102 protein-coding genes, 1 tRNA gene, 1 pseudogene and 1 riboswitch (1 of these 105 cut by a window edge) are annotated in these 113,164 nt (G+C 71.8%); of the genes and pseudogenes, 50 read left to right on the top strand and 54 right to left on the bottom strand.

Annotated elements, in window-relative coordinates:
* Positions 1-96: 96 nt before the first annotated feature.
* Positions 97-942: pseudogene (locus ACWD0Y_RS07730) on the bottom strand (helix-turn-helix domain-containing protein); the annotation flags it as partial.
* A gap of 168 nt (positions 943-1,110) precedes the next feature.
* On the opposite strand from ACWD0Y_RS07730, the gene ACWD0Y_RS07735 reads away from it, so the two are divergent.
* The gene (locus tag ACWD0Y_RS07735; protein ID WP_450259494.1) at positions 1,111-1,710 is read left to right on the top strand and encodes an NADPH-dependent FMN reductase; all 600 of its coding nucleotides are present in this window, start codon (positions 1,111-1,113) and stop codon (positions 1,708-1,710) included.
* Here ACWD0Y_RS07735 and ACWD0Y_RS07740 read toward each other — a convergent pair.
* The 5 genes from ACWD0Y_RS07740 to ACWD0Y_RS07760 all read right to left on the bottom strand — a co-directional run bounded on the left by ACWD0Y_RS07740 (position 1,707) and on the right by ACWD0Y_RS07760 (position 9,001).
* A complete protein-coding gene (locus tag ACWD0Y_RS07740; RefSeq protein WP_176710014.1) occupies positions 1,707-2,723 on the bottom strand; it encodes a ribonucleotide-diphosphate reductase subunit beta in 1,017 nt (338 codons plus the stop codon). The two genes, ACWD0Y_RS07735 and ACWD0Y_RS07740, sit on opposite strands and share 4 nt — an antisense overlap.
* Entirely contained in the window at positions 2,723-5,134 is a 2,412-nt protein-coding gene (locus tag ACWD0Y_RS07745; protein ID WP_450259495.1) for a ribonucleoside-diphosphate reductase subunit alpha, read from the bottom strand. The genes ACWD0Y_RS07740 and ACWD0Y_RS07745 overlap by 1 nt, the downstream gene beginning before the upstream one ends.
* Before the next feature lie 140 nt (positions 5,135-5,274).
* Positions 5,275-5,398, bottom strand: a riboswitch (cobalamin riboswitch).
* Between the two features lie 264 nt (positions 5,399-5,662).
* Positions 5,663-5,866 (bottom strand): YbdD/YjiX family protein, encoded by a 204-nt coding sequence (locus ACWD0Y_RS07750; RefSeq protein WP_450259496.1) that lies wholly within the window; start codon positions 5,864-5,866, stop codon positions 5,663-5,665.
* On the bottom strand, positions 5,863-8,076 hold the full coding sequence (locus ACWD0Y_RS07755; RefSeq protein WP_450259497.1) for a carbon starvation CstA family protein: 2,214 nt from the start codon (positions 8,074-8,076) through the stop codon (positions 5,863-5,865). Before ACWD0Y_RS07755 ends, ACWD0Y_RS07750 begins: the two co-directional genes overlap by 4 nt.
* A gap of 160 nt (positions 8,077-8,236) precedes the next feature.
* Entirely contained in the window at positions 8,237-9,001 is a 765-nt protein-coding gene (locus tag ACWD0Y_RS07760) for a GntR family transcriptional regulator (RefSeq protein ID WP_450259498.1), read from the bottom strand.
* Between the two features lie 284 nt (positions 9,002-9,285).
* On the opposite strand from ACWD0Y_RS07760, the gene ACWD0Y_RS07765 reads away from it, so the two are divergent.
* From ACWD0Y_RS07765 to ACWD0Y_RS07780, 4 genes are all read left to right on the top strand, one after another.
* Complete coding sequence (locus ACWD0Y_RS07765; protein ID WP_450259499.1) at positions 9,286-10,572, top strand: extracellular solute-binding protein; 1,287 nt, start codon at positions 9,286-9,288, stop codon at positions 10,570-10,572.
* Positions 10,573-10,700: 128 nt separating this feature from the next.
* Positions 10,701-11,729 carry a carbohydrate ABC transporter permease gene (locus tag ACWD0Y_RS07770; protein ID WP_450259500.1) on the top strand — a complete coding sequence of 343 codons (1,029 nt, stop codon included), beginning with the start codon at positions 10,701-10,703 and terminating at the stop codon, positions 11,727-11,729.
* Between the two features lie 23 nt (positions 11,730-11,752).
* Positions 11,753-12,595, top strand: a complete 843-nt coding sequence (locus ACWD0Y_RS07775) for a carbohydrate ABC transporter permease (RefSeq protein WP_450259594.1) — start codon at positions 11,753-11,755, stop codon at positions 12,593-12,595.
* A 9-nt stretch (positions 12,596-12,604) separates the two neighbouring features.
* Complete coding sequence (locus ACWD0Y_RS07780; RefSeq protein WP_450259501.1) at positions 12,605-14,125, top strand: glycoside hydrolase family 3 protein; 1,521 nt, start codon at positions 12,605-12,607, stop codon at positions 14,123-14,125.
* A gap of 85 nt (positions 14,126-14,210) precedes the next feature.
* Here the strand turns inward: ACWD0Y_RS07780 and nagB are convergent, their stop codons facing one another.
* A complete protein-coding gene (gene nagB / locus ACWD0Y_RS07785) occupies positions 14,211-14,996 on the bottom strand; it encodes a glucosamine-6-phosphate deaminase (RefSeq protein ID WP_450259502.1) in 786 nt (261 codons plus the stop codon).
* A gap of 155 nt (positions 14,997-15,151) precedes the next feature.
* Between nagB and ACWD0Y_RS07790 the strand changes: the two genes are divergently transcribed.
* On the top strand, positions 15,152-16,198 hold the full coding sequence (locus ACWD0Y_RS07790; RefSeq protein WP_450259503.1) for an SIS domain-containing protein: 1,047 nt from the start codon (positions 15,152-15,154) through the stop codon (positions 16,196-16,198).
* A gap of 324 nt (positions 16,199-16,522) precedes the next feature.
* Positions 16,523-17,989 (top strand): sensor histidine kinase, encoded by a 1,467-nt coding sequence (locus ACWD0Y_RS07795; RefSeq protein WP_450259595.1) that lies wholly within the window; start codon positions 16,523-16,525, stop codon positions 17,987-17,989.
* Positions 17,990-18,155: 166 nt separating this feature from the next.
* Here the strand turns inward: ACWD0Y_RS07795 and ACWD0Y_RS07800 are convergent, their stop codons facing one another.
* Together ACWD0Y_RS07800 and ACWD0Y_RS07805 are read right to left on the bottom strand one after the other, a co-directional pair.
* The gene (locus ACWD0Y_RS07800) at positions 18,156-18,413 is read right to left on the bottom strand and encodes a WhiB family transcriptional regulator (protein ID WP_004937597.1); all 258 of its coding nucleotides are present in this window, start codon (positions 18,411-18,413) and stop codon (positions 18,156-18,158) included.
* A 317-nt stretch (positions 18,414-18,730) separates the two neighbouring features.
* Positions 18,731-19,699, bottom strand: coding sequence for a diacylglycerol/lipid kinase family protein (locus ACWD0Y_RS07805; protein WP_450259504.1), 969 nt, complete (start codon positions 19,697-19,699; stop codon positions 18,731-18,733).
* A 73-nt stretch (positions 19,700-19,772) separates the two neighbouring features.
* Between ACWD0Y_RS07805 and ACWD0Y_RS07810 the strand changes: the two genes are divergently transcribed.
* The gene (locus ACWD0Y_RS07810; protein WP_450259505.1) at positions 19,773-20,204 is read left to right on the top strand and encodes a hypothetical protein; all 432 of its coding nucleotides are present in this window, start codon (positions 19,773-19,775) and stop codon (positions 20,202-20,204) included.
* Between the two features lie 47 nt (positions 20,205-20,251).
* Here the strand turns inward: ACWD0Y_RS07810 and ACWD0Y_RS07815 are convergent, their stop codons facing one another.
* The 3 genes from ACWD0Y_RS07815 to ACWD0Y_RS07825 form a co-directional block, all read right to left on the bottom strand.
* Positions 20,252-21,274, bottom strand: a complete 1,023-nt coding sequence (locus ACWD0Y_RS07815) for an RNA polymerase sigma factor SigF (RefSeq protein ID WP_450259506.1) — start codon at positions 21,272-21,274, stop codon at positions 20,252-20,254.
* A complete protein-coding gene (locus ACWD0Y_RS07820) occupies positions 21,271-21,684 on the bottom strand; it encodes an ATP-binding protein (RefSeq protein ID WP_093799113.1) in 414 nt (137 codons plus the stop codon). The genes ACWD0Y_RS07815 and ACWD0Y_RS07820 overlap by 4 nt, the downstream gene beginning before the upstream one ends.
* A gap of 227 nt (positions 21,685-21,911) precedes the next feature.
* Positions 21,912-22,172: a UBP-type zinc finger domain-containing protein gene (locus ACWD0Y_RS07825; protein ID WP_450259507.1), complete on the bottom strand. Its 261-nt coding sequence runs from the start codon at positions 22,170-22,172 to the stop codon at positions 21,912-21,914.
* 47 nt (positions 22,173-22,219) lie between these two features.
* Here ACWD0Y_RS07825 and ACWD0Y_RS07830 point away from each other — a divergent pair, with 47 nt between their 5' ends.
* The gene (locus tag ACWD0Y_RS07830) at positions 22,220-23,818 is read left to right on the top strand and encodes a Na+/H+ antiporter (RefSeq protein WP_450259508.1); all 1,599 of its coding nucleotides are present in this window, start codon (positions 22,220-22,222) and stop codon (positions 23,816-23,818) included.
* Here ACWD0Y_RS07830 and ACWD0Y_RS07835 read toward each other — a convergent pair.
* Both ACWD0Y_RS07835 and ACWD0Y_RS07840 read right to left on the bottom strand, forming a co-directional pair.
* The gene (locus ACWD0Y_RS07835; protein WP_450259509.1) at positions 23,797-24,726 is read right to left on the bottom strand and encodes a 1-aminocyclopropane-1-carboxylate deaminase/D-cysteine desulfhydrase; all 930 of its coding nucleotides are present in this window, start codon (positions 24,724-24,726) and stop codon (positions 23,797-23,799) included. The two genes, ACWD0Y_RS07830 and ACWD0Y_RS07835, sit on opposite strands and share 22 nt — an antisense overlap.
* A gap of 22 nt (positions 24,727-24,748) precedes the next feature.
* Positions 24,749-25,339 carry an N-acetylmuramoyl-L-alanine amidase gene (locus ACWD0Y_RS07840; protein WP_176710013.1) on the bottom strand — a complete coding sequence of 197 codons (591 nt, stop codon included), beginning with the start codon at positions 25,337-25,339 and terminating at the stop codon, positions 24,749-24,751.
* A 243-nt stretch (positions 25,340-25,582) separates the two neighbouring features.
* On the opposite strand from ACWD0Y_RS07840, the gene ACWD0Y_RS07845 reads away from it, so the two are divergent.
* From ACWD0Y_RS07845 to ACWD0Y_RS07855, 3 genes are all read left to right on the top strand, one after another.
* Positions 25,583-26,998 (top strand): family 2B encapsulin nanocompartment shell protein, encoded by a 1,416-nt coding sequence (locus tag ACWD0Y_RS07845; protein ID WP_450259510.1) that lies wholly within the window; start codon positions 25,583-25,585, stop codon positions 26,996-26,998.
* A gap of 81 nt (positions 26,999-27,079) precedes the next feature.
* On the top strand, positions 27,080-28,123 hold the full coding sequence (locus tag ACWD0Y_RS07850) for a family 2 encapsulin nanocompartment cargo protein polyprenyl transferase (RefSeq protein WP_450259596.1): 1,044 nt from the start codon (positions 27,080-27,082) through the stop codon (positions 28,121-28,123).
* A gap of 127 nt (positions 28,124-28,250) precedes the next feature.
* Positions 28,251-28,841, top strand: coding sequence for a GNAT family N-acetyltransferase (locus tag ACWD0Y_RS07855; protein ID WP_450259597.1), 591 nt, complete (start codon positions 28,251-28,253; stop codon positions 28,839-28,841).
* Between the two features lie 14 nt (positions 28,842-28,855).
* Here the strand turns inward: ACWD0Y_RS07855 and ACWD0Y_RS07860 are convergent, their stop codons facing one another.
* On the bottom strand, positions 28,856-29,431 hold the full coding sequence (locus ACWD0Y_RS07860; RefSeq protein ID WP_450259511.1) for a TetR/AcrR family transcriptional regulator: 576 nt from the start codon (positions 29,429-29,431) through the stop codon (positions 28,856-28,858).
* A 142-nt stretch (positions 29,432-29,573) separates the two neighbouring features.
* Between ACWD0Y_RS07860 and ACWD0Y_RS07865 the strand changes: the two genes are divergently transcribed.
* Together ACWD0Y_RS07865 and ACWD0Y_RS07870 are read left to right on the top strand one after the other, a co-directional pair.
* Positions 29,574-30,152, top strand: a complete 579-nt coding sequence (locus ACWD0Y_RS07865; protein ID WP_450259598.1) for a dihydrofolate reductase family protein — start codon at positions 29,574-29,576, stop codon at positions 30,150-30,152.
* A gap of 48 nt (positions 30,153-30,200) precedes the next feature.
* Positions 30,201-30,950 (top strand): DUF6304 family protein, encoded by a 750-nt coding sequence (locus ACWD0Y_RS07870; RefSeq protein WP_450259512.1) that lies wholly within the window; start codon positions 30,201-30,203, stop codon positions 30,948-30,950.
* A 214-nt stretch (positions 30,951-31,164) separates the two neighbouring features.
* Here ACWD0Y_RS07870 and ACWD0Y_RS07875 read toward each other — a convergent pair whose 3' ends face one another.
* Positions 31,165-31,785 (bottom strand): TetR/AcrR family transcriptional regulator, encoded by a 621-nt coding sequence (locus ACWD0Y_RS07875; protein ID WP_450259513.1) that lies wholly within the window; start codon positions 31,783-31,785, stop codon positions 31,165-31,167.
* A 93-nt stretch (positions 31,786-31,878) separates the two neighbouring features.
* On the opposite strand from ACWD0Y_RS07875, the gene ACWD0Y_RS07880 reads away from it, so the two are divergent.
* From ACWD0Y_RS07880 to ACWD0Y_RS07890, 3 genes are all read left to right on the top strand, one after another.
* A complete protein-coding gene (locus tag ACWD0Y_RS07880) occupies positions 31,879-32,847 on the top strand; it encodes a DMT family transporter (protein ID WP_450259514.1) in 969 nt (322 codons plus the stop codon).
* Positions 32,848-32,940: 93 nt separating this feature from the next.
* Positions 32,941-33,822, top strand: coding sequence for an SDR family oxidoreductase (locus ACWD0Y_RS07885; protein WP_450259515.1), 882 nt, complete (start codon positions 32,941-32,943; stop codon positions 33,820-33,822).
* Between the two features lie 30 nt (positions 33,823-33,852).
* Positions 33,853-35,055: a DNA glycosylase AlkZ-like family protein gene (locus tag ACWD0Y_RS07890; protein WP_450259516.1), complete on the top strand. Its 1,203-nt coding sequence runs from the start codon at positions 33,853-33,855 to the stop codon at positions 35,053-35,055.
* Positions 35,056-35,095: 40 nt separating this feature from the next.
* Here ACWD0Y_RS07890 and ACWD0Y_RS07895 read toward each other — a convergent pair whose 3' ends face one another.
* Both ACWD0Y_RS07895 and ACWD0Y_RS07900 read right to left on the bottom strand, forming a co-directional pair.
* Positions 35,096-35,785 (bottom strand): HNH endonuclease family protein, encoded by a 690-nt coding sequence (locus ACWD0Y_RS07895; protein ID WP_450259517.1) that lies wholly within the window; start codon positions 35,783-35,785, stop codon positions 35,096-35,098.
* 272 nt (positions 35,786-36,057) lie between these two features.
* On the bottom strand, positions 36,058-36,633 hold the full coding sequence (locus tag ACWD0Y_RS07900; protein ID WP_450259518.1) for a CGNR zinc finger domain-containing protein: 576 nt from the start codon (positions 36,631-36,633) through the stop codon (positions 36,058-36,060).
* Between the two features lie 102 nt (positions 36,634-36,735).
* Here ACWD0Y_RS07900 and ACWD0Y_RS07905 point away from each other — a divergent pair, with 102 nt between their 5' ends.
* Positions 36,736-37,917 (top strand): epoxide hydrolase, encoded by a 1,182-nt coding sequence (locus ACWD0Y_RS07905; RefSeq protein ID WP_450259519.1) that lies wholly within the window; start codon positions 36,736-36,738, stop codon positions 37,915-37,917.
* Positions 37,918-38,406: 489 nt separating this feature from the next.
* On the opposite strand, the gene sodN is transcribed toward ACWD0Y_RS07905, so the two are convergent.
* Positions 38,407-38,802, bottom strand: a complete 396-nt coding sequence (sodN, locus tag ACWD0Y_RS07910; RefSeq protein WP_093799105.1) for a superoxide dismutase, Ni — start codon at positions 38,800-38,802, stop codon at positions 38,407-38,409.
* Between the two features lie 144 nt (positions 38,803-38,946).
* On the opposite strand from sodN, the gene sodX reads away from it, so the two are divergent.
* Positions 38,947-39,372, top strand: coding sequence for a nickel-type superoxide dismutase maturation protease (sodX, locus tag ACWD0Y_RS07915; RefSeq protein WP_450259520.1), 426 nt, complete (start codon positions 38,947-38,949; stop codon positions 39,370-39,372).
* Here the strand turns inward: sodX and ACWD0Y_RS07920 are convergent.
* On the bottom strand, positions 39,276-39,905 hold the full coding sequence (locus tag ACWD0Y_RS07920) for a CGNR zinc finger domain-containing protein (RefSeq protein ID WP_450259521.1): 630 nt from the start codon (positions 39,903-39,905) through the stop codon (positions 39,276-39,278). The genes sodX and ACWD0Y_RS07920 overlap by 97 nt on opposite strands.
* A gap of 86 nt (positions 39,906-39,991) precedes the next feature.
* On the opposite strand from ACWD0Y_RS07920, the gene ACWD0Y_RS07925 reads away from it, so the two are divergent.
* Positions 39,992-40,762, top strand: a complete 771-nt coding sequence (locus ACWD0Y_RS07925; protein ID WP_450259522.1) for a class I SAM-dependent methyltransferase — start codon at positions 39,992-39,994, stop codon at positions 40,760-40,762.
* A gap of 66 nt (positions 40,763-40,828) precedes the next feature.
* Here ACWD0Y_RS07925 and ACWD0Y_RS07930 read toward each other — a convergent pair whose 3' ends face one another.
* The 3 genes from ACWD0Y_RS07930 to ACWD0Y_RS07940 are packed head-to-tail and all read right to left on the bottom strand — an operon-like array spanning position 40,829 to position 43,565.
* Positions 40,829-41,581, bottom strand: a complete 753-nt coding sequence (locus ACWD0Y_RS07930; protein WP_450259599.1) for an amino acid ABC transporter ATP-binding protein — start codon at positions 41,579-41,581, stop codon at positions 40,829-40,831.
* A 10-nt stretch (positions 41,582-41,591) separates the two neighbouring features.
* Positions 41,592-42,563: an amino acid ABC transporter permease gene (locus ACWD0Y_RS07935; RefSeq protein ID WP_450259523.1), complete on the bottom strand. Its 972-nt coding sequence runs from the start codon at positions 42,561-42,563 to the stop codon at positions 41,592-41,594.
* A gap of 45 nt (positions 42,564-42,608) precedes the next feature.
* A complete protein-coding gene (locus tag ACWD0Y_RS07940; protein WP_450259524.1) occupies positions 42,609-43,565 on the bottom strand; it encodes an ABC transporter substrate-binding protein in 957 nt (318 codons plus the stop codon).
* 523 nt (positions 43,566-44,088) lie between these two features.
* On the opposite strand from ACWD0Y_RS07940, the gene ACWD0Y_RS07945 reads away from it, so the two are divergent.
* The 8 genes from ACWD0Y_RS07945 to ACWD0Y_RS07980 all read left to right on the top strand — a co-directional run bounded on the left by ACWD0Y_RS07945 (position 44,089) and on the right by ACWD0Y_RS07980 (position 50,786).
* Positions 44,089-45,324: an NAD(P)-dependent malic enzyme gene (locus tag ACWD0Y_RS07945; protein WP_450259525.1), complete on the top strand. Its 1,236-nt coding sequence runs from the start codon at positions 44,089-44,091 to the stop codon at positions 45,322-45,324.
* A gap of 165 nt (positions 45,325-45,489) precedes the next feature.
* Positions 45,490-46,461: a zinc-binding dehydrogenase gene (locus tag ACWD0Y_RS07950; RefSeq protein ID WP_450259600.1), complete on the top strand. Its 972-nt coding sequence runs from the start codon at positions 45,490-45,492 to the stop codon at positions 46,459-46,461.
* Positions 46,462-46,545: 84 nt separating this feature from the next.
* The gene (locus ACWD0Y_RS07955) at positions 46,546-47,949 is read left to right on the top strand and encodes a cellulase family glycosylhydrolase (RefSeq protein WP_450259526.1); all 1,404 of its coding nucleotides are present in this window, start codon (positions 46,546-46,548) and stop codon (positions 47,947-47,949) included.
* 32 nt (positions 47,950-47,981) lie between these two features.
* Positions 47,982-48,191, top strand: coding sequence for a helix-turn-helix domain-containing protein (locus tag ACWD0Y_RS07960; protein ID WP_450259527.1), 210 nt, complete (start codon positions 47,982-47,984; stop codon positions 48,189-48,191).
* Positions 48,191-48,742, top strand: a complete 552-nt coding sequence (locus ACWD0Y_RS07965; protein WP_450259528.1) for a Clp protease N-terminal domain-containing protein — start codon at positions 48,191-48,193, stop codon at positions 48,740-48,742. Before ACWD0Y_RS07960 ends, ACWD0Y_RS07965 begins: the two co-directional genes overlap by 1 nt.
* Before the next feature lie 140 nt (positions 48,743-48,882).
* A complete protein-coding gene (locus ACWD0Y_RS07970; protein ID WP_450259529.1) occupies positions 48,883-49,290 on the top strand; it encodes a hypothetical protein in 408 nt (135 codons plus the stop codon).
* Between the two features lie 70 nt (positions 49,291-49,360).
* On the top strand, positions 49,361-50,491 hold the full coding sequence (locus ACWD0Y_RS07975; protein ID WP_450259530.1) for a hypothetical protein: 1,131 nt from the start codon (positions 49,361-49,363) through the stop codon (positions 50,489-50,491).
* A 16-nt stretch (positions 50,492-50,507) separates the two neighbouring features.
* Positions 50,508-50,786, top strand: a complete 279-nt coding sequence (locus ACWD0Y_RS07980; RefSeq protein ID WP_450259531.1) for a hypothetical protein — start codon at positions 50,508-50,510, stop codon at positions 50,784-50,786.
* 98 nt (positions 50,787-50,884) lie between these two features.
* Here ACWD0Y_RS07980 and ACWD0Y_RS07985 read toward each other — a convergent pair whose 3' ends face one another.
* A complete protein-coding gene (locus ACWD0Y_RS07985) occupies positions 50,885-51,913 on the bottom strand; it encodes a PadR family transcriptional regulator (RefSeq protein WP_450259532.1) in 1,029 nt (342 codons plus the stop codon).
* A gap of 1 nt (position 51,914) precedes the next feature.
* On the bottom strand, positions 51,915-52,817 hold the full coding sequence (locus ACWD0Y_RS07990; RefSeq protein ID WP_450259533.1) for a DUF4097 family beta strand repeat-containing protein: 903 nt from the start codon (positions 52,815-52,817) through the stop codon (positions 51,915-51,917).
* A 150-nt stretch (positions 52,818-52,967) separates the two neighbouring features.
* Between ACWD0Y_RS07990 and ACWD0Y_RS07995 the strand changes: the two genes are divergently transcribed.
* Positions 52,968-53,885, top strand: a complete 918-nt coding sequence (locus ACWD0Y_RS07995; RefSeq protein ID WP_450259534.1) for a hypothetical protein — start codon at positions 52,968-52,970, stop codon at positions 53,883-53,885.
* 9 nt (positions 53,886-53,894) lie between these two features.
* Here ACWD0Y_RS07995 and ACWD0Y_RS08000 read toward each other — a convergent pair whose 3' ends face one another.
* Positions 53,895-54,077, bottom strand: coding sequence for a DUF6104 family protein (locus ACWD0Y_RS08000; RefSeq protein WP_003961784.1), 183 nt, complete (start codon positions 54,075-54,077; stop codon positions 53,895-53,897).
* 137 nt (positions 54,078-54,214) lie between these two features.
* On the opposite strand from ACWD0Y_RS08000, the gene ACWD0Y_RS08005 reads away from it, so the two are divergent.
* The 7 genes from ACWD0Y_RS08005 to fxsT all read left to right on the top strand — a co-directional run bounded on the left by ACWD0Y_RS08005 (position 54,215) and on the right by fxsT (position 65,997).
* A complete protein-coding gene (locus ACWD0Y_RS08005) occupies positions 54,215-54,667 on the top strand; it encodes a CU044_2847 family protein (RefSeq protein ID WP_450259535.1) in 453 nt (150 codons plus the stop codon).
* A gap of 7 nt (positions 54,668-54,674) precedes the next feature.
* The gene (locus ACWD0Y_RS08010; protein ID WP_450259536.1) at positions 54,675-56,807 is read left to right on the top strand and encodes a VMAP-C domain-containing protein; all 2,133 of its coding nucleotides are present in this window, start codon (positions 54,675-54,677) and stop codon (positions 56,805-56,807) included.
* A gap of 160 nt (positions 56,808-56,967) precedes the next feature.
* Positions 56,968-58,005, top strand: a complete 1,038-nt coding sequence (locus ACWD0Y_RS08015; RefSeq protein ID WP_450259537.1) for an AAA family ATPase — start codon at positions 56,968-56,970, stop codon at positions 58,003-58,005.
* A 7-nt stretch (positions 58,006-58,012) separates the two neighbouring features.
* Positions 58,013-61,231, top strand: coding sequence for an SAV_2336 N-terminal domain-related protein (locus ACWD0Y_RS08020; protein ID WP_450259538.1), 3,219 nt, complete (start codon positions 58,013-58,015; stop codon positions 61,229-61,231).
* A 100-nt stretch (positions 61,232-61,331) separates the two neighbouring features.
* Positions 61,332-61,535 (top strand): FxSxx-COOH cyclophane-containing RiPP peptide, encoded by a 204-nt coding sequence (fxsA, locus tag ACWD0Y_RS08025; protein ID WP_450259539.1) that lies wholly within the window; start codon positions 61,332-61,334, stop codon positions 61,533-61,535.
* An 87-nt stretch (positions 61,536-61,622) separates the two neighbouring features.
* Positions 61,623-62,906 (top strand): aKG-HExxH-type peptide beta-hydroxylase, encoded by a 1,284-nt coding sequence (locus ACWD0Y_RS08030; RefSeq protein WP_450259540.1) that lies wholly within the window; start codon positions 61,623-61,625, stop codon positions 62,904-62,906.
* 67 nt (positions 62,907-62,973) lie between these two features.
* The gene (gene fxsT, locus ACWD0Y_RS08035; RefSeq protein WP_450259541.1) at positions 62,974-65,997 is read left to right on the top strand and encodes an FxSxx-COOH system tetratricopeptide repeat protein; all 3,024 of its coding nucleotides are present in this window, start codon (positions 62,974-62,976) and stop codon (positions 65,995-65,997) included.
* A 97-nt stretch (positions 65,998-66,094) separates the two neighbouring features.
* Here the strand turns inward: fxsT and ACWD0Y_RS08040 are convergent, their stop codons facing one another.
* From ACWD0Y_RS08040 to ACWD0Y_RS08090, 11 genes are all read right to left on the bottom strand, one after another.
* Positions 66,095-69,943, bottom strand: coding sequence for a multifunctional oxoglutarate decarboxylase/oxoglutarate dehydrogenase thiamine pyrophosphate-binding subunit/dihydrolipoyllysine-residue succinyltransferase subunit (locus ACWD0Y_RS08040; RefSeq protein WP_450259542.1), 3,849 nt, complete (start codon positions 69,941-69,943; stop codon positions 66,095-66,097).
* A gap of 260 nt (positions 69,944-70,203) precedes the next feature.
* Positions 70,204-71,292 carry a HAMP domain-containing sensor histidine kinase gene (locus tag ACWD0Y_RS08045; protein WP_450259543.1) on the bottom strand — a complete coding sequence of 363 codons (1,089 nt, stop codon included), beginning with the start codon at positions 71,290-71,292 and terminating at the stop codon, positions 70,204-70,206.
* Positions 71,289-72,026 (bottom strand): response regulator transcription factor, encoded by a 738-nt coding sequence (locus ACWD0Y_RS08050; protein WP_069926973.1) that lies wholly within the window; start codon positions 72,024-72,026, stop codon positions 71,289-71,291. The genes ACWD0Y_RS08045 and ACWD0Y_RS08050 overlap by 4 nt, the downstream gene beginning before the upstream one ends.
* A gap of 75 nt (positions 72,027-72,101) precedes the next feature.
* The gene (locus tag ACWD0Y_RS08055; protein ID WP_450259544.1) at positions 72,102-72,824 is read right to left on the bottom strand and encodes a spermidine synthase; all 723 of its coding nucleotides are present in this window, start codon (positions 72,822-72,824) and stop codon (positions 72,102-72,104) included.
* A 124-nt stretch (positions 72,825-72,948) separates the two neighbouring features.
* Positions 72,949-73,602: a hypothetical protein gene (locus ACWD0Y_RS08060; RefSeq protein ID WP_450259545.1), complete on the bottom strand. Its 654-nt coding sequence runs from the start codon at positions 73,600-73,602 to the stop codon at positions 72,949-72,951.
* Positions 73,599-74,987 carry a hypothetical protein gene (locus ACWD0Y_RS08065; protein WP_450259546.1) on the bottom strand — a complete coding sequence of 463 codons (1,389 nt, stop codon included), beginning with the start codon at positions 74,985-74,987 and terminating at the stop codon, positions 73,599-73,601. Before ACWD0Y_RS08065 ends, ACWD0Y_RS08060 begins: the two co-directional genes overlap by 4 nt.
* The gene (locus tag ACWD0Y_RS08070) at positions 74,984-75,790 is read right to left on the bottom strand and encodes an ABC transporter ATP-binding protein (protein ID WP_450259547.1); all 807 of its coding nucleotides are present in this window, start codon (positions 75,788-75,790) and stop codon (positions 74,984-74,986) included. The genes ACWD0Y_RS08065 and ACWD0Y_RS08070 overlap by 4 nt, the downstream gene beginning before the upstream one ends.
* Positions 75,787-76,746 carry a zf-HC2 domain-containing protein gene (locus ACWD0Y_RS08075; RefSeq protein ID WP_450259548.1) on the bottom strand — a complete coding sequence of 320 codons (960 nt, stop codon included), beginning with the start codon at positions 76,744-76,746 and terminating at the stop codon, positions 75,787-75,789. The genes ACWD0Y_RS08070 and ACWD0Y_RS08075 overlap by 4 nt, the downstream gene beginning before the upstream one ends.
* Positions 76,743-77,393: an RNA polymerase sigma factor gene (locus tag ACWD0Y_RS08080; protein WP_450259601.1), complete on the bottom strand. Its 651-nt coding sequence runs from the start codon at positions 77,391-77,393 to the stop codon at positions 76,743-76,745. Before ACWD0Y_RS08080 ends, ACWD0Y_RS08075 begins: the two co-directional genes overlap by 4 nt.
* 257 nt (positions 77,394-77,650) lie before the next feature.
* Positions 77,651-78,361, bottom strand: coding sequence for a GNAT family N-acetyltransferase (locus ACWD0Y_RS08085; protein WP_450259549.1), 711 nt, complete (start codon positions 78,359-78,361; stop codon positions 77,651-77,653).
* A gap of 134 nt (positions 78,362-78,495) precedes the next feature.
* Positions 78,496-79,302 (bottom strand): nucleotidyltransferase, encoded by an 807-nt coding sequence (locus ACWD0Y_RS08090; protein WP_450259550.1) that lies wholly within the window; start codon positions 79,300-79,302, stop codon positions 78,496-78,498.
* A gap of 237 nt (positions 79,303-79,539) precedes the next feature.
* Here ACWD0Y_RS08090 and lon point away from each other — a divergent pair, with 237 nt between their 5' ends.
* Complete coding sequence (gene lon / locus ACWD0Y_RS08095) at positions 79,540-81,942, top strand: endopeptidase La (RefSeq protein WP_450259551.1); 2,403 nt, start codon at positions 79,540-79,542, stop codon at positions 81,940-81,942.
* A 108-nt stretch (positions 81,943-82,050) separates the two neighbouring features.
* Here lon and ACWD0Y_RS08100 read toward each other — a convergent pair whose 3' ends face one another.
* Positions 82,051-82,884 carry a lysozyme gene (locus tag ACWD0Y_RS08100; protein ID WP_450259552.1) on the bottom strand — a complete coding sequence of 278 codons (834 nt, stop codon included), beginning with the start codon at positions 82,882-82,884 and terminating at the stop codon, positions 82,051-82,053.
* A gap of 246 nt (positions 82,885-83,130) precedes the next feature.
* On the opposite strand from ACWD0Y_RS08100, the gene ACWD0Y_RS08105 reads away from it, so the two are divergent.
* The gene (locus ACWD0Y_RS08105; protein WP_450259553.1) at positions 83,131-83,625 is read left to right on the top strand and encodes a MarR family winged helix-turn-helix transcriptional regulator; all 495 of its coding nucleotides are present in this window, start codon (positions 83,131-83,133) and stop codon (positions 83,623-83,625) included.
* A gap of 62 nt (positions 83,626-83,687) precedes the next feature.
* Here ACWD0Y_RS08105 and ACWD0Y_RS08110 read toward each other — a convergent pair whose 3' ends face one another.
* Positions 83,688-84,470 (bottom strand): hypothetical protein, encoded by a 783-nt coding sequence (locus ACWD0Y_RS08110; RefSeq protein WP_450259554.1) that lies wholly within the window; start codon positions 84,468-84,470, stop codon positions 83,688-83,690.
* A 380-nt stretch (positions 84,471-84,850) separates the two neighbouring features.
* Here ACWD0Y_RS08110 and ACWD0Y_RS08115 point away from each other — a divergent pair, with 380 nt between their 5' ends.
* Genes ACWD0Y_RS08115 through ACWD0Y_RS08135 form a run of 5 tightly spaced genes read left to right on the top strand, consistent with a single transcriptional unit; the run spans position 84,851 to position 90,577 of the window.
* Complete coding sequence (locus ACWD0Y_RS08115; RefSeq protein ID WP_450259555.1) at positions 84,851-87,733, top strand: nitrate- and nitrite sensing domain-containing protein; 2,883 nt, start codon at positions 84,851-84,853, stop codon at positions 87,731-87,733.
* On the top strand, positions 87,730-88,215 hold the full coding sequence (locus tag ACWD0Y_RS08120) for a roadblock/LC7 domain-containing protein (RefSeq protein ID WP_450259556.1): 486 nt from the start codon (positions 87,730-87,732) through the stop codon (positions 88,213-88,215). The genes ACWD0Y_RS08115 and ACWD0Y_RS08120 overlap by 4 nt, the downstream gene beginning before the upstream one ends.
* Positions 88,212-88,625, top strand: a complete 414-nt coding sequence (locus ACWD0Y_RS08125) for a DUF742 domain-containing protein (RefSeq protein ID WP_093799073.1) — start codon at positions 88,212-88,214, stop codon at positions 88,623-88,625. The genes ACWD0Y_RS08120 and ACWD0Y_RS08125 overlap by 4 nt, the downstream gene beginning before the upstream one ends.
* Positions 88,606-89,301, top strand: a complete 696-nt coding sequence (locus tag ACWD0Y_RS08130; RefSeq protein WP_450259557.1) for a GTP-binding protein — start codon at positions 88,606-88,608, stop codon at positions 89,299-89,301. The genes ACWD0Y_RS08125 and ACWD0Y_RS08130 overlap by 20 nt, the downstream gene beginning before the upstream one ends.
* Before the next feature lie 40 nt (positions 89,302-89,341).
* Positions 89,342-90,577 carry a styrene monooxygenase/indole monooxygenase family protein gene (locus ACWD0Y_RS08135; RefSeq protein WP_450259558.1) on the top strand — a complete coding sequence of 412 codons (1,236 nt, stop codon included), beginning with the start codon at positions 89,342-89,344 and terminating at the stop codon, positions 90,575-90,577.
* Positions 90,578-90,771: 194 nt separating this feature from the next.
* On the opposite strand, the gene ACWD0Y_RS08140 is transcribed toward ACWD0Y_RS08135, so the two are convergent.
* The 8 genes from ACWD0Y_RS08140 to ACWD0Y_RS08175 all read right to left on the bottom strand — a co-directional run bounded on the left by ACWD0Y_RS08140 (position 90,772) and on the right by ACWD0Y_RS08175 (position 99,865).
* Complete coding sequence (locus tag ACWD0Y_RS08140) at positions 90,772-91,830, bottom strand: VWA domain-containing protein (protein ID WP_450259559.1); 1,059 nt, start codon at positions 91,828-91,830, stop codon at positions 90,772-90,774.
* Between the two features lie 155 nt (positions 91,831-91,985).
* Positions 91,986-92,648, bottom strand: a complete 663-nt coding sequence (locus ACWD0Y_RS08145) for a histone deacetylase (RefSeq protein ID WP_450259560.1) — start codon at positions 92,646-92,648, stop codon at positions 91,986-91,988.
* 155 nt (positions 92,649-92,803) lie between these two features.
* Positions 92,804-93,997, bottom strand: a complete 1,194-nt coding sequence (locus ACWD0Y_RS08150) for an NlpC/P60 family protein (RefSeq protein ID WP_450259561.1) — start codon at positions 93,995-93,997, stop codon at positions 92,804-92,806.
* Positions 93,998-94,269: 272 nt separating this feature from the next.
* Positions 94,270-95,046, bottom strand: a complete 777-nt coding sequence (locus ACWD0Y_RS08155) for a hypothetical protein (protein WP_450259562.1) — start codon at positions 95,044-95,046, stop codon at positions 94,270-94,272.
* Positions 95,047-95,257: 211 nt separating this feature from the next.
* Positions 95,258-97,789: an outer membrane protein assembly factor BamB family protein gene (locus ACWD0Y_RS08160; protein ID WP_450259563.1), complete on the bottom strand. Its 2,532-nt coding sequence runs from the start codon at positions 97,787-97,789 to the stop codon at positions 95,258-95,260.
* A 75-nt stretch (positions 97,790-97,864) separates the two neighbouring features.
* A complete protein-coding gene (locus tag ACWD0Y_RS08165) occupies positions 97,865-98,140 on the bottom strand; it encodes a hypothetical protein (RefSeq protein WP_450259564.1) in 276 nt (91 codons plus the stop codon).
* 37 nt (positions 98,141-98,177) lie between these two features.
* Positions 98,178-98,906, bottom strand: coding sequence for a TetR/AcrR family transcriptional regulator (locus ACWD0Y_RS08170; RefSeq protein WP_450259565.1), 729 nt, complete (start codon positions 98,904-98,906; stop codon positions 98,178-98,180).
* A 29-nt stretch (positions 98,907-98,935) separates the two neighbouring features.
* Positions 98,936-99,865: an AurF N-oxygenase family protein gene (locus tag ACWD0Y_RS08175; RefSeq protein WP_450259566.1), complete on the bottom strand. Its 930-nt coding sequence runs from the start codon at positions 99,863-99,865 to the stop codon at positions 98,936-98,938.
* 207 nt (positions 99,866-100,072) lie between these two features.
* Here ACWD0Y_RS08175 and ACWD0Y_RS08180 point away from each other — a divergent pair, with 207 nt between their 5' ends.
* Entirely contained in the window at positions 100,073-100,957 is an 885-nt protein-coding gene (locus ACWD0Y_RS08180; RefSeq protein WP_450259567.1) for an ADP-ribosylglycohydrolase family protein, read from the top strand.
* A gap of 50 nt (positions 100,958-101,007) precedes the next feature.
* Positions 101,008-101,862, top strand: coding sequence for a hypothetical protein (locus ACWD0Y_RS08185; RefSeq protein ID WP_450259568.1), 855 nt, complete (start codon positions 101,008-101,010; stop codon positions 101,860-101,862).
* On the opposite strand, the gene ACWD0Y_RS08190 is transcribed toward ACWD0Y_RS08185, so the two are convergent.
* The 5 genes from ACWD0Y_RS08190 to ACWD0Y_RS08210 all read right to left on the bottom strand — a co-directional run bounded on the left by ACWD0Y_RS08190 (position 101,863) and on the right by ACWD0Y_RS08210 (position 106,260).
* Positions 101,863-102,363 (bottom strand): DUF3291 domain-containing protein, encoded by a 501-nt coding sequence (locus ACWD0Y_RS08190; protein WP_450259569.1) that lies wholly within the window; start codon positions 102,361-102,363, stop codon positions 101,863-101,865.
* Positions 102,364-102,430: 67 nt separating this feature from the next.
* Positions 102,431-103,888 carry a penicillin-binding transpeptidase domain-containing protein gene (locus ACWD0Y_RS08195; RefSeq protein WP_450259570.1) on the bottom strand — a complete coding sequence of 486 codons (1,458 nt, stop codon included), beginning with the start codon at positions 103,886-103,888 and terminating at the stop codon, positions 102,431-102,433.
* Positions 103,885-105,264 (bottom strand): FtsW/RodA/SpoVE family cell cycle protein, encoded by a 1,380-nt coding sequence (locus tag ACWD0Y_RS08200; RefSeq protein ID WP_450259571.1) that lies wholly within the window; start codon positions 105,262-105,264, stop codon positions 103,885-103,887. The genes ACWD0Y_RS08195 and ACWD0Y_RS08200 overlap by 4 nt, the downstream gene beginning before the upstream one ends.
* Positions 105,265-105,392: 128 nt before the next feature.
* A complete protein-coding gene (locus ACWD0Y_RS08205) occupies positions 105,393-105,800 on the bottom strand; it encodes an SH3 domain-containing protein (protein ID WP_450259602.1) in 408 nt (135 codons plus the stop codon).
* Between the two features lie 142 nt (positions 105,801-105,942).
* Entirely contained in the window at positions 105,943-106,260 is a 318-nt protein-coding gene (locus ACWD0Y_RS08210) for a zinc-ribbon domain-containing protein (RefSeq protein ID WP_450259572.1), read from the bottom strand.
* Between the two features lie 342 nt (positions 106,261-106,602).
* Between ACWD0Y_RS08210 and ACWD0Y_RS08215 the strand changes: the two genes are divergently transcribed.
* Positions 106,603-108,666: a phosphocholine-specific phospholipase C gene (locus ACWD0Y_RS08215; RefSeq protein WP_450259573.1), complete on the top strand. Its 2,064-nt coding sequence runs from the start codon at positions 106,603-106,605 to the stop codon at positions 108,664-108,666.
* Between the two features lie 17 nt (positions 108,667-108,683).
* Here ACWD0Y_RS08215 and ACWD0Y_RS08220 read toward each other — a convergent pair whose 3' ends face one another.
* Positions 108,684-109,298 (bottom strand): TetR/AcrR family transcriptional regulator, encoded by a 615-nt coding sequence (locus ACWD0Y_RS08220; protein ID WP_450259574.1) that lies wholly within the window; start codon positions 109,296-109,298, stop codon positions 108,684-108,686.
* Positions 109,299-109,428: 130 nt separating this feature from the next.
* On the opposite strand from ACWD0Y_RS08220, the gene ACWD0Y_RS08225 reads away from it, so the two are divergent.
* A complete protein-coding gene (locus ACWD0Y_RS08225; protein ID WP_450259575.1) occupies positions 109,429-110,217 on the top strand; it encodes an SDR family oxidoreductase in 789 nt (262 codons plus the stop codon).
* Between the two features lie 222 nt (positions 110,218-110,439).
* Here ACWD0Y_RS08225 and ACWD0Y_RS08230 read toward each other — a convergent pair.
* A tRNA-Arg gene (locus ACWD0Y_RS08230) sits at positions 110,440-110,511 on the bottom strand.
* Between the two features lie 148 nt (positions 110,512-110,659).
* On the opposite strand from ACWD0Y_RS08230, the gene ACWD0Y_RS08235 reads away from it, so the two are divergent.
* From ACWD0Y_RS08235 to lysA, 3 genes are all read left to right on the top strand, one after another.
* Positions 110,660-111,184, top strand: a complete 525-nt coding sequence (locus tag ACWD0Y_RS08235; protein ID WP_450259603.1) for a response regulator — start codon at positions 110,660-110,662, stop codon at positions 111,182-111,184.
* A 102-nt stretch (positions 111,185-111,286) separates the two neighbouring features.
* On the top strand, positions 111,287-112,348 hold the full coding sequence (gene nrtL, locus ACWD0Y_RS08240) for an ArgS-related anticodon-binding protein NrtL (RefSeq protein ID WP_450259576.1): 1,062 nt from the start codon (positions 111,287-111,289) through the stop codon (positions 112,346-112,348).
* A gap of 16 nt (positions 112,349-112,364) precedes the next feature.
* Positions 112,365-113,164, top strand: partial view of a diaminopimelate decarboxylase gene (lysA, locus tag ACWD0Y_RS08245; protein WP_450259577.1) — the 5' portion only. Its footprint extends 592 nt past the window's final position; the window shows 800 of its 1,392 coding nt (coding positions 1-800); its start codon is at positions 112,365-112,367; its stop codon lies off the right edge, out of view.

Here is a 113,164-nt window from a genome sequence, read left to right on the forward strand (position 1 = left end):
CGCAGCCGACCGCGCCGAACCAGCCGATCGTGGTGCGCCAGCCGATCCGGTCGCTGACCACTCCGAAGAGCAGGTTGAAGAAGATGTTGGTGGCGGGACCGCGCGCAGCGCCCCCGGCCGGCGGCCGGTGAGGCGGTCGAGGGCGGCGGCCGTGCTGTCGTCGGCGGGCAGGTGGACGAGGAGGCGCTGGTCGTCGTCGGCGGGCAGTTCGAGCGTCTCGTACGCCAGCCTCAGCTCACCCGCCTCGGGGTGGAGCAGGCGCGTGATGCCGCTGGACCTGGGAAGCCCCGGCAGGGTGTCCACGCGTCCGGTGAATTCGGGGCCGCCGGTGACGGCCAACTCGTCGGCGAGCAGGGCGACATGGCCGTCCGCCCGGAAGGGGCCCTGCTTGAGGGCCGCGACCTGCTCGTCGGCGACGATGCCCCAGTCGGGGTACGTGCTGCGTGCCCGGGGATCGGTGAACACGTAACGGGCCAGGTTCGGCGGGCTGCCGTCCAGCAGGCCGACCGGGCCCGCCAGCCGCTCGTACCCCGCCGTCCAGGCGAGGACCTCGCTCAGCCGGTTGACCAGCACGGCGGGGGCGGGATCGAGGCGGTCGAGCAGGGCCCGCACGGTGGGGCGCACCGTACGGACGGGGGAGGCGCCGCCCATGCAGGTGAAGCCGGCGTCGGCGCCCTTGACGAGGCGGTGCATGTGGATGCGCTCGCTCGCGGCCAGCCCGAGCGCGTCGGCCAGCGCGGACAGTACCTGCGGGGAGGGGCGGCGGTCGCGCCCCTGCTCCAGACGCGTCACGTACTCGACGCTGACGCCCGCGAGCGTGGCCAGCTCCGAGCGGCGCAGACCCGGCGTGCGGCGGCGGGCGCCGGCGGGCAGGCCCACCTCGGCGGGGGTGACGGCTTCGCGGCGGGTGCGCAGGAAGAGGCCCAGCTCGTTGTCGCTCACCCGGTGAACGTAACACCGGCCCCCGGCCGGATCGTGGCCCTGCCACTACCAGTCACGGCCCGGCCTTCCTGGTCCCGGCTCCGCCCGGCAGATTGACGGAGGCGGCCCCCGGAGCGCGGGTCGCCTCCGCACTTCGTACGCCTCGTACGCCGGACAAGGAGCACAGCCATGCCCAGTGAGACCCTCAGCCTCGCGGTGATCGTCGGAAGCGTCAGGGAGGGCCGGTTCGCCCCGGTGGTCGCCGACTGGTTCGTCGGACAGGCCCGGGAGCACGGCCGGTTCGAGGTGGACCTCGTCGACCTGGCGGACACGCCGATTCCGCTGGAGCTGCCGCCCGTGCCGCCGGCGATGGAGCCGGACCTGCCCCGCCCCGCGAGCATGGAGCCCCTCACCCGCCGGCTCGCGGCGGCCGACGCGGTGGTCGTGCTGACACCGGACTACAACCGCAGCTTCCCGGCCTCGCTGAAGGCCGCCGTCGACTGGCACTACACCGAGTGGCAGGCCAAGCCGGTCGGCTTCGTCGGCTACAGCGGGGCCAGCGGCGGTCTCCTGGCCATCGAACAGCTCCGCCAGGTCTTCAACGAGCTCCACGCCCACACGGTCCGCGACTACGTCTCGTTCCCCCGGTACTACGAGCTCTTCGGCCCCGACGGGACCCTGAAGAACCCGGAAGGGCCCAACGGCGCCGCGAAGGTCATGCTCGACCAGCTTCTCTGGTGGGGCACGGTCCTCCGCGACGCCAGGCGCGACCGCCCGCTCGCGGTCTAGAAGTCGTCGTCGAAGGCGACCGAGCCCTCGACCGCGACCTGGTACGCCGACGGGCGGCGCTCGAAGAAGTTCGTCAGCTCCTGGACGCCCTGGAGCTCCATGAAGGAGAACGGGTTCTGCGAGCCGTACACCGGGGCGAAACCGAGGCGCTCCAGGCGCTGGTCGGCGACGCACTGGAGGTACTCGCGCATCGACTCGGTGTTCATGCCGGGCAGGCCGTCACCGCACAGGTCGCGGCCGAACTGGAGCTCCGCCTCGACGGCCTCCTTCAGCATGTCCGTGACCTGCTGCTGGAGGGCGTCGTCGAAGAGGTCCGGCTCCTCCTTGCGGACGGTGTCCACGACCTCGAACGCGAAGTTCATGTGCATCGTCTCGTCACGGAACACCCAGTTGGTGCCGGTCGCCAGGCCGTGCAGCAGGCCGCGCGAGCGGAACCAGTAGACGTACGCGAACGCGCCGTAGAAGAACAGTCCCTCGATGCACGCCGCGAAGCAGATCAGGTTCAGCAGGAAGCGACGGCGGTCGGCCTTCGTCTCCAGGCGCTCGATCTTCTCGACCGAGTCCATCCACTTGAAGCAGAACTGCGCCTTCTCGCGGATCGAGGGGATCTCCTCCACCGCGTCGAACGCCGCCGCGCGGTCGTCCGGGTCGGGGAGGTAGGTGTCCAGCAGCGTCAGGTAGAACTGGACGTGCACGGCCTCCTCGAAGAGCTGGCGCGAGAGGTAGAGGCGCGCCTCGGGGGAGTTGATGTGCTTGTAGAGGGTCAGCACCAGGTTGTTGGAGACGATCGAGTCGCCCGTCGCGAAGAACGCGACCAGCCGGCCGATCATGTGCTGCTCACCGGGCGAGAGCTTCGCGAGGTCGGCGACGTCCGAGTGGAGGTCGACCTCCTCCACCGTCCAGGTGTTCTTGATCGCGTCCCGGTAGCGCTCGTAGAAGTCCGGGTAGCGCATGGGGCGCAGCGTCAGCTCGAAGCCCGGGTCGAGAAGGTTCTTGTCGGGGTTGGTCGACATTACTGGCACGCCTCGCAGGACTCGGGGTTCTCAAGGGAGCAGGCGATCGCGTCCGCGTCGGGCGCGGTGGCCTGCTGTACGGGGATGGGGGTGGCGGGCGCCGCGGCCGCCGCGCCGGAGCCGGCGGCCCGGGCGATGCGGGTCGCGGGGCGCGAGCGCAGGTAGTACGTCGTCTTCAGCCCCTTCTTCCAGGCGTACGCGTACATCGAGGAGAGCTTCCCGATGGTCGGCGTCTCCAGGAAGAGGTTCAGGGACTGCGACTGGTCGAGGTACGGCGTACGGGCCGCCGCCATGTCGATCAGGCCGCGCTGCGGGATCTCCCACGCGGTGCGGTAGAGCGCCCGCACCTCCTCGGGGATCCAGCTGAAGCCCTGCACCGAGCCGCTGGACTCGCGCAGCGCCTCGCGGGACTGGGCGTCCCAGACGCCGAGCTTCTTCAGGTCCTCCACCAGGTAGGCGTTGACCTGGAGGAACTCACCGCTGAGCGTCTCGCGCTTGAAGAGGTTGGAGACCTGCGGCTCGATGCACTCGTACACGCCCGCGATCGACGCGATGGTCGCGGTCGGAGCGATCGCGAGGAGCAGGGAGTTGCGCATTCCGGTCTTGGCGACACGGGCGCGCAGCGCGTCCCACCGCTCGGGCCAGGTGACCTCGACGCCGTAGTGGTCGGGGTGCAGGACGCCGCGCGCCGCGCGGGTCTTCTCCCAGGCCGGGAGCGGGCCGCTGACCTCGGCGAGGTCGCAGGACGCCTCGTACGCGGCGAGCATGATGCGCTCGGCGATCCGCGTGGAGAGGGCGAGGGCCTCGGGGGAGTCGAAGGGCAGGCGCAGCTTGAAGAAGACGTCCTGGAGACCCATCGCGCCCAGGCCCACCGGACGCCACTTGGCGTTGGAGCGGCCGGCCTGCTCGGTCGGGTAGAAGTTGATGTCGACGACGCGGTCGAGGAACGTGACGGCCGTACGGACGGTCTCGTCCAGGCGCTCCCAGTCGATGTCGCCGTTCCCGGTCACGAACGAACCGAGATTGACGGAACCGAGGTTGCAGACGGCCGTCTCCCCGTCGTCCGTGACCTCCAGGATCTCGGTGCACAGGTTCGAGGAGTGGACCACCGAGCCGGGCTCCGCCGTCTGGTTCGCCGTACGGTTCGACGCGTCCTTGAACGTCATCCAGCCGTTGCCGGTCTGCGCCAGGGTGCGCATCATCCGGCCGTACAGCTGGCGCGCGGGAATCGTCGTACGGGCCAGGCCGTCCGCCTCGGCCTTGCGGTACGCCCGGTCGAACGCGTCGCCCCACAGGTCGACGAGCTCGGGAACGTCGGAGGGCGAGAACAGCGACCAGTCGGTGTCCGCGTCGACGCGCCGCATGAACTCGTCGGGGATCCAGTGCGCGAGGTTCAGGTTGTGCGTACGCCGCGCCTCCTCGCCCGTGTTGTCGCGCAGCTCCAGGAACTCCTCGATGTCCGCGTGCCACGTCTCCAGGTAGACGCAGGCCGCGCCCTTGCGCCGGCCGCCCTGGTTCACGGCGGCGACCGACGAGTCGAGGGTGCGCAGGAAGGGGACGATGCCGTTGGAGTGGCCGTTGGTGCCGCGGATCAGGGAGCCGCGGGCGCGGATACGGGAGTACGAGAGGCCGATGCCGCCCGCGTGCTTGGAGAGGCGCGCGACCTCGTGGTAGCGGCCGTAGATCGAGTCGAGCTCGTCGAGCGGCGAGTCCAGCAGGTAGCAGGACGACATCTGCGGGTGGCGCGTACCGGAGTTGAAGAGCGTGGGCGAGGACGGCAGGTAGTCCAGGCGGCTCATCAGGCGGTACAGCGCGGCGACCTCGTCGGCGGCCTCGGGGGAGTCGTCCTTGGCCAGACCGGACGCCACGCGCAGCATGAAGTGCTGGGGCGTCTCGATGACCTGACGGGTGATGGGGTGGCGCAGGAGGTAGCGGCTGTAGACCGTGCGCAGGCCGAAGTAGCCGAAGCGGTCGTCGGCGGCCGGGTCGGCCAGCGCGTCGAGGCGGGCCGCGTGGGCGGACACGAACTCGGCCGTACGGTCGGCGATCAGGCCCTCGCGGTGGCCGACGGAGACCGACTCGGAGAAGGTGCGGACGCCCTGCGTCGCCGCCTCGTCCCGGATCGTGCGGGTCAGCAGCCGGGCCGCGAGGCGGGAGTACGCCGGGTCCTCGGAGATCAGCCCGGCGGCGGCGTCGGTGGCGAGGCCCCGCAGCTCGGCCGCGTCCGACGCCGCGTTGCGGCCGCGCAGGGCGGCCGCGGCGACTCTGCCCGGGTCGGTGTCGGGGAGGTCGGCGGTCAGGTCGGTGAGGGTCCGCAGGAGCGCGGTCCCGGGGCCGTCGGACGACTGCGTCGACTCCGTTGAACCCGTCGGCTCCGTGGCAGTTGCCGGATCGGCTGGCGCGATGGTCACGGGGTGCTCTCCCTCGCTCGGCTCGGGGCCGGCGGGGAACGGGGGGCGTACGGGCACGCCTCACCCCTGAGGGGCGGCACACCACGCAGCGTCCACCGGCCCAACCGCGAGGCCCGGACGTGTCGGTATCCGGTTCGGTCGAGCCGGATACGCCGTCGGCAGGTCCTCGGACTCCTGGGTGCGCAAAAGCGTACCGATCACACCGTTGCGGGACAGTTCCGGATTCGCACCGGATTCCCCTGCGGCGACAGCGAGGTTGAGCATACATGTGGGGGCGGCTGGGTGTTGCACCCCCCAGATGTTGTGTCGGGTGGCCGATGTCATGGCGAGGGCGGAAATTTCTCCTCCCCGTCCGTGGCCGGAAAAGGGCACGCTCCGGGCCCCCTGGCACAGCCTCCGGCCGCGTGCCCCCAGGCGCCGGGCGGGCCTGACGCGGTGCGCGGGTGCGGTGGATTCCCTGCTTCGCGCGGGACACGCGAACGGGCCGCCGCACCCCCCGGAGGGGACGCGGCGGCCCGTGGGAATCGCTCAGCAGCAGCGGAAGCCCTCGCGGGGGTCCGCCTCCCGGGCGTCCGTGCGGCTGCGTTCGAACGCGCGCCGGGACATGACCGGCGCCTCGGGGTCGCAGGACCTCGCGTGCGCCACGTACCGGTCGTACGCCGCCTCGCCGGTCAGTTCGCGGACGTACCAGCGGATCCGGCCCGCCGCGCGGCGCACGCCCGTCAGGGTCATTCGGGGGTCCCCGCGCCGGCCGCCGCGGCCTCCTTGCGGGTGTCGCCCTCCGGACCGACGCCGGCCGCGGCCAGCTCGGCCTTCTCCTCCTTGGTCGCGATGATCGAGGCGGGGGCGACGATCCTGGACTCGACGTACGGCGCCTCGTGGAGCTTGACGCTCTCGGGGGCGCGGACGGCCTTGAGGCAGACCCGGCCGGCGTCCGCGAGCACCACGAGGATGAGGACCGCGAAGAGTGCGCACAGCACGCCGTCGACCGTCGAGTTGGTGACCACGGTGTGCATCTGGTCCATGTTCTTGGCGGGCGGCAGCACCTGGCCCGAGTCGATGCCCGCCTGGTACTTGTCGCGCTGGGCGAAGAAGCCGACCTTCACGTCGTCCGAGAAGATCTTCTGCCAGCTGGCGGTGAGCGTGACCGCCACGTCCCAGGCGAGCGGTACCCCGGTGACCCACGCCCACTTCAGACGGCCGGACTTGACGAGCAGCACGGTGCAGACGGCGAGGGCGACGGCGGCCAGCAGCTGGTTCGCGATGCCGAACAGCGGGAAGAGCTGGTTGATGCCGCCCAGCGGGTCGTGCACGCCGACCCACAGGAAGTAGCCCCAGCCGCCGACCACGACCGCGCTGGCGAACCAGACGCCCGGCTTCCAGCTGACCTCGCGGAACGGCTTGTAGACGTTGCCCAGCATGTCCTGGAGCATGAAGCGCCCGACGCGGGTGCCCGCGTCCACCGTCGTGAGGATGAACAGCGCCTCGAACATGATCGCGAAGTGGTACCAGAACGCCTTCATGGCGGTGCCGCCGACGACCGCGGAGAAGATCTCCGACATGCCGAGCGCAAAGGTCGGCGCGCCACCGGTGCGCGAGAGCAGGCTCTGCTCCTCGACGTCCTTCGCCGCCTGGGCGAGCGCCTCCGGGGAGATGGAGAAGCCCAGGTTGGTCACCGCTTCGGACGCCGCCTGGACGCTGTCCCCGACCACGCCGACCGGCGAGTTGATGGCGAAGTACAGACCCGGGTCGATGATGCACGCCGTGATCATCGCCATCACCGCGACGAACGACTCGGTCAGCATCGCGCCGTAGCCGATCATCCGGATCTGCGTCTCCTTCTGGACCATCTTCGGGGTGGTGCCCGAGGAGACCAGGGAGTGGAAGCCGGAGAGCGCGCCGCAGGCGATGGTGATGAAGACGAACGGGAACATCGAGCCGGCGAAGACGGGGCCCGTGCCGCTGGTCGCGAAGTCGGTGACCGCGGGCATCTTCATCGTCGGCAGCGCGATGAAGACGCCGAGGGCGAGCAGCCCGATCGTGCCGACCTTCATGAAGGTGGAGAGGTAGTCGCGCGGGGCCAGCAGCAGCCACACCGGCAGGACCGAGGCGAGGAAGCCGTACACGATCATCCAGATGACGAGCGTGCCCGGCTCCAGCGTGAACGTGTCCGCCCACGAGGACTCCGCGACCCAGCCGCCCGAGACGATCGCGAGCAGCAGCAGCGCGACGCCGATGACGGAGACCTCGCTGACCCGGCCGGGACGCAGGATGCGCAGGTAGACGCCCATGAAGAGGGCGATCGGGATGGTCATGCCGATGGAGAACACGCCCCACGGCGAGTGCGCGAGCGCGTTCACGATGACCAGGGCGAGCACCGCGAGCAGGATGATCATGATGGCGAAGACGGCGACCAGGGCGGCGGCGCCGCCGAACGGCCCTATCTCGTCCCGTGCCATCTGGCCGAGCGAACGGCCGTCGCGGCGGGTGGAGAAGAAGAGCGTCACCATGTCCTGGACGGCGCCGGCGAGGATGACGCCGACGATGATCCATATCGTGCCGGGCAGGTAGCCCATCTGCGCGGCCAGCACGGGACCGACCAGCGGGCCCGCGCCCGCGATGGCGGCGAAGTGGTGGCCGAACAGCACGCGGCGGTCGGTGGGGTGGAAGTCGACACCGTTGTCGAGCCGCTCGGCGGGGGTGGCCCGGTTCTTGTCGACCTTCAGGACGCGGTGGGCGATGAAGCGGGAGTAGAAGCGGTACGCGATGGCGTACGAGCCGAGGGCCGCCGCCAGCATCCAGGCGGCGGAGACCTCTTCACCGCGCGAGAGGGCGAGCACGGCCCAGGCGATGGCGCCGACGAGGGCCACGGCGCCCCATACGGCGATGGACTTCGGGGACAGTGCCCGTTGCCTCTCGGCTGGCGATGTCGACTCCGGCATGACGATCCGTCCCCTCGCGCGATCTCTACTCGTAACGTGCGCGAAATCTAGGTGCTGTGACCGCCGTCCGTAACCCCCTGTCCGCATATCGGTACGGACACGGCCCGACCACCGCAGGTCAGAGCCGTACCAGAACACCGCCCGGACGGCGGCCGCCGCGTCAGTCCGTCGGCCGCTTCAGATTGGCCACGAACTTGTAGCGGTCGCCGCGGTAGACCGAGCGCACCCACTCCACCGGCTCGCCGTTCCCGTCGATCGAGTGCCGGGACAGCATCAGCATCGGCAGGCCCACGTCCGTACCGAGCAGCCCGGCCTCGCGCGGGGTGGCCAGCGAGGTCTCGATCGTCTCCTCGGCCTCGGCGAGGTGGACGCCGTACACCTCCGCCAGCGCCGTGTAGAGCGACGTGTACTTGACGAGCGAGCGGCGCAGGGCCGGGAAGCGCTTCGCCGACAGGTGCGTCGTCTCGATCGCCATCGGCTCACCGCTCGCGAGCCGCAGCCGCTCGATCCGCAGGACCCGCCCGCCCGTGCCGATGTCGAGCAGTCCGGCGAGGGTGTCGTCGGCGGTGACGTAACCGATGTCGAGGAGCTGGGAGGTGGGCTCCAGGCCCTGCGCCCGCATGTCCTCGGTGTACGAGGTGAGTTGCAGCGCCTGCGAGACCTTCGGCTTGGCCACGAACGTGCCCTTGCCCTGGATCCGCTCCAGACGGCCCTCGACGACCAGCTCCTGGAGCGCCTGGCGCACCGTCGTGCGCGACGTGTCGAACTCGGCGGCCAGGGTCCGCTCCGGCGGTACCGGGGTCCCGGGCGGCAGGGTTTCGGTCATGTCCAGCAAATGCCGCTTGAGCCGGTAGTACTTGGGCACGCGCGCGGTACGTGCCGGCGCTGTGCCCTCGGTCTCCGTGCCGCCCCCGTCCGTGGCCATGCCCCGCCTTCCCGACTTCTGTGCTGCTGCCGTCACCGGCTCCTCCGACTGTCGCGGCTCACATGGTGGCACGGCCTCGTCACGGGGCGACGCCCTTCCTCAGGTGTCGGTCCGATAACGGACGCGAGAGCCCTTCTTATACACCCTTGACACCCCTAAAGGTCTAGGCCAAGCTCCCGGTACTGGTCTAAACCATTAAAGACCAGAACCCGGCCCCGGGCAGTACATCGGCGTAAGTCTTCGCGGTGGGCAGGGGGTTGCAGGCATCCCTGAGGAGTGATGGCGTGAAGCGCAAGCTCGTCGCGGCGATAGGCGTCGCGGGCATGATGGTCGGCATTGCCGCGTGCGGTTCGGACGACGGCGGCTCCGGCGGCAAGTCGTCCGGAGACGGCAAGTCGGTCACGGTCTGGGTGATGGACGGTTCGGCTCCCGACGACTGGATGGCCGGTGTCAACAAGGAGTTCGAGGCCAAGCACCCGGGCGTCAAGGTCAAGGTCGAGAAGCAGCAGTGGAACGGCATCCAGGAGAAGCTGACCACGGCCCTCTCCGAGGACACCCCGCCGGACGTCGTGGAGCTCGGCAACACCCAGACCGCCGGTTACGCGGTCACCGGCGGCCTCGCCGACCTCACCGACGACAAGGCCGATCTCGGCTACGACGGCTGGAACAAGGGGATGGTCCCCGCGGCCGAGCTGGACGGCAAGCTCTACGCCGCCCCGTGGTACGCCGCCAGCCGCGCGGTCGTCTACGACAAGAAGATCTTCAAGAAGGCGGGCGTCAAGCCGCCGAAGACGCGCGACGAGTGGGTCGCCGGCCTGGAGAAGATCAAGAAGTCCGACAGCAAGATCCAGCCGCTCTACCTGCCGGGGCAGAGCTGGTACGTCTACGCCGGTTTCGTGTGGGACGAGGGCGGCGACCTGGCGGCCCGGGACGGCGAGCAGTGGAAGGGCGCCCTGTCCTCCCCCGAGGCGGCCTCCGCCATGAACTTCTACAAGAAGCTCCAGTCGTTCTCCACGGCTCCGAAGGACAAGGACGAGGCGACGCCGCAGCAGTCGACCGACATCGTCCCCAAGGGCGGTGTCGCGTCCTGGATCGGTCTCGGCTGGGAGGCCGGCGGCGCGATCGCCGCCATCGAGAAGGCGGGCGACAAGGCCGACTTCGGCTACTTCCCGATCCCGGGCAAGACCGCCGACAAGCCGGGCAGCGTCTTCCTCGGCGGCTCGAACCTGGCCGTCGCCGAGCGCTCGCAGAACAAGGACCTGGCCAAGGAGTGGCTGGCCCTCGCCGCCGGCAAGGACCAGATGGCGAAGTACGCGAAGGCCACCGCCGGCGCGCTGCTGCCGAACAACGACGCGGCCCAGTTCGAGCCGGAGGCCGGTTCGTTCGCCGAGGCCATGGCGAAGTCCGCGTCCGTCGGCGAGGTCACGCCCGTCACGCCGGGCTGGGCGAACGTCGAGACCGAGCCGAACCCGATCAAGGACTACATGACGAAGGTCCTGAAGGGCGAGGACGCCAAGAAGGCCGGTGAAGCGGCCGACAAGGTCATCACCGAGCGTCTCGGCCAGGAGTAGCCGTATCCCGTGGTGCGGCCGGCGACCACCCGTCGCCGGCCGCACCACCCGGGCATGCAGTGACGGCGGCCCCGCGTGGGCCGCAGACCCGTTGGGCGCGGGTGCCCAGAACCGCGAGGAAGAAGACCATGACCGTGCACTCCCAGGGAGTGGCGGCCTCCGCACTGGAGGACGCCCCCGGAAAGGCGGCCGGGAAGTCACAGACTCCACCGCCCGCCTCCGGATCCAGGAAAGTCCCTCAGCCTCCTCGTGGCAGAGGCAGACGATCGCTGCCCGCCGGGCTGTTCCCGTACCTGCTGCTGGCACCGGCGGTCGTCTCCGGCGCCGTGCTGCTGCTCTACCCCCTCGTCCGCAACCTGATCCTGTCCTTCCAGGAGGTCGGACGCAGGGAGCTGATCACCCGGGAGACCGTGTGGGCGGGCTTCGCCAACTACACGGACCTGCTCACGGATTCCGAGTTCTGGACCGTGGCCGTCCGGTCCCTCCTGTTCACCGCGGCCAACGTCGTGCTGATCATGGGCATCGGCTCGCTCATCGGCATCCTGCTCAACCGCCTCGGCAAGAAGATGAGGCTGGTGCTGTCGGTGGCCCTGGTCACCGCCTGGGCCATGCCGATCGTCGCCTCCGTCACCGTCTTCAAGTGGCTCTTCGACGAGCAGTTCGGCATCGCCAACTGGATCATGCGCACCCTGGGCGTCTCCGGCTACGAGCAGCACAACTGGTTCGAGACCGGGATGGCGACCCTCACCATCGTCACCGTGCTCGTGGTCTGGGGCTCGATCCCGTTCGTCGCGCTCAACATGTACGCGGGCCTGACGACCATCGGCAACGAGCTGTACGAGGCGGCGCGGATGGACGGCGCGACCGGCTGGCAGACCTTCTGGGCGGTCGTCTTCCCCAGCCTGAAGCCGTTCTTCCTGATCACCACCTTCCTGGAGATCATCTGGGTCTTCAAGGCGTTCACGCAGGTGTACGCAATGAACGCCGGCGGCCCCGACCGGGAGTCCGAGACCCTGCCGGTCTTCGCCTACATCGAGGGCCAGGGCCAGTTCCACTACGGCGTCGCCGCGGCGGTCTCCGTGCTGACCATCGTGATGCTGATCGCCATCATGTCCTTCTACTTCCGCCTGATCCTGAAGCAGGAGGAGGAGCAGTGAGCAACGTGTCCTCTGATCTCCGTGTGCCGCGCCGCAACAGACGGCCCGTCCGTCCGTCCGCGATCGGCAAGAACCTCCTCGCGCTCGCTCTGGCGGCGGTCTTCCTCTTCCCGGTCTACTGGATGTTCTCGTCCTCGCTGAAGCCCCAGAGCGAGATCCTCTCCAAGGACCCGGTCTTCCTCTTCACGCCGACCCTCGACAACTACACGAAGGCGACGGGCGTCGACCTGTTCTGGACGTACGTCCTCAACAGCATCACCGTCACCGTCGGCGCGGTCTTCCTGGCCCTCGTCGTCGCCCTGGCCGCCAGCTTCGCCATCGCCCGGATGAAGTTCCGGGGCCGCAAGGGCCTGGTGCTGGCCGTGATGATGGCTCAGATGGCGCCCTGGGAAGTCATGGTCATCGTGATGTACCTGATCGCCCGGGACGGCGACATGCTGAACAGCATCCCGCTCCTCACCGCGATCTACTTCGTCATGGTCCTGCCCTTCACCATCTGGACCCTGCGCGGTTTCATCGCCGCCGTCCCGGTGGAACTGGAGGAAGCCGCGCTGATCGACGGCTGCAACCGCGGCCAGGCCTTCATCAAGGTGGTCTTCCCCCTGCTGGCACCGGGCCTGATGTCCACCTCGCTCTTCGGCTTCATCACGGCCTGGAACGAATTCGCCATGGTCCTGATCCTCAACAAGGACAAGGAAGCCCAGACGCTGACCCTCTGGCTCACGCAGTTCCAGACGGCGTTCGGCAGCGACTGGGGCGCGACGATGGCGGCCTCCTCCCTGTTCGCCCTCCCCGTCCTCGTCGTCTTCCTCTTCCTCCAACGCCGGGCCGTCGGCGGCATGACCGCCGGTGCAGTGAAGGGATAACGCGCGACCATGACCACTCTCGCTCCTCGCACCGACACCCTCACCCGCGACGCTCTCGCCGTCCTCCAGCCCGGCTTCCAGGGCACCGCCGCCCCCGACTGGCTGCTGCGCCGGGTCGGCGAGGGCCTGACCTCCGTCGGTCTCTTCGGGCGCAACATCGCGTCCCCGGCGCAACTGGCCGCGCTCACCGCGCAACTGCGCGCCGAACGCGACGACGTGCTCGTCGCGATCGACGAGGAGGGCGGCGACGTCACCCGCCTGGAGGTCCGCCACGGCTCCTCGTTCCCCGGCAACCTCGCCCTCGGCGCCGTCGACGACACCGCCCTCACCCGGGACGTCGCCCGTGAACTCGGCCGCCGGCTGGCCGAGTGCGGCGTCAACCTCAACTGGGCGCCGTCCGCCGACGTCAACTCCAACCCGGGCAATCCGGTCATCGGCGTACGCTCCTTCGGCGCCGACCCGCAGCTCGTGGCCCGGCACACCGCGGCGTACGTCGAGGGCCTCCAGGCCGCCGGTGTCGCCGCCTGCACCAAGCACTTCCCGGGCCACGGCGACACCGCCGTCGACTCGCACCACGCGATGCCCCGCATCGACGTGGACTTGGACACACTGCACGCCCGTGAGCTGGTGCCTTTCCGGGCGGCGATCGCCGCGGGTTCCAAATCTGTCATGAGCGCGCATATTCTGCTCCCTGCGCTCGACCCGGCCCGTCCGGCCACTCTGAGCCCGCAGATCCTCACGGGTCTGCTGCGCGAGGAACTCGGCTACGACGGGCTGATCATCACCGACGGCATGGAGATGCAGGCCATCTCCGCGACGTACGGCATCGAGCTCGGCAGCGTCATGGCGATCGCCGCCGGCGCCGACGCGATCTGCGTCGGCGGTGGGCTGGCGGACGACGGGACCGTGCTGAGGCTGCGCGACGCGCTGGTCGCGGCCGTGCGGGACGGCGTACTGCCGGAGGAGCGGCTGGCCGACGCGGCGGCGCGCGTGCGCGCGCTCGCGGGCTGGACGCGGCAGAGCAGGGGGGCCCGGGGGGTTTCGGGGCCGGGCGCGGCTTCACAGGAGGGGACCGCGCCCGGCACCGGCATCGGCCTGGTGGCCGCGCGCAGGGCGCTGCGGATCACCCGGAGCGCCGGTTTCGCTCCCGTCACTTCCGCCCCGTACGTCGCGGCCTTCGCCCCCGTCGCCAACATCGCCGTCGGCGACGAGACGCCGTGGGGGATCGCCGCCGAGCTGGCGCGCCTGCTGCCGGGCACCACGACGGGCACGTACCACAGCGGGAACTCCGCGCCGGAGCAGGTGATCGGGGCCGCGGAAGGCCGCCGGATCGTCGCGGTCGTACGCGATGTCCACCGCCACCCGTGGATGGCCCTCGCGCTGGAGGCGCTGACCGCCGCCAGGCCCGACACCGTCGTGGTGGAGATGGGCGTGCCGCAGGCGCAGCCGCGCGGAGGTCTGTACATCGCGACGCACGGCGCCGCGCGGGTGTGCGGCCGGGCCGCCGCCGAGGTCGTCGCCGGCGTCTGACCGGTACGGCGGAGTGCCGGGATCCGGGGGGATCCCGGCACTCCGCCGTGTCCGGGGAAGTCCTGGGGAAATCCCCGGGGGAGTCCTACAGGCCCTGCCAGACCGGCTTGGCCGCGTACGTCGCGCGGAAGTAGTCGGCGAGCTTCAGCTTGGACGCCGCGGCCTCGTCGACGACGACCGTCGCGTGCGGGTGCAGCTGGAGCGCGGAGGCCGGCACCAGTGCGGCGACCGGGCCCTCGACGGTCTGCGCCACGGCATCGGCCTTGCCCTCCCCGGTGGCGAGCAGCACCAGGTGGCGGGCCTCCAGGATGGTGCCGATGCCCTGCGTGATGACGTGGTGGGGCACCTGGTCGATGTCGCCCTCGAAGAAACGCGCGTTGTCGACGCGGGTCTGCTCGGTCAGCGTCTTGATCCGGGTGCGGGAGGCCAGCGAGGAGCACGGCTCGTTGAAGCCGATGTGCCCGTCGGTGCCTATGCCGAGCAGCTGGAGGTCCACGCCGCCGGCCTCGCCGAGGGCGCGGTCGTACGCCTCGCACGCGGCCTGGATGTCCTCGGCGGAGCCGTCGGGGCCCATGAAGGACGCCTCGGTCAGGCCGAGCGGCTCCACGACCTCGCGCAGCACGACGGAGCGGTACGACTCGGGGTGCCCGGCGGGCAGCCCGACGTACTCGTCGAGCTGGCAGATCCGCGCGCGCGACGCGTCGACCTCGCCCGCGCGGACCTTGGCCGTCAGGGCTTCGTAGATGGGCAGCGGGGACGAACCGGTGGCCACGCCGAGCAGCGCGTCGGGCTTGCGGCCCAGCAGCCGGCCGATGCTCGCCGCGATGAGCTCGCCGCCGGTCCTGGCGTCCGGAACGATGACAACTTCCACGCTGAGCCTGCCGATCTGAGAAGGGGATCCGTCATGTGGTATAGACCAATCTAGCAGAGGCGGGGACGTGTGCCGGGTGGTCTTCGCCATGCGCGGGCCCGTATTTCCATGGTCGACTGAGACGCGCCGATCGTCACCTTTTGGAGGCATCCAGCATGGTCGAACAGCCGGGCAGGATCATGTCCGCCGAAATCGCCGAGCAGCCCGCGGTGCTGCGACGGATCCTCGGAGCCGGCGCGCCGGAGATCCACGAGACGGCCCGGACCATCGCCGCGAAGAGCCCGCGCTTCGTCCTCCTCGCCGCCCGCGGCACGTCCGACAACGCGGCGCTCTACGCGAAGTACCTGCTGGAGATCCGGCTCGGCCTGCCCTGCGGCCTGACCTCCATGTCCACGACGACCGCCTACGGCGCGCGGCCCGACCTCAGGGACGTCCTGGTCGTCACGGTCAGCCAGTCCGGCGGCTCGCCCGACCTCGTGGCGTCCGCCAGGGCGGCCCGCGAGGCCGGCGCGATCACGCTCGCCGTGACCAACAACGCGGACTCGCCGCTGGCGGCGGTCAGCGAGCACCACATCGACATCCTGGCGGGCCCGGAGAAGGCCCTGCCCGCCACCAAGACGTACACCGCCTCGCTCCTCGCCCTCCACCTCCTCGTCGAGGGCCTGCGGGGCGGAGACGGGCCGGCCGCGGCGGCCCTGCCGGACCTCGCCGACCGGATCCTGGCCCGCCGGGACGAGGTCAGGCAGCTGGCCGGCCGTTACCGGTTCGCCGAGCGCATGGTCATCACCTCGCGCGGCTACGGCTACCCGACGGCCAAGGAGGCGGCGCTCAAGCTCATGGAGACGAGTTACATCCCCGCCCTCTCCTACTCCGGCGCCGACCTGCTGCACGGCCCGCTCGCCATGGTCGACAACATCTCCCCGGTCATCGCCGTCGTCACGGCGGGCAAGGGCGGAGAGGCCCTCCAGCCCGTCCTGGACCGGCTGCGCGGCCGCGGCGCCGACCTGATGGTGGTCGGACCGAGGGCCCGGGTCGACGAAGCCTCGGCCGGTTTCGTACTCTCCATGGAAGGCGTCGCCGAGGAGCTCCAGCCGATCCTGGAAATCCTCCCGCTCCAGCTCCTGGCGTACGAAGTGGCGATCGCCCGAGGCCAGGACCCGGACCACCCGCGCGCCCTGGCGAAGGTGACGGAGACGCACTGATCCGGCGCGTCCGGCGGGAAGCCCTGCAAACTGGGTGACGCACATGCATGGACAGGGAGAATGGTCTAGTCCACAATGCACAGATAAAGCCTCCGCCCTCCCCGCACAGGAAGGCGGAACGAGGTACCGGCGCTCTCTGCCCTGACTGCACCGGGACCTCTCGACGGCCGCGCGGGACCGCACACCCGCCGGCCAGCGGATACCCCAGCCCCTCGCGGGCTGGGGAAAGACTCCGGGCTGCGGTGCCGGGCGGGCTGAGGGTCCCGGCCGGCGCCGTGGCCATGGGGTCGCCCGAGCGAAGGTACGCTCGCACACGTGCCCTCCATGAACGACCTCGTCCGCCAGCACACCGCTCTGAGTGAGACCGACCTCGAGTGGCTCCATCTGTTGGTCTCGGAGTGGCAGCTGCTCTCCGACCTCTCCTTCGCCGACCTCGTCCTGTGGGTTCCCACCCTCGACGGGACGCGCTACGTCTCCGTCGCGCAGATGCGGCCCAACACCGGCCCCACCTCCTACCAGGACGACATGGTCGGCCACCTCGTCCCGCGCGGCCGCCGCCCCCTCCTCGACGCGGCCCTCGACGAGGGCCGGATCGTGCGCGAGGGCGACCCGGAGTGGCGGGAGGAGGTCCCGGTCCGGGTCGAGTCGATTCCCGTACGCCGCGAAGGGCGCGTCCTCGGCGTCATCGCCCGCAATACGAACCTGCTGACCGTACGCACCCCCAGCCGCCTGGAGCTGACGTACCTCCAGAGCGCCTCCGACCTGGCCCAGATGATCGCCGCCGGGGCCTTCCCCTTCCCCGGCCAGCAGGTCGACATGGACGCCTCGCCGCGCGCCGGCGACGGGCTGATCCGGCTCGACGCGGACGGCATCGTCCAGTACGCGTCGCCGAACGCCCTGTCCGCGTACCACCGTCTCGGCCTCGCCTCCGACCTGGTCGGAAACCACCTCGGCCAGGCCACCGCCGAACTCGCCCCGTCCCGCGGCCCGGTGGACGAAGCCCTGGTCAAGCTGGCCAGCGGCTACGCCCCGCGCGAGACCGAGGTCGAGGGGGACAGCGGGGTGATCCAGCTGCGCGCGATCCCGCTCAAGCCCAAGGGCACGCGGATCGGTTCGCTCGTCCTGTGCCGCGACGTCACGGAACTCCGTCGGCGCGAGCGGGAGTTGATCACCAAGGACGCCACCATCCGGGAGATCCACCACCGGGTGAAGAACAACCTCCAGACGGTGGCGGCCCTGTTGCGGCTCCAGGCGCGCCGGATGGACTCCGAGCAGGGCCGCGAGGCGCTCAACGAGGCGGTGCGCCGCGTCGGCTCGATCGCGATCGTCCACGAGACGCTCTCGCAGAACCTCGACGAGCGCGTCCAGTTCGACGAGATCGCCGACCGGGTGATCGCGATGGTCGCCGAGATCTCGCCGGGCAAGGTCGACTGCCGCCGTGCGGGCCGCTTCGGCATACTCGACGCCGAGGTCGCGACGCCGCTGGCGATGGTCCTCACCGAGGTTCTCCAGAACGCGCTGGAGCATGCCTTCGCACCGGGGGAGCGGGGTACGGTCGAGGTGGCCGCCGTGCGCGGCAGCGACCGCAAGGACGCCCGGCTGCTGATCACCGTTCAGGACGACGGCCGCGGACTGCCCGAGGGGTTCGACCCGAAGCGGACCGGCAACCTGGGCCTGCAGATCGTACGGACGCTGGTCGAGGGCGAACTGGGCGGGACCTTCGACATGGTCCCGGCCCCCGAGCGCGGCACCCGGGTCGTACTCGACGTACCCGTACGCGCCGACAAGTAACGCCGGACCGGGGCGGAAAAGCGGCGAGCCCCGGACCGAAGAACGGTCCGGGGCTCAAAGCTCACGTTGCTATGCGCATCGGGGGGTACTGCGCGCTGCGGCTCGGGGCGGGTGGTACGTACGCGCTGTACGCGCCGCCAAGCTGAGGCTCGTGCGGGGTGGTGGCTCAGGCGGTCGCGTTACGCGCCCGGTTGCGGGCGGCACGGCGCTTCATTGCGCGGCGCTCGTCCTCGCTGAGGCCACCCCAGACGCCGGAGTCCTGACCGGACTCGAGCGCCCACTGCAGGCACTGCTCCATGACGGGGCAGCGGCGGCAGACGGCCTTGGCTTCCTCGATCTGCAGCAGCGCAGGACCGGTGTTGCCGATGGGGAAGAACAGCTCCGGGTCTTCCTCACGACAAACGGCGTTGTGACGCCAGTCCATGGCTGCTACCTCTCCTTGGTATTACGTGCTGGTGCTTGTGAATGTGAACGCTTTCACGAATCCCTCCGCAAGTGAAGGGCCGACTGCCAGTTACCTGGTGTGGGTCCTGTGTGCAAGGAGGGGTTCTGGCTTTCAGTGGAGGCTGGTGTTGCGGGCCGTCCCGATCGCCATGTAGAGATTCCCAAACCTCGGCGGCGGATACAACCCCTTCCGGGAAGTTTTTTTTGATTCCTCGGTGTCGGGTAGGTCACAGCCGTACTTCTAAGGGGTGTAACCCAGCCCGTACGTTCGAGTTAAAGGACTTTTGCGCCTTCCGCTCACACAATCACACGCAGTGCACGGCGTACGCCTGTGAACGTCACGCTCGTACGCAGCCCCAAGTGGTCACCGTCCATCTGGAAGGGGAGGGGCGCCTTCGAATGCAAGGTGAAGTCGGTCAGATCGTGCAGCGTCACCGCGTGCTTGCCATGGGGTCCGCGCTCGGGCGACGAGGTCAGCAGCTGGGTCGCGTAACGGGCCACGGCGGGGGTGGACAGCTTGCTCAGCCCGAGCACGTCGAGCGCCTTGTCGAAGGAGGCTTCCGGGGACGCGTACATCGGACGATTGCCCAGGTAGGTCCAGGGGGCGGTGTTGCAGACTATGGACAGCACGAGGTCTTCCACCGGGTCGTGGCCGGGGCGCTCCATGGTGATCAGGCCCTGTCGGCGGTGCGGTTCCATCAGGAACTGGCGTACCACCTGGCGCACGTAGAGGGCGTGCGTCGAACGCTTTCCGCGCTCCCTCTGCTGCTCGACCCTGCCGATCACTCCGGCGTCGAAACCGAATCCCGCGCAGAACGTGAACCAGCGGGCCGGCACCGATTCGTCCTCGGTTCCCGGGGTACCCGCCGCCAGACCGAGGCCGACCGTGCGTTCGCTGCGGGTGCGCAGCGCGTCCAGGATGGCGCCGGTCGCCTCGACGGCGTCGTTGGGCAGGCCGAGGGCGCGGGCGAAGACGTTCGTGGAGCCGCCGGGGACGACGGCCAGGCGCGGCAGCCGCTGCGGGTCCGGGCCCTCGTGCAGGAGGCCGTTGACGACCTCGTTCACGGTGCCGTCGCCGCCGAGTGCCACGACCAGCTCGATGTCCTCGCTCTGCGCGGCCCGCCGGCCCAGGTCGCGGGCGTGCCCGCGGTACTCGGTCGTCACGGCTTCCAGCTTCATCTCGCTGGCAAGGGCATGAATCAAGACATCACGGGTGCGCGCACTGGTGGTGGTAGCTGCCGGATTGACCACGAGGAGTGCACGCATGCGCGCCAGACTACCCAGTGGGGGGAACCTGGCCCAGACCTGGTCCGCCGAGGCGGGCGGTTACGCTGCAAGGGTGAGCAATGAGCAGACTCCCGCACCCGTCGCAGGCCCCCGCCCCACCCGGCTGACCGCAGCGGCGGCGCTCGCCGCGCTGGAGGGCCTGGCGCTGGTCGCCGGCGGCGTGTACATGCTCGTGATGGGGCTGCTCGGCAGTCCGGACAGGCCCGAGCAGGCGGAGATGGGCGGTGTGACGCTGATCGTCCTGGCGCTGCTGCCGCTGCTGGCCGCGCGCGGACTGCTCAAGCGCCGCGCGTGGAGCCGCGGGCCCGCCATCATCACGCAGCTCATGGCGCTGCCGGTGGCCTGGACCCTGCTGCGCTCCGAAGGGTCCCTGCTGATCCCGGCCGGCATCGCCCTCGCGGTGGTGGCCGTCGCCTCGCTGGTCCTGCTGGTCAACCCCGAGACGAACCGGGCGCTGGGCATCCGCGGCCCCCGCGACGCGTAACGCCGCGGGACGTCCGGCCGGCCGTACGGGTCGTACGGCCGCGGGGACTACTCCTCGACCAGGAGCCTTTCGCGGAGCTGGGCCAGTGTGCGCGCGAGCAGCCGTGAGACGTGCATCTGGGAGATGCCGACTTCCGTCGCGATCTGCGACTGCGTCATGTTGCCGAAGAAACGCAGCAGCAGGATGCGCTTCTCACGCGGCGGGAGGCCTTCGAGGAGCGGCTTCAGCGACTCCCGGTACTCGACGCCCTCCAGCGCCTCGTCCTCGGCGCCCAGGGTGTCCGCGACCGCCGGGGAGTCGTCGTCGGTGTCGGGGACGTCCAGCGACAGCGTGCTGTACGCGTTGGCGGACTCCAGGCCCTCCAGGACCTCTTCCTCCGAGATGCCCAGGCGCTCGGCCAGCTCGTGCACGGTCGGGGACCGGCCGTGCTGCTGGGAGAGCTCGGCCGTGGCCGTCGTCAGCGACAGGCGCAGCTCCTGGAGGCGCCGGGGCACCCGGACGGCCCAGCCCTTGTCGCGGAAGTGCCGCTTGATCTCGCCGACGACGGTCGGGGTGGCGTACGTCGAGAACTCGACGCCGCGCTCCGGGTCGAACCGGTCCACCGACTTGATCAGGCCGATCGTGGCGACCTGGGTGAGGTCGTCGAGCGGCTCGCCGCGGTTGCGGAAGCGGCGCGCCAGGTGCTCGACCAGGGGGAGGTGCATGCGCACCAGCCGGTTGCGCAGCTCCGCCTTCTCGGCCGACCCGTCCGGCAGCTCGCGCAACTCGATGAACAGCGCGCGCGCACCACTGCGGTCGTTCGGATCGTGACGTCCGTGCTCCGTGGAGTGCTGTCCGTGCTCGCTCATATGGCCCGCCCGCTCTGCCTGCTCCGCCGCCACCGTGCCCACCGGGCCGTCCGCCGGCCCGTCGGCCACCGGTCCGTCGACCGGGTGGGGCCGGGCCTGCTGTTCAGGGATGCCCGCAGGTGCGGGCGCAGGCCCGGCCTGTCCGGCCGCGGCCTCGCGCCCTCCCGTCGGCGCCTGTGGGCTGAGCTCCTCGTTCCACACCGGCCCGTCCCCGTTCCTCACGCCGGCCCGGGTCCCGCGCCGCGCTGTTTGTACAGGCTGATGGTGACCGTACGGTCCTCGGCGACCGTGGAGTCGACCTTGCCCGCCAGTGCCGAGAGCACCGTCCAGGCGAAGGTGTCGCGCTCCGGTGCGCGTCCGTCGGTGGTGGGGGCCGAGACCGTGACGTCGAGTGAGTCTCCGACGAGCCGGAAGACACAGCTGAGGACGGAGCCCGGCACGGCCTGCTGGAGCAGGATCGCGCAGGCCTCGTCGACCGCGATGCGCAGGTCCTCGATCTCGTCGAGAGTGAAGTCCAAGCGCGCCGCGAGTCCGGCCGTGGCCGTACGCAGCACGGACAGATAGGCACCTGCAGCGGGCAGCCGGACTTCCACGAAGTCCTGGGTCCCGGGCTCGCCTGCGATCTGGGACACCCTCACCTCCAAGGTGGCACAAGCTCTTTCGGGGGCCCGGGAGGGAGCGTCCCCCCGGAGCCACGCGGTACGTCGTTCGCCGGTGACGCTATCGCGATCCATTCTGCCGTGTCGCCGGACCCCCGTCCGAGACCGTCACTCATGGTAAGCATATGAGTACGTACAGTGGCTAGGGGTGTGCGGCGCCCAATTGGAAAGTACCGGCGCCGGATTGACGTACCCACACGTCAGACGATCGAACCGTCCACGAAGCACCAACGCCAGTTCTCGCCGGGCTCGAAACTGCGCAGCACCGGATGGCCCGTCTCGTCGAAGTGTCCGGACGCGTGCCGGTGCGGCGACGAGTCGCAGCACCCCACGTGGCCGCACACCAGGCACAGCCGCAGCTGTACGGGGTGGCTGCCGACCGCCAGGCACTCCGGGCAGGTGCCGCTCAGCGGGGCCGGTTCGGGGTCCGGCAGCGCGGCGACGTGCGGGCACTCGTTCATGATGGCCAGGTTACGGCGTAGGGGCGGACGAGGGCGGGTGGAAACCGATGGACGCATTGCCGCTGCTGGTGCTGGTCGCGGGAAGCGCGGTGATCGCGGGAGTCGCCCGCAGGACGCCCGTGCCGGCGCCGTTGCTGCTGGTCGCGGCCGGGCTCGCGGCGGCGTACGTCCCCGGGGTGCCGGACTACACGCTGAGCCCGGACATCGTGCTGCCGCTGCTGCTGCCGCCGCTCCTGTACACGGCCGCGGTGGACAGCTCGTACCTCGACCTGCGGGCGAACGTCAGACCCGTCGCCCTCCTGTCGGTCGGCTATGTGCTGTTCGCGACCGTGACCGTCGGCTACTTCGCGTACCTCGTCGTTCCCGGGCTTCCGCTGACGTCCGCGCTGGTTCTCGGCGCCGTGATCGCGCCGCCCGACGCGGTGGCCGCGACGGCCATCGCCCGCCGGGTCGGACTGCCGCCGCGCATCACCGCGATCCTCCAGGGGGAGTCCCTGGTGAACGACGCCACCGCCATCACCGCCTTCAAGGTCGCGCTGGCGGCCGCGGTGGGGGAGGGCGCGAGCTGGATCGGCGGGATCGGGGAGTTCGCGGTCGCGGCGGTCGGCGGGGTGGGGGTCGGGCTGCTGCTGATGGTGCCGCTGCACTGGCTGCGTACGCGCCTCAAGGAGCCGCTGCTGCAGAACACGCTGTCCCTGCTGATCCCCTTCGTGGCCTACGCCGCCGCCGAGCGCGTACACGCTTCCGGGGTGCTCGCCGTCGTGGTCGTCGCCCTCTACCTGGGCCACCGCTCCTGGCAGGTCGACTTCGCGACCAGGATCCAGGAGCACGCCGTCTGGAAGATGGTGTCCTTCATCCTCGAATCGGTGGTGTTCGCGCTCATCGGGCTCCAGCTGCCGTACGTCCTGCGCGGACTCGGCCCCTACGGGGGCGGCCGGGCCTTCTGGTACGCGTTCGCCGTGTTCGTGGCGGTCGTCGTGGCGCGCTTCGTGTGGGTCTTCCCGGCGACGTACCTTCCGCGGGCCCTCTCCGCACGCATCCGCACACGCGAGCCGGGGGTCACCTGGACCTCACCCGTGATCGTCGGATGGGCCGGCATGCGCGGCGTCGTGTCCCTCGCGATCGCCTTCTCGATCCCGCTGACCGTCGACCACGGCGAACCGTTCCCCGCGCGGAACCTCGTGCTCTTCCTCACCTTCACGACTGTGATCGCCACCCTGGTCGTACAGGGACTCACCCTCGCGCCGCTGATCCGCCTGCTGAAGCTTCCCCCGCGTGACGTGTACGCCGAGACGCTCGCCGAGGCGCAGGCGCAGAGCGAGGCGTCCTCGGCCGCCGAGGCGCGGCTGGAGGAGCTGCTCGCCGACCGGCGCAACGCACTGCCGCAGCCGCTCGCGGACCGGCTCCGGACCGTTCTGGAGAGACGTCGCAACGCCGTCTGGGAACGGCTGGGCACGGTCAACGAGGAGACCGGGGAATCGGCGGACGCCACGTACCGGCGTCTCGCCGGGGAGATGATCGCCGCCGAGCGGGCGGTCTTCGTGGAACTGCGCGACCGGCGGCGCATCGACGACGAGATGCTGCGCAGTCTGATGCGCAGGCTGGACCTGGAGGAGGCGGCGGCCTACCGCACGGATTCCGGCTGACCCGTGATCACGGCTGCGACGGTGGTGCCGGGCGGGAAGGCGCCCTCGGCGGCGAGCGTGGTCAGCCCGTGCAGCATCTTGGCGACGTAGAGCCGCTCCACGGGAAGCTGGTGCCGGTCTTCGAAGTCCGCGGCGAACGCTTCGAGTGCCGGGGTGGTACGGGCGTAGCCGCCGCAGTGGAAGCGGTCGTCCAGCGTCCAGTCGCCGGCCGGGGCGCCGAAGGCCGTGTGCTGGAGCGCCCGTATCTCCTCGCCGAGGAAGCCGCCCCTGAGGACCGGGAATCCGACGACGCGCTGTCCGGGGCCGAGTCCGGCGGCGAGTCCGGCTGTGGTCCCGCCGGTGCCGCAGGCGACCCCGACGACGTCGGCGACGCCGCGCAGCTCCCGTCCGAGTGCGGTGCACCCCCGCACGGCGAGGGCGTTGCTGCCGCCTTCGGGGACGATGTGGACAGGGAGGAGGTCCCGCGCAGCGGTCGCGGTGGCCTCGGCCACGAGGGCGGTGAGCACCTCGGGGTCGTTCTTCGCGCGGTACGTCGTCCGGTCCACGAAGTGCAGCCGCATGCCGTCCGCCGCACAGCGGGCCAGGGAGGGGTTCAGGGGCCGGCCGGCCAGCTCGTCGCCCCGTACGACGCCGACCGTCGGGAAGCCCAGCAGGCGGCCGGCCGCGGCCGTGGCCCGCAGATGGTTCGAGTACGCGCCACCGAACGTCAGTACCGTACGGCCCGCCGCCGCGCGCAGGTTCGGCTCCAGCTTGCGCCACTTGTTGCCCGGCAGGTCCGGGTGGATCAGGTCGTCGCGCTTGAGCAGCAGCCGTACGCCGCGACGGGTGAAGCGCTCGTCCTCGGCCTGCCGCAGCGGCGACGGCAGCCGCGGCCGCAGGCGGGAGAGGTCGAGCGCTTCCTGGGTCATGCACTCATTGTCGCCACCGGCGTCACGTGAGGCGGTCGTGGATGCGCGCGCGCATCGTGTTCATCGAGAAGCCGCGCGGGTCTATCTTGCCCGGCTGCCATTCGAGGTGGCCGATGACGGAACGGGAGTTCCACCCGTGGTGCCGGCAGATCGCCGCCGACGCCCGCTCGATGGCTTCGAGCTGCGCCTCGGGCCACGGGTCCTTGCCGTTGCCGAGGTTCTCGCACTCGAAGCCGTAGAAGTGCCGGTTTCCGTCGGTGTTGGCTTCGTTGTCGGGCGGCAGCGCCCGCTCGGCGATCACGGCGCGCAGTACCTCGTCGTCGCCCATGCCCGCGTGGTTGGCACGGCCGTACCCGACCAGGTGGATGGTGCCGTTCTTGGCGATCACGCCGTGGCAGAGCGGGCCCGGGAGGCCCGAATAGCCGTCGCGGCAGATACGGACGGTCTTGGAGGTGCCCGAGGTGACGGTGTGGTGGATCATCACGCCGTGCACCGGTCCCCAGGGGCCTTTGTGGTTGCGGTTGTGCGTACGCCAGTCGCCGACCTGGACGACGGTGATGCCCTCGTCTCTCAGTACGTCGAGGAACCTGCTCGCGGACATGGGTGTGGCCATGACCGCCTCCTTATGTGAGATGCGGATCGTCTCGTACCGCATGCTTGTACTTGCTTGTACCCGAACTCGGCTGCCACGGCTATCCGTTCGGACCGCGTACGAGCCGATTCGGTCAGTTCCTCTGCCGCGCGCCATGCCCAGCCCGCCGGTGATCTAGTCACATCCGTTTGTGTAATGGCGCGGTGACCCTTCGTCCTGGAAGTCTTCCAGGTGCAGGTCAGCTCATGGTCGAGAGGGAGTCAGATGTCGGTCGAGGCAGGTTCCGGGATCCGGGAAGAGCAGGCACAACCGCAGCAGCAGAGTCTCGGTACGGCCGCCGCGCGGAACTTGGCCACCACCACCAAGTCCGTCCCGCAGATGCAGGAGATCACCTCGCGGTGGCTGCTGCGGATGCTGCCGTGGGTCCAGGTCCAGGGCGGTACGTACCGGGTGAACCGCCGGCTCAGCTACTCGGTCGGCGACGGGCGGGTGACGTTCGTGCAGACAGGGGAGCGCGTCCAGGTCATCCCGGCCGAGCTCTGCGAGCTGCCCGCGCTGCGCACCTTCGGCGACGAGGCGGTGCTCGGCGAGCTGGCGCAGCGGTGCGAGCAGCGGGAGTTCGCGGCCGGTGACGTGATCGCCGCATCCGGGGACACCGTGGACACGGTCTACCTGCTGGCGCACGGCAGGGCCGAGAAGATCGCGGCGGGGGCGTACGACGACGAGGCGGTGCTCGGCGTCCTCGCCGACGGGGCGCACTTCGGCGACCAGGCGCTGGTCGAGCAGGAGGGCACCTGGGGGTACACGGTCCGCGCCGCGACCGCGTGCACCGTCCTGACGCTCTCCCGGCAGGACGTGCTGAGGCTGGCCGACCGTGCGGAGTCGCTGCGCGACCACCTCACGCAGGTGCGGTCGCTGCCCCGCCAGCGCACCAACAAATACGGCGAGGCGCCCATCGATCTGTCGGCGGGCCATGTCGGCGAGGCCGTCGTCCCGCACACGTACGTCGACTACGACGCGGCGCCGCGCGAGTACGAGCTGAGCGTCGCGCAGACCGTGCTGAAGGTCCACAGCCGGGTCGCGGACCTCTACAACCAGCCGATGAACCAGACCGAGCAGCAGCTGCGGCTCACGGTCGAGGCGTTGCGCGAGCGCCAGGAGCACGAGCTGATCAACCACCGGGAGTTCGGGCTGCTCCACAACTGCGACTACGGGCAGCGTCTCCAGCCGCACGACGGCGTGCCCAGCCCGGACGACATGGACGAGCTGCTGTCGCGGCGGCGCGGCTCCAAGCTCTTCCTCGCCCACCCGCGCGCCATCGCCGCCTTCGGGCGCGAGTGCAACAAGCGCGGTCTGAACCCGGAGAGCATCGAGATCGGCGGCAGCCGGGTGCCCACCTGGCGCGGCGTCCCCATCTTCCCGTGCAACAAGATCCCGGTGAGCGACGCCCGTACGACCTCGATCATCTGCATGCGTACGGGCGAGGCCGAACAGGGTGTCGTCGGACTCCAGCAGAGCGGCATCCCCGACGAGATCGAACCGAGCCTGTCGGTGCGCTTCATGGGCATCGACGAGCAGGCGATCATCTCGTACCTGGTCACGGCGTACTACTCGGCGGCGGTGCTGGTGCCGGACGCGCTGGGGGTCCTGGAGAACGTCGAGATCGGCAGGTGGCACTGAGCCCGGCCCCCGGCCGGGCGGCGGTCCGTGCCCCCGGCCGGGGGCACCGTGCAAGCACTGCTGGAGGAAGTGACCGTGACCATGACCGAAGCGGAGGCGGCCGCCACCGAGGGGCACGAGGCGGCGGCCCTCCTCGAACGGACCCGCAGTACCGTCAACCCCCAACTGCGCACGGGCGTGGAGAGCCTGCCCGAGTCCATGCGCCGGATCGCGATGTACCACTTCGGCTGGGAACAGGCCGACGGCACCCCGGCCGCGGGGCAGGCGGGCAAGGCGATCAGGCCCGCTCTCGTCCTCGCCGCCACCCAGGCGCTCGGCGGGGACCCCCGCCGGGCCGTGCGGGCGGCGGCGGCCGTGGAACTCGCGCACAACTTCACGCTGCTCCACGACGACGTCATCGACGAGGACCCGACCCGGAGGAACCGGCCCACCGCCTGGAAGGTGTTCGGTGTACCGGACGCGATCGTCGCCGGGGACGCGATGTGCGCCCTCGCGCTGCGGCTGCTCGCCGAGGATCCGCACCCGGCGGCGGCCGGTGCGTCGGCGCGGCTCGCCGCCTGCGTCATCGAACTGTGCGCGGGACAGCAGGCCGACTGTGAATTCGAACGGCGCGGGCCCCGGGAGGTGTCGCTCGAAGAGTGCCTCACCATGGCCGAGGCCAAGACCGGAGCCCTGCTCGGCTGCGCGTGCGCGCTCGGCGCGCTCTACGCGGGCGCCGGCGAGGAGGAGATCGCGGCCATGGACGCCTTCGGGCGCGAGGCGGGCCTGGCCTTCCAGCTCATCGACGACCTGATCGGGATCTGGGGCGACCCCTCCCACACGGGCAAACCGGCGGGCGCCGATCTGGTCGCCCACAAGAAGTCGCTGCCGGTGGTGGCGGCACTGGCCTCGGACACCGAGGCCGCCGCCGAGCTCGCCGCTCTCTACGCGGGGCCGCTGGACGGGGACGCCGTGCGGCGCGCGGCGGACGCCGTCGACCGGGCGGGCGGCCGGGACTGGGCGCAGAGCCAGGCGGCGGACCGGATGGGCCGGGCCGTGCACCATCTGTCGCGCGCGGTGCCCGACCTGGGGGCGGCGGGGGACCTGCTCGCGCTCGCCGAGTTCGTCACCCGCAGGACACGCTGACCGGCGAAGCCACCGGGCGGTGCGGGCGCCCGTGGGGGACCGCGGGCGCCCGTCGGCCTCAACTCCAGGATCTGTCAGGGTGGTTGCGTCAGTTCAGATCCTGATCCTGGAGAAGAGAGGCCGGACTGTGGGCGTGGAGATACGACAGGCGGGGGAGAGCGACCGCGAGGCGCTCGTACGGCTGCTGGACGCGGCCTTCATGGACGACCCGGTGAGCAGCTGGGTCTTCCCCGACCGTGAGCACCGCAGTCGCGTGCACGGCACGTTCCTCGGTGTCTTCCTCGACGTGGCACTGCGCGAGGGGCGGGTCGACGTCACCGAGGACGGATCCGCCACGGCCCTCTGGCTCCAGGTGCCGGCCGGCCCGCCGGAGGAGGACGACACGCCCGCACGGATGCGGGAGACCGCCGATCCGGACAACGAGCGCGCCGAGACCGTCGGCCGGCTGACCGGCGAAGTGCATCCGCACGACCGGGCGCACGAGTATCTGCTGCTCATCGCCGTCTCCCCGGACCGGCAGGGGGAAGGGCTCGGCACCGCGCTGATCCAGCCCGCCCTCGACCGCTGCGACCGCGACGGCGTACCCGCTTATCTGGAAGCGAGCAGCGCGCGCAGCGGCAGGCTGTACGAGCGTCTCGGTTTCGCCTTCACCGGCCGTACGGTCGACCTGCCGGACGGTCCTCGCATGTGGCCCATGTGGCGCGAGCCGGTCGCATAGCGGCTCCGCGGCCCTCACCTCGGCGGCAGCGAGCGGGCGACGATCTTCTCCACCAGCGTGCTCAGTTCGTCCTCCGGGAGCACTCCGGGCAGGGTGAGGACTTCGAGCAGCAGGCCCGTCATGGCCAGGCACAGCACCAGCACGTCGTCCGCGTCACCCGGCAGGCCCGCGTCCAGGTGGAAGCGGACGCTGTCGTCGAGGGCGGCGCGGACGGCGGCGGTGAGCTCCGCGCGCAGCGCGGGGCGCCGGGTGGCTTCCAGGCGCAGTTCGAGCATGGCCAGGTAACCGGTGCGCTCGTCCGCCTGCCGCTGTACGAGCCAGCGCATCAGCTCGGTGACCAGTGCGCGGGAGGGGGCGGGGCGCATGGCCTCGGCGACCCGGGCCGGGTCGGGGGTCATCCGTACATGGATGTGGCGCCCCGCCTGGGTCAGCAGGTCGTCGCGTCCGGTGAAGTAGTTGGACGCGGTACCGGCCGGGCAGCCGGCCCGGGCGTCGACCGCGCGGAACGTCAGCCCGCGCGCTCCTTCGAGGGCCAGCACCTCGATCGCGGCGTCGACGAGCGCGGTCCTTCGCTCCGGATTACGGGCCATCGGGCACTTCCCCACTCCCTTTTCGAAAAAGGGCCTTGCGCAACCACTACAGGTGGAGCACTCTATCCGTAGTGGTTGTGGGTGGGAAGCACGGCACCCGCCGCCCTCCCGTACCCCCATGTCTTCCCATCAGAGGATCGGCTTGCGCAAGCTCACGTACTACGTCGGCATGTCCATCGACGGCTTCATCGCGGCGCCCGACGGCGCCTTCGACTTCTATCCGATCGGCGAGTCCTTCCTGAAGGACTTCCTCGTCGGCGAGTACCCCGACTGCCTCCCGACCCACCTGCGCCGGCACTTCGGCGTCGACGAGCTGGAGAACAGGCACTTCGACACCATGCTCCAGGGGCGCGCCACGTACGACGCGGCCCTGGAGACCGGGATCACCAGTCCGTACAAGCACCTGCGCCAGTACGTCGTGTCGCGCAGCATCGCCACGTCGCCCGACCCCGATGTCGAGATCGTCTCCGGTGATGTCGCCGCCAAGGTGCGGGAGCTCAAGCAGGAGGACGGGCTCGGCATCTACCTCGCGGGCGGGGCGAATCTGGCCGCGCAGCTGCTGGAGGAGATCGACGAGCTGGTCCTCAAGGTCTACCCGATCGTGACCGGCTCGGGCGTCCCGGTGTTCTCCGCCGAGTTCCGCGTGTTCGACTTCGCGCTCGAATCGACCCGTACCTTCGACAACGGCACGATTGTCCTGACGTACAGCAAGAAGCGGTAGGCGCAGGGCTGTTCGGGGGATCGCGCACGAACGGGCTAAAGTCCGATCATGACAGGAGAGCCATGGGCCGGCTGGTATCGCGACCGCGAGGGTTCGGTCGCCGTCACCTTCACGGCGGACGGACAGCGGCTGCGCACCCGCATCAGGGGAGTCGGCTTCGAGGGTGACAGCTTCGACGCGCTCGACCCGGTGGCCGCGCTGCCGGCGGACGGGGCGGGGTTCACCCTGTCGGGCGGCTCGTTGTGCGACTGCGTGTTCGAGTGGGACATCCCGATACCGGTGTACGCCGACGGGCGGGTCCACCGCGCCGTCCTCAGCTGCCTGCTCGCCCTCGGGCGGCCGCTTCCCTCGGGCGGCATCGACCGCGAACACCTCGCGCTGGCACTGCACTTCGACGGTGCGGTGTACGCGTCGGAGCGCGCCGAGAACGACTTCGAGCGCGCTCTGACGGTGATCCAGCGGAGCCTGCCGGCCGGTGCGTATCTGCGGGCCTGCATCTCCTGCGCCTTCTCCGACTACCACCCCTCGGGGAGCGGGCTGTTCGGCAACCTGGCCTGCTTCCGCAGGACGAAGGACGAGTACCGGGCGGTCGGGGGAGAGCGGGAGCTGTTCGAGCTGTGGGACCTGCGCTCCGGTTTCGTCCAGGAGACGTGGGCGTGCCCGGACTTCGAACGCAGGCCGGCGCGGGGGCCCGGGACGGGGTACCGCGGCGCGTTCCCGTATGTGCGGGAGGAAACCGCGGAGACGGCGCCCGGCGGCGGGCCGTCGGAGCCCCTGGCCGCGGAGGCGGCCGGCTAGGCGGGTCCGGGTGTCCTCCCGGGGCTCCGGACCCGTGATCCCGGTCATCGAGCGGCCGGACGGGCAAAGCTGCCGCAGCGGCCCTGCCCGGCCCGAGGCGGTCGCCGTCGGTCCGGAGGGGCCGCTCTTCCCGTTCCGGCAGGACGATGCCCCGTACCCGCAAGGCCGCTCTCCTGGCGGCTGACGGCGTCTCGGGTCGGCCTCGGGGCAGGTTTTACGCGCCGGCCCCGACGAGGCGCTCCACCTCCTCGCGGGCATGGGCGAAGGGGTCTTCGAGGATACCGAGGCCGTGTGTGACGAGCGCTCCCTCGTGGAGCAGCATGAGGATGCCGCCCAGCCGGGCCGCCCCGTCCCGGTCTCCGCTCCGGCCCTTGCCCCGGTTGTTGCCGACGCCCCGGGCGAGGTCGGTGAAGAGGGCGAGCATCCACTTCTTCTGGCCGGTGATGATCGCGTACGCAGGGTGGGACGGATCGCTGATCTCGGCGCGCGCGTTGACCATGCCGCACCCCCTGGGGCTCTTCTCGCGCGCCCACGTGCGCGAGGCGTCGAAGACGGCCAGGATCCTGTCCGCGGGATCCTGTACGGACTCCAGCCGCTCGACCATGAAGGCCCGCCAGCGCTCGTCCCGGGCGGCGAGGTACTCCACGACGATCTGCTCCTTGGAGCCGAAGCGGTCGTAGAGCGTCTTCTTGGTGACGCCCGCCTCCGCGGCGATCAGGTCGACCCCCACGGCGTGGATGCCGCGCTCGTAGAAGAGGCGCGAGGCCGCGTCCAGGGCGCGCTGCGCGCCGGGGGTCATGGCGATGCGGCGGGGCTTCGCGGTGCTGCTGCTCATGGTCCCCACCCTATCCACCCGATATACCGATCTGTATAGTGCCGCCCCGTGGGGGTAGACCGTCCTGTATACCCGCGAGAGGTGGTGGCTCTTGTGAACGTTCTGCTGTCCGGCGCATTCGTGCTCTGCTGGAGTTCCGGGTTCATCGGAGCCAAGCTCGGTGCGGGAAGCGCCGACGCGGTGACCATCCTGATGTGGCGCTTCCTGCCGCTGGCCGCCGTCCTGGCCGCGGTCGCCGCCACTCTCACCAGAACCGCGTGGCGCGGCCTGACCGCCCGCGACCTGCTGCGCCAGTCGGTGATCGGCGCGCTCTCCCAGAGCGGCTACCTGCTCACCGTCTACTACGCGATCCAGCTGGGCGTCTCCAGCGGTACCACCGCCCTGATCGACGGCACCCAGCCGCTGGTCGCGGGAGCTCTCGCGGGCCCGCTCCTGCACCAGTACGTCTCGGTACGCCAGTGGCTCGGTCTGTGCCTCGGTGTGAGCGGCGTGGCGATGGTCGCACTGGCCGACGCGGGGGCCACCGAAGGCGTCGCTCCATGGGCGTACGCGATTCCGTTCCTCGGCATGCTCTCTCTGGTCGCGGCGACGTTCCTGGAAGGACGCTCCCGTACACCGGTCGCGCCCTCGGTGGCTATGACCGTCCACTGCGCCACCAGCGCGGTCCTCTTCACCGCCCTCGCCACGGCCGCCGGCGCCGCGCTGCCGCCCGCCGAACCGTCGTTCTGGCTGGCGGTCGGCTGGCTCGTGGTGCTCGCCACCCTCGGCGGGTACGGCCTGTACTGGCTGGTCCTGCGGCGCTCCGGGGTGACCGCGGTCAACACGCTCATGTTCCTGATGGCACCGGTCACCGCGGTCTGGGGCGCCCTGGTGTTCGGCGAGCCCTTCGGCGCGCAGACCGCCGTGGGGCTGGTGGCCGGCCTGGCCGCCGTTGTGATCGTCCGGAGTGGAGACGGAGGCGAAGGCGGAGGCAAGGGCGAAGGTGGTGACGGTGACGCTGCCCGTGACCGTCACCGTCACCGTCACCGTACGAAGGAATGCTCTCCGGCCGAAGTCCATTGACGCTGTAAGGGGGCGGCCACCACCGCCGCCCGGCGTGCCCGGCGGTTCGCCGCCGTACCGGCGGAAGCGCAATCAGCAGCAAAGGACATCATCATGATTCCAGCCATCGCCGTCACCGGAGCGAGCGGTGAGATCGGCGGCCGCGTCGCACGCCGTCTCGCCGGCGCCGGCATCTCCCAGCGGCTCCTCGGCCGCGACCCCTCCCGGCTGCCCGACCTGCCCGGCGCGGTCAAGGCGCCGCCCGCCTCCTACGGCGACGCACAGGCGGTCCGCGCCGCCGTGGACGGTGCCCGCACGCTCTTCCTCGTCTCCGCGCACGAGAGCGCCGACCGCGTGCGCGAGCACAGGAACGCCGTGGACGCGGCCGTCGCGGCGGGCGTCGAACGGATCGTGTACGTGTCGTTCCTGGGAGCGGCGCCGGACGCGACGTTCACCTTCGCCCGCGACCACTGGCACACCGAGCAGCACATCCGCGCCACCGGCGTGCCCCACACCTTCCTGCGCGACAGCTTCTACCAGGCAGCTTTCCCCGCCATGGCGGGCAAGGACGGCGTGATCCGCGGCCCGGGCGGTGAAGGCCGCGTCTCGGCCGTCGCGCACGAGGACATCGCGGACGCGGCGACCGCCGTACTCCTCGCCGAGGTCGAGGGCCGCGGCGGTCACGAGGGCGCCACGTACGACCTGACCGGCCCCCGGGCCCTGTCGTTCGCCGAGATCGCGGCGGAGCTGAGCCGGGCCGCCGGACGCCCGGTCACCTACGTACCTCAGACGCGTGAGGAGGCGTACGCCTCGCGGGCGGTGTACGACGCCGAGCCGTGGGAGGTCGAGGGCTGGGTGTCGTCGTACGAGGCCATCGCGAACGGCGAGATGGAGGCCGTCTCCGACGCCGTGCCCCGCCTGACCGGCCGCCCGGCCACCGGCTTCGCCGAGTTCCTCCGCGAAAACCCCGGCAGCTACCGGCACTTGCTCGGTTAGGGGCGGCCGGGTCCGTTAGGGTCCGGTCCCATGCGAACGCGGATGCGGGTGGACACGGCCGAGCGCAGGGCACGTCTGGCGTGGCGGCACCGGCTGGCGGTGGAGGCCAGGTCCGACGACCCGGTGGAGGTCGCGCGCGACCTGGTGGCGCTGCACGGCACCGATCCGTCGTCCGTCCATCTCGGCGCACTGGTGCGGATGAGGGCGGGCGGCGTCGCGGACGTCGAACGCGCGCTGTACGAGGACCGCTCGCTGCTGCGGCTGCTCGGCATGCGCCGCACGGTGTTCGTCACCTCCCTCGACGTCGCCCCGGTCGTCCAGGCGGCCTGCTCGCGCGCGGTGGCCGCGCGCGAGCGCCGCAAGCTGCTGGAGTTCCTGGCCGCCACGGGCGTCGCCGCCGACGCGGCCGGCACCGAGGAGTGGCTCGCGGGAGCCGAGCGGGCGGCGCTGGCGGCACTGGAGGCCGGGGGCGAGCTCACGGCCGCGGAACTGGCGGCGGCCGACCCCCGGCTGGGCACCGAGATCGTACTGTCGAAGGGCAAGGCGTACGAGGGCCGCCAGAAGGTCGCCAGCCGTCTGCTGCTCCTGCTCGCCGCCGAAGGGCTGGCGGTACGGGGCCGGCCGCGCGGATCGTGGACGTCCCACCAGTACCGCTGGTCACCCCTGACCCGGTGGTGTCCGGACGGCCTGGCCGAACCGGACACCCAGGAAGCCGAGACCGACCTGGCCAGGCGCTGGCTGCGCACCTTCGGCCCCGGCACGGCCGACGATCTGCGCTGGTGGACCGGGTGGACCAAGACCCAGGTCAAGCGGGTCCTGGCCGGACTGCGCCCGGTCGAGGCCGACCTGGAGGGCGGCGGCACCGGCCTGCTGCTCCCCGACGACCTCGAACCGACGCCCGCCCCCGCGCCGTGGGCCGCGCTGCTGCCCGCTCTCGACTCGACCCCGATGGGCTGGCACGCACGCGACTGGTACCTCGGCGAGCACGCACCCCGCCTCTTCGACCGCGCGGGCAACATCGGCCCCTCCGTGTGGTGGAACGGCCGGATCGTCGGCGGCTGGGCGCAGGACGGGGCGGGCGAGATCGTCTGCCGCTACCTGGAGGACGTGGGCCGGGACGCCGAGGCCGCCGTACGCGCGGAGGCCGAGCGCCTCGCCCCGCTGCTGGCGGGCGTACGGCTGACGGCGCGCACACGGGGCAAGACGTGGCTGGAGGAGGAACTGACCGCCTGACACCGTGACGCCGTGACACCGGCCGTGGCGTCAGGCGGCGTCAGCGGGCCGACTCGTAGGTGATCTCCTCGGTCGGGCACTCCGCGACCAGGTTCCGCAACGCCGCCAGCTCGTCCGCGTCCACGGCCAGCTTCCAGCGCCCCTTCACCGCCGCCCACTCGGCGACGTACCGGCAGTCCGCGCTGTCGTCCGTCGGCTCCCACCGCGCCGGGTCCTTGTCCCCCTTGGCCCGCTTCACCGAGGCGGTCACGGCGGCGAGCGTCCTCGGGTCGGCCATGTCGTTCGCGTACTGCTGCCGCTCCTCGTCGCTCCACCCCGACGCCCCGCTGCGCCACGCCTCCGCGAGCGGCACCAGGTGGTCGACGTCGAGGGCTCCGGCGCCGGAGTGGTCCCTCTTGTCGTAGTAGGAGTGCCACGCGCCTCCCGTGATGGTGCACCGCCCGTCGACGGCGGGCGGCGTGGTCGCCTCCGCGATGACCACTTCCGCCCGTGTGTCGCAGCCGTCCTGGTCCGGGTCGGTCCAGTGCGTGAACCTGTCGCTGCCGTACCCGGCGCTGTCCTCGGCGGCGACGGGCAGGCTTTCGACGGCTTTCGCGACCGTCGTACTGACCGTGTCGCCGGGCGCGGCCACCGCACCCGGCGCCGCACCGGCGACGACTGCGGCTGCGACTGCGGCTGCGGCTGCGGCTGCGGCGAGGAGCGTTGGCACCAGGGAGCTGAGCTTGCGCATACGGGTCCCTCCCTCTCGTACGGACGGACCAGTAGTAGCGAGCCCTGTTGTCCCGACACGCCGGAGAGCCCGCACAAGTCACCCGTGTGGGTGGGCCCCTGCGAAGAGCCGATGAGCGTCGCCGGTCAGTAAACGTAGACGTACTGGCAGACGTACTGATGGAGGACGTCGACCGAAGGCGACGGATGGCTCTCAGTGGTGCCGCTGAGGTGCACCCCACGCGACAGATGCGTCGCAGGCGTGGGGCCCACTTGGCTGTACCGAGGTGACGATCACTCCGCTGATCTGGGGTTTTTGCGCTGCTTGGCATGGAAGCGCGCTTTCTTCTGACGATTCCCGCACGTGTTCATCTCGCACCATCTGCGGGTGCGGCTTTGGCTGGTGTCGAAGAAGGCGGCCTGGCAGGTTGGTGATGCGCACAAGGCCAATTTTCCGTCTCGTTCGCCTGCGATGATGCTGACCGCGTCGGCGGCGATCACGCTGAGGGCGTCTTCCACGCGGGACGCCGAGCCAAGTCGCCATTCCCGATCGCCCTCGGGCGTCAGGACAGCAGCGGCCCGGCCCTGAATGCTGCATTCATTGATGACCTGGACAGCAGACGCAGGGAGAGCGTCCTGGATCGCGGCCGCTGTCGCGGCGGCGTGAATCGACTCCCTCAGTGCCCGGGCGAGGTCGAGCTGGGCAGGGGTGCAGTCCTCCACGGCCAGGCCGTTCACTGCCAGCCAGTCGACGAGTCGCTGCGGCGTGGGAATGCGCTCCACAGCGTCGCCACGACGCTCCGTCAGAGTCGCCGTGAAGCTGGTCGCCAGCACGCTGCCGAGGCGAAATTCAGGAAACCCACCATGCATGGAACCACCTTAGCTGGTTGCTCGCCGGGATGGAGGCATGTTAGAACCGTCTTAGCCGGTTCACGATAGGCGTAGCCGGTTCCGCGACGGCCAGGAGGTCTCATGCCCCGTCCAGCCAGCGACGTGGAAGCAGTGGAAGCATTTGAAGCCCATGCGACTGACGCCGACCTCGACGATCTGCGCGCGCGACTGGCCGCAGCGCGGCTGCCGGAGGCCGAGACGGTCGTTCGCGCCGTGCCCGGCCCCCGCCGATGGGAACAGGGCGTTCCTCTCGCCGACCTCGTCGATGTCGTGAATTACTGGCGCACCGGGTACAACTGGCGGTCGTTCGAAGAACGCCTTGACCGGATCGGCCAGTTCCGCACGACCATCGATGATCTGGGAATCCACTTCCTGCACCGCCGATCCGCGCGCGTGGATGCCACTCCTCTGATCTTGACGCACGGCTGGCCGGGCAGCATTGCCGAGTTCGTCGATGCAGTGGACGAGCTGGCGGATCCGAAAGACGCAGACGCGCCGGCGTTCCACGTCGTGGTCCCGTCGCTGCCAGGCTTTGGTTACAGCGACAAGCCGGCCACCACCGGATGGGGAACCGAGAAGATCGCGGCCGCATGGGTGGAACTGATGGGAAGGCTCGGCTACAGCAAGTTCGTAGCCCACGGCGGCGACTGGGGAGGCAACATCACCACGGTTCTCGCCGGCAGGTTCCCGGCCCACGTGCTCGGCATCCACACATTGTTCGCGGAGGCGCCGCCCGGGCTGACCACGGACGGGCTGACAGCGGTCGAGCGCAAGTGGACCGAGGAAACCCGCGATTTCTGGCGCCACCGCGCGGCGTACGCGAAGCAGCAGGCGACCCGACCGCAGACCATCGGCTACTCGCTCGTCGATTCACCGGTCGGGCTTCTTGCCTGGATCCTTGACAAGTTCGCCGAGTGGTCGGACACCGAAGACAGTCCGTTCGAGACGATTTCCATGGACAGGATTCTTGACGACGTCACCCTGTACTGGCTGACGCGGACCGGCGCATCGGCGGCCCGCATCTACTACGAAAGCCACAACTCGCTGGACCCGGAACTCCGGGTCGACGTCCCGTCGGCCATCAGTATGTATCCCCGCGACATCGAGAAGTGTCCGCGCCCCTGGGCGCAGGAGCGGTACCGGCAGATCGTCCGATGGAGGTCGCCCGAAAGCGGGGGGCATTTCCCGTCACTGGAGGTCCCCGAGTATTTCGTCAAGGACCTGCAAGAGGGCCTCGCGGCAGTACTGGCCGCTCATCGGTGAACGCGGCTGGGCGCCGCGCCGGGTGCCGGCACCCGATCACCGCCTGATCCGGCCCGAGGCGTTGCCCGACGGCTTCCGGACCGGGATCGTCGAGACGGCAGGACGTGGTCGGACAGGGCGAGGTCCGCCAAGGCCGGTTCAACGGCCTGCTGGTGGTCCGTCCGGAGGTGGCGGGGGTTCCTCGGCTGCTCCCGCCGGTGGCTCGTGCCGTTCGGCGGCGGCCCGGGGCAAGGCAGAGCGGGTGCAGGGCCGTGAAGAGCCTGCCCTCATCCCTCATCGCAGGCGGGGCGAACGTGAAGCAGGTCCCGCTCGTACTCGGCCACGTGTCCGCCGTCATCACGCTGCGGGTCCATGCCCGCCCGCGGCCGGGAAAAAGAAGACCGCACCCGCTCCGTCATGACCGCCGTGGACGGCGGCCCGCGGACCGGGTGCGGACAGGGGGTGGGCGCTGCGGCCCGCGCGGGCGCGGGTCGGGCGGCCCGGGCCCGGTCAAGCCTTCTTGGTCTCCCAGAAGATCTTGTCGATCTCGGCGATGTAGTCCAGCGCCTTCTGGCCCGTCGCCGGGTCGGTCGAGGCCTTGGCGGCGCTGAGTGCCTTGAGGGCGTCGTTGACGAGCTGGTGCAGCTCCGGGTACTTCTCGAAGTGCGGGGGCTTGAAGTAGTCGCTCCACAGCACCGAGACGTGGTGCTTGGCGAGCTCCGCGCGCTGCTCCTTGATGACCGTGGCGCGCGCCTGGAAGTGCGCGTCGTCGTTGGCCTGCATCTTTTCCTGCGTGGCCTTGACCGACTCGGCCTCGATGCGGGCCTGGGCCGGGTCGTACACGCCGCAGGGCAGGTCGCAGTGTGCGCTGACCTTCACCTTGGGGGCAAACAGGCGGGAGAGCATGTAAGAGCTTCCTTCCTCGTGATCGTCTTCTCAGGGGCGACATTACTCCGTGAGAGACGGCTTTTCGCGGGTGCCCCCATGGGCTTAGGTCAAAAGTCCAGGGTCAGTATGGGACTGGTGGAGGATCGGACCGGGAGGTGCCGGATGGTGGATCAGGGGCAGGAACCGACCGCGATGTTCGGGGTGGCCGAGGTGACGGGTCTTTCCATGGTGCCGACGCTGCTGCACCGCGATCAGCTGCTCGTGCACTACGGAGCGACGCTGCGGCCTGGTGATGTGGCCGTACTGCGCCACCCCCTCCAGCAGGACCTGCTCATCGTGAAGCGGCTGGCCGAGCGGCGTGACGCCGGCTGGTGGGTGCTCGGCGACAACCCGGACGCCGAGGTCGTGGACAGCCGGGCCTTCGGCGCGGTGCCGGCCGAGCTGGTGCTGGGGCGGGTGCGGGCGCGGTACCGGCCGGTCCGGGCCGGGCGTCAGAGGTCGGTCGGGGTGGTGCTGTCCTGGCTGGTGTCGGCCGTGCGCCCCGTGCTCACCGACCGCTCCGTCTCCAGGCGCTTGCGCGCGCGGTAGGCGGCGACGTTGGCGCGGGTCGCGCAGCGGTCGGAGCAGTAGCGGCGCGAGCGGTTGGTGGACGTGTCCAGATAGGCGTTGCGGCACGGGGCCGCCTGGCACAGGCCGAGGCGGTCCGCGCCGTGCTCGGTGAGGTGGAAGGCGAGACCCATCGAGGCGATGGCGGCGTAGCCGGCGGTCGCGTTGGACGGGTGGTCGGCGAGGTGCATGTGCCAGTCGGGGCGGCCGTCCTCCTTGAGCGTCCCGTGGCCGGAGATCTGCGGGCTGACAGGGAACTCCAGCAGGAGCGAGTTCAGCAGGTCGACGGCGAGCGTCTCGTCGCCCGTGTCCGCCGCCTCGAAGACCGCGCGCAGGCGGGCCCGTACGGACCGGAAGCGGGTGACGTCCGCGTCCGTGGCGCGGCGGCCCGCCGACGTGTTGCCGCCGAAGAGGGATCGGACCGCCTCCACCGACGTGAGGGTGTCCTTGTTGCGGGCCGGCTCCTCGCTGTTGACCAGGCGCACGGCATAGTCCGAGTAATAGGCCAGTTCCACTTGTAGTCCTTACGAGGGCGGTCTAAAGTCTGCGTAATGGGTGGTTCTGCTTCGAGGGTATTACGGAATGGAGTGGAGGGGTTCTGATGGCGGAGACGGACGCGGCGGCGGGAACCGACTGGGCGGCCTGGCAGGAGAGCTGGGACCGGCAGCAGGAGTGGTACATGCCCGACCGCGAGGAGCGGTTCCGGGTGATGCTGGACATGGTCGAGGCGCTGGTCGGCCCCGAGCCGAGGGTGCTGGATCTGGCGTGCGGTACGGGAAGTATCACGGACCGGCTGCTCAAGCGGTTCCCGAAGGCCACCAGTACGGGCGTCGACCTCGACCCGGCACTGCTCGCCATCGCCCAGGGGTACTTCGACGGGGACGAGCGGGTCACCTTCGTGACGGCCGACCTGAAGGACCCGGACTGGACCCGTGCGCTGCCGTACGAGTCGTACGACGCCGTCCTCACGGCCACCGCGCTGCACTGGCTGCACAGTGATCCGCTCACCACCCTGTACGGGCAGCTCGGCGGCCTCGTGCGCGCCGGCGGCGTCTTCATGAACGCCGACCACATGATCGACGGGACCACCCCGCGCATCAACGCGGCCGAGCGCGCCCACCGCCACGCGCAGATGGACCGCGCCAAGGCCGAGGGCGCGGTGGACTGGGCCGAATGGTGGGCCCTGGCCGCCAAGGACCCCGTACTCGCGGAGCCGACCGCCAAGCGGTTCGAGATCTACGGCGAGCACGCCGACGGCGACACCCCGAGCGCCGAGTGGCACGCGCGGACCCTGCGCGAGACCGGCGGGTTCGCAGAGGCGCGGGCCGTGTGGCGCTCGCCCTCGGACGCGCTGGTGCTGGCGGTGAAGTAGGAGCAGGGACGGATACGCGAGAGGGCGGTACGGACCATCCGGTCCGTACCGCCCTCTCGCGTTCAGCTACAGCACCTGCGACAGGAACGCCTTCGTGCGGTCGTGCTGCGGGTTCGTCAGTACGTCGCGCGGGTTGCCCGCCTCGACCACCACGCCGTCGTCCATGAAGACCAGCGCGTCACCGACCTCACGGGCGAAGCCCATCTCGTGCGTGACGACGATCATCGTCATGCCGTCCTCGGCGAGACCGCGCATCACGTCGAGCACGTCGCCCACCAGCTCGGGGTCGAGCGCCGACGTCGGCTCGTCGAAGAGCATCAGCTTCGGCTCCATCGCCAGCGCGCGGGCGATCGCCACGCGCTGCTGCTGGCCGCCGGAGAGCTGCGACGGGTAGTTCTTCGCCTTGTCGCCCAGGCCGACCCGGTCCAGCAGACGCTCGGCCCGCTCGCGGGCCACCGCCTTCGTCTCACCCTTGACCTGGATCGGGGCCTCCATGACGTTTTCGAGCGCCGTCATGTGCGGGAAGAGGTTGAAGCGCTGGAAGACCATGCCGATGTCCCGGCGGTGCGCCGCGACCTCGCTGTCCTTCAGCTCGTAGAGCTTGTCGCCCTTCTCGCGGTAGCCCACGAGCCGGCCGTCGACCGAGAGCCGGCCGGCGTTGATCTGCTCCAGGTGGTTGATGCACCGCAGGAACGTGGACTTGCCGGAGCCGGACGGGCCGACCAGGCAGAACACCTCACGCGGGGCGACCTCCAGGTCGATGCCCTTGAGGATGTGTGCGGCACCGTAGGACTTGTGTACGCCCTCGGCCTTCACCATGGCGGTCATGTCATACCCCCCTGGGGCTGGTGAGGGACAGCATGTTCGCCTTGACCTTCTGCCACGGAGTGGGTGGCAGTGTCCGCAGCGAACCCCGTGCGTAACGGCGCTCCAGGTAGAACTGGCCGACGCTGAAGATGCTGGTCAGTACGAGGTACCAGACCGAAGCCACGAGCAGCAGCTCCATCACGGCGAACGACGTGGAGCCGATGTTCTGCGCCGCTCGCGTGAGGTCGACGTACGAGACGACCGCCACCAGGGACGACGTCTTGAGCAGGTTGATGAACTCGTTCCCGGTCGGCGGCACGATCACCCGCATCGCCTGCGGCAGCACCACGCGCCGCATGGTCTTGCCGTTGTTCATCCCGAGGGCGTGCGCCGCCTCGGTCTGGCCCTCGTCCACCGACTGGATGCCGGCGCGGACGATCTCGGCCATGTACGCGCCCTCGTTCAGGCCCAGACCCAGCAGGGCGACCATGAACGGCGTCATGACGTCGACCATCTCGTCCTTGTAGATCGGCCCGAGGTTGACGTACTCGAAGACCAGGCCGAGGTTGAACCACAGCAGCAGCTGCACCAGCACCGGAGTGCCGCGGAAGAACCAGATGTAGAGCCAGGCCACGGCCCCGGTGACGGGGTTCTTCGACAGTCGCATGATCGCGAAGACGATGCCCAGTACGAGGCCGATGGCCATCGACAGCACGCTGATCAGCAGCGTGCGGCCCATGCCCCCCAGGATGCGGTCGTCGAAGAGGAAGTCTCCGACCGTGTCCCAGCGGATGTTGCCCTGCGCGAACGCGTAGACCAGCATGCCGAGCAGCGCGACCACGATCACGCCGGAGACCCAGCGGCCCCAGTGGCGGACCGGGATGGCCTTGATCTGCTCGGGGGGAGCGGTGACAGCGGTGGTGGCTGCGCCCTTGGCGGCCGGGGAGTCCTCGGGGGGCTCTTCGGCGGGCGCCTTGTCGAACTTGTCAGTCACAGTGACTGCCCTTCAGTGAACGCTTGAGGCGGGAAACGCCGTGATCTACTTGCCGGCGTTGACGGTCGCCTCGGTGACGGCGCTGTCCTTGACGTCCCACTTCTCCAGGACCTTCTCGTACTCGCCGTTCTTGATGATCGCGTCCAGAGCTGCCTTGAGCGCGTCGCGGAGCTCGGTGTTCTCCTTGTTGACGGCGATGCCGAACGGGCCGGCGCCGATCTGGTCACCGGCGACCTCGAAGTCCTTGCCGCCGCCCGCGGTCTTCGCGATGTGGGCCGCGACCGGGTAGTCGTTGAGGTCGGCCACGGCGCCGCCGATCTTCACGCGGGTCTGCGCCTCGGCGTCGGTGTCGAACGACGCGATCTCAAGCTTCTTCTTGCCGCACTTCTTGGCCTGGTCCTTGAAGGTGTCCTCGTAGATCGTGCCGCGCTGGACGGCGACCTTCTTGCCGCACAGGTCGTCGAGGGACTTGATGTTCTCGGGGTTGCCCTTCTTGACCAGCAGCGAGACGCCCGACTCGAAGTAGTCGACGAAGTCGACACCCTTGCCGGCCTTCTTGCCCTTGTCGTCCAGGCCCTCCTGGCGGGCCTTGGTGTCGCTCATGGCCGACATGACGATGTCCTGGCGGCCGGTGTTCAGCGACGTGATCAGACCGTCGAAGGTACCGCTGGTGAACTCGAACTCGACGCCGAGCTCCTTGCCCAGGGCCGCGGCGATGTCGGGGTCGATCCCGACGATCTTGCCGCCCTCCTCGTACTCCATCGGAGCGTAGGCGGCGTCCGTACCGACCTTGATCTTGCCGGCGTCCTGGTACTTCTTCGGCAGCTTGTCGAAGAGGGGGGCGCTGGACGACTTCGTGCCCTTGGTCTCCTTGGTACCCGAGCCCGAGCCGGTCTGATCACCGCAGGCGGTCAGCAGCATCGTGCCGGCGACCGCGATCGCGCCGACCGCGACAATCCGGGACTTCCTGGCGGCCGAGCGACGGGTGGAGCTTGCGGTCATGGTTGGTTCCTCCGGCGGGAAAAAGGGAGTGGCCGAGCGGTCGGGCACACACCTTCGGGTGTCTCGACCTTGTGCGATTACCGGCATCTTGCCATTCGGACTAGCCCATTCAGGTGCTGAGTCATGTCAAAATCGGGTAACGGGTGACCTCCGAATCCCAACGGGCCGGTACATCAAGGCCGGATCATCTGTTGGCTACCGCCCTTTCGGCCGGAGAATTTCCGGTCCGTCTCGTCATGTGGATGCTAATTGTGTCGCCAAACGGACTTGTCCGCACATGCGTGTATGAGTCGTCACACTTGAGCGATACGGGCTCGTCGGCGGTGCCTTCGGTCAGGTAGAAAAGACGTTTACACCCCTCATCCGGGGCTCAGGGCGCGTGTGCGGCGCGCCCGCGCGTACGTACCTCCTCCCTGTCAAGGCGGGCCAACCGCCGGCGCGGGGAACGGACGCGGTGCCCGCCCACCCCTCCTCAACCAGGAGCGGCCACCCTCAATTGATGAAGACTTAAGGGGTCAGACACATGGCAGCGGAGATCGTCAATCCTCGCAGCGACAGCAGTACGGACCGCAGTGCGGACAGCGGTGCGCAAGGGGCTCCGGAGGAGCCCTTCGATCCGGCCTTCGCCCTGCACCGCGGCGGCAAAATGGCCATTCAGGCGACCGTGCCCGTGCGCGACAAGGACGACCTGTCCCTCGCGTACACGCCGGGCGTCGCCAAGGTGTGCAGCGCGATCGCAGAGAAGCCCGAGCTCGTCGACGACTACACGTGGAAGTCGAACGTCGTGGCCGTCGTGACGGACGGCACGGCGGTTCTCGGGCTCGGCGACATCGGGCCCGAGGCCTCGCTCCCCGTCATGGAGGGCAAGGCGATTCTTTTCAAGCAGTTCGGCGGCGTGGACGCGGTCCCGATCGCGCTCGCGACGACCGACACGGACGAGATCATCGAGACCGTCGTGCGGCTCGCCCCGTCCTTCGGGGGTGTGAACCTGGAGGACATCTCGGCGCCGCGCTGCTTCGAGATCGAGCGCCGGCTCCAGGAGGAGCTGGACATTCCGGTCTTCCACGACGACCAGCACGGTACGGCCGTGGTCACCCTGGCCGCGCTGCGCAATGCCGCCCGGCTCACCGGCCGTACGCTCGGCGACCTGCGCGCGGTGATCTCGGGCGCGGGTGCGGCCGGGGTCGCCATCGCGAAGTTCCTGCTGGCGGCGGGGCTCGGTGACGTGGCGGTGGCGGACCGCAAGGGCATCGTCAGCCGGGACCGCGAGGACCTGACGGACGTCAAGCGCGAGCTGGCCGAGATCACGAACCGGGCCGGGCTGTCCGGCTCGCTGGAGTCCGCGCTGGCCGGCGCCGACGTCTTCATCGGCGTCTCCGGCGGTACGGTGCCGGAGCCCGCGGTGGCGTCGATGGCGCCGCAGTCGTTCGTGTTCGCCATGGCCAACCCGAACCCCGAGGTCCACCCGGACGTCGCGCACAAGTACGCGGCGGTCGTCGCCACCGGGCGCAGCGACTACCCGAACCAGATCAACAACGTCCTGGCCTTCCCGGGGATCTTCGCGGGCGCGCTCCAGGTGCGGGCCTCCCGCATCACCGAGGGCATGAAGATCGCGGCGGCGAACGCGCTGGCGGACGTCGTCGGCGACGCGCTGGCCGCGGACTACGTCATCCCGTCCCCCTTCGACGAGCGCGTCGCTCCGGCCGTCACGGCGGCCGTGGCGGCGGCGGCTCGCGCGGAGGGTGTCGCGCGACGGTAGCCACCGGCTCCGCCTGTGACGGGCCGTGCCGTGTCCCCGCGAGGGGGCGCGGCACGGCCCTCGCCTTCGGGGCGTGCGGGTGCCCCACGCCCTACCCCCGCTCGTGTGAGCGACGCGCGTCACACCCGTGCGTGGTTCCGTCGCGCGGCGGGCCGCCCTATCGTCATGGTCATGTTCGCCGCCTACGCCGCCCGCATCGACCGCGACCAGCCGCTGAACGGCCTCGAACTGGGCGAACGCCCGGCGCCCGAGGCGAAGCCCGGCTGGACCACCGTCACCGTCAAGGCCGCCTCCCTCAACCACCACGACCTCTGGTCGCTGCGCGGCGTCGGGCTCGGCGAGGAAGCCCTGCCGATGATCCTCGGCTGCGACGCCGCCGGGATCGACGCCGACGGCAACGAGGTCGTCGTGCACTCCGTCATCGGTGAGACCGGGCACGGCGTGGGGCCGCGCGAGAAGCGGTCGATCCTGACCGAGAAGTACCAGGGCACCTTCGCCGAACAGGTCACCGTCCCGGCGTGGAACGTGCTGCCCAAGCCCAGGGAGCTGTCCTTCGCGGAGGCCGCCTGCCTGCCGACCGCCTGGCTCACGGCGTACCGGATGCTGTTCACCAACGCCGGCGTACGCCCCGGCGACAGCGTCCTCGTCCAGGGCGCCGGCGGCGGTGTCGCGACCGCCGCGATCGTGCTCGGCAGGGCGGCGGGCCTGCGGGTGTACGCCACCAGCCGCGACGAGGCCAAGCGCAAGCGGGCGGTCGAGCTGGGCGCGGTGGAGGCGTTCGAGCCGGGCGCGCGGCTGCCGCAGCGGGTGGACGCGGTGATCGAGACCGTCGGCGCCGCCACCTGGTCGCACTCGGTGAAGTCCCTGCGGCCCGGCGGCACGCTGGTGATCTCGGGGGCGACGAGCGGCCCGAACCCGCCGTCCGCCGAGCTCAACCGGATCTTCTTCCTGGAGCTCAGGGTCGTCGGCTCGACGATGGGTTCCAAGGACGAGCTGGAGGACCTGCTCTCCTTCTGCGCGGCGACGGGCGTGCGCCCGGTCATCGACGAGGTGCTGCCCCTGGACCGCGCCCGCGAGGGCTTCGAGCGGATGGCGGGCGGCGACCTCTTCGGGAAGATCGTGCTGACGACCCCTTGATGGGGCGCCGGTTCTGCTGATGTGCTCTCCGGCACGCGACGACGACGTGGTGCTGGAGGGTTTCCTGTGCGAACTGTCCGCAGAATGTGCGCAGTTGTCTGTGCGGTCGCGCTGGCCGCGGGGGTCCTCGCCCCGGCGGCCGGCGCGCGCGAACGCGACCCCGGCGGCGGAAGCGTCGGCGGCGACGGGATCCCGCGGCTCACCGACGACCGCGGGCGCGTCCTCACCCTGCGCGGCTGGAACGTCGAGGACAAGGCGAACCGCGGCGACAAGGCGCTCTCCGCCATCACCGAGAAGCACTTCCGCGACCTGAACGCCCGCGGCTTCAACTTCGCCCGCCTCCTCGTCTTCTGGGACGACCTGGAGCCCCGGCGCGGGCAGTACAGCGCGGCGTACCTCCGCAGGATCGAGCGGATCCTGGACTGGGCCGGGAAGTACGGCGTCCAGGTGCTGATCGACGCCCACCAGGACGTCTTCGGCCCGGCCTTCGGCCATCGCGGCATCCCGGAGTGGGCGACGCGCACCGACGGGCTGCCGTTCACGCCCAGCCCCGACGACTGGTTCTCCGAGTACTTCCAGCCGGCCGTGCAGCGCGCCTTCACCCACCTCTACGAGGACCCGGACCTCCGGCGCGCGCAGGCCGCCATGTGGCGGGTCCTCGCCGACCGGTTCGAGGACCATCCGGCGGTGCTCGGGTACGACCTGATCAACGAGCCGATGGGGGAGCTGAGGGAGGGCGAGGACCTTCCCGCGGCCGCCCGCCGCATCGAGCGCGACCAGATCACACCGATGCACAACCGGCTGGCGGACGCGGTGCGTTCGGTCGACCGCGACACCTGGGTGTTCGTCGAGCCGACGCCGATCGTGGGCGAGGGGGTGGAGACCGGCCTCGGGAGGATCGAGGACCCCAGGGTCGTGTACGCCCCGCACTTCTACAACACCGCGATGGAGGCGGGCGCCGACTACGACCCGGCGGCCGGCTGGATCGAGTCGTACGAGGCCGCGGTGAGGGCGTATCCGAAGGAGCACGGCATTCCGGTGGTCGTGGGGGAGTGGGGCCCGCTCAACAACTCCCTCCCGAACATGGGCCGCTTCCACCGCGAGGCGCTCGCCTCCATGAACCGCTACAGCTCCGGCTGGGCGGGCTATGTGTGGTGCTACGGCGGCGGTTACTGCGCGGTGGACGAGGCGGGGGAGTTCCGTACGAACAAGGAGCAGACGGCGTCGCCGTACGCGCCCGCCGTCGCCGGCCGGGTGCGCGGGGAGTCGTACGACCCCGCGACCCGCACCTACCGCCTGTCGTACGTCGCCTCGGGGCGCGGCGTCACCGAGCTGTCGCTGCCGTCGCGCGCCCGTGACTGGCGGGTGGAGGCGACCGGGGCGGCGTGGGTGCGAGGAGAGAGGGTCCACGCCCGGCCGGGCGCGCGGATCTCCGTGACGGTCGCTCCGGCCGGTCCCCGCCCTCCCCGCGGTGTCAATCATGGTTGACAGTCCCGGCGTGTCAACGTAAGTTGACATGCATGACCGACGCAACGGACCTCGCCGAGCGCGCGGGCGACCACGACCCCCGGGTCGGGCTGCGCGCCGTCGCCGCACTGCGGCGGCTGCTGGAGCAGCTCGAAGCCGTGCAAGTGAGAAGCGCCCGCGCCAGGGGCTGGTCGTGGCAGGAGATCGCGTCCGAGCTGGGCGTCAGCCGGCAGGCCGTCCACAAGAAGCACGGGAGGCATTGATGTTCGAGCGGTTCACGAAGAGTGCCCGGGGCGTGGTGAAGGGCGCGGTCACCCGGGCGGAACGGGCGGACGCGGACTCGGTCACCGAGGAGCACCTGCTGCTGGCCCTGCTGGACCAGGAGGGCACGCGCTCGTCCTCCGTTTTCACCTCGTTGGGGATCGCCGGGCGCAGGGAAGCGGTGACACGGGCGCTGGCCGAGGCGCGGCGCCGGGGCGGCCTCTCGAAGGCCGACCAGGAGGCGCTCGCCGGGATCGGCATCGACGTCATGGAGATCGTCTCGAAGGTGGAGGAGACGCACGGCGAGGGTGCGATGCAGGCCGGACGCGGCCCGAGGCGGGGCCTGCTGACGGGGCGCCGCCCCTTCACACGGCAGGCGAAGGGCATACTCGAGAAGTCCCTGCGCGTCGCGCTGGGCCGCGGCGACCGGCACATCGGCGACGAGCACCTGCTGCTGGCGCTGACCGCGCAGCCGGGCCCGGTGGCCGACGTGCTGACGGAGTACGGCGCGACGTACGGCGCGGTGGAGCGTGCGCTGTCGGAGGCGGCTTAGGGAGTGTCCCGGGTCCGTCCGGCGGACGAGCCCTGTGACACTTCTGTGACGGCAGCGCATTCGGGGTGTGGCCGGTGAGTGGGTAGTTTCGTACCCGCACGTCGGCACGACAGGTTGTGACCCACGCACCGGGAGGGCACGTGGCCGAGGGGCCGGAGTCGGCCAGGCGGGTCGACGAATCCGAATTCCTTGAGATGAGCGGGCAGGACCCCGCGCAGGCCCGAGTGCTGCGCAAGTCCCTGGAGGAGCTCGCCTCGGGGCGGGGCGGTGAGGCCCTCAAGGAGATGGCCCGGGAAGTCCTCTCGGGGCGCTCGGGCCTGCGGGACGCGGTGAACGTGTCGGCCTACTCCGACCAGCTCGTCGCGCAGGCGGCCCCCATGGCCGAGAAGTGGGCGGCGCTCTCCGAGGCCGAACGCGAGGCGCTTGCCGCCGAGGGCGAGCGGAGCATCGCCGAGGAGCAGAACCGCATCGACGAGGAGCGTCGCGCCGCGCCGGGCGACAGCGGCAAGAAGTCCCGCCACGACGGCCGGGGCTGGTCGCTGTACTGAACGGCGGACGGCCGCGGGGCGCGGGACGGCGTCCCCCGGCACACCAACTTTCCAGGGGCAGGAGCAGGCGGTGGGCTTTCGGGTGGAGCCGGGCGCGATCGACGGCTTTTCGAAGCTCGTCGGACGCGCCGCCGACGGCAGTACGCAGGCTGTCGCGTTCACGGGCAACGCGCAGATCGACAAGGTGGCGGGCGGACAGCTCTGGGACCTGGTCGCGGGCGACCACGACAGGTACGTGGGCGAAGCCAGGAAGGCTCTGCAGAAAGTGCAGAGGGTTCTCGGCTCCTCGGCCCAGGAACTGTCCAAGTCCGCGAAGTACTACCGTGAGACGGACCGGGGCGAGGCGTCGAAGATGGACGCCACCTTCCCCGGGTCCAAGGGAGCCGGTTCCCCGCCGGACGGCGGGAACGCGGGCGACTTCTCCGACGCGAGCAGCGCCGCGGACCTCCTGAAGACGCCGTCCGAGAGCGGCAACCCGTTGGTCCGGTACGGCCAGGGGCACGCCGACGAGTACAACATGAACCCGGTCCAGAAGACCCTCGGCAGCATCCTCGACCTCGGCAGCCCCTCGGCCATGGCGGTCGAGGCGTCCAAGCTGCTCTTCGGCTTCGACCCCTTCGGCGAGCTGAACAACTGGATCCTCGGGGACTGGAACAAGTACAACGACTGCGCCGACGTATGGGGAAGCCTCGGCGGATTCTGCGACGCGGTGGCCGCGAACCTGCGGAAGGGCACCGGGAACGTCGCCCTGACCTGGAACGGGAACGCCTCGGACGCCGCCCGGGTGTACTTCGACGAGTTCACGAAGAAACTCGACGAGTTCAAGGACACCTTCGACTCCCTGCGGACCAGCTACAAACAGGCGGCGCAACTGGCGTTCCAGTTCGCCGAGTTCCTGAAGTCCTTCATGGTCATGTTCTGCGACGCCCTGGTCACCTGGCTGGTCAACCTGGCCGCCGCCCAGGCCGCCAACCTGATTCCGGTCGGCGGGCAGGTGGCGTCGGCCGCCATGTTCGCCCTGGCCGCGGCGCAGGCGCTGCGGATCATGAAGATGTGGTCCGACGCGGCGCAGAGCTTCAACCAGATGCAGATGGCCCTGACCGCGCTCGGCCTGGTGATGTCCGCGGCGGTGAACGGCTTCTCGGCGGCGGACGGCTTCCCCGAGGTAGCCTCCAGCGGCTACGACCACGCCGCGGTCTAGGGAGGACGGACCCCGCATGCCTTTCCCGTACGGTGACATCGACAGCCTGGAGACGTTCCTCTCGAAGGTCCGCCTCGGGGCCCTCATGACCGTCCCCGCGTACCTGGCGCTCCTGTTCTTCCTCGCCGGGGAGGAGGGCTGGCACTGGAGCTTCCTCGTGCTGTGCGTACTGCCGCCCCTCACGGCGTTCCTCGGCTTCCGGGCCAAGCGCGACATCCGCCCGGGGCTCGCGACGGCGGCCCTCGCCCTGGCCGTCGCGCCCCTCCCGCTGGTCGCCGCCATCGAGCTGCTCTAGCCGTGCCGCCCGCCCGGGGCTCCCGCCTCCGGGCCGTGCCACGGCCCGGAGGAAGGCGCCCGCGAGGAGGAGGGCGAGGGGGACGCGCGGGGAGCGCCCTAGACCTCCGGGCTCCGCAGGACCGCGCCGATGTGGGCCGCCGCCGTGGACAGGTGACGGCGTGCCTCGCGGAGCTGGTCCTCCGTCACGCCCCGGTCGCGGGCCGCGTCGCGGATGTCGTCACGGAAGCGGTCCAGGAGGCGCTCCAGGTCGCGGGCCGGGTCGCCGGACGGGGGCTCCTGGGCCCACTCGGGCTCCGCGGGCGCGTCGGTACGCGGGGCCTCGGCCTCGGCGGGCTCCGTGACCGGCCCGGTGTCCGGCGCCGCGTCCCGCTCCGGTCCGGGCTGCGGCCGGCCGCCGAAGAAGCCGAACTCCTTGGTGATCTCGGCGAGACCCTCCCGTACCCCCTTCGGCCAGTCGCCCCGGGCGAAGTGGTCCTGCACCTGCTCTTGCACCCGCTGTGCGATCCGCTGCATCTGCTCCTGCGCCTTCTCCTGGGCCTGCTGGGCCTGGTGGCGCGCCTGCTGCGCGTCCTCGCGGGCGCGGCGGCTCTCGTCCTTCGCGCGGCGCGCCTGCTCCTTCCACTCCTGCTTCGCCCTGCGCAGCTCCTCCTTCGCCGCGCGCCACGCCTCGCTGTCGCCCAGCCCGTCGCCGAACGCGCCCTCGCGGCCGCTCCCCTTGGGCTGCGACGCGGCGTCGCGCAGGGTCTCGCTCGCGGCGGCCCGCATCTCGCGGCGCAGGTTGCCCGCCGCGCCGCGTACGTCGTCGCGGATCTCGGCGGCCAGCTCGGAGACCGACTCGCGGATCTCCAGCTCCAGGTCCGCCAGTTCGCCGCCGCGGCCCGCCAGTTCGGCGCGGCCCGCGTCGGTGATCGAGTAGACCTTGCGGCCGCCCTCGGTGGCGTGCGTGACCAGGCCCTCGGCCTCCAGTTTGGCGAGACGCGGGTAGACGGTGCCGGCGGAGGGGGCGTACAGGCCCTGGAAACGCTCCTCCAGGAGGCGGATCACTTCGTAACCGTGGCGCGGAGCCTCGTCGAGCAGCTTGAGGAGGTACAGGCGCAGACGGCCGTGGGCGAAGACGGGAGGCATGTCAGAGCACCTTCTTGTCGGCCGGGGTGTGGGTGGGCGGGGTGTCCGTGGGCGGGGCGCCGTCGGCCTCTGCGCCGTGCGGGTCCTGGCCGGCCGGCGGGCGGCGCAGCAGGGCGATGGCGCCGGAGACGGTCGTCGCGCGCAGCCGGCCGTCGCCCGTGCCCAGCCTGCCCGTGATCCTCTTCGCGCCCCACTGGCCGCTGACCCGCAGGCCCTCGAAGGCGTTGGAGAGGGAGCCGCTCGCCGTGTTCGCCTCGACCGTCGCGTCGGCCGGGTGCGGCAGACGGATGGCGACCCCGCCGGAGACCGTGGTCAGGGCGATGTCGGTGGGTTTCCCGGCGGGGGCCACGTCGACGACCATGTCGCCGTTGACGGAGTCGGCCCGTACGGAGGAACCGGAGCCGTCGACCACGGTCAGGTTCCCGGAGACGGAGTGGAAGCGGAGGCTGCCGGTGACGCCCTGGGCCTCCAGGCTGCCCGAGACCGTGTCGGCGCGGACGGCGCCGGAGAGGCCGACGAGGGTGGTGTCGCCGCTGATGCCGCGCACGGCCGTACGTCCGCGGATCCCGGAGACGACGGCGCCGGCGCCGATCACGCCGACCTCGACGGAGGTCCCGGCGGGGACGACGAGGGAGACGACCGCGCTGCGCTGCCGGTTCTTGGGGTCGAGCCACTTGAGGAAGTCGTGCCGGGGCAGGTCCTCGTACGCGACGGTGAGGGTGCCGTCCCGGTGGGTCACGGTCAGCGGCGGGCCCTCGATCCCGGACACTTCGAGGCGGGCGGGACCCTCCTCGGCGCCGACGACGTTCACCGTCCCGTCGACGATGCGCACGCTGAGTGCCGTCACCGGGTCCTCGAAGGTGAGTTTTCGCGGCTCGGCGACCGCCCACGTCGGCTCTGTCATGCTGCTCTCCCCGTCTGACTGGACAGACGCAACATATCGCGTCTACGAATAAACACGATATATCGCGGGCCTCCGAAGTCAAGGGGCGTATCGACGCGGGCAGCCCACTCATACGCGCCGAATACGGGCAAAGTGTCCTAGCGTGAGGACATGGACGCGACATCCGGATCCGGGCCCGCAGGGGCCTTGCTGCTGTGCGGGGCCGAGCCCGATGCGGTACGCCCCGCCGCCCGTCTGCTGCGTGAACAGCTGCTGCTGGCCCCGGCCGGTGCCCGGAGCGGCAGGAGTGGCGGGAGCGGTTCCGCGGAACGGTGGAGCGTGCTCGTACCCGAGGGCAGGCCGTGGCTGGACGGCGGCGAGCCGGTCGACCGGGTGCTGGCGGGCTGGGCCACGGCGCTCGCCGTCGGCGTCAGCTGGCCGGTCCTCGCCCTGTGGTGGGACGCGGACTGGGCCGGCTTCACGCTCGCTTCGGGTTTCCGGCGCCAGGTCGGCTACGTATGGCTGGCGGACGGCACGCCGGCGGGCGAGGACGAGGCGATGCGCACGTTCGCGGCGCGGCTCGGGCTCGACCCGGTGCTCGACATGGAGGCCCTGGAGGCGCTCACCCGGCCCGACCCCGACGCGGACGCCAGAACCCGCCTGCTCGGTGTGATCGCCGTGCTGTCCCGCTCGGGCCTCGCGCTCCCCTCGGGCCTGGCCCCCGGCGAACCGGCCGCCCGGCTGCGGGAGGCGGCGCTGGCGCGGCCGGACACGGAACCGGTCGAGTGGCAGGGCCGGTGCGACGCGGTCCGTACGGAACCGGGCACGGCCGAGGAAGGCTCCACCGGCGGTCCCGCCGGCGCCACCGGCCTCGCCGGTCCCTGGACGCGCGGCCCCTGGACGCGCGGCCCCGGTATCCGTGTGCTGATCGCGGCCCAGCTGGCGGCCGGTGTCCCGCTCGCCCTGTGGGGCCTGCGGCGGCGCAGCGGCGGCTGGGTGTTCGCGGGGGCGGTACTGGTGGCGCAGGGCGCGCTGGGCCTGGCGTACGAGCGGATGCGCGCCGGCCGGACGCCCGCCCGCGACCGGTGAGGCGAGGAGCTACTCGTCCTCGTCCTCGTCGTCCAGGCGGGCCAGCCAGGTCGCGAGGCGCTCGACGGGGACCTCGAAGTCCGGGTTGAGGTCGACGAACGTACGCAGCTGCTCGGCGAGCCACTCGAAGGTGACTTCCTCCTCGCCGCGCCGCTTCTCCAGCTCCTCGATGCCTCGGTCGGTGAAGTACAAGGTGTTGCTCCGTGGGGTGGACAGGGGTGGACAGCGGTTGTTCCCAGCCAGGATAGGCACTGATCCCCGGGACCTCGCGCTCGTACCCGGCAGCGATTACCCTTCACCATTCATCGCGTGGGGGAGCGGGGGACGCTGTGGCCAATGGGATCGCACAGGTTCGGCTCGACGACGGGACCGTCGTCTGGGCCCGTGTCAGCGAGGTGCAGGAACTGGACCGGGGCGGCGGCTTCCGGGACACCGGGATCGGCGACCGGGTCGTCTCCATGGCGGGCGGGCTGACCGACGTCGTCCAGGGCGTGGTGCAGTCGCTGCGCGCCGGGCTGCGCCCCACCGCCCCCGTCGAGGTCGCCGTGACCTTCGGTATCGAACTGTCCGCGCAGGCCGGCAAGGTGATCGGGGTCCTCGCGGACGGCGGAGGCACGGCGTCCGTGTCCGTGTCCCTGACCTGGACCGAACCGGTCGCGGACCCGGGCGGGGGCACGGCCGCGACCCCGGGTGCGGGTGCGACCCCGGGCGCGGGACCGGATCCGGGGCCGGGCGCAGGGCCGGCGACCGTGCCCCGGCCGTCCGCCCCCGGCGCGGTATGAGCGCGTCGTGAACCCCTTCGACGAGATGGTGCGCCCCTCGCTCGTACGCATCGCCGCGCCCGGAGGCGGGTATGACCCGCACGGCGCCCACTACTGGGGCAGTGGTTTCTTCATCGCCCCCGGCTGGGTGCTGACCTGCGCCCATGTCGTGGGAAAGGGGGAGGCCGCGGTGTGGAGGGGAGAGCGCGCACTGGGCATCACGTGGCAGGGCGGCGTGACCACGGGCGAGGTCGTCCTCGCCAAGCCGCGGCCCGCCGACCCCGAAGAGCCCCCGTACCACTGGGAGTTCCCCGACATCGCGCTGGTCCGCGTCCCGGACGCGCGGGACGCCGCCTGCGTCTGGCTCGGTGAGCGGCCCCCGGCCGTCCCCGCCGACGTGAGCCTGCACGGCTGGTCCAGGGAGACCGGCGACCTCGGCATACGGCACGGCGTCGGCCGGGCCCACGCCACCGACGGCAAGGCGCTGCTGCTGCGCGGCAGTCTGCCCGTCGAGGGCTGCTCGGGAGGCCCCGTCGTCGACCTGGTCCACGGCGCCGTCATCGGCATGAACAAGGGGCGCGCGGAGCACGAGGGGGCCGCCGTGCCCATCACGGCCCTGCGCGAGCTGCACGATTTGCCGGGCGGCGGCATCCTCCACACCGTCCTGCGCGAGCACGACCGCCACCACCTGCGCCGGTTCCGCAGCACCACGGCCGGCGGCTGGACCAGGGCGCAGGCCGGCCTGCGGGCCAAGGGCGCCCCCGGGTTCGGCCCCGCCGTGCGCGCGCACCTCTTCGGCCGGTTCGCCGAACTGCCGCCGCCCACCGGGCCCGGCGAGGTCATGACCCTCGTGGACGACGTCAAACGCCGTGTGCTGCACCGCGACTACCAGTCACCCATCGAACACGACCCGCGCACCTGGCGCGACGGCGCCGGGCTGCTGTACGACCTGCGCGGCCAGGAGGGCGGGCACGACCTCGACGTCGACGCGGTGCTGCTGTACGCCGCCAAGGTCGTCAGGCACCTCGCGAGCCGGGAGCGGGGCCGTGACCGAGACGGGTCCGGAAGCCCCCACCGGGCCGCTCTCACCGGGCTCGGTGAGTGGATCACCACACAGGGCGAGTCGGCGCACCAGGCGATCCGCGAGGAGATCGCGCAGGTCCTGGACCTCCGTGAGGAGGACGCGCCCGGACCGGGAGACGGTCCGGGGCCCGGGGCGGAGCCGGGGCCCGGCACGGACCCCGGGTTCGCGTTCGGGTCCGTACGGGAGCGCCCGGCCGGGCAGGCCCGCGCCGACGTGCTCGTCGAGATCGACCCGGTGCACTACGGCGACCGCTACCCGTGGCGCGTCAAGCTCCTCTACGAAGGGCGGACCGTCAGCCCGCTGCACGGCGACGACCGCGGTGTGCCCCGCTCCCGCCTCCGCGAGACCCTGCGCGAGCCGCTCGCCGACGCCCTGCGCCGCGGGGACAGCGGGGAGCACCTCGCGGCGGTCGAGGCCCTGCTGCCGCGCGAGCTGTTCGACGAACCCCTCGACACCTGGCGGCTGTCGCCCGAGGACGAGGTCTTCGACGAGCACAGCATGGCGCTGGGGGAGCGCCGCATCGTCGTCATACGGGACCGCAGGCGCCGCGACCGCCCCGCGAGCCCCGAATGGCGCCGCCGCTGGAAGGCCGCCGTCCGCGGGCCGCTCAGCGTCGTGCCGCTGCGCGGCGAGGTCCCCGCGTCCGGACACGGCCCCGGCGCCCGCCGGGAGTCCCGCAGGGCCGCGTACGCCAGGCTGTCCGACGCGGGGGACGGCACCGTGCCCGTGTACTGCGGGCCCGTCGGCAGCGGTGACGGGCTCGACGCGATGGCCGCCGCGCTCGCCGCCGGGCACCCGCTCGCACTGTGGCGCAGATGCGGACGGGACCACAGCGACTGCCGGGAGTTCCAGACGCGCGCCGACGAACTGCTGGCACGCGCCGACGGCGTGGACGGACTGCACCGGCACATACGTGCCCTGCGCATCATCTCCATGGACCCCGACGCGACACCCGACACGGTCGCGGAAGCGGCCTGGGCCGGCTCCATGGCCGTACTTTTCGACCCGCCCGACCGCCCGCCGTACGACGGTGTGCCGCTGAGGGTGCCGCAGCAGCTGTCCGGACCCGGCACATGACGGCCCGTCAGGAGGTGCCTCGAATGCCCGGCCGGTTCCCGGGGGCCGGGCCGGAAGCCGGGTCGGCAGAGCGGGACTTGAGCGGTAACCTCGGCAGCCCCGACAGCCGCACGACCGTCGGATCCGGCTCCGTTCCCACCTACCCGCGAGGTGAAACTCAGTGACAGACTGGCGGATCTACCGCGGCGCGGGAACGCCGCACGACGGAGTCCAGCGGTTACCCGGCCCGCCCCCGTGGCGTGATTTCGCCGCCGTGGGACCGGACGCGGACGCCGCCGACCCCGCGGCCACCGACCCGAGCGCCGCCCGCAGACTCGGTGTCCAGCGCCGGCTGGTGGAGAACCACCACCCCAGGCCCGCCGAGGTCGACGCCGTCAACGCGGCGCTGTATCTGCGCCGCCCGCTGCTGGTGACGGGCAACCCGGGCACCGGGAAGTCCACCCTGGCGCAGGCCGTCGCGCACGAACTCGGCCTCGGCCGTGTCCTGCGCTGGCCGATCGTCAGCCGTTCCGCGCTCCAGGACGGGCTCTACCGCTACGACGCCATCGGCCGCCTCCAGGACGTGCAGCTGGAACGGGCGCAGGGCGGACCGGGGGCGGCCGCCCCGGCTCCCTCGGCGCCCTCGAGCATTGGCTCGTACGTACGCCTCGGACCGCTCGGCACCGCGCTGCTGCCGTCCGAACAGCCGCGGGTGCTGCTCGTCGACGAACTCGACAAGAGCGACCTCGACCTGCCCAACGACCTGCTGAACGCCCTGGAAGAGGGCGAGTTCGCCATCCCCGAGCTGGAGCGCATCGCCGACCGCGAACCGGTCGTGGACGTCCTGACCGACGACGGCCGCAAGGTACCGGTGCGCGGCGGCCGGGTCCGCTGCACGGCCTTCCCGTTCATCGTCCTCACCTCCAACGGCGAGCGGGACTTCCCCGCCGCGCTGCTCCGCCGCTGCATCCAGCTGGAGCTCGAACCGCCCGGCGAGGAACAGCTCACCGCCATGGTCGAGGCGCACCTCGGCAGTGACGCGGCGATCGAGGGACGGGATCTGATCGAGCGGTTCCTGGGCCGCGCACCGGGCGAGGTCATCGCCGCCGACCAGCTCCTCAACGCGCTCTACCTCACCCAGCACGCCCCTCGCGCGGAGCGCGTCACGCGGGAACGCATCGCCGAAATGCTCATGCGGCCACTCGACCGCCCGAGGTGAGGGCCGGATGGACCTGGGGGAACTTGTCGGCAGGCTGAGGAGCGGCGGCCTCGACCCCACGGCCGAGGAGCTCGCGGACGCCGTCTGGCTGGCCCGGTGGCTTCCGCCGGACCGTACGCCGACGGGTGCCCCCGGCGGCCCCCCGGAGGAGGACCGGGACACGGACGGGGCCGGACGGGCGGCCCGGCCCGATCCGGCCGGCCCCGGCACCGGCCCGGATTCCGGCACCGGCTCCGACGGGCCGGATCAGGCCCGGGGCCCCGGCCCGGACCCCGGCCCCGTGTCGCTCTACGCACCCGGCGGCAGGAGCCGGACCGCCGGGGCCGCCGGGGCTGCTGGGCCTGGCTTCCCCGTACGCGCTCCCGCGGCCGCCGCGCTGCCCGGACTGCTGGGTCTGCAACGCGCCCTGCGTCCCCTGCGGCACTGCGCCGCCGCCGTGCCCCCGGCCGCCGGCGGGCGCCTCGACGAGGACGCCACGGCCGAGCGCAGCGCCATGTCCGGCGTCATCAGCCCGGTGCTGCGCCCCTCCGGCCGCCACCGCGTGGACATCCAGCTGCTCATGGACACCGGGCCCGCGATGGCCGTCTGGGAGCGCATGGTCGAGGAGCTGCGGCAGGCCTGCCAGCAGTCCGGTGTCTTCCGGGACGTCCAGGTCCACCAGCTGTACGACGCCGGGGACGGCGGCGCGCCCCTCATCGGCACCACGACGGGGCCCGGCGGTCACACCCGGCTGCGCCCCGCCGACCAGTTCCACGACCCCACGGGCCGCAGGCTCACCCTCGTCGTCAGCGACTGCGTCGGCCCGCTGTGGCAGCAGGGCCGCGCCCAGCGGCTCATCCACCAGTGGCCGCGCCGCTCCCCGCTGGCCGTCGTGCAGCCGCTGCCGCCCCGCCTGTGGGCCCGTACCGCACTGCCCGCCGAGCCGGGGCTCCTGGTGCGGTCCGCGGCGTCCGGCGGGCGCACCGCGTTCGTTCCGGACGAGGAGCCGTGGGAGCCGCTGGGGGCGACGGCCAGGCCGGTTCCGGTGCTCACGCCGACCCCCGAGGCGTTCGCGTCCTGGGCGCGCCTGCTGTCCGACCAAGGCGGCAGTACGGTGCGCGGCTGGGCGGCCTGGGCCGACGCCCCCGAACCGGAGGCCGCCGCCGAGGAGCCGGCCTTCCCCGCCGTACCACCGCCCCTCCCGCCCGACCGCGGCGCGGACGAACTGCTGCGCGCCTTCCGGGCGAACGCGTCGCCCGGCGGCGTCCGCCTGGCCGTCCACCTCGCGGCGGCGCCCCTCACCCTGCCCGTCATGCAGCTGGTGCAGCGCGCCATGCTGCCGGACACCGGCCCGATGGAGCTCGCCGAAGTGCTGCTCGGCGGGTTGCTCAGGCAGCTGCCGGGGCCCGGCTCCCGACCCTGTTACGTGTACGCGGACGGGGTGCAGGAGCTGCTGCTGAACTCGCTGGGCCAGGACGCGGCCGCGCTCGTGCTCAAGCACTGCTCCTCGTACGTGGAACGCAACTTCGGCAAGGGCGCCCGCAACTTCTCGGCGCTCGCCGCCGCCAGGCTCTCCGAGCGCGGCGCCGCACCGGACCCCGCCCTCCCGCAGGACCGGCGCCCGGGCGGGGAGGGCGGGACGGACGAGGCGGACGACGCGGCGGGCGCCGAGCCCGAACTGTTCGCCCGCGTCCCGGCCAGGGTGCTGCGCTTCTACCAGCCCGAGCTCGTCACCCCCGTACCGCTGGACGAGGCCGAACGCCTCCTGGACCAGTGGCGCGCACAGGCCGACCCGTCCCTGCTCCGCCGCGCCCGCGAGCGCGCGGAGGCCGCGCTGCGCGGCACCGGAGCCCACGGCGACGGGCCGGACACCGGCCCGCCGGCCGGCGACGCGGCCGGGGGAGCGCGGGCCGGAGTCGTGCTGGGGCGGGTGCTGTTCGCGGAAGCCGGGACTTCGGCCGTGCGCGGCACCGACCGGGCGGGCGAACTCCTCCTGCGCGCGGTACGGACGCTCGCCGAAGCCCGCGACCGCGCCCCGGAAGACAGCCGGGAGCGGGCCGACGCCCGCCTGGAACTCGCCGCCGTTCACCACGCGCTGTGGCGGCTGACGCACGACGCACCCCACCTCGACGCGGCCCTGGACGCGCTCGCCGGTGACGCCTCCGACTGGCCCGCCGGGTCCCGCAGGGCGCTGCACCTGCGCCGGGGCAGGCTGCTGCTCGTCCTGCGCCGCGCCGAGGAGGCGGTACGCGAACTCCGCACCGGATGTGCGGCGCTGGACGCCGAGGGCGCCCCCGACGGCCTCCGCTGCCCCGCCCTCCTCGACCTCGCCGAGGCCCTGCGCGCCGCGGACGCCCCGCACGCGGAGACCGCCGAGGTCCTGGCCCGCGCCGGACAGGCCGCCGGCGAGGACCCGGCGCTGCGCCTGCGCTGCCTGACCGCCCAGGCGCGGCTGCACGACGCGGCGGGCGGCCACGCCGCCGCCGACCGGGCGTACGAGGCCGCTTCCGGCCTCGCACCGTCCGACAGCGCCCGGCGCTGCGAACTCCTCACCGAGTGGGGCGAGTCGCTGCTGCGCCGCGCCGCCGCCGAGGCGGGGACGGCCGGCGAGGGCACCGTCGGCCGGGCGGAGAGCGTCCTGCGCGAGGCCCTGGCCGCGATGCCCGCCCGCTCCCCGGCCCGCAGCCGGCTGAACCTGCTGCTCGGCAGCGCACTGGCGCTCCGCTTCCAGCGGGTCGGCTTCCTGCCGGACCTGTACGAGGGCCGCCACCTGCTGGAGGAGGCCGCGAAGCGGCTGACGGACGCGGGGGTGCGGGCCCAGGCATGGCTGGCGCTCGGCAGGGTGAGGCTCGAACTCGCTCATGTGTCGGCCGCGACACTGCTGTCGGACGCACTCCAGGCGTACGAGAACGCGCAGCGCGACGCCGACGACGCGCACGGCACCCGGCCGGGCTCCCGGACAGCGGCACGGGCGCTGTACGCCCAGGGCTGCACGCTGGAGTTCATGGGCCGTACCGGGGCCGCGCGCCGGGCATTCGAGCAGGCGCACGGCCGCTGGCAGCGGCTGATCGCGTCCCTGGCCGAGGTGGACTGGGCGGAGGCCGGGGCGCCGCGGGAGCGGATCGGCCGCCTGCGGGAGCCGGGCCGGGGGACGGAGGCCCGGACGGACGACCAGCGGCCGGCCGAGGCGGACCGGCGGCGACTGGCACCCCCCTGGTGGCCGTTCACCGGGGTGAAGGCCGGTTGACCGGAGTGAAGTCGAACATGTTTCTGTTTCACCGGTGTCGGGAAGAACTGGGCAGCCGCTGCGGCCGTGCGGGACGGGTGCCGGCAGGAGGGAGTCGGGCGTGTCGCACAGGAACACCGTGGTTGCCGACCAGGGACGGGACGCCGGAAAGACTCCGGTCGCGCCCGACCTCACCGACGTCGACCTGCGGACTTTACGAGCCATGGACGATCCGGGGACTGTCGAGGCGGTCGGCCGCGTGCTCGACCGGCCCTGGGAGCTGGCGGAAGCCTGGTGGACGGGCGACGAGCCGGGAAACCGCTGAACAGCGGCGCTTTCCGGACAGATGGATGGCACCGTCAACTGATGCGGGCCGATGCCGGGGCGCGGACGCCGACGAAGGGGGGCCGGAATGACGCCGGCCCCTTTGTCCTCCGCCCTCCTCACCCAGCTCGCCCGCACCAGGCCCGGCTCCGCCTGCACCGCCGCGCTGCGGACCGGGCTGCACGCCCGCCGGCTGCTGCTTCTCAAGTCCCTGCTGACGCGCGTGGACCGGCAGCGGACCGGCACCGACCCGTTCACGCGTGAACGCTTCCACCGGCACTGGGCGCTGCTGGAGCACGCCGAACGGCGCGACCCCGCGGCGGTCCGCGACGCGGTCGACTACCCGCTGACCGGGGCCTGGCTGGCCGGGGCCCTCACCGCCCCCGAAGGCCCCTCCCTCGACCGGCACCTCGCGTATTTCGGGGGCATGGCGGCCACCGCGGCCGTGCGCGCGGGCTGCGACCTGCGCCTCACGCTCGACGCTCCCGGCGGTGTGCTCTCCCTCCCCGGCCTCGGCGCCCTGCGCTGCCCGGCGCACCGGGCCGAACTGCACGCCCGCGGCCGTACCGTACGGATCACCGGAGGCGGCCGGACCGGCGCCCTCCTGCTGCGGCGCACCACCGGCCGGCCGGGCCGGCCCGCCGGCGGCGGACCGGGCTGGTCGGGGCTGCGCACCCTGCCCGGAACCGCCGTCGTCCTCGACGACCTGGACCCCTACCGGGTCCCGCCCGGCGCCGCCGCCACGATGCCCGCCGCGGACCGCGCCACCGTCGCCCGCGAGCCCTGGCCGCGGCTGTGGAGGCGGGCCCTCGCCCTGATCGAGGGGACGGACCCCGGGCGGGCCGCCGAAATCCTGGCCGTGCAGCGGGTGGTCGTGCCCCTCGCCCCCGTGGACCCCGCCGCGTACGACGGGCCCCGCCCGATGAGCGCGACGCTGCGGGCCGCGCCCGGCGGCGTACTGACGTCCCTGCCGGCCGGGGCCGATGAACTGGCCGAGGTGCTGGTCCACGAGACCCACCACACGAAGCTGGCCGCCCTGCACGAACGCGTTCCGCTGTACCGGCCCGGCGGCGGGGAGCTGCACCGGGTCGCCTGGCGGCCCGATCCCCGGCCGGTGGCGGGCGTGCTCCAGGGCGCGTACGCCCATCTGGCGCTCACCGATCTGTGGCGGCGGGCGGCCACCGCCGCCGATGTCCCGGCTCCCTGGCGGCGGCGGGCCGCCGAACAGTTCGGCCGGCATCGCGGACAAGTGGCACAAGCATTGTCCGTACTGCTTGAATCCGATGAACTGACCATTGCCGGAAGGGAGTTCACGGGGGACATGCGAGAACACCACGCGAGCCTCGGTGCGGCTCGGCAGGGCTTTGAGTGACACTGTGTCGACCGGACGTGACAGTCGGTCGACGGGCACTGGCGGAGTAGGACAGGGAGACGTGCAGATGGTGGATCAGCGGCGCTCGGGCGGGGCCGGTGCGGCGGACCGTGGCGGCCAGGACGGGCCGGAACACTTCCTCGTGGTCTTCCCCGGCTACCACCGGCCCTGGGCCAACTGGATCGGGCAGCGCCTGGAGGCCCACGGCCAGCGGGTCACGCTCCAGCGCTGGGACCCGCCCCGCGAGGTGCCGCTGGAGGAGTCGCTCGGTGACCTGCTGCTGTCCAGCGGGCGGATCCTGCTCGTCCTCAACGACTGGTTCTTCGAGCTCGGGCCCCGGGCGCCCGGCGAGTGGAACGACGTCCTGCGCGGATACGTCGCCGCGCACGCCGAGCGCTTCGCCGCCGTCAACCTCACCAACCGCCAGCTGCCGCCCGCCACCGCCGTGCTCGAACCGGTCAGCCTGTGGAGCGCGGGCGAGCAGGAGGCCGAGGAACGGCTGCTCGGCAGACTCGGCATCGACTTCCGGCGCGCATCCGGCCGCCGCCCCCAGGCCACCGGCTCGCGCTTCCCGAACACGCCTCCCGAGATCTGGGGAGAGGTGCCGCGCCGCAACGGCCGTTTCACCGGCCGCGACGACCTCCTCACCGAACTCCAGGAACGCCTGACCGAGGCCGAACGCGGCAACTCCGCCTGCACGCTCCTGGGCATGTCCGGCATCGGCAAGACCCAGCTCGCCGCGGAGTACGCCCACCGCTTCAGCACCGACTACGACGTCATCTGGTGGGTCAACTCCGACGACCGCAACATCCAGCGCGACCGCTTCGGCGAACTCGCCGTCGAACTGGGCCTGCACAGCGGCAGCGAGCCCGGCGAGCGCATCCGCGCGGTGCGCGAGGCGCTGCGGCGCGGTGAACCGTACAGCCGCTGGCTCATCATCTTCGACGGCTGGGACGACACGGAGGGCGCGAACGTCCTGCTGCCGCACGGCCCCGGACACACCATCGTCACCTCCCGGAACAGGGGCTGGGGCGACTACACCGACGTGCTCGAGGTCCCCAGCTTCGACCGGGCCGAGTCCACCGGCTACCTGATGCGCCGCGCCCCGCACGTGACCGCGGAGCAGGCCGACGAGGTCGCCGCCGAGTTCGGCGACGTACCGCTGCCGCTCGTGCAGGCCGCCTCCTGGCTGGGCGAGTCCCGGATGGAGGTCCCCGAGTACCTGCGCATGGTCCGTGAGGGCAAGCTGTCCACCGTCGAGGAGCCCGCCGGCGACGGCTTCCCGCACTCCTCGCTCACCTCCTGGTCGATCCTCATCAACCGGCTCAGGCGCACCCAGCCGCAGGCCGTCGAAGTGCTCAGCCTGTGCGCCTCCTTCGCCCCCGGCCGCATCCCCCTCGGCCTGGCCCGCGCCTATCCGCAGGCCGACCTGCCCGAGGACCTGCGGTGGATGAGCACCGACCTGCCCGCCTGGACCCGGGCCCTGGACACCCTGGTCAACTACTCGGTGCTCACGCGCGAGAGCCGCGGACCCGTCAACGCCGAGATGGGCCCGCACCAGGAGTCCGTGCACATGCACCGGCTCGTCCACGACATCGTGTCCCGGCTCACCACCGACGAGCGCCGTGACACCCACCGCAAAGCCGTCCGCACGCTGCTGGCCGAGGCCGACCCCGGCAACCCGGTCGACAGCAGGCAGTGGCCCCGGTACGCCGAGCTGCTGCCCCACCTGGAACCGTCGGGAGCGCTCAGCAGCTCCAACAGCCGGGTCCAGGCCGCCGTGCTGAACTGCCTGCGCTACTGCGTGCGCAGCGGCGAGTACACGGCCGGCAACCGGCTCGCCGAGAAGATCCGCACGCACTGGACGGCGTTCATGGACCCGCTGGCCCAGCACATGCTGGACCTGACCATCCAGCAGGGCAACCTGCTGCGCTCCTCCGGCCGTTTCCGGGAGGCGTACGAACTCGAACGCGCCCTGCGGGAACGGCTGCGGACGGCCGAGCCGCCCAACGAACTCGGCGAACTCGGGGTCAACGGCGCCCTCGCCAGCAGCCTGCGCCGGCTCGGCCGGTACGGCGAGGCGCTGGAACTGCAGTGGCAGGTGCTGGAGGACGCGGAACGGCTGCTCGGCGAGAACGAGCTGACCTCCATCAACGCGCGGCACAACCTCAGCGTCGGACTGCGGCTGCTGGGCCGCTACCGGGAGGCGTACGAACTCGACCTGGAGACCCTCAGCCGGCGCGAGACCGTACTGCGCGCCCGGCACATCACCACGCTCAACTCCGGGAACGCGGTGGCCCACGGACTGCGGCTGCTGGGCCAGTACCGCGACTCCGTGGCCCGGCAGGAGCCCGTCGTGCGGCTCCACGTGCAGGTGCTCGGGCCGCTGCACCCGCAGACGCTGGTCGCCCGCGTGCACCTGGCGCTCGCCCGGCGGCGCGAGGGCGGCTTCCAGCAGGACATCGGGCCGCTGATGGACAGCCTGATGGAACAGCTGGAGCAGGTCCACGGCCGGACCCACCACACCACCCTGTCGTTCATCAACGACTACGGGAACTTCCAGCGCGAGCACGGCGACCTGGCGAAGGCCAGGGAGCTGATCGCCGAGGCGGAGGCCGGGTACCGGGCGCTGCTCGGCCCGGCGCACCCCGTCGCCACCGGCATGCTCGCCAACACCGGGCTCGTGATGCAGGCGACCGGTGACCGGAGCGAGGCCATGTCCATGTTCGAGTCCGCGCTCGCGGGCCTGACCGCCACCCTCGGGGGAGACCACCCCTGGGTGCTGGGCTGCGCCCTCAACGCCTCGGGCGGCCGCAACTTCAACGGCCGCGTCGGGGACGCCGCGGAGCTGAGCCGGGACACCCTGCGCAGGTCCCGCCAGGTCCTCGGGGACGAACACCCGCTCACCCTGTCCTGCCAGACCGCGCTGGCCGCCGACCTCCGGGCCCTGCGCGAGTACGAGGAGGCCGACAAGGTCGAGGCGGACGCGCTGCTCACGCTCACGCGTACGCTCGGCGCGCAGCACCCGCACACCCTCTCCGCACGCCAGCGCAACCGCCCCTACTGGGACTTCGAGGCCTACCTCGGCTGAGCCGTCCCCTCGCGCCGTACGCCGGAGGGCCCGGCCCCGCATCGCTGCGGGGCCGGGCCCTCCGGGGCCGTACGGGCGGTGACCGTACAGGCGCTGATCAGGCCTCGAAGACCTCGTTGAGCAGCTGCTGCTGCTCGGCCTGGTGGCGCTTGGCCGAGCCGACCGCCGGGGACGAGCCGTGCGGGCGCGAGATGCGCCGCAGCCGCTCGCCGTGCGGGATGTCGGCGCCGACCGCCAGGTCGAGGTGGTCGATCAGGTTGAGCGCGATGAACGGCCACGCGCCCTGGTTCGCCGGCTCCTCCTGCGCCCACAGGTACTTCTCGGCGTTCGGGTACTTCGCGATCTCCTGCTGGAGCTCCTTGCCCGGCAGCGGGTAGAGGCGCTCCAGACGGATGATCGCCGTGTCCGTGTTGTCGCGCTTCTGCCGCTCGGCCTCCAGGTCGTAGTAGACCTTGCCGGAGCAGAAGACGACCTTGCGGACGGCCGCCGGGTCCATGGCGGTGTCGCCGATCACCGGGCGGAAGCCGCCGGTGGTGAACTCCTCCGCCTTCGACGCCGCCGCCTTCAGACGCAGCATCGACTTCGGGGTGAAGACGATGAGCGGCTTGTGGTGCGGGTTGTGGACCTGCCAGCGCAGCAGGTGGAAGTAGTTCGACGGCAGGGTCGGCATGGCGACCGTCATGTTGTCCTGCGCGCACATCTGGAGGAAGCGCTCGGGACGGGCGGACGAGTGGTCCGGTCCCTGGCCCTCGTAACCGTGCGGGAGCAGGAGCGTGACGCCGGACGTCTGGCCCCACTTCTGCTCGGCCGAGGAGATGAACTCGTCGACGACGGTCTGCGCGCCGTTGACGAAGTCACCGAACTGGGCCTCCCACATGACCAGCGACTCGGGCCGGGCGAGCGAGTAGCCGTACTCGAAGCCCATGCACGCGTACTCGGAGAGCAGCGAGTCGTAGACGTTGTAGCGGGCCTGGTCCTCGGAGAGGTACTGGAGCGGGGTGTAGTCCTCGCCGGTGTTCTGGTCGACGAGCACCGCGTGGCGCTGGCCGAACGTACCGCGGCGGGTGTCCTGGCCGGACAGCCGGACCGGGACGCCCTCCATCAGCAGCGAGCCGATGGCGAGGGTCTCGCCCATGCCCCAGTCGATCGTGCCGTCCTCCACCGAGGCCGCGCGGCGCTGCATCTGCGGCATCAGGCGGGGGTGGACGGTGATCCGGTCGGGGATGTTGACCTGGGACTCGGCGATCCGCTTGACGACCTCCTGGGAGACCGCCGTGGCGACGGGCACCGGGAACTCGGCCTGGACCTCCGGGGCGTGGGCGGGAGCCGGGTTCGAGGTGGCCTCGCGGACTTCCGCGAAGACCTTCTCCAGCTGGCCCTGGAAGTCCTGGAGCGCCTGCTCCGCCTCTTCCAGCGTGATGTCGCCGCGACCGATGAGCGACTCGGTGTAGAGCTTGCGCACCGAGCGCTTCTTGTCGATCAGCGTCACCATCTGCGGGTTGGTGAACTGCGGGTTGTCGCCCTCGTTGTGACCGCGGCGGCGGTAGCAGATGAGGTCGATCACGACGTCCTTGTTGAACGTCTGGCGGAACTCGAAGGCCAGGCGCGCGACGCGGACCACGGCCTCCGGGTCGTCGCCGTTCACGTGGAAGATCGGCGCCTCGATCATGCGGGCCACGTCGGTCGCGTACATCGAGGAGCGCGACGACTCCGGGGCGGCGGTGAAGCCGACCTGGTTGTTGATGACGATGTGGACCGTGCCGCCGGTGCGGTAGCCCCGCAGCTGCGACATGTTGAGGGTCTCCGCGACGACGCCCTGGCCGGCGAAGGCCGCGTCGCCGTGGAGGGCGACGGGCAGGACCGTGAAGTCCGTGCCGCCCTTGTTGATGACGTCCTGCTTGGCGCGGGCGACACCCTCCAGGACCGGGTCGACCGCCTCCAGGTGCGAGGGGTTGGCGACGAGCGAGACCTTGATCTGCTCGCCGTCCAGGCCGGTGAAGGTGCCCTCGGCGCCCAGGTGGTACTTGACGTCGCCGGAGCCGTGCATCGACTTCGGGTCGAGGTTGCCCTCGAACTCCCGGAAGATCTGGGCGTACGACTTGCCGACGATGTTCGCCAGGACGTTCAGGCGGCCGCGGTGGGCCATGCCGATGACGACCTCGTCCAGGCGCGACTCGGCGGCGGAGTCGATGACCGCGTCGAGCAGCGGGATGACGGACTCGCCGCCCTCCAGGGAGAAGCGCTTCTGGCCGACGTACTTCGTCTGGAGGAACGTCTCGAACGCCTCGGCGGCGTTCAGGCGGCGCAGGATGCGCAGCTGCTCCTCGCGCTCCGGCTTGGCGTGCGGGCGCTCCACGCGGTCCTGGATCCACTTGCGCTGCTTCGGGTCCTGGATGTGCATGAACTCGACGCCGACGGTGCGGACGTAGCTGTCGCGCAGCACGCCGAGGATGTCGCGCAGCTTCATCATCGACTTGCCGGCGAAACCGCCGACGGCGAACTCGCGCTCCAGGTCCCAGAGCGTGAGGCCGTGCTCGTTGATGTCCAGGTCGGGGTGCTTGCGCTGCTTGTACTCCAGCGGGTCGGTGTCGGCCATGACGTGGCCGCGGACCCGGTAGGAGTGGATCAGCTCGAAGACGCGGGCGGCCTTGGTGACGTCGTCGTCGTGGGAGACGTCGATGTCCTTGAGCCAGCGGACCGGCTCGTAGGGGATCCGCAGGGCCTCGAAGATGTCGTCGTAGAAGCCCTCCTCGCCGAGGAGCAGGTTGGCGAGGATGCGCAGGAACTCGCCGGAGGCGGCGCCCTGGATGACCCGGTGGTCGTACGTCGAGGTCAGGGTCATGACCTTGGAGATGCCCAGCTTGTTCAGGGTGTCCTGCGAGGTGCCCTGGAACTCGGCCGGGTAGTCCATCGCGCCGACGCCCATGATGAGGCCCTGTCCGGGCATCAGGCGGGGCACGGAGTGGACGGTGCCGATGCCGCCCGGATTCGTCAGCGACGCGGTGACGCCGGTGAAGTCGTCCATCGTCAGCTTGTTCGCGCGGGCGCGGCGGACGATGTCCTCGTACGCCTGCCAGAACTCGAAGAAGTTGAGCGTCTCGGCCTTCTTGATGGCCGCCACGACGAGCTGGCGGTCGCCGTTGGGCTTCACCAGGTCGATGGCCAGGCCCAGGTTGACGTGCGGGGGCTTGACCAGGGTCGGCTTGCCGTCCTTCTCCGCGAAGGAGTAGTTCATCGACGGCATGGCCTTGAGGGCCTGCACCATCGCGAACCCGATGAGGTGCGTGAAGGAGACCTTCCCGCCCCGGGCGCGCTTGAGGTGGTTGTTGATGACGATGCGGTTGTCGAACAGCAGCTTCACCGGGACGGCGCGCACGGACGTGGCCGTGGGCAGCTCCAGCGAGGCGTTCATGTTCTTGGCGACCGCCGCGGACGGGCCGCGCAGCGTCACGTACTCGGGGCCCTCGGGGGCCTCCTTGGCGGCTTCCGCCCCGGGCGCGGCCTTCGCCTTCGCGCCGGCCTGCTGTGCGGCGGCCGGTGCGGGGGCGGAGTCGGGCTTGGCGGGGGCCGCGGCCGGAGCGGCCTTGGCGGGGGCCGGGGCCTGGGCCGCGGGCTGCGCCGCGGCGGGGGCCGGCCGGGTGGCCGCGGGCGTCGCCGGGGCGGCGGGCGCGGCAGGTGCCGGAGCGGCCTGGGCCGGCTGTGCGGCGGCCCCTGCACTCTCTTCGGCGTCGGGGGTGGCGGTCTTCTCCGCCGCGGGGGTGGAACCGGGCTTGTAGTCGGCGAAGAAGTCCCACCAGGCGCGGTCGACCGAATTCGGGTCCTGGAGGTACTGCTGGTAGATCTCGTCGACGAGCCACTCATTGGGACCGAAGGCAGCGGCAGGGTTCTTCCCTTGCCCGTCTTGGTCGGTCGAGACGCTCGGGCTACTGGGGGACTGAGACGACACGGCGTTAACCGCCCTCTTCCGCTTCGCAAGGTGATGGACAGCGGAAATAAAGGCTACGCCTCCCAGGCCGGGACGTGCAGGCCGGGCTGTCCATCCGTCGCGTAAGTCACATTGGAGAGCTGGTTTCGGCGCTGGGAATGGCGGGAAACAAGCCTGGTTCCGCTGTATCCGGGTAGCACTGAAGGCGGCCACGGCCCCTGTGGACCGTACCCCCCGGTGGACGACACGCGGGAACGTGTGCTTCCGGTTCGAACCCTACGTCAACTGCCGGTCCGGAGGCTCCCCGGAAGGGTGACCTGGATGCGGCAGCCGCGTGCGGATTCGGCCACTCCGATCCGTCCGCCGTGCAGATCCACCGCCCAGCGCGCGATCGCGAGGCCGAGTCCCGTACCGCCGTCGCTGCCCGGACCGTGCGGAGCGGGCAGGCTGCCGCGGTTGAAACGCTCGAAGACCCGGTGCCGCTCGGCCTCCGGAATGCCGGGGCCCTCGTCCAGGACCTCCAGGTCCAGGCTCTCCGGCTGCGGGCCGCGCCGGGCGCGCACGGTGACGCGGCCGTGCGGCGGGCTGTGCTTGACCGCGTTGTCGAGGAGGTTGGCGACGACCTGGTGCAGCCGCTCGACGTCGGCGTGCGCGGTCAGCTCGGGCGGCGAGACGTCCAGGTGCAGATGCACATCGGTACGCGTATGACTGCCGGACCCCGAGGCGAGGCCGCGCTGCGAGGCGATCACGTTCGCCTCCTTCAGCACGCCCGAGAGGTACGGCCAGACCTCGAAGCGGTGCGCCTTCAGCGGTACGACGCCGTTGTCCAGCCGGGACAGGTCGAGCAGCGTCTCGACCAGCCGGCCGAGGCGCTCGGTCTGTTTCAGCGCCGTGCGCATCGTCTCGGGATCCGCTTCGGACACGCCGTCCACGACGTTCTCCAGCACCGCTCTGAGCCCCGCGATGGGGGTTCTCAGCTCGTGCGAGACGTTGGCGACCAGTTCCTTGCGGTGGCGGTCCACGGCCTCCAGGTCGTCCGCCATGTGGTTGATCGTGGCCGCCAGGTCGCCCAGTTCGTCCCTGCGGCCCGCGCCGCGCACCCGCCGCGTGTAGTCGCCGTGCGCGATGGACCGGGCCACCGTCGTCATCTCGTCCAGCGGCGAGGTCAGGCTGTGCGCCACGAACTGGGTGATCAGCATCGAGGCGATGACCGAGAAGACGGTGATGAAGCGCAGCTCCGTCTTGGTGCGCAGCGCCACCAGGATCAGGCCCGTGGTGATGAAGACCGAGACGACGACGAGCGTGCCGAGCTTGGTCTTGATCGAGAAGGGACGCAGCCCGTTCCCCCCCTGCTTCAGCTGCCGCGTCATGCCGGCGGGGTCTCCAGCGCGTACCCCACGCCGTGGACCGTGCGGATCCGCTCGGCGCCGATCTTGCGGCGCAGCGCCTTGATGTGGCTGTCGACGGTCCTGGTGCCCGACGCGTCCGCCCAGTCCCACACCTCGGCGAGCAGCTGCTCGCGCGAGAGCACGGCGCGCGGCGTGTTCGCCAGGCACACCAGCAGGTCGAACTCGGTGGGCGTCAGGTGTACGTCGTCACCGCGCACCCGCACGCGGCGCTGCGCGTGGTCGATCTCCAGCTCGCCGAGGCGCAGGATGCCGCTGCGCGGCGTGGAGGCGGCGAGCGTCGCCCGCTCCACGCGGCGCAGCAGGACATGGACGCGGGCCGCGAGCTCGCGCATCGAGAACGGCTTGGTCATGTAGTCGTCGGCGCCGACACCGAGGCCGACCAGCATGTCGGTCTCGTCGTCGCGTGCCGTCAGCATCAGTACCGGCACGGGCCGCTGCGCCTGGACGCGGCGGCAGACCTCGAGGCCGTCGAAGCCGGGCAGCATGATGTCGAGAACCATCAGATCGGGCTGCCACGCCTCGGCGGCGTCCACCGCCGCCGGTCCGTCGACGGCCGTCTGCACCTGGAAGCCCTCGGCGCGCAGTCGCGCTGCAATGGCGTCGACGATGGTCGCGTCGTCCTCGACGACCAGCACCCGGCGCTGGGCGCCCGGAGTGGCCGCGAGGCCGTTGTGGCTGGTGTGTGTCTGCTCCATTGCCCCGCCCCTGGGAGTTCTCTTCTCTATTCCCACGTGTAAGGGAGCAGCGTAGAGGCACTGGCAGCGTCCCGGCTACGCAGGGCGAACCGCGAGATGGACCACGTCAGGAACGCCTCGGGCAACTTGGATCTCTTCCGTCCTAACCAAGTTGAATCCGGCATTCCGCAACGTGTCCTCGAATTCCGGGGACGGTCCGGCCGACCAGACGGCAAGGATCCCGCCGGGCCTCAGCCGCCTCATGCACCCCGCGAGCCCTTGTGAGGAGTAGAGATTGGCGTTGTCGTCGGTCACGGTCCAGTCGGGGCCGTTGTCGATGTCGAGACAGAGCGCGTCGTAGGTGTCCTGGTACGTACCAGCGTTCCCGATCCGGTTTTCCCGAACGTAATCCACCAAGTCGGTGTGAATGATCTCGCATCGTGGATCGGCGAGCGCCTCGCCCGAGATCCGGGCCAGCGGTCCCTCGCGGTGCCAGTCGATGACGGCCTGCTCGCGTTCGACGACCGTGATCCGCCCCCAGCGCGGCTGCGCGGCGGCGCGGGCGAGCGAGAAGCCGACGCCGAGGCCGCCGATGAGGAGGTCGGGGGAGGGGCGGCCGGCTCCGGCGGGGAGCGCGTCGAGGGCGGCGTCGACGAGGAGGCGCTCGGAGCGGCCGTCGGAGGTGTCCATCAGGAAGCAGCCGTTGGCGATGATCTCGAAGTGCTCCCCGCGCTCCCGCAGAACGACTTCCCCGTACGGGCCCTCGCGCCGGTCGACGGTGGTGGCGTGCGGAGTCTGGGGGCGGGCCTGGACGGCCATGGGGAACCTCCGGGACGGTTCGAGTGCTTCCTGTTGTCGTCGGCGTCATCCTGGCGCCGGGCGGCAGCGGGATCAAACCCTTTCGCCCGCCGGGACCCGGACGGGCGGCGTACGCCGGTGCCGGTCAGCCGCGCGGCCCTTCGGGGCGCGCCCCGCGGTGTACGTACAGCGCCGCCCCCGTCACGAACGCCGCACCCGCCACCACCCGGGCGGCCACCTGCGGCCCCGGCTGCATCGACCACGCCCACACGGCGGCCGCACCGCCGGGCGCGCGGGGCGCGGCCAGGTACACCGCGCCTCCGTATGCCGTCATCGGCAGCCAGCTCAGCCGCGCCCCGAGCAGCACGGCCCCGGCCGCGGTCACCCCGGCCGAGCCCAGGACGTTACGGACCATGGCGGGCGCGCCGAACTCCTCGGGGTGGCCCGGCACGGCCAGGGCGAGCAGCCCGGTCGCGAGCGCCGTGAGCGCGAGCAGGTGCACCAGGCGGCGCGGCCACCAGGGGCGCACGGAGGTCCGGTCCAGCTCCTCGGTGTGCGAGTACAGGCCCGTGCCGATGGCGGCGGTCGCCAGCAGCGGCGCGAGCGCCAGGACCGGGACACGGGCGGTGTGGTCGAAGTACGGCCGGTCCTCCAGCCAGTCCGCGGCCCAGGCGGCGGCCACCGCGACACCGAGGACCGAGGCGAGGGTGAGGGGGAGGGCACGGGAGCGGGCGTACGGGACGAGGGACTGCGCGGCACGGACGGCTCCGGCGGCGCCCACGGCTTTCGTGGTGCTCACAGGACCGGCACCTCCGCGGGCGTGCAGCTCTTCCTGGTGGCCAGGTAGCGCCCGAGCCACTCCCGGCGCTCCTCGTCGCCCATCGCGTCGAGCCGCGCGGGGCCGTCGGAAGGGAGCCCTAAGGCGTGCCCGGGAGGGCCGTCGGCCGGTGCCAGCCAGTTCTGTACGGCCTCGTCGGTGAGGGCGACCCGCTCGGCGCCGTCCCTGTCCTTGCCGTAGGCGCTGCTGGAACACTCCCGCAGCAGCAGCAGCCCCGCGGCCTGGTGGGCGTACTCGTCGGGAGCGGCCAGCCTGTCGCGCGTCACACTCCAGCCCCGCGTCAGGGGCGGCAGCGCCGCCTCGTCCCCGGCCGCCTCCGGATGCCGGAGCCGGTCCCGGTAGGCGGCCGGCGCTCCCTCGACGCCCTCCAGCCGGGAGGTGAGGCCGGCCAGGGCCTTGGTGACCTCGGGGAGCAGCTTGCCGTCGAGGCCGTTCACACAGATCTCCGGGGCGGACCCGCCGCAGACGACGCGGCTCGCGGCCGGGGCCTTCTGCCACATCCCGTAGCCGGTCTGCGTGATGAGGACGGCCGCGGCGAGCGCGGCGGTCAGCGGCACCAGCGCGACGGCCCGGCGGCGGGCGGCGTACGCGAGCAGCGCGGCGGCACCGAGACCGCCCAGCCACAGCATCATGACGGGGCCCTGCCACCACACGGGGAGGTACCGGTCGGCCTCCGTCCTGGCGACCGGGGTGAGGAACTGGGCGTTCGAGGAGAAGTACGAGGGGAGACCGACGACGACGTACATGAGGGCGGCGGCGACGGGCGCGGTCAGCCGCCAGGGGACCAGCCGGCCGGTGACGAACCCCAGGACGGCCGCCGTCCCGAGCCAGGTCGCGTCGGTCGCCGCCATCGAGACGAGCGGGCTGCCGCCGGACGTGTACGGCCAGGTGGCGAGGGAGACGGCGGCCGCGGCGGCGGCGTATCCGGCCAGGGCCCACAGCAACAGGGGCGCGAGACACAGGAGGGTCTGGGCGAGTGGCGTACGGACGGTGGAGCTCCGCAGTTCCGTCATGCCGCGGCGGCGCTCGCGCCCGGCCTGCCAGCATCCGGCGGCAGCCACGAGCGGGCCGCCGAGCAGGGCCGAAGCGGAGTGCAGCAGGTTCTGCGTCTCGCCCCAGCTGCCTTGCCAGGACGATGCCTTGGGGGCCATGGCCACGACCAGCGTCACCATGACGGCGGCTCCGAGCCAGGGCGCGATCCCGCGCCGCAGCTCGGCCCGGAGGGGCGCGGGCAGCCGTCGGCGGCCGGGCGCGGTGGTGGCGTCACCGGGACCGGCCGGGGTGCCCGGTCCGGTCCCGGTACGGGCGGGGGTACGGGTCCGGACACCGCTGCCGGTGGTGGTCATCGGGTCGCTCCCGCGCCGGCAGCTGCCGCGTTCGCCGCGCGGTGGGTGCGCAGGGCGGCGGTGTAGCCGCGCTCGATGGGGTTGTCGCCCAGGGCGGGGCCGTCGTCGCCGGTGCCCAGCGCGGCCAGCTGCTCCGGTGTGCCGCGGTAGGCGACGCGGCCCTTCTCCAGGAGCGTGACCGCCGTGCAGGCTGCCGCCACGTCCTCCACCAGGTGGGTGGAGACGATCACGGTGGAAGCGGTGCCCAGTTCCCGGAGCAGCGCCCTGAACTCGACGCGCTGCTCCGGATCGAGACCGGCGGTCGGCTCGTCGAGCAGCAGGATGTCCGGCTCGTTGACGACGGCCTGCGCGATACCGGCCCGCCGCACCATGCCGCCCGACAGCGACTTCACCTTCGCGTCGATGCGGTCCGAGAGACCGACCCGCTCCACCGCCCGCTCCACCGCCTCCGGGGCGGCGTCCGCGGGCATCTCTTTCAGCCATGCCACGTACGCGACGAACTCCCGCACCGTGAAGCCGGGGTAGTACCCGAACTCCTGGGGCAGATAGCCCAGTCTGCGCCGCACCGCCGACCGTTCCCGGTGCCCCGACATGTCGCCGCCCAGCAGCTCGACCCTGCCCGCCGTCGGTGCGGCGACCGTGGCCAGTACCCGGATCAGGGAGGTCTTGCCCGCTCCGTTCGGCCCGAGCAGACCGTGCACTCCGGTGCCGAAGCGGAGGTCGACGGAGTCCAGCGCGGTGGTCCTGCGGTGCCGGACGGTCAGCCCGGCGACGGAGACGGCCGTGGCCGCGGTGGTGCTCACAAGGACTCCAGTCGGTCGAAGGAGGTACGGCGCAGGGCGAGCAGCCCGGCGCACAGTGCGGCAGCGGCGGCCCAGCCGCCCTGGGCCGACGGCCCGTCGAAGTACTGCGCGAGGGGAACGGCCAGGACGCCCGGGCCCCGGATCCCGCCGTGCCCCGGCGTGGTCACCACGGGCACCACGACGGCCAGCACCCAGGCCGAGCCGATGACTCCGGCGGCGGTCCGGCACCCGACGTACGATCCGAGGGCCAGCGCGCCGAGGGCCAGCGCGAGCCCGGGCAGCAGCCAGGCGGTCGCGCCGGGAACGCCGGGGGAGCCGGGCAGTACGGCCCCGGCGGCGGTCAGCAGCGGGAGGCTCACCCCGAGCACGGCGGCCGTCCGGACGAGCAGGAGCCGTAGTCCGCCGGAGGGGGTGGAGGCACTGATCTCGTACATCGGATCGGCGTGGCGGCCGTACGAGACGGCCACCCCGGCCGGCGGCAGCAGCGGCGCCAGCGCGAGCAGCAGCGGCCGGGCCCCGTCGTACCCGGCGCCGTACGCCAGCCCGACGGCCCCCGCCCCGACGAGTACGACCGCCACCACCCAGGCCCCCCGCACCGCGGGCCCGGCCCCCCACACGATCCGCCCGAGACGCCCCCCGGCGCCTCGGGCGGACCTGGCGGACCTGGCGGACCTGGCGGATCTGGCGGTCCGTGTGGTCCGGGTGGGGGACGCGGAGGCGGTGGAGGGTGTCCGCGGCGGCGGCGTCGCGGCGGCGAGCACCGCTTCCCGGACGGACGCCAGCGCGGGGCCGGCCGCGCCGGCCCGTACCGCCGCCGAGACCCGCGCCGCGCAGGCCGCGCATGCCTCGACGTGCTTCTCCAGCGACCAGGCGTCCGTCTCGGCGACGGTGCCGGCCGCGTAACGCGCCGCCAGCGTGTCGTCCACGTGCCATGCCGTGTGCCGTGCCGCCGTCATGCGGTGCCTCCCAACGGCTCGCTGCCGCGTGTCAGTCCGTCCAGTGCGTGCGGTCCGTTCGGTCCGTCCAGTGCGCCCAGTTCCGCGAGCGCCCGGCGCAGTTCGCGCCGGGCCCGCATGGCCCGGGTCTTGACCGTGCCCTCCGGCAGACCGAGCAGGCGGGCGGTCTCGCGGGTGGTCAGCCCGTCGACCACCGTCGCGCGCAGGACCTCGCGCAGCTCGGGCGAGATCCGGTCGAGGGCGGTGCCCACGTCGCCGTACTCCAGCCCGGCCAGCACCCGTTCCTCCGCCGACTGCGCCGCTCCGGCGGGCGCGAACCCGGCGTACTCCGCCCGCTCCGCCCGTGTCCGCGCCCGCTGCGCGTCCACCAGCCGGCGCGCGGCGATCACCCACAGCCACCCGCCCGTCTCCCCGCCCCGGTGCGTCCCGGCGGACCGCCAGACCGTCACGAAGGTGTCCTGGAGGACCTCCCGTACGGTCTCGGGGTCCGCGCACCGCCGGGCCAGCCGGGCGTGCAGCCACCCGGCGTGCCGGTCGTAGAGCGTGGCCAGCGCCTCCGAGTCCCCCCGGGCGACGGCGCGCAGCAGCGCCGCGTCGTCGCCGAGGCCGGTGCCTGTGCCGTTCCGGTCTCCCCCCGAGGGGCGCATCAGTCTCACGCTCTCTCTATCGCCCGCGTCGGGGCGAACGGTTCACGCGGGCGCGGACGCGCGGCGGGAAGACGGCACCCGAGCGCCGCACCCCCGCCCCGCCGCGTCTCACGCGCCGCCCGGTTCCTCCCCGTACCGCACCGGCACGTGCCGCAACCGCTTCAGCAGCGCCCGTGTCCGCCGGCAGCCGCGCGGTCCTCGTGCCCCGGAACCCCGGAACGACGGATCGAGGGCGCCGCCGGGGCCGGGGCCCGCCGTCACGCCGGGGCCCCTGTCTCCCGGCCCGCCCCGGCCGCGTACGTCACGCCGGTCAACGGGGCCCACACCTGCCAGCCCAGCGACTCGTACAGCCCCCGCCCGTCGGTCGTCGCGCCCAGGATCCCGACCGTGGCGCCCTGTTCGTACGCCGCGCCCTGGAGCGTACGCATCACCAGCGCGCCCAGACCCCTGCGCCGGTGCGCGGGGGCCGTCTCCACCTGGTCCACCACTGCCGTCCTGCCGGTCGGGGCGACCTGGCCGCGCGCGGCGAACCCGCCGTCGGGGGCGGCGACGAACAGGCGCGTCACGCCGCCGCGCCGCCAGGACTTGAGCGTGTAGCCCTCGGGGGTGCCGGTGCCGGTGCCGGTACCCGTGCCGGGCAACGGCCGCAGCGGTGTCGTCATCAGCCAGCCGGGCCCGTCCGTCCTCCACCCCGGGCCGAGCCACGGCGCGACCGTCTCCGGCTCCAGGAACATCTTGAGCGAGACGGCCGGTGCGGCGTACACCTCGGCCAGCTTGCGGACCGTCGCCTCGTCGGCGTCGGTCATGACGTGCCGGGTGGCGTGGTGCGGAAGACCGACATCGACCGTGAGGCCCCAGGGCCGGGGCACGGGGTCCGCCGCGCCCCGGGACACGACCCACCCGTCGACCCAGGCACGGACGGCGTCGGCGGTGGAACCGAAGAGCGGCGAAGGGGCCCGGGATGTCATCTGCACTCCTGATGTAATAGTCCAATCTGCATTCTGATCATTACATACTGTCTTCGGGGGATGCGGCGGACGGGCGGGATACGGGAGGCGCGATACGGGAGGAGGCCGCCGACGGCGGAGGCGACGGGTGCCGTTCAGGGGCGCGGCGCCTTCTCGCCGTGCGTGGCCGTGTACTCGGCGGCGAGCCAGGGGGCCAGGTCGTCGACGAGCGTGGCGAGTACCGCCGGGTCGGCCGAGGGGGCACGGCCGGTGGCTGCGGCCAAGCGCATCTGCCCGGCGCGCTCGGGGTAGTAGCGGCCGAAGAGTTCGGCGGACTCGTCGAGGTCGCTGGTCCAACCGCCCCAGCGGGGCATGACCAGGGTGAATCCCGTGCGGACGAGGCGGCGGGCGACGGCGCGGCCGAGGGCCCTGCGGCCGGCGTCCGTGGTGGCTTCGGCGGTCCGGGTGCGCCAGCGCGGGAGCGCGAGGGCGAGGTCGCCGTTCGTTTCCCGGGCCAGCAGGGCCGTGGGGCCGTAGCGGGGCAGCCGTTCGGCGAGGTCGGCGCCGAGCAGCGGGGTGCAGAGGCAGGAGACGAAGAAGCCGAGATCGTGGCGTTCGAGATCGCTGAGCAGGGTGCGGGTGCTGAACAGCAGGGCGCCGACACCGTCGAGCTGGGGGAACGCGCCGTCCAGTGCGGCCTCGACCGCCTCGGCGTCGGCGCGGTCGGCTTCGGTGGGCTCGTGGTGGAGGGCGAGGAGCAGGTCGAGGTCGGAGACTCCGGGGACGGCGGTGCCACGGGGGACGCTGCCGTAGAGGTAGGCGCTGTGCAGCCGTGCGCCGCCGAACGTCTCGGTGAGGTGGGCGCGGGCCGCGTCGACGGCGCCGGCGAACGCTGCCGGCACCCGGTCCAGCGCGCCTTCGCGTGCGATCGTCCCGTCGTGGTTCAGCCCTCGTGCGCTCATGGGGGCACTGTGCCTCGGGCCGCTGTGTGTCACCGAGCGAATTTCCGGGGCGGCGCCGCGGCTTCGCGCGTGCGCATCGGCGGGGGCCGGCCGAAACGTCCCGGGCGGCGGCCGCCGTCCGGCCGCCGTGCGCGAGGCCGCACGCTGATCGCTCACAGCGAACACGTGCCCGGGAACATTCGGGAGCTCACAAGCATTGAGTCGGCATAGCTCAAGTTCACTGCCGAAGGGGAGATCATGGCATCGACGTCCAATCCGCTCACCCTGCCCGTGCTGCCGCTCGACGACGAGGTAGTGCTGCCGGGAATGGTGGTGCCCCTGGACCTTTCCCACGCCGACGTACGCGCCGCGGTGGAGGCCGCTCAGGCCGCCGCCCGCTCCAGCGGCAACAAGCCGCAGGTCCTTCTCGTTCCGCGCATCGACGGCACGTACGCCGCGATCGGCGTCCTGGGCACCGTCGAGCAGGTCGGGCGGCTCTCGGACGGCGATCCCGGCGCCCTGATCCGCGGCCGCGACCGCGTCCGGATCGGCGCGGGGACGACAGGGCCCGGCGCGGCGCTCTGGGTCGAGGGCGCGAGCGTCGAGGAGACGCTGCCCGACCCCCTCCCCGGAGCGGTCACCGAGCTGGTCAAGGAGTACAAGGCGCTCGCCACCAGCTGGCTGAAGAAGCGCGGCGCCTGGCAGGTCGTGGACCGGGTCCAGCAGATCGAGGACGTCTCCGCCCTCGCCGACAACTCCGGCTACTCGCCGTTCCTCACCACCGCCCAGAAGGTCGAGCTGCTGGAGACCGCCGACCCGGTGGCCCGTCTGAGGCTCGCCGTGAAGTGGCTGAGCGAGCACCTGGCGGAGCAGGACGTCGCCGAGTCCATCGCCAAGGACGTCCAGGAGGGCGTGGACAAGCAGCAGCGCGAGTTCCTGCTGCGCCGCCAGCTCGACGCCGTGCGCAAGGAGCTGCGCGAGATCAACGGCAAGGACGGCGAGGACGAGTCCGACGACTACCGGGCGCGCGTCGAGGCCGCCGACCTGCCCGAGAAGGTGCGCGAGGCCGCCCTCAAGGAGGTCGACAAGCTGGAACGGTCCTCCGACCAGTCCCCGGAGGGGTCGTGGATCCGGACGTGGCTCGACACCGTCCTCGAACTCCCCTGGACCGAGCGGACCGAGGACCAGTACGACATCCAGGGCGCCAAGGCGGTCCTGGACGCCGAGCACGCCGGCCTGGACGACGTGAAGGAGCGCATCACCGAGTACCTGGCGGTCCGCAAGCGCCGGGCCGAGCGCGGCCTGGGTGTCGTCGGCGGCCGTCGCGGCGGCGCGGTGCTGGCCCTCGTCGGCCCGCCCGGCGTCGGCAAGACGTCGCTCGGCGAGTCCGTCGCCCACGCCATGGGCCGGAAGTTCGTACGGGTCGCGCTCGGCGGCGTACGCGACGAGGCGGAGATCCGCGGACACCGCCGTACGTACGTGGGGGCTCTTCCCGGGCGGATCGTGCGCGCGATCAAGGAGGCCGGGTCGATGAACCCCGTCGTCCTCCTCGACGAGATCGACAAGGTCGGCTCCGACTTCCGCGGCGACCCGGCCGCGGCGCTGCTCGAAGTCCTCGACCCCGCCCAGAACCACACCTTCCGCGACCACTACCTGGAGGTCGAACTCGACCTCTCCGACGTGGTCTTCCTCGCCACCGCCAACGTCCTGGAGGCCATCCCGGAGGCGCTGCTGGACCGCATGGAGCTGGTCAGGCTCGACGGCTACACGGAGGACGAGAAGGTCGTCATCGCCCGCGACCACCTGCTCCCGCGCCAGCTGGAGCGGGCGGGTCTGGAGCCCGGCGAGGTCACCCTCGACGACTCGGCGCTGCGCAAGCTGGCGGGCGAGTACACCCGTGAGGCGGGCGTACGGAACCTGGAGCGGTCGGTGGCGCGCCTGCTGCGCAAGGTGGCGGCGCAGAGCGAGCTGGGCGAGCGGAAGCTGCCGTTCACGATCACGGACGGCGACCTGCGCGCCCTGATCGGCCGGCCCCACCACGTCCCCGAGTCCGCCCAGGACCCGGCGGAGCGCCGCACGGCGGTCCCGGGCGTGGCCACGGGTCTCGCGGTCACGGGTGCGGGCGGCGACGTGCTCTTCGTCGAGGCGTCGCTGGCGGACAAGGAGACGGGCGGAGCGGGCCTGACCCTCACGGGCCAGCTCGGCGACGTCATGAAGGAGTCCGCCCAGATCGCGCTCTCCTTCCTCCGCTCGCACGGCGCGGAACTGGAGCTGCCGGTCGGCGACCTGAAGGACCGGAGCGTGCACATCCACTTCCCGGCGGGCGCGGTGCCCAAGGACGGACCGAGCGCGGGCATCACGATGACGACGGCCCTCGCGTCGCTGCTCTCCGGCCGGCTGGTCCGCACCGACGTGGCGATGACGGGCGAGGTGTCCCTGACCGGCCGCGTCCTGCCGATCGGCGGCCTGAAGCAGAAGCTGCTGGCGGCGCACCGGGCGGGCACCACGACGGTGGTGATCCCCAAGCGGAACGAGGCCGACCTGGACGACGTCCCGGCCGAGATCCTGGACAAGCTGGAGATCCACCCGGTGACGGACGTCCGCCAGGTCCTGGAGATCGCACTGGCTCCGGCAGAGGTACGGGTGCCGATGGCGGCGTGACGGACGCCTGTCGGTGACCCGGCTGCGGAACGCCCCCTTCCCTCACAGCGAGGGAGGGGGGCTTCTGCGTGTGCTTCTGTGTGAGAACGAGGGACGCGAGGCGGCCGGTCAGCCGTTGGCGAGGGCCTGGACGCGGTCGAGGGCGCCGTTGAACTTGTTGTGGTCGCCGACTATGGGACCCGTGGAGGTGTACTGCCACATGGTCTGGACGCCCCAGCCGGCCGGGAGTTCGCCCACGATGGTGTCGTAGCGGGCGATCCACAGCGGGTTGACGGAGCCGAAGCCGCCGTAGTTGCCCGTGCAGGTCTTCCACCAGCTCGTCGCCGTGTAGATGACGGCGTCGCGGCCGGTGCGGGCCTTGTAGGTGTTCAGGAAGTCGCGGATCCAGGCGACCATCCCGCTCTGCGTCTTGCCGTAGCACTGCGCGCCGTAGGGGTTCCACTCGATGTCCAGCACGCCGGGCAGCGTCCTGCCGTCGCGCGACCAGCCGCCGCCGTTGTCGACGAAGTAGTTGGCCTGGTTGGCGCCGCTGGAGTCGTTCGGTGTCGCGAAGTGGTACGCGCCGCGGATCATGCCGACGTTGTACGAGCCGTTGTACTGCTGTCCGAAGTAGGGGTTCTTGTAGTAGTTCCCCTCGGTGGCCTTCACGTAGGCCCACTTCACGCCGCTGGTCCACAGGGAGGACCAGTTGACGTTGCCCTGGTGGCTGCTGACGTCCACGCCTTCGGTCTGGGTGACGCGGGTGCCGGGCGGCAGGCCGCCCTGACCGTCGTGCTTGACGACGCCCATGCCCATACGGGCCGAGCCCCGTTCGGGCTTCTCGGCGGCGGTGACCGCACCCGGCAGGGTCAGGACGAGGGCGAGAGCGGAGAGGAGGGAGAGGAGAATCCCGGCCGCCGCGGTGCGCGGGCGGCGGGCCGTTCCGGATCTGTGCACGGGCATGTACGTGCCTCCGAAAGGCTCGGTGGGGATGCTGGTGCTGGGGACAGGACTGGTCCGGCAGGCCCGGTCGGGCGACCTGTCGACAAAGCCACTGGTGTGGACATGTCAGCAATGAAGCTACGCACGTAGACAGGCGGTGCGGAAGGGGGCCCGGGTGCTGCCGTTGGTCTAAACCTGCGAAATACTGGCGGAGCTGCGGCAATGGCCGCTGGTGAAAGAAAACTTCAGGGGTGAGGAAAGCGCGCGATGAGTCCTGACGTGCACGGAAGCGGAAGAGCGGATGACGGGCGCGTTCCGGAGGTGAGCGGTGTGGACCACGAATTCCTCGCCCTGGAACGCGAACTGGCCGTATTCCTGCGCCGGGCCCGCGCCTCCTCCGGCGACATGGCCCGCGAGGTCCACCCCGACCTGGAGCCGGCGGCGTACGGGCTGCTCGTACGGCTCGACGAGGCGGACCGGCAGCGGGCCACCGAGCTGGCCTCGTGGTTCGGCGTGGGCAAGGCGACCATGAGCCGGCAGCTGCGCGCCCTGGAGGAGCTCGGCCTGGTCACGCGCGAGCCCGACCCGGCCGACGGCCGGGCCTCGCTGGTCGCGCTCACCGAGGAGGGGCGCGCACGCTTCCGGCGGGTACGGGACGCGCGCCGCGCCCGTTACGTACGGAAGCTGGCCGACTGGGACCGTGCGGAGGTGGCGGAGCTCGCGCGCCTGCTGCACCAGTTGAACAGCCGCGCGGAGAGCTGAGCCGGGCCCCCGGAGGGCCCCGGGTGGGCACGTCTCCGCTCTCCGCCGCCGTCCCGCCCCGCTCACAGCTCCGCGTAGACCACCGCCGCGTCGTCGTGCCGCTTCCAGCGGCGTACCAGCGGCGCCCTCGCCTCGTCGGCCTCCAGGGACCGGACGCGGTCGATCAGGGACTGGGCGCCCTCCTTGCGCAGTACGCCCAGGCAGTCCGCCCAGTCGCCCTCGCCGAACATGTCCACCCAGCGCGTCACCCCGTCGCTGAGCGCCGCCAGCGCCCGTACCCGGGCCCGTGGATCCGTGCCCGTCACCGCCCGTGCTGCCACCGCCGGATCGGCCGCCGCCGTGAAGAAACCGCCCTCGGTGTTGCGCAGGGCGTCGGTCGCGGCGAGGGAGGAGAGCACCTCGCGGGGGACGAGGCCGAGGCGGTCGTCGAGCACCGCGCGCACCGTGCCGTCCGGAGCCTCCAGCAGCAGTGCCGAGTCCGACAGCACCAGGTGTTCGATCTCCTCCGCACCCCAGCGCGCCAGAACCACTGTCGCCTGCGGCGTCCGCACGTGAGAAAGGTCACAGGTGCTGCGGTGGGCGTCGGCGGTGCGGCGAATGGCCTCCGCGAGGATCTCGGCGAGGGGCAAATCCAGCCGAGAAGTGGACAATTCGATCAGTGCGCCACCGAGCTTGGCGGTGAACCAGGGAACCGAATGCAGGCATCCGTCGTCGCCCGTCGGAGGGGTCACGCCGTCCAGCAGGACGAGCGCCCCGCCCCGGCCGGTGGCGGGGAGGGCGACAGACGCCCAGTCCTCGTTGGGGCGTTCGGGATCCCCGGGGGCCGTGGCCAGTTCGAAGCGCATGCGGTCAAGTCTGCATGAGGCCGCCGGGCGCCGCCCGACGGCTTCCTCTGCGCCGCCAATTGGCCCGTACCAGCAGGTGAGGCGCGGGTTTATGGGCGGAATGAGGCACTCCGCGAAGCTGCGGGGGCGCATCCTGCCAAAGGCCGGGCGGAACTTCCAACCGGCGCACCGCGCGCCCGCGAGGCGGGCCGGATCAGAAGTTGTTCGTCAACTCCCGAGTGTTGTTCACTCGTTCAAGTGGCGGAGCGGGTGATGCGCGACTTCTTCCCAAAAGCGCTGGAATGGTCTGAAGCCATTCCTGGGGTGGGGGCGCTCTCTTGTGTGACGAGTCGTCACCTCGGCCACATGAGCAGACGAGTCAAGCAAGAATGCGAGCACCGGTGCAGAAAAAGCGGCCTCGGGGCGATAGCGGTAATGGCGAGCGGACCGAACGCACCGTACGGGTACGCAGTCGGCTGGTCGCCGGCGTGGCCGTCGTCGGCGTCACCGTCCTCGCAGCCGGTACGCCCGCCATCCTCAGCGCCTCCTCCGAACTCTCCGATTCCCAGCGTCTGGTCACCCTCGCCGAACTGAACCGGCAGGCCGTCACCCTCGCCCACTCCCTCGCCGACGAACGCGACGACGTCACCGCGTACATCGCGGCCGGACGCGGCGGCGGGGACGGCGCCGGGGACAGCGCCGGAGGCGGTGCCCAGGACGGCACCGCACGCGACGGCAAGGCCGAGGGACTGTCGGAGAAGCACAGTGCCCGCGTCGACCGGCAGATGGACGAGATCGAACTCGTCGCCCCCGCCGGCCTGCGCCGTGACCTGGCCAGGATCCCCGGCATCCGCAGGGAGGCCCTGACCGGCGAGGGCACCGCGCTGGAGGCCCACAAGGCATACACCGAGGCGATCGAGAAGCTCCAGGACCTCGCCGGCGAGCTCGCCGACAGGACGCCTCCGCGCGCCGCCGAGGCCACCCGGGCGCCCGCCGCGCTCAGCCGGGCCGTCGAACAGGCCGCCGCCACCCGCGGGCTCCTGCTCGCCGCGCTGTCCGTGCCGCGCGAGAACACCGGCAGCCGCGTCGACCCCGTCACCGGACTCCTCGTCCCCGCCGAGGAGGACCCGGACTCCCCGGGCGCCCGCGCCCGCGACGCGCTGAGCGCCGCGGCCCAGCAGTCACGGGTACGCGAACTCGCCGCGCTCGCCGACTTCGACCAGGCCGCCGGGTCCACCGCCCGCGAGTCGCTCAAGGCCACCGTCACCGGCCCCGAGGTCAAGACCGCCGAGGAGTACCTCACCCGTCTCACCGACCAGCCCCGGCTCTCCGAAGCCGAACTCGGCACCGACCGCGCGAAGGCCGAGGCCGCCCTGTCGGCCCGTATCGACCTGATGCGCGGCGTCGAGTCCTCCCTCGGTTCCGCGCAGGTCACCCGGCTCTCCCGGCTGCGCGACGACGACGTCACCGCGCTGGAGCTCCGGATCGCCCTGGCCGGTGCCTGCCTGCTGTTCGCCGTCGGCGCCAGCACGGCCGTCGCCCGTACGCTCACCCGCCCGCTGGCCGTACTGCGGCTCGGCGCGGCGAGGCTGGCCGCCGGGCCGCAGGCCGCGGGCGCCGAGGCCGCACAGGGCGGGACCGCGGACGGCGGGGCCGCGGGCACGACCGCCGTGGAGCCGATCCGCTTCACCGGCCGCAACGACGAGTTCGCCCAGGTCGTACGGTCCCTCAACACGCTGCACGCCAGGCTCGCCGAGGCCGGCGCCCGTGTGGAGAAGCTCACCGGTGACCGTACGCACCTGATCGGCCAGCGCGAGACCCTCGCCACCCAGCGCGCCGAACTCCAGGAGCAGGTGGCCGAGGCCGCCACGCAGCTGGAGCGGATGCGCCACACCGTCCACTCCACGTTCGTCAACCTCTCGCTGCGCACGCTCGGCGTCGTGGAGCGCCAGCTCGGCATCATCGAGAGCCTGGAGGAGCGCGAGCAGGACCCGGAACGCCTCGCCACCCTCTTCAAGCTCGACCACATGGCGACCGTCATGCGCCGCCACGGCGAGAACCTGCTGGTCCTGGCCGGCACCGAGCACGGGCAGGGACAGCAGGGCCCGGTGCCGCTCGTCGACGTACTGCGCGCCGCCGTCAGCGAGATCGAGCGGTACGAGCGGGTGGACATCCGGTCGATCCCGCCGCACGCCCAGGTCGCGGGCTTCGCCGCCAACGACCTCAGCCACCTCCTCGCGGAGCTCCTGGAGAACTCCACCTCCTTCTCCCCGCCGGACGCCAAGGTCGAGCTCTCCGGCTGGCTCCTGGAGAGCGGCGAGGTGATGCTCTCCGTCCAGGACGAGGGCATCGGCATGACGCAGGACCGCCTCACCGAGCTGAACGCGCGGCTCGCCGAACCCTGTGCGTACGAGCCGGGCGACGGCACCGACGGCGGCATCGGCCTGCACGTGGCCGCGCTGCTGGCCGCGCGGCACGGCGTACGCGTGACGCTGCGCGAGCAGAAGCAGGGCGGCATCGCTGCGGTCGTCGTACTGCCGGCCGCGCTGCTGCCCGAGGCGCCGCCGGTGAGCGCGCCGCCCGCCGTGCCGGTGGCGGGGGACGCGCCCACGCTGAACCTCCCGGGGTCGGTCGCGGAGGCCAACTCCAACGCGCTGCAGGGGCGTTCGGTTCTCGGCGAGCCGCCGCGGGAGGGTCTGGAGGACCCGCTGGTGGCGGCGGCCGAGCGGTCGATCCGCGAGGACGCGCAGAAGTCGGCGCAGGACGCAGAGCCCACCGGCCCTGCCGAGCCCGCGACGCCGGCTCCCGGGCCCTACGCCATCGCACCCGACACGCACGAGCGCGTCGCCGACGGGGACGCGGACACCGGGGCACCGGCCGACGAGCCGACCCGGACGGTGCGGCTGCCCAGGCAGCCCGCCGCACCCGAGACGGAGTCGGTCACCGACGAGCCGGCCACCGAAGAGCCGGCCACCGAAGAGCCGGTCACGGACACCCCGGTCACGGACAACCCGGCCGCCGAAGAGCCGGTCGCTGACAGCCCGGCCACCGACGAGCCGGTCACGGACAAGGGACTGCCCAAGCGCACCCCCAAGATCGTCAAGTCCGGCCCCGCCCAGCCCAAGGAGCGCTCCACCGGCGTCGACGCGGACGCCCTGCGGCGTCGGCTCGGCGGTTTCCAGCAGGGCGCGATCAAGGGCCGTCGCGACGTCGAGGCAGAGATCTCAGGCAACGGGGAACGTCCAGAGACCAAGGGGGACACAGTTGAGGAGGAACGCAGTTGACTGCGTCCAGCACATTCGGGCTGAGTAGCGAAGCCCGCAATCTCCATTGGCTGTTGAGCAATCTCGTCGAGGAGGTGCCAGGGCTTCTCTCGGTCGCCGTCGTGTCGTCCGACGGGCTGCTCCTCCTCTCCTCCGACCCGGAGCGGAACACCGGACCGGCCTCCCCGGCCGCCGGCCAGGACGGCCCGAAGGGATCGAGCGCGGACCTCGCGACCATCGTCTCGGGCATCGCCAGCCTCACCCAGGGCGCCGCGAAGCTGATGGACGGCGGCGGCGTCAAGCAGACGATGATCGCGATGGAGGAGGGCAGCGTCTTCGTCATGTCGATCAGCGACGGCTCGCTGCTGGGCGTGCACGGCTCACCCGACTGCGACATGAGCGTCGTCGCGTACCACATGGCGCTCTTCGTCGGCCGTGCCGGACACGTCCTCACCCCCGAACTCCGCAGCGAGCTGCGCAAATCGATGGAGAGTGCTCTGTGACGCCGACGCCGACGTCCGCCGCCAAACTCCCCGTACGGGGCGAGGGCCGCAGGCCCGCCCGCGTACGCCCGTACTCGCTCACCGGCGGCCGCACCCGCTTCACGCACGTCCTGCTCGTCGAGACCTTCGTGGCGGCGATCGAAGCCCCCGAGGAGCGGCGCGAGCTGACCAACGGCGGCCTCCAGACACGTGTCATGCCGGAGATGCGGGCCATCGTCGAGCTCTGCCGCCGCATGCGTACGGTCGCGGAGATCTCCGCACTGCTGAAGATGCCGCTGGGCGTGGTCCGTGTGCTGCTCAGCGACTTGGCCGACCAAGGAAAGATCCGTGTGTACGGGACCGGGCACGCCCCCGGCCAGCCCAACCGCGCGCTGCTCGAAAGGGTGCTGAGTGGACTCCGCCGTCTCTGAGACCTTCCAGGCCCGCACCACCGGGCCCATACCGTCGGTCCCGGACCGGGCACAGCCGCCCCTGCCCGCCCCGGTCCTGCCGCCGGAGGCGGACGAAGGCGCCCAGGACTGGCAGACCGACCGTACCCGGGCCCCGATCGCCACCAAGATCGTGGTCGCGGGAGGTTTCGGCGTGGGCAAGACGACCTTCGTCGGCTCGGTCTCCGAGATCACCCCCCTCAAGACCGAGGCGGTGATGACCACCGCGAGCGAGGAGACCGACGACCTCACCGCGACGCCCGACAAGACCACGACCACCGTCGCGATGGACTTCGGCCGCATCACCCTCGACGACGACCTCGTGCTGTACGTCTTCGGGACGCCCGGCCAGCAGCGGTTCTGGTTCATGTGGGACGACCTGGTGCGCGGTGCGATCGGCGCGGTCGTCATGGCCGACACGCGCCGGCTGTCCGACTGCTTCCCCGCGCTCGACTACTTCGAGAGCTGCGGACTGCCGTACATCGTCGCCGTCAACCACTTCGAGGGAACGACGGCGTACGAGGTCGAAGACGTCAGGGAAGCCCTGACCGTACCGGCGCACGTACCGGTCGTGATCATGGATGCGCGCAAGCGGTTCTCGGTGGTCGAGTCGCTGCTCGCCCTCGTCGGTCATGCGCTCACGACCACGCCCGAATAGCGCCGCACCACCGAACAGCCAAGCAACGGAGAACCCCGCCATGCGGAAGATACTCATAGTCGGAGCCGGTCAGTCCGGGCTCCAGCTCGCCCTCGGACTCCAGAGCCGCGGGTACGAGGTCACCCTGATGTCCAACCGCACGGCGGACGAGATCCGGTCGGGCCGGGTCATGTCGACGCAGTGCATGTTCCACACCGCCCTCCAGCACGAGCGCGACCTCCAGATCAACTTCTGGGAGTCGCAGGCCCCGAAGATCGAGGGCCTCGGCGTCTCCGTCGCCGCGCCCGACTCCTCGCGCGCCGTGGACTGGGTCGGCAAGCTCGACGGTTACGCCCAGTCCGTCGACCAGCGCGTGAAGATGGCCGGCTGGATGGAGACGTTCGCGCAGCGCGGCGGGCAGCTCGTCATCCACGGCGCGGCCGTTTCCGACCTGGACTACTTCTCCCGTACGTACGACCTGGTCATGGTCTCGGCGGGCAAGGGCGAACTGGTCTCGATGTTCGGCCGCGACGCGTCCCGCTCCCCGTACGACGCCCCGCAGCGCGCCCTGGCCGTGGCGTACGTCCACGGGCTCGGCCCGCGCCCCGAGCACCCGGAGTTCGACGCCGTCCGCTGCAACCTGGTCCCGGGTGTCGGCGAGCTCTTCGTCATGCCGACGCTGACCCTCTCCGGCCGCGCGGACATCCTCTTCTGGGAAGGCGTTCCCGGCGGTCCCGTCGACGCGTTCAAGGGCGTGAAGGACCCCTCCGAGCACCTGTCCCTCACCCTGGAACTGATGGAGAAGTTCCTGCCGTGGGAGTACGCCCGCGCGACGAAGGTCGAGCTGACCGACGCGAACGGCACACTGGCGGGCCGCTACGCCCCGACGGTACGCAACCCCGTCGGCCGGCTGCCTTCCGGCGGCCTGGTCCTGGGCGTCGCCGACGTCGTCGTCGCGAACGACCCGGTCACGGGCCAGGGCTCCAACTCCGCGTCGAAGTGCGCGGCCTCGTACCTCTCCTCCATCACGTCCCACGGCGACCAGCCGTTCGACGAGGCGTGGATGCGCTCCACGTTCGACCGGTACTGGGACACGGCGCAGCACGTCACCAAGTGGACGAACGCGATGCTCGGCGTCCCGCCGGAGCACGTCCTGAACCTGATCGGCGCGGCGAGCGGCCTCCAGCCGGTGGCCGACCGCTTCGCGAACGGCTTCAACGACCCGGCGGACTTCGAGAACTTCTTCTACGACCCGGAGAAGACGAACGCCTACCTGGCGTCGGTCACCGGAGCCTGACGGGCCTCTGAGCACCGAAGACCCCCAGCCTCGACCGGCCGGGGGTCTTCCCGCTCGTGGGGGCGGACGGTTTCGAACCGCCGGCATCCGCTGTGCGGGCCCGGCCGCGGGCCGCTCGGCGCCACCGGCGTGACGACCGCCGGCCCTTCACGAACCGGTCCTGGACCGCCTGCTCCGCGCCCTTCTCGTGGATCTCAGAGCATGATGAGCAGACGCGTGTTCGGCTTGAGCTTCCTGTTCACCGAACGGCTCTGCACGTATACCTCCAGCTTGGGATTACGCCCCGCCTTCACGGAGACGGTCCCCTGGATGCCCGTGCCGAACAGAAGACTGCGTGCCGCGTCGCCCGTGTACGCGCGGTCGGTGTCCTTCTCGACCACGATGACTTCCTTGTCGGGCTGGACCTGGACCCGGGTGCCCAGCTGGTAGTAGCAGGAGCCGCGTTCGTACGTCACGCCCGGATGCGAATCGACGAAGGACCGGATCTCGACCTCCGTGTCGACCTTCAGGAGCCGGTACTTGTCGGCCGGGACCGGTTCGAGGTTCGCCCGCACGTCGTCGACCGATATGTCCTGGCCGACAGCGAACAGGTTCTTCGTGCCGCGCACCCCCTGCTCGCGGCCACGGAGGAAGCTGGTGGCGGCGGCACGCACGGTACCGATCGCCTCCTCGACGCCCTCCTGGGAATCCGCGTCCCAGATGGCGATGTTTCCGGCCGGGAAGCCGTAGTTCTGGGCGGTTCGCTTCGCCAGGGAGTTCGGAACGAGGATCGCGGAAGTCCAGTGGCCCGGAAGCGCGCCCATCTTCGCCGCGATCCTGTCGAGCCAGGGGCCGAGGATGGTCATGTCGCCGTCGTGCCGCCGGTCGCCGCCGGAGGCGTTCTCCTCGCCGTCCGTCACCACGATCTGGAGGAAACTGTGCTCGCCGTACTCCTCCCAGATGTGGCCCAGGTCGTCCAGGGACTTCAGAGAGGCTTCGATGAGGGCCGTGGCGCCGTTGTTGACCTTGTACAGACCTCGCATGGACGGCAGGTGCTTCACGTCCATGTCCCAGACCAGGTTCTCCACCTTGTGGTCGAAGGAGTAGAGGCTGATCCGGGTCTCATGGCCGAGGCTGTCGGACTCGGCCTTCAGACCCGCCACGAACTCGTCCACGACACGGATGAGTTGACTCTGGTGCTGACGCATGGAACCCGAACAGTCCACTACCAGCGCGACGTGATTCACCTTGTGCTGGATCTTGTTGGCGGACACGTTTCTGCTCCTTCTCCGAGGCTCCCCGAGTGATGTCCTCACACTAGGAGGAGGCACTGACAACGGAGCTTGACGGGCGATCACCCCCCCGGGCCCGTGCACGGAACGGCGGGTGACGGGCGCCGTGCGGGACACCTGCTCGAATCCGGTCCGGTCTACTGGCCGATGAGCTCTTCGAGCTCTCTCGCGGTCCAGTGGCCCGCCGCACCGGGGCAGGCCGCCAGGTAGCCCGCGATCGTGGGCGCGTCCCACGCGCCCGCTTCGAGAAGCCCCGTGAACAGATGCCGCAGGTAGGCGGCGGAGGGCCTGTTCCACTCCGTGTCGTGGAGACGCCAGGGGGCGGTGAAGGTGAGAACGGGCAGGCCGTCCAGCGCGCCCGGGCAGACGAGCGTTTCGTAGCGCCCGGCCCCGAGTGTCGCCCTGCCCCCGGCCAGAGCCTCGCTCAGGTCGAGGTCGGCGCCTGGTTCCCGGTACATCTCCTGGGCCGCGATGTCGGAGAACTGCTCAGCCGTGACCAGGTGGGCCCGCGCAAGAACACGTCCGCTCGCCTCCGGGTCGTAGAAGGCCCGCGCTCCGGCCCACACCGGGGACTCCGTGGCGAAGTAGAGGGCGCCCTCCAGCTCCACCGGGACGGACGCTGCCGGTGCGCGCCTGTCCCGGCAGCCCGGATAGGTCCTGGCGGCTCCCGGAGGACGACCGCCCGCGATGTAGAAGGCCAGGCGGTCCAGGTGTGTGTTGGAGCCGTAGGACGCGTACCAGACCTGATGCGGTGCGGCGCCTTCGCACCGCGCTTCGCCGAGGACGCGGGTGCCGGTCATGGTCTTCCGGTACCCCGTGGGCGGTGCGTGAACGGCCGAGAGCGGTCGGCACGCCGTAGCGGACGAGGTGCCGGTCTTCCCGTCCCGGTCCGTCCGGGCGCCAGGGGCCCGCCCCGGCTTCGGGGCCGGACGGGCGGGGGGACGGCCCCGCGGGGTCATGCCCCCGGCGCCGCCTCCGACGCGTACCCCCAGTCGGAGCCCGCCGTCGCGCCGCGCGGGAGCTTCGGCGGGGTGTAGGACGGCAGCGGCTTCAGGCGCGGGTCCGGGCGGACGGCGCCCAGCAGGGGGTTGGCCGCGATCGGGGAGACCTTGACGCGGGAGCCGGGGCGCGGGGCATGGACGACCATGCCGTTGCCGAGGTAGATCGCCACATGCGTGGCCTCGGGGAAGTAGATCACCAGGTCGCCCGGCCGCAGTTTCCGCAACGGCACCTTCGGCAGCTGCCGCCACTGCTCCTGGCTCGTCCGGGGGATGTCCCGCCCCGCGTGCGCCCACGCCTGCGACGTGAGCCCCGAGCAGTCGAAGGAACCCGGTCCCTCCGCGCCCCACACGTACGGCTTCCCGATCTGCCGGACGGCGTACTCCACCGCCTTGCCGCCCAGCCGCGAAGGTGTCCGCCGCGCGGCCTCGCCCGGGCTGCCGAGCGCGCCCGAGGCCAGCAGGCCGCGCTGCGCCTTGCCGGTGTTGCGCTCCTCCAGCCGCGCCAGACCGGCCAGCTGTTCCTCGGTCAGCGAGGCCAGCAGCTCCTCCACGTCCCGCAGCCGCTCCCGTACCGCGTCGCGCTGCTTCTTCTGCTTTCTGGCGAGCGTCTGCTGCTTGTCGAGCGCGTACCGCTCCCTGGTCGCGAGTGCGTCCGCCCGCCTCTCGCCGCTCTCCAGCCGCGCGATCGTCGCCGCCCGGTCGTCGGCCGCCCGCTGGAGTACGTGGCCCTGCGCCAGCGCGCGCTCCGGGTCCCGGGCCAGCAGCAGCCGCAGGTACGGGGAGAGGCCGGTCCGCCCCTGGTACTGCTCGCGGGCCAGCCGGCCCGCCGCGCTCCGGCTCTCGGCGAGCGCGATCCGGGCCCTGGACAGGCCCGCGGACATTTTCCTGACCTCGCCCAGCTGTTCCTTGACGGACTCCTCCGTCGCCTTGTACGTCTCGCCGGCCTCCTCGGCCCGCCGGTACAGCTTCTGAAGCTCCGTCAGCAGTTCCGCGACGGTCGGCGCCTGCCGGGGCGGGGCGGGAGCGGGGGCGGGTGGAGGGGCGGGAGTGCCCGGTGCCGCCGCGGTGGGCGGCGCGGGGAGTGCCGTGAGCACTGCGGCGGCGGCCAGTGCGACCGTGCAGACGGACTGGGTGAGTCTGCTTGACACGTCATCACCTCCGGTTCGCGGCCGGGCGGTCCGGCCTCAAGGTGATGATGTGCACCGGTGGCGGGGGTGCGAGCGGGCGGCTGGGCGGGTTGGGCCAACGCCGTCACCCGCCGAGAGGTAATCCGCGGTACCACCGGCGTGGCTGCACAGCGCGACCCCGCCCCGGCACAGGTGCCGGGACGGGGTGCGGGGTGTACGGGGTGCACGGGGTGGTGCGAGGCGTACTGAGGTGGTGCGGGGTTACGGGTGGTGCGGGGTCAGCTGTGCGGCGTTCAGCCCAGCTTGGCCAGCTGCGCCTCGATCTCGGCCTTCGGCTGCTCCGTCTTGCCGGAGAAGCTCTGGGCGTAGAAGGTCACGAGCGTGCTGCCCTTGCGCACCGTCACCAGCTGGGACGTGCTGGGCTCGCCCTCCAGGTCCATCGTCAGGGTGAAGGCGACCGCCTCGTCACCACCGGCGTAGGTGCCGGGGGCGACCTTGGTGTACTTCGTCTTGTCCGAGCCGGTGACCACGGTGAAGCCGCCCGCGCAGGCCTTGCCCGCGGCGCGCAGCTCGGCGAGGGCGTCCTGGGCGCCCTCGCCCTCGTACGAGCCCAGGGTGTCCGACATGAGCGTCGTGCTGCCCAGACCGGTCAGGCCGGCCTTCAGCTTCTCCTCGGGAGAGGCGTCCTCGGCCGGCTTCTCGGGCACAGTGGTGATCTTGCGCGCCGAGGTCGCGGCGGGCGTGCCCGCGGACCGCAGCGCGACGGCGTCGACGAGCGGCTTGCAGTCGGCCTTGTCGGCGGTGGCGCCCTTCGCCGCGGCGAGGTCCACCTTGGAGGGCTCGGCGACCTTGTGGCTCTTCAGGTCGGCCTCGGCCAGGACGAGCTTGTCCAGCTCCGCCTGCGACAGGGCCTTCGCCGCGGGCTCGGCGGCGGCTGCGCTCTCCTTGGCCTTGTCCTTGCCCTCGGGGGCGGCGTCGACGGTTTTGTCGGCACCGCAGGCGCCGACGAGCAGGGCCAGCGAGAGCGCGGAGGCGGCGACGGCGGTACGGCGGACGGTGGTGCGGCGCATGAAACGGTTCCCTCTGGATCGGTGAACAACGGTCCCCCCGCGCGAAGTCCACTCAGCCGGTGACACGCGGAATCTGTTGTGATCACCGAATCTACGGCCCCTGCCCGCACGATGATCAACGAATTCCGGCCGTCGGCGGGATTGTGACGCCCGCGCAATCGCAGAGGCACCCGATCGATACGCGTTCCGCTACAACCTTCGCCGCCGTATCTCAGTCGAGAGGGAGCGCGTAGAAGTTGCGGCCGCGCCACAGCACGGCCCTGCTGCCGAACGCCTCCGCCCGGTAGGAGGCGCTGGCCTCCTCCGCGCCCGGCGCCGTGACGCCGGAGTCCTGGAACTTCCACAGCCGCCGCCCGTCGCGCGCGCCGATCGCGGTGGCCTGCGTCTCGTTGAGCGCGAAGACGGTGCGGCCGCTGCTGCTGAGGGCGATCCGGGGGGTGGCCCGGCCGGGGTACTCCGTGGCGCGCTTCCACCGCTGGACGCCGGTCGCCCTGTCGACGGCGTACACCTCGTTGGAGTCGCCGGGGACGTACAGCGTCTTGTCGCGCACGACGCCGCTGCCGAAGCCGTAGGGGGCGTCGTCGGAGGAGCCCGAGGCGGCCTCGAGCTTCCAGAGCTTCTTGCCGCTGCGGGTGTCGTACGCCTGCAAGTCGCCTTCCACCGCCGCGTAGAGCCGGCCGGACGGGTCGTCGGTGATGCCCGCGCTCGGCCGTACCCCGACGAAGAACTTGCGCCACAGCGTCCTGCCGGTCCTGCGGTCGACGAGGACGAAGGCCGCCCTGCCCCTGGCCTTCTTCTGCTGGGCTGCGGTCATGGAGGAGGTCCTCTGGCGCAGGAGCAGGCTGTCGGGGCGGATGCCGGCCGTCTCGTAGCGGGGGACGGTGCCGGGGCGGCCGTTCGGCACCTCGGTGCGCCACAGCTCCTTGCGGGCGGCCATGTCGTACGCGAAGAGGTAGGAGCGCGTGCGCGTCACCTTGTCCTTCTTCCCGCCCAGGGTGTCGACCCTCGCCGCGAACCAGACCACGGGGCCGTCCGCGGCCACTTTGGCGCCGAGCACGGCCCGGGTGTCCTTCTGGCCCTTCGTCAGGAGGGGCCCGTACGGCACCCGGTGCCTGACCTGCCCGTCCTTCGCGGACAGCCACAGGAAGTCGGCCGGGGTGACGACGAAGCAGTGGGTGCCGTCGGCGGCTTCGGGGGCGTAGTCCGTACCGGCGGCCTTCTGTTCCCAGAGCGGGCGGCCGGTACGCAGGTCCAGCCCGGTCGTCAGTTCCCCGCCCGGGATCAGGAGGACCTGGTCGCGCCAGAGGCGGGCCGGCGGGCCCTCGGCCGCGACCGGGTGCCGGTAGTGCCAGAGCGGATCGGGAGCGAGTCCGGGCAGCGGCTCGGGGCGGCCGACGGGCTTGGAGCCACCGGGCGTGCGCGCGGGCGCGTCGTCCTCGCCGCCGGAGAGGGCCAGCACCGCACCTCCGCCCACCACCAGCCCGGCGGCGCCCGCCGCGATCCCGGTGAACAGACCCCGCCTGCTGAGACCGCCGAGACCGCGCGGGGCGGCGGTCCGGGCGGGTGGCCGCGGCGCGGAGGCGGTGGCGTGCGGGAGGGCGAGCGCGGTCCCGGGGTGGGGGAGGAGGGGAGCGGGGCCGGGCTGCGGCGCGCCTCCGGCCCCGGTCACGGCCGGTGCCGCGGTGCGCCGCAGCGCCGGCAGATGCAGGGTGGGCCCGCCGCCGACGTCCGCGGCGCCGGCGGGCGCGCCCCCGGCCTCCCCCGTGGGCCCGGTCTCCCCCGCGGCCCCCGGGGCGGAGCCCAGGCGGTGGGAAGGGGCGGGCAGGGGGACCAGGTCCTGCGCCCCCGTCCCCGCACCCGGCTCCAGCGCCCTCGCCGCCTGGTCCGTCAGGGCCGAGACCAGCCGGTCCGGGAGCCAGCCGTGGCGGGCCAGGGCCGCCGCGCCCTCCAGGGCCAGTTCCGCCGCCAGGACGCCCGGGGCCGGGCGGTCCGCCGGGGACTTGGCCAGGCAGCGGGCGATCAGCGCGCGCAACTCCTGCGGTACGGCGGCCAGTTCCGGCTCGGCGTGCGCGATGCGCTCGGCGGCCGCGCCCTCGGGGCCCGCCGCCAGCGGGGTCGCGCCGGTCGCGGCGTACGCCAGGAGCAGGCCGAGGACGAAGATGTCGGACGCGGGGCCGGGCTCCTGGCCGGCCAGCTGCTCCGGGGTGAGGTAGCCGAGGCGTACGGACAACTGGCCGCCGGGGCCCGCTTCGGCGGCCACCGAAGCCCCCAGCGCGCCGAAAGCCGTCAGGCGCGGCCCGTCGGAGGCCAGCAGCACGGTGTCGGCGGCGAGACCGTGGAGTACGGCGCCGGTGGCGTGCACCCGGGACAGGGTCTCGGCGAGCGCGGCGCCCAGGGTGCGTACGGTCCGCTCCGGCAGCGGCCCGGCGAGCCCGACCGCCTCGCCCAGCGTCAGCGCGGGTACGTAAGGGGTCGCCGTCCACAGCCCGGAGCCGTCGGCGCCCGAGCCGGCCGGGGCCTGCACCCAGCCGCCGGCCAGCCGCCGGGCGGTCTGCGCCTCCGCCTGGAAGCGGCGGCGGAAGGCGGGCAGTCCGGCCAGAGCGGGGCGGGCGGCCGAGACCACGGCCGTCGTACCGTCGGCGGAGCGCGCCAGGTACTGCACGGCGCTCGCGGTCTCCCGCAGGCGCGACAGCAGGGCGTACGGCCCGATGCGGCGTGGATCGTCCTGACGCAGCGCTTCCAAGGCGCACCCCCTGTGGTCACCGTGCCGGGGCCGCTCTCTCGGTCACAGCGGACACACCCTGCACAGCCGTCGATCTTATGGCGTGCTGTCCGGCTTCGACCAGGGCCACCTCGGGCGGTGGCGCTCGCGTCCCTCCGGCGCGTACGCGTACTTCCAGCCGCGCTGGAGCCCCAGCCGCTTGCTGTATCCGGCGGGGAGGCGCAGGTAGGCGTGCACGGTCGGCGGTCCGCCGCCGTCGTCCGGCACCGGCACCTCGTACCACTTCGGCGGGTGTCCGGTCGGCCCGACGAGCACCGGCAGCACCCGCCCGTCCAGGGGGCCGCCCACGAAGGGCGTGTTCTCGCTTCTCACCCGGCCAGTCTCGCAGGGGCGAAGACCGCGGGAGGTCTCACAGGAGGTGGGCCGCTTCGGCGATCACCGGGATCACCCGCCGCGCCAGCACCCCCGCCGGGCCGTCCGCCGTCTCCGTCGCCAGCGCCGCCCTCGTCACGGCCGCCGTCTGCGGGTCCGTCGCCGCGGTCACGGCCAGCAGCGCGACGAAGTGGTCGACCAGCCAGTCCCGCAACGCGCCGGCCGGCGGCTGCTTGTCCTCGTCCAGCCAGATCAGGGAGGCCGCCTCGACGGCCGTGATCCAGGTGCGGACCATCATCCGCAGCCGGGGCCCGGCCGTCTCCGCGACGCCCAGGTGCGCCAGGATCTGCTCGGCCGCGGCCCGCCGCACCCCGTCGACGATCGCGGTCGTACGGGAGGTCTCGGCGACGCTGCCGCCCTGGAGCAGCGCGCTGAACCCGGCGTCGTGCTGGTCGACGAAGGCCAGATAGCGGTCCAGGGCGGCGGCGAGCCGCCGGGTGAGCGGCCCGGCCTGCGGCTCGGCGAAGCACAGCTTCAGCTCGTCGGCGGCGGAGCCGAGCGCGGCCTCGTACAACTGCTGCTTGCCACCCGGGAAGTAGCGGTACACGAGCGGCCTGGACACCCCGGCCGCCTCCGCCACGTCGTCCAGCGAGATCTCCTCGGGCGCCCGGTGCGCGAAGAGCGACAGGGCGGCGCCCAGGAGCTGGCTGCGCCGCTCCTCGACGCTGAGCCTGCGGTACGCGGGGGTGGCTGCTGCCGGGGTCATGCCCGCAGCGTAGCCCCGTATGCGCCCGGTTACGCGAGGAGTCCCGAGCTCTTCCAGAGCCGGCGGCCGACGCCCTGGAGCACGCCGATGTCGTCGAGGAAGTCGGTGAGCCGCTTCGCGCCGTTCTGCATGACCTCCGTGCGGTGGCCGCTCGCCTTGACCTGGGCGACGGCCTCGCGGCGGTCGAGGCCGACGTTCTCGTACACCCGCGGGTTGACGAAGCACGTCGAGAAGACACGGGCCGCCTCGCCGCAGCTGACCCGGGTGAGCTCGCGCTCCCACGCGGGCGCGGTCACCATCTGGCGGCGCAGCTCCTCGCGGGCGTACCGGACGTGGCGCGCCTCCTCGACCACGTGGATGCGGGTCACCCCGCGCACGAGGGTCTGGATGCGCTCGTCCGGGAACGTCAGCCGCTGCATCCAGTCGAGGATCTCCTCGCCGAGCAGCGTGGCCGCGAACGAACCCGGCGTCGTCGAGACGGTCTTCAGGACGCGTGCGAGGTTGTGGTAGAGCCGCGGCACCGGGTACGCGGGCGCGCCGCCCTTCTGGATCATCTTGGCGAACATCATCGAGTGCCGGCACTCGTCGGCGATCTCGGTGAGCGCGTAGCGCACGTGGTTGCTGGTCACGGACTTGTCGTAGATGTGCCTGACCAGCAGCTGCATGAGGATGATCTCGAACCAGATGCCGAGGGAGGCCAGCGACGCGGCCTCGTGCCTGGCCAGGTCCATGCGCTGCTCCTCGGACATCTTCCGCCAGAGCGGAGTGTCGTAGAGCGATACGAGCTCGGGCGGCCAGAACCACTTGCCCTCTTCGGCGGGGGCGTCCCAGTCGAGTTCCGTCTCGGGGTCGAAGGAGTGCTTGGCGGACGACTCCAGCAGGCGCTCGGCGACCTGCTCACGGTCCTTGAGGAGGCCGAGTGCGTCCCTGAGTGCGTCGCGTTCGGTCACTGCGGTCATGGCGGGGGGCACCTCACGGGTGGGTTACTGGCGGTCACAGCCGTGCTCGCCTCTTATGAGACTGCTTGTCAGCAAGCCCGTCAATCCCTCGCGCGGAACTTGTTGGCCGCCACTCCGGCCGGGCGCCCGCCGACGGGTGATTGCGCCAACTGCCCTTTGCGCAAAAGGGATGTACGGCCGGGCAGCCGGCCCGGCACGATGGCGGCCATGACCGCGACCGCGAACACGCAGGCCGCCCGCCGCAGCCTCGAAGCGCTCGCCCTCGGCGACGCTTTCGGGGAGCGCTGGTTCCCCCTCTTCCGCGAACGGCGGCAGGCGCTCGCGGAGATCCGGGCCCGGCGCGTCCCCGAAGAGCCCCTCTGGCACTGGACCGACGACACCGCGATGGCGAGAGCGGTCGTGCGGGTGCTCGACGAGCACGGGGAGATCCGGCAGACGCCGCTGGCGAGGACCTTCGCCCACACCTTCATGGCCGACCAGGCGCGCGGCTACGGCAGCGGCATGCACGAACTGCTCCCGCAGCTCGTGGAGGACCCCTCCGCCTGGCCCGTGCTCGCCCGCACGCTCTTCGGCGGCGAGGGCAGTCTCGGCAACGGCGCGGCGATGAGGGTCGCGCCCCTGGGCGCCTGGTTCTCGTACGACGTCGAAGTCGCCGCGGCGCAGGCCGAGTTGTCGGCCGAGGTGACCCACGCCCATCCGCAGGGCGTCGCGGGTGCGGTGGCCGTCGCCGTCGCGGCCGCGCTCTCGGCGCGGGGCGAGCTGTCGGTCGCGGAGGTGGCGGAACGTACGCCTGCCGGGCCTGTCCGCGACGGGCTGCTGCGCGCGGCGGGCCTGTCCTTCGCCACCGCGCCCTGGAAGGCCGCCGACCTGCTGGGCAACGGGCAGCGCATCCGCGCCGACGACACGGTGCCGTTCGCGCTCTGGACGGCGGCGCGCCACCCGGACGACCTGGAGGCGGCGCTGTGGTCCACGGCGGAGGGCTTCGGTGACGTCGACACGACGTGCGCGATCACCGGGGGGATCGTCGGCGCCCGTACGGGAATCGACGCGATGCCCGAGGAGTGGACGGAGCGGCGGGAGGCGCTGGGGTGACGAAGGGGCCGGGGCGATTTGTGTGCGCATGCGTGAAGTAGCGTGCGGTCATGACCATGCCACCGCCGCCCCAGCAGCCCCCCGGCCCGTACGGGTCCCCGCAGCCGCCGCATCCGTACGGCGGGCAGCCTCCGCAGCCGCCGTACCCGGGTCAGCCCTACCCGCAGCAGCAGCCGTACCCGGGTCAGCCGGGTCAGCCGTACCAGCCGGGTCAGGGCGGCTGGGGTCAGCCGCCCATGGGGCCGCCCCCGCCGCGCAAGAACCGCACCGGCATGGTGATCGGCATCGTCGCGGCCTCGCTGGTCGCGCTCGGCGCCCTCGGGTTCACGGTGAAGCAGCTGTCCGAGGCCGGGGCCGTGGCCTCCGGGGCCGGTTTCCCCGAGGCCGAGTACGAGCTCACCGTGCCGAAGACCCTGCTCGACGGCGAGTACAAGCTGGCCCAGGACATGTCGCGGACCGAGGGCGAGAAGGCCCTGGAAGGGGCGTACGACGCGAAGGTCCGCAATCCGAGGCCCGCCGTCGGCCAGTACACCTCCGGGTCCCCGACCGAGCCGAGTGCGCTGGTGATCTCGGGCATGTACGGCCAGTTCAAGGAGCCCGACGAGGCACGCAGGAAGATGCTGGAAGGCGCGGAGGACGGCCAGGGCGCGACGCTTGCCGTGCCCGCCGAGGAGATCGAGCCGGCGGGTTCCCCCGTCACGCTGAGCTGCCAGGTCCTGACCTCGTCGCAGAACGGCACCGATGTCACCCTGCCGATGTGCGCCTGGGCCGACGGGAACACGGCCGCCTCGGTGGCCGTCGTCACCCCCGAGATCTCCCGGCAGGACCCCGGGTCCGTGGACCTCGGCAAGATCGCCGAGATCACCGTCGAGGTCAGGGAAGAGGCCAGGCGCAGGACCGGCTGATCACGCGGACGCGCCGCCGGGGGGCGGGAACGGCGTACGCAGCGTGAAGGACTCCGGCGTCGGGCCGTGCTCGCGCAGGCGCAGGAGTGCCTTCTCGGCGTCCGCCACCGTCGGGCGGCTCCCCGCCTCCACCCACCACAGCGCCGTCATCGCTTCCTTCACGCGCGCGAACCACTCGTGGCGCCGGCCGAGCAGCTCCCGGTGCCGTCCCTGGTACATGAAGGCGGTCAGGGCGTCGGCGTCGCGCCACACCGACATGTTCACGATCAGCCACTCGTCCCCGAACACCGGCACGTCCGTCGCGTTGCCCGTCTCGCTCTGCAGCCGCCACACGAAGCCGTCGGCGCCGTCGGCCACCGCGTTCACGGGGTCCAGGGCGTCCACGAAGTCCTTCAGCTCCGGGGAGTCCAGCGGGAACCTGAGGCGGGCGATGTTCACCTGGGCGAGTTCGTACGCGGCGGGAACGGCGGGAGCGGCGGGAACGGCGGAGTCGGTGGTCATGGCCGCACGATAAGCGCGTACGGCGACACCCCCAGGGCCGTTTCACCCAGCGAGACATGATGGCAGGTCAGCCGTCCATCGCCGCCCGCATCACCGCCCGCGCGATCGGCGCCGCGCTTCCCCCGCCGCTGATGTCGGCGCGGTCCGCCGACGCGTCCTCCACGACCACCGCCACCGCGACCGCGGGCCGGCTCTCGCCCTCCTCCTGCGCCCAGGAGATGAACCAGGCGTACGGCATGCCCGTGTTGTCGACGCCGTGCTGCGCCGTGCCCGTCTTGCCGCCCACCGTCACCCCCGGGATGGCGGCGTTCGTGCCGGTCCCCTTCTCCACGACGTCGACCATCATGTGCCGGAGCCGCAGGGCGGTGGCCGGGTTCACCGCCTGGTGCAGGGACTTCTGGCGGGTCCGCGAGACGACGTCGCCGTCCGCCCGGGTCGTACTGTCCACCAGGTAGGGGTACATGAGGTCACCGTCGTTGGCGACGGCCGCGGCGACCATCGCCATCTGGAGCGGCGTCGCCGTCGTGTCGTACTGGCCGATGGAGGAGAGCGCGAGCTGGTCGTCGCTCATGCTGGTGTCGAAGTTGCTCCGGGACACCCCGGACGGGATCCTCAGCCCGTCGTCGTTGAAGCCGAACCTGTTCACGGTGTCCAGCATCCCGGCCAGCCCCACCCGCACGCCCAGATCCGCCATCACCGTGTTGCAGGAGACCCGGATCGCGTACTCCAGCGACGCGTTGCGGCAGCCGCGCGCCTCGTTGGGGAGCCTGGTGGTGGTGTTGGGCAGGAAGTACGGCTCGGGCGTCCTCGTCGGCGCGTCGATGTCCTCCACCACGCCCGATTCGAGCGCCGCGGCCGCTGTCACGATCTTGAAGGCGGACCCCGGCGGATACGTCTGCCGGATGGCCCGGTTGAGCATCGGCTGGCTCGCCGCGCCGGTCAGCCGCGCCCACGCGTCCGTGACCGCCTTCCCGGTCCCGGAGAGCCGCTCGGGATCGTACGACGGGCTGCTGACCAGCCCCAGGATCTTCCCCGTCGTGGGCTCGATCGCCGCGACGGCGCCCTTCCTGCCGGCGAGCCCGTCGTACGCCGCCCGCTGGACCGCGCCCTTGATGGTGGTGACGGCGTCGCCGCCGGGCTGCCGCGAGCGCGTGACCTCGTTCCACAGGGGGACCGGGGCGAGCATCGGATCGGTGCCGGAGAGGACGTCGTCCGCGGCGTTCTCGATGAGGGTCGTGCCGTACGTCTGGGAGGCGTAGCCGGTGACGGGCGCGTACAACGGCCCGTGCAGATACGTTCTTTCGTACCGCAGCTGCTCGCCGCTGTCCCGGGATCCGGTGACCGGCCCCCCGTCCACGACGATGTCGCCGCGCGGCTGGCTGTAACGGACGATGGTCTGGCGCCGGTTGGCGGGATTGTCGCTCAGCGACTCGGCCTGGAAGACCTGGACGCGGGCGGCGTTCAGCAGCAGCGCGACGAGCAGCAGCAGGCACAGCCCGGCCGCGCGGCGGATGTAGCGGATCACTGGTCGTCCTCCACGACGGGGGCGATGATGCCGGTCTCGGCGTGCTCGGGCTGCGGACGGCGGGCCGAGTCGCTGACCCGGATCAGCAGCGCCACGATGATCCAGTTGGTGACGACGGACGAACCGCCCTGCGCCAGGAACGGCATCGCCATGCCCGTCAGCGGGATCAGCCCCATCACACCGCCCGCGATGACGAACACCTGGAGGGCGAGGATCGAGGCGAGGCCGATCGAGAGCAGCCGCCCGAACGGGTCGCGCAGCGCGAGGCCCGCCCGGTAGCCGCGGGCGACGAGCAGGGAGTACAGCAGGAAGATCGCGGTGAGCCCGGACAGGCCGAGCTCCTCGCCCGCCGTCGCCAGGATGAAGTCGGACTTGGCGGCGAAGCCGATGAGGATGGAGTCGCCGGCGCCGAGCCCCGTGCCGAGCATGCCGCCGGCCGCGAAGGCGAACAGCGACTGGGCGAGCTGGCTCGCTCCCCGGCCCGCCTCGATGGACGCGAAGGGGTGCAGCCAGTCCTGGACGCGGCTGTGGACGTGCGGTTCGAGCGAGCCGACGACGAAGGCGCCGACCGCCGCGAGGAGCAGGCCGACGGCGATCCAGCCGGTGCGGCCGGTCGCGACGTACAGCATGATCACGAAGAGTCCGAAGAAGAGCAGCGAGGTGCCGAGGTCGCGCTCCAGGACGAGTACGCCGACGCTGAGCAGCCAGATCGCGACGATCGGGCCCAGCACGCGGCCGGTGGGGAGCTGGAGTTTCCAGATCCTGCGGCCGGTGTAGGCGAGGGCGTTGCGGTTCCCGGCGAGGTAGGCGGCGAAGAAGACGGCGAGCAGGATCTTCGCGAACTCGCCGGGCTGGAAGGAGAAGCCGCCGACGCGGATCCAGATCTTCGCGCCGTTGATGGCCGGGAAGAAGATCGGCACGATCATCAGGACGAGGGCGGCGGCGACCGAGAGATAGGCGTACCGCTGGAGGACGCGGTGGTCGCGCAGCAGGACGACCACGCCGATGAAGAGCGCGACACCGAGGGTGGACCAGATGAGCTGGGTGGGGGCCGCCTGGTCCCTGGGGGTCTCCAGGTCGAGGCGGTAGATGAAGACCAGGCCGAGGCCGTTGAGGAGGACCGCGATGGGCAGGACCAGCGGGTCGGCGTACGGGGCGCGGAAGCGGACGGCGAGGTGGGCGAGGAGCGCGAGGGCGCCGAGGCCGGCGCCGTAACCGGCGGCGCCGGGCGGCACGGCGCCGTCCTGGGTGAGGCCGACGGCGATGTAGCCGTACACGGCGATGAGGACGGCGCAGACGAGGAGCGAGAGTTCGACGCCGCGCCGCTTGGGGAGGCGTACGTCGGGCGGGGGAGCGTCCACCGTCGTTGCGGTCATGTCGGGCAACGTAGCAAGCGAGCAGGCCGTATGTCCGTATATGTCAAGGGGTTCCGGCCGGTGAGTGCGGCCGGCCGCTCACGCCCGGGGTCGTCGGCACGCGCGCGGAGGCTTCGGCGCGGGGAGCGTCAGCACGTGCGCGGGGCGGGTCCGATGTCCGCGATGTAGCGTGCCGAGCCCCAGGCCCAGGTGCCGTCGGTGAGCAGGTACCAGTGGCTGTCGCCGTGCACGTTCTCGCCGTGGGTCTTGCAGAAGACGTGGACGACCGCGCCGTAGGGCCTGCTGCCGATGACCCTGCTGCCGCGGGTGGGTTTGTCGCGCAGCAGCAGCCCCGACTTGGCGGTGACGCGCCCCTTGTACGTGTGGGAACTCCCGGCCGGGGGCTCCGGATGCTGGACGGGGTCCGCGGCGGCGAGCGCCGGCCCCGCGGTGAGGAGTGCGACGACGGCGCCGGCGGCGGCGTACAGGCCGAGCCTGGAGAGCGGGGACCTGGAGAGCGGAGGTCCGGAGAGCGGGGACCGGGGGAGCAGGGGCATGGGCATGCTGGCTCCTGGAGGGGAGGGGCCTTCGCCGCGGCGAAGGCCGGCGGGGGATCCGGTCCGTGACGAACCGGTCCTCGACTCGCCCGGTTCACGCTAATTTCGCCACCCGCTGATCGCAATCCGTCACTCTGCGTGCTCAGCGCTGGTAGGGATTCTGCCCGGGGTGCTGCTGGGGCGCCTGCCCGTAACCGCCGCCGTGCCCCTGCCCGCCCTGGCCGCCGCCGCCCTGCGCCTGGAGCTGCTCCGCCTGCTCCTGGGAGACCTGCTGCTCGGCGCCGCAGAAAGTGCACTGTGTCGTGTACTTCGTGGAGAACGGGAACAGCGGTACGAAGAACAGCGTGAACTTGCTGACGCGCTTCTTGAGCGTGTGCGCCGCCGGATTGCCGCAGCGCCCGCACACCAGCGTGAGCATCGCCAGTTGGTAGAGGTAGCTCTTGCTGCCGAAGATGATCATTCGATGGTCCCCTCGTGTGTCCGTCCGTGCCGGCCGGTGCCTGTCTGCGCCGGCTGCCCGTCGGTCTGCTCTGCTGTCGAGTCTGCACCAACCGGCCCGGTGGGGCTCATGGCCCTCGCGGCGCCGGTGCGGTGACGCGGCGCCGGTACGCCCGGCGCCGGTACCGCGACGCGGCGCCGGGCGCACCGGCCGGACCGGCGGGCCGGCCGGTCCGCGTTGGCGACGCGTACCGCCGCTTTTCACGGTGACGACACGCCCTCTTCCCTTCCCCCCGGTCCTCTTGGAACATTCTCTCCGCTTCCGCCCTTCCGTTCCCCCCACGCCCCAGGAGGCCCTCCACTCATGCCAGATCTCCACCGGCGCCGCTTCCTCCAGATCGCGGGGGCGACCGCGGGCTTCGCCGCCCTGTCGAGCAGCATCGACCGCGCCGCGGCCATCCCGGCCGCCCGCCGCTCCGGCACCATCCAGGACGTCGACCACATCGTCGTCCTGATGCAGGAGAACCGTTCCTTCGACCACTACTTCGGCGCGCTGAAGGGCGTACGGGGCTTCGGGGACCCGCGCCCGGTGACGCTGCCGAGCGGAAAGCCGGTCTGGCACCAGGCGGACGGCGGCAAGAAGGTGACGCTGCCGTTCCACCCGACGGCCGACGATCTGGGGATGCAGTTCCTCCAGGGCCTCAACCACGACTGGGCGGGCGGCCACAAGGCGATCAACAAGGGCAGGTACGACCAGTGGGTGCCGGCCAAGACACCCACCACCATGGCGTACCTGACGCGCGAGGACATCCCGTTCCACTACGCCCTCGCCGACAGGTTCACCGTCTGCGACGCGTACCACTGCTCGTTCGTCGGAGCCACCGACCCGAACCGCTACTACATGTGGACGGGCCACACCGGCAACGACGGCACCGGCGGCGGCCCCGTCCTCGGCAACGAGGAGGCGGGGTACGGCTGGACGACGTACCCCGAACGCCTGGAGAAGGCCGGGATCTCCTGGAAGATCTACCAGGACACCGGGGACGGCCTGGACGCCGCGGGCCACTGGGGCTGGATCAGCGACGCCTACCGCGGCAACTACGGCGACAACTCCCTCCTCTACTTCCACCAGTACCGCGACGCCGGGCCCGGCGACCCGCTCTACGACAAGGCCCGCACCGGCACCAGCGTCAAGAACGGCGACGGCTACCTCGACGACCTGAAGGCCGACGTGCGGGCCGGCCGGCTCCCGCGGATCTCCTGGATCGCCGCCCCCGAAGCCTTCACCGAGCACTCCAACTTCCCCTCGAACTACGGCGCCTGGTACATCGCACAGGTCCTGGACGCGCTGACGTCCAATCCGGAGGTGTGGAGCAGGACGGCCCTGTTCATCACGTACGACGAGAACGACGGCTTCTTCGACCACGTCGTGCCCCCGTACCCGCCGGCCTCCCCCTCCCAGGGCAAGTCCACCGCCGACACCTCCACCGAGCTCTACGCGGGCGGCACGTCGTACGCGGCGGGCAACTACGGCCTCGGCCCGCGCGTCCCGATGCTCGTCGTCTCGCCCTGGAGCACCGGCGGTTACGTCTGCTCCGAGGTCTTCGACCACACCTCGATCATCCGCTTCATGGAACGCCGCTTCGGCGTGAGCGAGCCGAACATCTCCCCGTGGCGCCGCGCGATCTGCGGCGACCTCACCTCGGCCTTCGACTTCGGTACGGCCGACCCGCGCCCCGCCGAACTGCCCGACACCGCCGCGTACGAGCCGCCGGACCGCGCACGCCACCCCGACTACCGGCCCACCGCGCCGGCGGTCGGCGCCATGCCCGTGCAGGAGCCGGGCACGCGCCCGGCCCGCCCGCTGCCGTACGCCCCGTACGTGGACGGCGCGGTGAACACGGCCGACGGCCGGATCGCCCTGACCTTCAGCCCGGGCGCCGCGGCCGGAGCGCAGTTCTACGTGACGTCGGCGAACCGCACCGACGCACCCTGGACGTACACCGCGGAAGCCGGCAAGAAGATCTCCGACACCTGGAACGCGGCGTACTCCAAGGGCGCGCACCACCTCACGGTCCACGGCCCGAACGGCTTCCTGCGCACCTTCGAGAGCCCCGCCAAGGCCGTCTGCCCCGAGGTGACGGCCCGTCACAACGCGACGACCGGGAACCTCGACCTGACCCTGGCCAACCCGGCCGGCGCCACGACCGCCCACCTCACCGTCACCAACGCCTACGGCGGGCAGCCGCAGACCTTCGCGGTGCGCGCGGGCGCCACGGTGACGCACACGGTGGACCTGCGCGCCACCAGGCGCTGGTACGACGTGTCGGTGGTCTCCGACACGCACACCACCTTCCTGCGTCGCTTCGCCGGCCACGTGGAGACCGGCGCCCCGGGGGTGAGCGACCCGGCCACCGTCACCGCCTGAGAACCGTTGACGACCCGTCAAGGACCGAGGAAGCCGCCCTCGCCCTGCCGCCCGATGCCGCGCAACAGCGTGTCGACCACACGGGTCGCCAGCTCATCGACATCGTTGGCGTCCTCGTCGACTCTCTCGGCCCGGTCGAGAGCGGCTTCGTGAATGAGGGCGTAATAGACGCGGCGGGCCCATACCAGGTCCGTGTCGGGTCGGAGTACGCCGGTGTCGCGCGCCCGCCGGAACAGCCGGTCGCACTGGTCGAGTACATCGGCGTGCGCCCGTGCCACCTCCGGGTCCTCCGGGGCCGTCCTGCTCATCGCGAACCCCCAGCCGATCTTGACCCGGAGGACGTTGGCCGTCGCCTGGTAGAGGGCCACCAGCGGCGGGGCGCTGTCGGGGTGGGCGCTCGTCACGGCTTCGTGGAACTGCCGCGTCGCCCATGCCGCCAGGGCGTCCACCAGGGCCTCGCGGCTGGTGAACCGGCGGTGCACGGTCGTCCGCGCGACGCCCGCGGCCTCCGCGATCTGCTCCATGGTCGCCGCCGGATTGGCGCCGAGGACGCGTTCGGCGGCCTCCAGGATGACCCTGACCGTCCGCTCGGCGTCCGCGCGCAGCGGCCGCTGCCGACTCTTGCGTTCCACGGAGCTCCTTTCCTCTTCCACCCCACAAGACTACGCCGAAGTTGCCACTCACCCATTACTTGCAACACTGATGTAGCAACTCCTAAGCTTCAAGCATCTCCAAAGCCACACTTTCGAAGAGGGGCACCCCATGGACCTGCAACTGACCGGCAAGGCGGCTGTCGTGACCGGTGCGAGCCGGGGCATCGGCCTCGCCACCGTCTCCGCACTGGTGGGCGAGGGCATGCGGGTGGTGGCCGCAGCGCGGGTGATCACACCGGAACTCAAGGCCACCGGCGCGATCGGCGTGCCCGTGGACCTCTCCACTCCCGACGGCCCCGCCCGCCTCGTCGCCGAGGCCGAGGCCGAACTCGGCGGACTGGACCTCCTGGTCAACAACGTGGGGGGCGGTGACGCGGGCGAGGGCCAGACGGGCGGCTTCCTCACCTTCACCGACCAGCAGTGGCACGACGCGTTCGACCTGAACTTCCTCGCCGCGGTCCGCACCACCCGGGCGGCGCTGCCCCGCCTCGCGGACGGCGGCGGCTCCGTCGTCAACATCTCCTCCAACAGCGCCCGGACGCCGCACGCCGGCCCCATCACGTACACCACCGCGAAGGCGGCACTGACCGCGTTCGGCAAGGCGCTGGCGGAGGAGTTCGGACCTCAGGGCATACGCGTCAACACGGTCTCGCCCGGCCCCGTCCGCACCGACCTGTGGGAAAGCCCCGACGGTTACGGAGCCGCGCTGGCCCGGTCGATGGGCGTGGAGCAGGAGCAACTCCTGGCACAGCTCCCGGCCGCCATGGGAATGGTGACCGGCAGGTTGGTCCGCCCCGACGAGGTCGCCGCCCTCGTCGCCTACCTGGCCTCCCCCCTCGCGGGCAGCGTCACCGGCGCGGACCACATCATCGACGGAGGCGCGGTCAAGACGGTCTGAACCGGCCGAGCCGTCTCAAGACCGGCTTGCGGACGGCGACCACGACCCCTGCGCCCGCGACACGAGCCCCGCACGCCGCTCAACGAGGTGCACCGCGGCCGCACAGTGGCGCCGAAGGTTCATTCGCCACGACAAAGAGCCGGACCCAGCAGTACTGGGTCCGGCTCTCAATGTCTGGCACTTCCGCAGGTCAGCGGATATTCCACGCTGGTCCGGCTTCTGTGCCCCCGGCAGGATTCGAACCTGCGCACACGGCTCCGGAGGCCGTTGCTCTATCCCCTGAGCTACGGGGGCGTACCGCCGCGGTGAGCGGCGACGGGTTGAACACTACCAGCTCCTGCCGGGTGCCCGGGAACAGGTATTTCGGAGTCCCCGTCCGGTCCCCGCGCGAGCCCGCCCCGCCCTCCCCCCGCCCTCGCCCCGCCCCGGTTTCCCCGTGCGAGTGGAAGTGGGGAAAACCCGGACGCGGCGCCGCGGCGCAACCTACTCTCGAGTTGTGCCAGGCGTGTCCGGCCGCGTGCTTGTTGTGGACGACAACAAGGTCATCCGGCAGCTGATCAGGGTCAATCTCGAGCTGGAGGGCTTCGAGGTGGTGACCGCGGCCGACGGTGCCGAATGTCTGGACGTCGTCCACCGGGTCCGTCCCGACGTGGTCACGCTGGATGTGGTGATGCCCCGCCTCGACGGCATGCGTACGGCCGCCCGCCTCAGGGAAGACCCGCGGACCAGCCGTCTGCCCGTCGCGATCATCAGTGCGTGTACGCAGTACGAGGTGGAGAGCGGCCTCGCCGCCGGGGTCGACGCCTTCCTCTCCAAGCCCTTCGAGCCCGCCGAGCTGGTCAGGGTCGTGCGGCAGCTGTTGGACCGTGAAGCCCCGCTGTCCCCCGACGGCCGGCGCGAGGCCGAGGCCGAAGCCGAAGCCGAAGCTGAGGTCGAAGCCGGGCAGGCGGAGCGTACGGCCGGTTGACGCGGTGGCCGGCGTGGTGATCGATGCGGTGGCCGGCCCGGCGGTGACCGGATGGCGAAACCGGTTCGCGTAGCGCCCCCCCTCCTCCCATACGCTTGTCCCGTGACCCCCGCAGAGCTCTCCCGTACCGTGCTGCGCGCCGTGCGTCGCGCCGTCGACGAGGACGTGCTGCGGGCGCAGGTGCCGGAGCGGGCCGTCGTCGAGCGGCCGCGGCCCGGCGGCCGCGGGGACTACGCCACCAACGTCGCCCTCAAGCTCGCCGGTCCCGCCGGCCTCCCCGCCCGCGAGGTCGCCGAGATCCTCCGCGGCCTCCTCGTCACCGACGCCTCCATCGCCGGGATCGAGGTCACCGGGCCGGGGTTCCTGAACTTCACGCTCGCTCACGACGTGCACACCTCTGTCGTACGTACGATCCTGACGCGGGGCCGTGCGTACGGGCACGGGGCCGTGCTCGCCGGAGAAGTCGTCCGGGTCGGGCCCGGCCTCCGCGACGACGCCGTGGCCCGGCTGCTCCATGCGATGGGTGCGAGCGTCGCCCGTAGCGTGAGCGTCATCCGCAGCGCGAGCGTCGCCCGTGACGCGAGTGCGACGGGTGCGCGTACGGGTACGGGAACCGAAACGGAAATGGAAGACGCCGAGAGCGACGGGAGCGCAGCCCCCGTCGCCCGGCTCGGGCGCGACGCCGCCGCCTGGAGCCTCATCTGGCCCACGGCCGTCCCCGCCCCCGAAGACCTCCTCGTGCAGCGCGAGACCAACCCCCTCTTCCGGGTGCGGTACGCCCACGCCCGCACCCGCGCCCTCACCCGCAACGCCACCGCCCTCGGCTTCCGGGCGGGACAGACCGGAGGAGAAGCGGGAAGAGGAGGGGACGCAGCGGAAACAGCGGAAACAGAGAGCGGCGCCGCGCTCCTCCGCGCCCTCGCCGACTACCCCGCCGCCCTCGAAGCCGCCGCCCGCCACCGTGCGCCCGACCGGCTCGCACGGCACCTGGACAGGGTGGCGGAGGCATTCTTCCGCTTCCACGACACGCACTCCGTCCTGCCCCGCGGTGACGAGAAACCCTCGGTCGCCCACCGTTCCCGGCTGGCCCTCGCCGAGGCCACCGGGACGGTGCTCGCCGGCGGCCTGTCCTTGCTCGGCATCAGCGCACCCGAACATCTGTGAGAGAGACAGAAGGACCATGAGCCGTTCCGCACACCCCGCCGGGCCCCGCCACGCCGACGTCCTCACCGAGGGCCACTACTCCGCCCCGCCCACCGACCTCAACGCCCTCGACGAGAAGGTCTGGGCGCGTACCGTCCGCCGCAACGACGACGGTGTCGTCACCGTCGGCGGCATCGAGGTGAGCCGCCTCGCCGAGGAGTTCGGCACGCCCGCCTACTTCCTCGACGAGTCCGACTTCCGTGCCCGGTGCCGGGCCTGGGCCGACGCCTTCGGGCAGGACGCCGACGTGTTCTACGCCGGCAAGGCGTTCCTTTCCCGTGCCGTCGTCCGCTGGCTCCAGGAGGAGGGGCTCAACCTGGACGTCTGCTCGGGCGGGGAGCTCACCACCGCCCTCGACGCGGGCATGCCCGCCGAGCGCATCGCCTTCCACGGCAACAACAAGTCGGCCGAAGAGATCGAGAAGGCCGTACGCGCCGGTGTCGGGCGGATCGTCCTCGACTCCTTCCAGGAGATCGTCCGCGTCGCGCACATCGCCCAGAGCCAGGGCAGGCGCCAGCGCGTCCAGATCCGCGTGACGGTCGGCGTCGAGGCCCATACGCACGAGTTCATCGCGACCGCCCACGAGGACCAGAAGTTCGGGATCGCGCTCGCGGACGGGCAGGCTGCGGAAGCGGTCCGCCGCGCCCTGCGGCTCGACGGGCTCGAGCTCATCGGCATCCACTCGCACATCGGGTCGCAGATCTTCGACATGGCCGGCTTCGAGGTGTCCGCGCGCCGCGTCGTGCAGCTGCTCGCGGAGGTACGCGACGAGCACGG

It is taken from the genome of Streptomyces altiplanensis (assembly GCF_053591575.1).

Coding starts and splice junctions, on each gene's coding strand:
- ACWD0Y_RS08185 (WP_450259568.1), top strand. CDS start 101,008: ATGACCATGCCACCGCCGCCCCAGCAGCCCCCCGGCCCGTACGGGTCC.
- ACWD0Y_RS08190 (WP_450259569.1), bottom strand. CDS start 102,363: ATGACCACCGACTCCGCCGTTCCCGCCGCTCCCGCCGTTCCCGCCGCG.
- ACWD0Y_RS07955 (WP_450259526.1), top strand. CDS start 46,546: ATGTGCGCAGTTGTCTGTGCGGTCGCGCTGGCCGCGGGGGTCCTCGCC.
- ACWD0Y_RS08100 (WP_450259552.1), bottom strand. CDS start 82,884: ATGCCCGTGCACAGATCCGGAACGGCCCGCCGCCCGCGCACCGCGGCG.
- ACWD0Y_RS08065 (WP_450259546.1), bottom strand. CDS start 74,987: ATGACCACCACCGGCAGCGGTGTCCGGACCCGTACCCCCGCCCGTACC.
- ACWD0Y_RS08105 (WP_450259553.1), top strand. CDS start 83,131: ATGAGTCCTGACGTGCACGGAAGCGGAAGAGCGGATGACGGGCGCGTT.
- ACWD0Y_RS07780 (WP_450259501.1), top strand. CDS start 12,605: ATGACCACTCTCGCTCCTCGCACCGACACCCTCACCCGCGACGCTCTC.
- ACWD0Y_RS07905 (WP_450259519.1), top strand. CDS start 36,736: ATGCCCCGTCCAGCCAGCGACGTGGAAGCAGTGGAAGCATTTGAAGCC.
- ACWD0Y_RS08135 (WP_450259558.1), top strand. CDS start 89,342: ATGCGGAAGATACTCATAGTCGGAGCCGGTCAGTCCGGGCTCCAGCTC.
- ACWD0Y_RS07900 (WP_450259518.1), bottom strand. CDS start 36,633: ATGCATGGTGGGTTTCCTGAATTTCGCCTCGGCAGCGTGCTGGCGACC.
- ACWD0Y_RS08110 (WP_450259554.1), bottom strand. CDS start 84,470: ATGCGCTTCGAACTGGCCACGGCCCCCGGGGATCCCGAACGCCCCAAC.
- ACWD0Y_RS07850 (WP_450259596.1), top strand. CDS start 27,080: ATGACCGAAGCGGAGGCGGCCGCCACCGAGGGGCACGAGGCGGCGGCC.
- ACWD0Y_RS07980 (WP_450259531.1), top strand. CDS start 50,508: ATGCCTTTCCCGTACGGTGACATCGACAGCCTGGAGACGTTCCTCTCG.
- ACWD0Y_RS08180 (WP_450259567.1), top strand. CDS start 100,073: ATGACCGCGACCGCGAACACGCAGGCCGCCCGCCGCAGCCTCGAAGCG.
- sodX (WP_450259520.1), top strand. CDS start 38,947: ATGGTGGATCAGGGGCAGGAACCGACCGCGATGTTCGGGGTGGCCGAG.
- ACWD0Y_RS08055 (WP_450259544.1), bottom strand. CDS start 72,824: ATGGCCGTCCAGGCCCGCCCCCAGACTCCGCACGCCACCACCGTCGAC.
- ACWD0Y_RS07825 (WP_450259507.1), bottom strand. CDS start 22,172: ATGAACGAGTGCCCGCACGTCGCCGCGCTGCCGGACCCCGAACCGGCC.
- ACWD0Y_RS07925 (WP_450259522.1), top strand. CDS start 39,992: ATGGCGGAGACGGACGCGGCGGCGGGAACCGACTGGGCGGCCTGGCAG.
- ACWD0Y_RS08205 (WP_450259602.1), bottom strand. CDS start 105,800: ATGCCCCTGCTCCCCCGGTCCCCGCTCTCCGGACCTCCGCTCTCCAGG.
- ACWD0Y_RS07750 (WP_450259496.1), bottom strand. CDS start 5,866: ATGACCCTGACGGGCGTGCGCCGCGCGGCGGGCCGGATCCGCTGGTAC.
- ACWD0Y_RS07760 (WP_450259498.1), bottom strand. CDS start 9,001: ATGGCCACGGACGGGGGCGGCACGGAGACCGAGGGCACAGCGCCGGCA.
- ACWD0Y_RS07830 (WP_450259508.1), top strand. CDS start 22,220: ATGGACGCATTGCCGCTGCTGGTGCTGGTCGCGGGAAGCGCGGTGATC.
- ACWD0Y_RS07960 (WP_450259527.1), top strand. CDS start 47,982: ATGACCGACGCAACGGACCTCGCCGAGCGCGCGGGCGACCACGACCCC.
- lon (WP_450259551.1), top strand. CDS start 79,540: ATGGCATCGACGTCCAATCCGCTCACCCTGCCCGTGCTGCCGCTCGAC.
- ACWD0Y_RS07990 (WP_450259533.1), bottom strand. CDS start 52,817: ATGACAGAGCCGACGTGGGCGGTCGCCGAGCCGCGAAAACTCACCTTC.
- ACWD0Y_RS07755 (WP_450259497.1), bottom strand. CDS start 8,076: ATGCCGGAGTCGACATCGCCAGCCGAGAGGCAACGGGCACTGTCCCCG.
- ACWD0Y_RS08145 (WP_450259560.1), bottom strand. CDS start 92,648: ATGACCGGCACCCGCGTCCTCGGCGAAGCGCGGTGCGAAGGCGCCGCA.
- ACWD0Y_RS08175 (WP_450259566.1), bottom strand. CDS start 99,865: ATGACCGCAGTGACCGAACGCGACGCACTCAGGGACGCACTCGGCCTC.
- ACWD0Y_RS07995 (WP_450259534.1), top strand. CDS start 52,968: ATGGACGCGACATCCGGATCCGGGCCCGCAGGGGCCTTGCTGCTGTGC.
- ACWD0Y_RS07840 (WP_176710013.1), bottom strand. CDS start 25,339: ATGGCCACACCCATGTCCGCGAGCAGGTTCCTCGACGTACTGAGAGAC.
- ACWD0Y_RS07940 (WP_450259524.1), bottom strand. CDS start 43,565: ATGACCGCAAGCTCCACCCGTCGCTCGGCCGCCAGGAAGTCCCGGATT.
- ACWD0Y_RS07740 (WP_176710014.1), bottom strand. CDS start 2,723: ATGTCGACCAACCCCGACAAGAACCTTCTCGACCCGGGCTTCGAGCTG.
- ACWD0Y_RS07945 (WP_450259525.1), top strand. CDS start 44,089: ATGGCAGCGGAGATCGTCAATCCTCGCAGCGACAGCAGTACGGACCGC.
- ACWD0Y_RS08170 (WP_450259565.1), bottom strand. CDS start 98,906: ATGACCCCGGCAGCAGCCACCCCCGCGTACCGCAGGCTCAGCGTCGAG.
- ACWD0Y_RS07965 (WP_450259528.1), top strand. CDS start 48,191: ATGTTCGAGCGGTTCACGAAGAGTGCCCGGGGCGTGGTGAAGGGCGCG.
- ACWD0Y_RS07895 (WP_450259517.1), bottom strand. CDS start 35,785: ATGCGCAAGCTCAGCTCCCTGGTGCCAACGCTCCTCGCCGCAGCCGCA.
- ACWD0Y_RS08020 (WP_450259538.1), top strand. CDS start 58,013: ATGGACCTGGGGGAACTTGTCGGCAGGCTGAGGAGCGGCGGCCTCGAC.
- ACWD0Y_RS08050 (WP_069926973.1), bottom strand. CDS start 72,026: ATGGAGCAGACACACACCAGCCACAACGGCCTCGCGGCCACTCCGGGC.
- ACWD0Y_RS08225 (WP_450259575.1), top strand. CDS start 109,429: ATGGACCTGCAACTGACCGGCAAGGCGGCTGTCGTGACCGGTGCGAGC.
- ACWD0Y_RS08090 (WP_450259550.1), bottom strand. CDS start 79,302: ATGAGCGCACGAGGGCTGAACCACGACGGGACGATCGCACGCGAAGGC.
- ACWD0Y_RS07735 (WP_450259494.1), top strand. CDS start 1,111: ATGCCCAGTGAGACCCTCAGCCTCGCGGTGATCGTCGGAAGCGTCAGG.
- ACWD0Y_RS07770 (WP_450259500.1), top strand. CDS start 10,701: ATGACCGTGCACTCCCAGGGAGTGGCGGCCTCCGCACTGGAGGACGCC.
- ACWD0Y_RS08080 (WP_450259601.1), bottom strand. CDS start 77,393: ATGCGCCCCTCGGGGGGAGACCGGAACGGCACAGGCACCGGCCTCGGC.
- ACWD0Y_RS08155 (WP_450259562.1), bottom strand. CDS start 95,046: ATGCGCCGCACCACCGTCCGCCGTACCGCCGTCGCCGCCTCCGCGCTC.
- ACWD0Y_RS08075 (WP_450259548.1), bottom strand. CDS start 76,746: ATGACGGCGGCACGGCACACGGCATGGCACGTGGACGACACGCTGGCG.
- ACWD0Y_RS07790 (WP_450259503.1), top strand. CDS start 15,152: ATGGTCGAACAGCCGGGCAGGATCATGTCCGCCGAAATCGCCGAGCAG.
- ACWD0Y_RS07885 (WP_450259515.1), top strand. CDS start 32,941: ATGATTCCAGCCATCGCCGTCACCGGAGCGAGCGGTGAGATCGGCGGC.
- ACWD0Y_RS07835 (WP_450259509.1), bottom strand. CDS start 24,726: ATGACCCAGGAAGCGCTCGACCTCTCCCGCCTGCGGCCGCGGCTGCCG.
- ACWD0Y_RS07930 (WP_450259599.1), bottom strand. CDS start 41,581: ATGGTGAAGGCCGAGGGCGTACACAAGTCCTACGGTGCCGCACACATC.
- fxsT (WP_450259541.1), top strand. CDS start 62,974: ATGGTGGATCAGCGGCGCTCGGGCGGGGCCGGTGCGGCGGACCGTGGC.
- ACWD0Y_RS07800 (WP_004937597.1), bottom strand. CDS start 18,413: ATGGACTGGCGTCACAACGCCGTTTGTCGTGAGGAAGACCCGGAGCTG.
- ACWD0Y_RS07950 (WP_450259600.1), top strand. CDS start 45,490: ATGGTCATGTTCGCCGCCTACGCCGCCCGCATCGACCGCGACCAGCCG.
- ACWD0Y_RS07805 (WP_450259504.1), bottom strand. CDS start 19,699: ATGCGTGCACTCCTCGTGGTCAATCCGGCAGCTACCACCACCAGTGCG.
- ACWD0Y_RS08215 (WP_450259573.1), top strand. CDS start 106,603: ATGCCAGATCTCCACCGGCGCCGCTTCCTCCAGATCGCGGGGGCGACC.
- sodN (WP_093799105.1), bottom strand. CDS start 38,802: ATGCTCTCCCGCCTGTTTGCCCCCAAGGTGAAGGTCAGCGCACACTGC.
- ACWD0Y_RS08045 (WP_450259543.1), bottom strand. CDS start 71,292: ATGACGCGGCAGCTGAAGCAGGGGGGGAACGGGCTGCGTCCCTTCTCG.
- ACWD0Y_RS07860 (WP_450259511.1), bottom strand. CDS start 29,431: ATGGCCCGTAATCCGGAGCGAAGGACCGCGCTCGTCGACGCCGCGATC.
- ACWD0Y_RS07845 (WP_450259510.1), top strand. CDS start 25,583: ATGTCGGTCGAGGCAGGTTCCGGGATCCGGGAAGAGCAGGCACAACCG.
- ACWD0Y_RS07875 (WP_450259513.1), bottom strand. CDS start 31,785: ATGAGCAGCAGCACCGCGAAGCCCCGCCGCATCGCCATGACCCCCGGC.
- ACWD0Y_RS07985 (WP_450259532.1), bottom strand. CDS start 51,913: ATGCCTCCCGTCTTCGCCCACGGCCGTCTGCGCCTGTACCTCCTCAAG.
- ACWD0Y_RS07870 (WP_450259512.1), top strand. CDS start 30,201: ATGACAGGAGAGCCATGGGCCGGCTGGTATCGCGACCGCGAGGGTTCG.
- ACWD0Y_RS08030 (WP_450259540.1), top strand. CDS start 61,623: ATGACGCCGGCCCCTTTGTCCTCCGCCCTCCTCACCCAGCTCGCCCGC.
- ACWD0Y_RS08200 (WP_450259571.1), bottom strand. CDS start 105,264: ATGACCGCAACGACGGTGGACGCTCCCCCGCCCGACGTACGCCTCCCC.
- ACWD0Y_RS07795 (WP_450259595.1), top strand. CDS start 16,523: ATGAACGACCTCGTCCGCCAGCACACCGCTCTGAGTGAGACCGACCTC.
- ACWD0Y_RS08210 (WP_450259572.1), bottom strand. CDS start 106,260: ATGATCATCTTCGGCAGCAAGAGCTACCTCTACCAACTGGCGATGCTC.
- ACWD0Y_RS07890 (WP_450259516.1), top strand. CDS start 33,853: ATGCGAACGCGGATGCGGGTGGACACGGCCGAGCGCAGGGCACGTCTG.
- ACWD0Y_RS08085 (WP_450259549.1), bottom strand. CDS start 78,361: ATGACATCCCGGGCCCCTTCGCCGCTCTTCGGTTCCACCGCCGACGCC.